Raw genomic sequence first — 115,343 nt, forward strand, 5'->3', positions numbered from 1 at the left:
ATTATCCTTTAGCATTTAATTTACTTCCTCAGATTGATGTTTTAGAAGATAGTGGTTATTCTCATGAAGAATGGAAAATGATTCACGAGACTAAGAAGATTATGCTCAATGATATGAATTCTAAGGATATTAAAGTTACTGCAACTTGTGTGCGTGTACCGGTACCAATCGCTCATGGGGAAAGTGTTTATTTCACTGTGGAAGATGAATCAGCTACTGCGGAAGATATTATGGATGTGATTGCAGATTTCCCAGGGGATGTATTACAAGACGATATTAAAAATCAAATTTATCCTCAACCAATTAATGCAGAAGGTTCACGCGATACCTTTGTTGGAAGAATTCGTCCTGATTATGAAAACAAGGGAGCCTTTAATATGTGGGTTGTCTCCGATAACTTATTAAAAGGCGCTGCTTGGAATACTGTAGAAAATGCAGAGTATTTGGTAAAGATGGGTTTGATTTAGTAAAAAAGAGATTGATTTTAAATCAACCTCTTTTTTATATATGTAAATATTTTTCATCATTTTAGGCCTCCACCGACTCTTTAAACAAGAAGATAAGGCATCGCGGGAATGAAATTACCTCATTTGTATCTTAGCACTAAAATAACTAGATTCATGAACAGGGAAAATTATGCAGCCAATAAAATTTACTTGTTATTAGAATAGGGCTAAGAACTTCTAATCAAAAGTCAAGACTAAAATTATAGCTTTAATAGGATTAATATTATCTATATGTTGTATGTTATCTAGAGCTGATAACACTAAATATAGAATGATAAAAGGTGAGGATTTACATGGCTACGTTAGAAATTAAAGATTTACATGTTGAAGTTGAGGATAAGGATAAGAAGAGTAGAAAAAAGATCCTTAAAGGCGTGAATTTAAGTCTGAAAACTGGTGAAATTCACGCAATTATGGGGCCTAATGGAACAGGAAAATCTACTTTATCTGAAACAATTATGGGAAATCCCCGCTACCATGTTACTCAAGGAGATATTCTGTTAAATAATGAAAGCATTGTTGAAATGCCCGTAGATGAGCGAGCTCGTAAGGGGCTATTTCTAGCCATGCAATATCCAGCAGAGGTACCTGGGGTAACTAATGCAGAATTTTTACGTGCTGCAATTAATGCTCGTCGACCAAAAGATGATCCAATATCAGTTATGACTTTCTTGAATGAATTGGATAAGAACCTTGATTTGTTAGATATGAATGAGGTCATGACTGAACGATATCTTAATGAAGGATTTTCAGGTGGAGAAAAGAAACGTAATGAAATTTTACAGATGTTAATGATTAAACCAAGTTTTGGAATTTTAGATGAAATTGATTCTGGTCTTGATATTGATGCATTGCGAGTAGTATCGCGAGGAGTTAATGCAATGCGAGGAGATAGTTTTGGTGCTTTAATGATAACGCACTATCAACGTTTGCTTGATTACATCGTCCCAGATGTTGTACATGTCATGATGGATGGACGAGTTGTAAAAGATGGAGGTCCTGATTTAGCTAAGAAGCTTGAACAAGAGGGATATGCAGGTTTACGTGATGAACTTGGCTTAGATATTAAATTAGTTGATGAGAATTAGGAGAGTTTTATGCTAACTAAAGAAAATTTGCTTAATTTTTCTCATAAAAATAATGAGTCCTCATGGTTAACTGATTTAAGACTTAAGGCTTTTGAAAGACTAGAAGAACTTGATTATCCTAAAATGCAGCGATTCTCGTATCAAGATTGGCCTTTGATTAAAAAAGAAGATTTTCCCTGGTCTAATCAAGCGGACTTTTCTTTAAAAGAGGAGCAGAAACTTTTAGAAAAGAAAGGCATTATCTTAACCGATATTTTTACAGCAAGTAAAAAATATCCGGAACTTGTGCAGTCAACTTTCGGGTCAGTAATTAAACATAATGAAGATAAATTAACTGCCTATCATTATGCCTACTTAAATTCTGGACTTTTCCTCTATATTCCTAAAGATACTATCTTAACCGAACCGATTACAATTTCTTTAAGCCCAACTCAAGATACCTATATTTCTCACCTTTTAATCGTTGCCGATAATAATAGTAAAGTAAAATTTTTAGAAGAAATTCAAGATAAAGAGAAGAAAGCTAGTTCAGCAAGTTTAATGGTTGAGCTTATAGCACGCCCAGGGAGTCATATTGAATTCTCTTCACTTGATGAACTTAGCCAAGACACAACCCTTTACTTTAATCGTCGAGCAAAAATTGAAAAAGATGCCCATGTTGAATGGGCAATTGCTTTTATGAACGATTGCAATACACTGGGAGATCTTGATTCTGAGTTAGTTGGGGAAGGAAGCTTTGCAGATTCTAAGGCAATCGCAGTTACAACTGCTAACCAAAAAGTGGGAATTAATAATCGCGTAACTAATCGTGGTCCGCACTCAACTGGATTAATTAATCAACGTGGGGTCTTACTAGAAAATTCCAGGTTGATCTTCAATGGAATTGGTCAAATTGTGCATGGTGCACATGGCTCAAAAGCTGATCAACAAAATAGAGTCCTAATGATGTCGGATGAAGCTCATGGGGATGCTAATCCATTACTTTTAATTGATGAAAATGACGTTATTGCAGCTCATGCTGCTAGTGTTGGTCCAGTTGATAAAGTCCAAATGAACTATTTAATGAGTCGAGGAATTCCTTACGATCAGGCACAAAGATTAGTTATACGTGGCTTTTTAGGTGCAGTTTTAGATGCAATTCCAAATAAAGATGTTCGCAGAAAAATGATTGATATTCTAGAGAGAAAACTGATCGATGGCCAAATTAAACACTGAAAAAATAAAGCAGGATTTTCCAATTTTTAATCAAAAGATTAATGATGAAACTCTTGTTTATTTAGATAATGCTGCAACTAGCCAAATACCGAAATTTGTTGAAGAAAAAGTTAGAGATTTTAATGAAAAAGAACGTGCAAACGTCCATCGTGGAGTTCATACATTAGGCTTAAGAGTTACTAATCAATATGAATCAAGCCGTCAAAAGGTGGCTAATTTTATTGGCGCAAATAATGCTAAAGAAGTTATTTTTACTTCTGGATGCACTGATAGTTTAAATTTAGTTGCAGCTAGCTTTGGTGAACAAAATATTCAGGCAGGGGATGAGATCCTAGTTTCAATTATGGAACACCATAGTAATCTTTTGCCGTGGCAGCAACTTGCTAAAAGAAAACAGGCTAAGTTAAACTTTATTGAAATAAATTCAGATGGCTTACTTGATATTGAAAATTTAAAAAGTAAAATCAGCTCAAAAACTAGAATTGTTGCCTTGACGCATGTAAGCAATGTTTTAGGCACAATTAATCCAATTAAGGAGCTTACTGATCTAGCTCATGAAAAAGGAGCAATTGTTGTAGTTGATGGGGCACAGGCAGTTGGGCATTTTCCAATTGATGTAGCTCAGTTAAATGTAGATTTCTATGCTTTTTCTGGCCATAAAATGTTTGCTCCGACAGGGATTGGTGTTTTATATGGGAAAAAAGATCTCTTAGATAAAATGCCACCTTATCGTTTGGGTGGTGAAATGATTGTTAATGTAACTAGAGAAGGAGCGACATGGGCAGAAGTACCATATAAATTTGAAGCTGGTACACCAAATATTGCTGGTGCCATTGGACTTGGAGCAGCAATTGATTATCTGCAGTCTCTAGACTTTGACCTTGTTCAAAAACATGAACAGGAATTGACAAGTTATGCCTTAGAAAAGCTTAAAAATGTTTCAGGATTAACAATCTATGGTCCACAAAAAAGTAATGGTCGCATTGGAGTAATATCTTTTAATTTAAAGAATATTCATCCCCATGACTTAGCGACTGCACTAGATTTAAACGGAATTGAAGTTCGTGCTGGCCATCATTGTGCTCAGCCGCTAATGGCTAGCCTTAATACGGAGTCAACTGTTCGAGCTAGTTTATCTATTTATAATACTAAAGATGATATTGATAAATTAGTAAGTTCTCTCCATGAAGCAAAGGAGTTTTTCAGTGAGTTTAGATAAATTAAGAAGTTTATATAAAGCTGTAATTTTAGATCATGCTCAAATGCCGCGAAATTATGGACAACTAACTGACTTTAGTCATGAAACTACTGTATATAATCCAAGTTGCGGTGATAAAATTCATCTGACAATTTTGATTGAAAATAATAAAATTAAAAAAATTGCTTTTAACGGCGAAGGGTGCACAATCAGTAAAGCGTCTGCCAGTATGATGACAGATTTGGTAAAAGGAAAAAGTATCAAAGAGGCAATTGAGCTTTCACAGCTATTTTCAAACTTAGCAGCCGACAAGAAAAGCGACACTTTAAAATTAGAACAATTAGGAGATGCCCAAGTATTAGTAAATATTATGCAATTTCCCGCCCGAATCAAATGTGCTACTTTAGCATGGTGGGGACTAGATCGAGCATTACTTGGTAAAGAAAAGGAAGAAGAAAATGACTAAAGCAGAGGATATAGTTAAAGACGAAGATTATCAGTTCGGCTTTCACGATAATGTAGAACCGAAATTTTCAACTGGTCGTGGCTTAACAGAAGAAGTAGTTCGACAAATTTCAGCAGAAAAACATGAACCTAAATGGATGTTAGATTATCGTTTAAAAGCTTTTCATATTTATGAGAAAATGCCAATGCCAGATTTTGGTCCCGATCTTTCAAGACTTGATCTAGATAATATGCTTTATTATCAAAAAATGACCGATAAGAAATATCGTGATTGGAAGGATGTACCACAAGATATTAAGGATACTTTTGAGCGACTGGGTGTACCGCAAGCAGAACGAAAATACTTAGCAGGTTCAGCTGCCCAATATGAATCGGAAATGGTTTATCATAAAATGAAAGAACAATTTGATAAACTAGGGATTATCTTTACTGATACGGATACAGCTTTGCAGGAGTATCCTGACTTATTCAAAAAATACTTTGGTAAGTTAGTTCCAATTGATTCAAATAAATTTTCTGCCTTAAATTGTGCTGTTTGGTCAGGAGGAACTTTTATTTATGTGCCAAAAGGAGTACAAGTTCCAACACCAGTTCAGGCATATTTTAGATTAAATGCAGAAAATTCAGGACAGTTTGAAAGAACATTGATCATTGTTGATGAGGATGCACATCTTGACTATGTTGAAGGATGTACTGCTCCGCAATACTCTTCAGATTCTTTACATGCGGCAGTTGTTGAAGTAAATGTCTTAGATAATGCATATTGTCGTTATACTACAATTCAAAACTGGTCTGATAACGTCTATAGTCTAGAAACAAAGCGTGCAGTTGCTGGAAAGCATGCAACAATGGAATGGGTAGACGGTAATTTAGGTGCGAAAGTTACCATGAAATATCCAAGTGTCTATTTAAACGGTGAAGGCGCTCGTGGTACTATGCTTTCAATTGCAGTTGCCCATCACGGTATTCACCAAGATTCTGGAGCTGGAATGTTTCATAATGCTCCTAATACTTCTAGCTCAATTGTGTCCAAGTCAATTGCCAAGGGCGGTGGGTCAACAGATTATCGCGGTAGTGTTAAGTTTTCTAAAAAATCAGATGGCTCAAAGGCACACGTGGAATGTGACACGATTATTATGGATGATATGTCTTCTTCTGATACGATCCCAACTAATGCTATTGAAAATTCAAATGTAGCGATGGAACATGAAGCCACAGTTTCTAAAATTTCTGAAGACCAGCTGTATTATTTAGAAAGTCGTGGCATCCCAGAAAGAAAAGCAACTGAAATGATTATTATGGGCTTTGTTGAACCCTTTACTAAGCAATTACCAATGGAATATGCAGTCGAACTTAATCGCTTGATTAGCTTCCAAATGGAAGGAGCAATTGGATAGTGCTAGAAATAGAAAAATTATCTAATACCGAAAAGGAAGTTTACCAAGCCTTAAAAAAAGTAATTGATCCAGAACTGCAGATTAACATCGTTGATTTGGGATTAATTTATGGTATTGAAGTAAGCGAGACAAAATGTCAGATTACGATGACTTTAACGATTATGGGATGTCCTCTAAGTGAGTGGTTAGATCACGAAATTACTAAAGCTGCCAAAAGTGTCGATGAAGTTGATGAGTGCCAAATTAAACTCGTTTGGTATCCGCAATGGAATCCAAGTATGATGTCTAGAGTGGCCCGGATGACCCTTGGAATTCATGGATAGGGGTAAAGATGGAAGATCATAGTTTTATTTCATACGCAAATGGTAAATCTTTAGTAGAAATTAATAGTACTATTCCAGTTCCCAGAACTCGTAATTTCTTCAGGATGCTTTTAGCATATATTGGTCCTGGTACATTAGTTGCTGTTGGATACATGGATCCAGGAAACTGGGCAGCCTCAATTAATGGTGGTCAGAGTTTTAATTATCTTTTGATTTCTACTATTTTAATTTCTAGTTTAATGGCTATGCTTTTACAATATATGGCCGCAAAGCTCGGAATCGTTACATAAATGGATTTAGCACAAGCCATTCGTGCACGTACTAGTAAAAGATTAATTTTTATCCTTTGGATTATAATTGAACTAGCAATTATGGCAACTGATGTAGCGGAAGTTATTGGAGCGGCAATTACTTTAAATCTTTTATTTAAGATCCTCCCCTAGTTATTGCAACTTTTATCACTGTTTTTGATGTATTACTTTTATTGTTATTGTCAAAAGTTGGATTTAGAAAAATAGAAGCCCTGGTATCCTGCTTGATTATGGTGATACTACTGGTTTTTACTTATCAAGTCATGTTAGCTAATCCTAACTGGAAAAATATTTTTTTGTCTGCATTGCCAACTCCAGAATTAGTAGCTCAGCATCCCGTAGTTAATTGGATTATCACCTTTAACAGGAAGTTTGGGAATAATTGGGGCTACTGTGATTCCCATAATTTTTATTTGCATTCATCTATTTGCCAAACTAGAAAAATTAACCATGATGATCTGACAGATGTTCAAAATGCAGTCCGTTTTACTACGTGGGATTTAAATATTCAATTAATTATTGCCTTTTTTGTTAATGTACTTTTATTAATTATGGGAGCTGCTGTTTTTAAAAGTGGTGCAGTCAAAGATAGTTCATTCTTTGGTTTGTATGATGCTCTAAGCAATACGGCTATGTTAAGCAATCCAATTTTTATCTCAGTAGCTAAGACAGGAATTTTATCAGCCTTATTTGCAGTTGCACTTCTTGCTTCTGGTCAAAATTCAACAATTACTGGAGCTCTCACTGGACAGGTAGTAATGGAGGGCTTTATTCACTTAAAGATGCCACTATGGGCAAGACGATTATTTACTAGATTATTATCTGTGATTCCAGTTATTATGTGTGTACTGATGACAGCAAAAGATTCAATTTCTCAGCAACATTTTGCCCTGAATATGCTTTTGGAAAATTCTCAAGTTTTTCTAGCATTTGCAGTACCATTTTCAATTGTGCCACTTTTGATTATGACAGATGATAGGAGAATGATGGGACAGTTTAAGAATAGAAAGATTTGGTCAATTCTAGGATGGGCCAGTTCAATTATTTTGATTTTCTTGAATTTGTGTAATTTACCAGCTACTTTTGTTTCCTTTAATATGATGCCAAAAAGAGATGCAGTAGTTTTCGCTTATGCGATCATTATGTTGATTATTTTATTAATGGGCTGGACATGTTGGGATATGCGAAAGAAGAAATAGTTTTAATATCTTTAATAATTGGGTTAATATTAAGAGAATAATAATTTAAACAGATGGGATTAATAAAAATGATTTATCAAACTTTTGCCCAATTATATGATCAGTTGTTTGATTCAGATATGTACAAGAGCTGGGAGAAATTCACCTTAGCTAATATTAATAAAAAGAATTGTAAGCTACTCGACTTAGCTGGTGGTAGTGGACGATTAGCTGTTTTACTTGCTAAAGATGGTATAAATGTCACGGTAGCTGACTTTTCAGATGAAATGCTTAGTTTAGCAGATCAACATAGTACTGAAAACAATGTTTCTTTACAGTTGGTTCAAGTTGATATGCGAGATTTAGCAGACCTTGAAAAATTTGATGTAATTACTTGCTATGCGGACTCTTTCTGTTATCTTGATGACGAAGCTGACTTGTTTCAAGTATTTTCTGAGATCGCCAATCATTTAAAAGCTGATGGTGTATTTCTTTTCGATGTAATTACACCTCATCAAACTGACGACATTTATCCAGGCTATATGTACAATTATCAAGATGATGATCACCGTCGAGCATTTATGTGGCAGAGTTATGCCAATGATGATGTCGAACATGGGGTGATCCATGATTTAACATTCTTTAATCGTTTACCTAATGGCGAATATGATCGTTTATCTGAAACTCACTATGAAAGAGCATATGATTTAGATACCATTAAACAGTTATTGAAACATGCGGGCTTTAACTCAATTGAAGTTGGATCTGACTTTAGTTTAGAAATGAAAGATAAAAAGGCAACACGCTGGTTTTTCAAGTGTCAAAAATAATAAAGTATCTAGGGAAAAAACTTCAAAATAAAACACTGATAATCAGCGTTAAATAAACGTTGATATATCAGTGCTTTTACTTTCTAAAGAGTTATGTTTTAAATCAAATTAAGACTTGTTTACGAAACTCTTTTTATGCCGCATATGCGGATTTGTATAAATCTCTAGCGGCATTAATATCTTGCTCTTGAATAGAATAATAGGATCCTGCCGGATATGTTACAGAAGCTGTATTAGTATGTTGTAAGCCAAGTACATGACCTAATTCATGTTCAGCTGTATTTACAACTCTTTGATAGCTATAATCATAATTTTCATTTTGTAAGTAATAAGTATTTAGCTTAACTTATGCCTTTAATAAGTGATTAGTTAATGGATTATAGCTTGTGGTTGTAACACCGGCAGCACTTGTTGTATTATCTTCAACTTGTTGTACTACAATGTTAGCCTCATTTTTATTGGTGTTTTCTTTAAAAGTAAACGCCCCAGTTTTATTCCAACTATTTATTGCTTCTCGAGTGGCAGTCACTAATTCATCGTTATTTGAAATGTCAATAAAGACATTTGCTTTAGCCTGGTTCCAAGTTTGTTTACCGGAAGTCTCTTGATTTTGTCCTTCACTAGAATTAGAAGTTACTGGCTGATTTGGCTGTTGGTTATCTGATTCCGAAGATGGCATCTGATCAGAAGGACGATCGGAAACTTTAGGTGGAACTAGCTTTAATGGATTAAGGTCACTAGCGTCTATGGTTGATATTTTTTCTTTAATGTACTAATTGAATCATTAGTAGCCATGCGAACAGTAGGATTATTTCTATAAGTATTAACACCTACAGAAACAAGACCTAATAGAAGAAAGAGCTTAATTGTTTTTCAGATAATTTGCCAGCTGCCACTCTTCATTGGTTAATGGGGGATAGAAGCGGTAAGAGTATTGTAGTTGAATCAACAGAAACTGGTTTACACGTTTATGACAACCCAGTTAATACTTTAACAAACGATCCTGTCTTTCCAGCTCAAGTTGAAACCTTGGCTAACTTTGCTTCGGTTTCTCCAGCTCAACATAAAAATACACTTGTACCTAATGCAGATATTAATCTGTATAGTCGCGGATTAGGTACCCATCATTTACCAGGCGGAACAGATTCAAATTCTCGCTTTATTAAGGCATCTTTTGTATTAGCTCATTCTCCAAAAGGTAATGATGAAGTTGAAAATAATGTATTTGAATTTACCATGTATTCAGACTGTATGAATTTGGATAAGGGAATTTTATACTTTACTACTTACGATAATAACCAAATTAATGCTGTAGATATGAATAATGAAGATTTGGATACTTCTGACTTGATTACCTATGGATTATTTAAGGATCAGGACATTAAATTTGAAAATTAAAAGTTAGTTTAAAATAATTTAGTAGTAAATTTTGACAAAGTAAATAATTATAAAACAATACTAGAGATGATTTGATCATTTCAGTTTTTTTATCCCCAATTTAATTCATCATATTTTGCTTGGATAAATTCCCTAAATAAAGGTAGGGTGAATCCTAATTTACCGCGAATGATTGTTTTGATTAAATCATATTTAATTAGCTTAGTACGATACATATTTACGTATAGCTTGCTTTTACCCATTTCTTCAATAATTGCACTAATATTATTATTTTTGACATCTCGTAGAGAAATTGAAAATCAATTTCTGTTAGTTCATGTGAGATGACATCATACGCTTGATTGAAAAGCGTATCTTTAAAAGCTAACTTAGTATAATTCCAGGATTCTTCAAAATTTTTACCAGTAGATAGCTCATACATAAAATCCCCAATTAATTGAAAAGCATAAGCATAGCCTTGTGTCATCTCGGCGATTTCTTCAGCTTGGTCACTTGTAATGTCAAATACTTTAATATACGCTTGAACAATTGATAATTTTTGCAATTTATTAATGTGAAACCTATCAGCGCTTACTAAAAAAGTTAAATTATGCGAACTATAAAGTTCTGCCACTTACTTCAACAATCCAGTCATGATAACAGAAACTTGAAGTTCACTTAAGCTCCAATTATTAAATTCTTCAGCTAATTTTTGAATTGCTGGTGTATTAGAAACTTCATCAATACAAAATACGACTCGCATGTTAGCTTGTTTCAATAATTTTAAAATTTTGGTGATTTCAGTTTTATAGTAGATTTCATCATGTTTTTCATTTGCTTCAGCAAAATTTATAGAAACGAATGGTAAGCTAATTGAAACAGATGAAGACCACTTTTTTAATTTGTTAAGCATTGGGGCTAGCTTAATGTACATTATACGGAATAAATCTTCAGTATTATAAAGAGTTACCACGATTGTATCATCATATTTATTAAGTTCTTTGCCAACTTTGTTCATAAAAACTGTTTTACCTGAACCATGGACACCAGTAATAAAAAGTAAGTAAGTGGGATGCTTTTTGTGACGGTGTGCTCTTTTAGCATATTTGACAGCATCATTATTAAAATCAAGATATAGTTCTGGAATTCCGCCGAATTCGGCATCAAATGGATTTTCACTGTACATTTTAAAGCCTCATTATACTTTTTACGGGATTCTAGAATTGTTTTGCATAAGTACATTGATATAAAATGAGCAATAAATTTCTATATACACTGTAGAAAAATTATTGCTCATTTTATTTATATTTAGTTAAATCATGAGGGATAAGAAAGAGAGAAACTAAAAAGTTCTAGATTAATTTTAAAATTCATCTAAAATCATCTCTTGTTCAACGAATTTATCGAAGTAGGGCAATAAAAAGCTAACATAGCCGTAACCATTTGGTTTAATAATTTGATCATCAATTAATTTTCGGCGATATACAGCAATGTAATTAGGTCCTTTTTTCATAAGATTACCAATAATCTGGCTTTTAACCTTGTGTTGCTTGGATTTAACCATAGCTTGTACAAATTCTTTTTCACGTTCAGACATGTCACTATAAACTTTGAAGTAAACATTTCTATTTAATTCACTAATATAGGTGTCTAAGATGTTGTTTATATCAGATATAGAGATCGTCTTATTGGAGGAATGAATAATTTCTTCCAACAAATGATAGCCTAATAATTGAAAAGCATAAGCAAATCCTTGAGTTTGTTTAGTCATATATAAAAGAGTTTCAGTAGAAAACGTATAGCCAGCTTTACTAAAAATGTGCTGATAACTGTTTTTTATACTTTCAATGTCTAAAGGATTCAAAACAATTCGATTGGCACGCAATAAAAAGGTAAGAACATCATCATTTTGGATTTCTGAAACATTTTCTGGTAAACCTGCCATAAGTAAAGAAACATTAAGATTGTTTCGAATCATAATTTGATAACAACTAGCAAACTTTTTTAATAATGGTGTTAAATGTACTTCGTCAATGTTAATTAAAACATGAAACCCTTTTTTCGTTAGTTTCTCTAAGGCATCTTGGAATAACAATTGAAAATTAGATTCAGTCTGTTGATGGAAACTAGCACTCATATCAAGTCCAAAGAAGTTCATCTTTAGGTCGATGTTTTTTATAATCTTCAAGTTAAGAAGATGTCGTTGTAATTGATTTATTAGGGAGACTAAGAGATCATCATCTAGAACTAAATTAATTACTAACCAATTTTTATCTTTACTTATTAAGTTAGAAACTTCTGTCATCAATGTAGTTTTTCCCGAACCACGTTGTCCGGAAAGAAGGGATGTTTGAAAAGGTGATCCCACTCTGTTCAATTCAGTAACGATACGTTGAGTTAATGAATCACGATTTAAGAAAACACTGGGCATTTTTCCAAAACTAGGATTAAAAGGATTTTTCACTTAGTTACACCTCTTTTTATAACTTTTTATAACTTTTATTTAATTTTATAACTTTTTATAACTTTTTTTCAGTTTGGAAGAAGTTGTTAGAGAGAACGAATAATTCTATATTGTAAGAAAAAAATACACATAATATATATGAAAACAAAATTTAACAACTGAGTAAAAAGTTTCCTATAATATATAGGTATAAATTATCTCAATTATAGAAATACTAAAGAAGGAAATAAAATGGCAGTCCCAAAAAAGATTGAAGTTCGTGGTGGGCGTGTTCATAACTTAAAGAATATTAATGTAGATATCCCACTTCATAAATTCGTGGCTATTTCAGGACTTTCGGGGTCAGGAAAGTCATCCCTAGCAATGGGAATTTTATATGAAGAAGGGTCGCGACGTTACTTGGACGCTCTATCCACCTATATGCGTCGACGGATTAAACAAGGGGCGCAAGCGGATGTAACTAGTGTAAAACATATTCCATCTGCCTTAGCCCTGCGCCAGAGACCCAGTGTTCCTAATGAACGAGCGACTGTTGGAACAACTACTGAAACATATAATGTTTTACGACTAATTTTTTCAAGATTAGGTTCACCTGTCTGTCCCAATGGACACCGAGTTGCCCCAAGTTTAGATATTGCAGAAGCAATGTCTAAGTCCGGAGATGAGATGGGACAGGTTATTTGTCCAACTTGTGGTGTAAATTTTCACGTTCCAAGTGCGGAAGATTTTTCTTTTAATTCTGATGGAGCTTGTGAACGTTGCGGTGGAACTGGTAAGGTACGCCAATTAGACGAAAGTAAATTAATTGCCGATCCCAATCTTTCGATTAGAGACGGTGCTGTAGCTTCTTGGAATTTACCAGGAAGGAACTTTATGCCAAATGTGGCTGAACATGCGGGCGTTAGAATTGACATTCCTTATAAGGATTTAACTGAGAAAGAGAAAGATTTTGTTTTAAATGGTCCTGAAAAGAAGTACAAGATGGATTTATTGTCAGGAACCGGTCGAGTTTTTCATAATTTTAATGCTTTATATGAAAATGCACATCAAGCCGTTTTAAAATCAGCTGAAAGTAGTAAAAGTGAACGAGCACAGAAACGTCTTGCAGAATTTTTTACTTATTCAACTTGTCCCGTTTGTCATGGAACGCGTCTTCGTCCAGAACTACTTAATCAGTTAGTTAATGGAAAAAATATTGATCAAGTTCAACATATGCAACTGGGCGATTTGCCTAAATGGAGTAAAGAAGTTCTCGCTAGTCTGCCAGAAAATATGCATCCCATGGCTAAAGCCTTACTCAATGAATTTATTAATAATTTGCAGCCATTACTGGATTTAGGATTAGATTATTTAACCATGGCACGAGCTGGGAATACCCTATCTACTGGTGAATTACAAAGAATCCAACTTGCTAGAACTTTACGTACAGAAACTACCGGAGTTTTATATGTTTTAGATGAACCCTCAATTGGATTGCATCCCGCTAATGTTGATGGATTAATTAAAGTATTGCGAAAATTAGTTGCACAAGGTAATTCTCTTGTGGTAGTTGATCATAATGTTGATATTATAAAAGCAGCTGATGAAATTGTTGAAATTGGTCCTGATTCTGGTGAAGCTGGGGGAGAAATTTTAGATCAAGGCACTCCTTTAGAAATTGAAAAAGATCCTCAATCTTTAATTGCACCTTATTTAGATGGTAAGGCTGATTTAATGGCTCATAAAGTTAGCGATAAAGTTAATTCTGAGCAAGTTACTTTCGAAGTAGATCACTATTTTAATTTACATGATATTAAAGCAGGAATTCCTGTAAATCAGATTACTGCTGTAACTGGCTTTTCAGGGGCCGGAAAAACTAGTTTGATTTTAGATTCTATTGTTCCAGCAATTAAGGCTCAAGATAAGGGGGAGCTTTTGCCAAAGCAAGTTAGAGAATTTAATTCTCCGATACATCATGTTGTAAGTGTTGATGCTTTTCCAATTGGAAAGAGTACGCGTTCAACAGTCGCAACTTATACTTTAATTATGGATAATTTGCGTAAGCTCTTTGCTCAGCAACCTTTGGCTAAAGAAAAGCACTATACTCCCAGTTACTTTTCTTATAATAATAAAGAAGGAGCTTGTCCAACTTGTGGTGGTACAGGAATCGTTACTTTAGATATTCAGTTTTTGCCTGATATGCAGCAAACCTGTCCTACTTGTCATGGACATAGATATAATCAAAAAATTCAAAAAGTTAAATGGCATGATCTTTCGATTGTTGATGTTCTTAACCTGGATATAAACGAAGCTATTCCAATTTTTAAAGAGATTCCAAAAATTGAACGCGATCTACTTTTATTGAAAGAAGTAGGTCTTGATTATTTACACTTAGGAGAAAGTACACCAACTTTGTCTGGTGGAGAAGCACAGAGATTAAAGTTAGTAACACACTTAAGTCAAAGACAAGACGATACCTTATTTGTTTTTGATGAACCTACTATTGGTCTGCACCCATTAGATGTAAAGGTATTAGTTCATGTAATGCAAAAACTTCTTGATCAAGGTGCAACAATTATTACTATTACGCATGATCTTAACCTAATCGTTAATACTGACTACATGCTTGATTTAGGACCACGTGGTGGTGAAAATGGAGGAAAGTTAGTGGCTAAAGGTAGACCATTAGAATTAATTAAAGACCCGCAAAGCTTGACCGTAAAGTATTTAGCAGATTATGTCGATCAGTTTAAATTAAATAAAATAAACAGTTAATAAAAAAATGGAAGTAGCCAACTTAAGAATAAGCTACTTCCATTTTTTATTCCTAACTAATTTGCCTATAAGGAAGAACTATCAGCAGTCTAAAATATTTTTCTTAATTTTATTTGGATTCTATACTAAAAGAGAATTCAATACAAAGTTTGAATTATAAAATTTTATGTGTTATTATTTGCTTACAAAAAATAAGTAAATAAGAGAGGATGAATAATCATGAGTATTGAATTAGGTATTTCTTCATTTGGTGAAACAACACCACTTAAAACAACAGGTAAGGCAATTAGTCATGATCAGAGAATTCAGGATTTGCTTGATGAAATTATTCTGGCCGATGAATTGAAGATTGATGCTTTTGCAATTGGTGAACATCATAGAAAAGATTTTGCTGTCTCAGCTCCTGAAATAGTTTTAGCAGCAGCTGCAGCAAAAACTAAGCATATTCATCTATCCAGTGCGACTACTAATCTTCCAACAATTGATCCAATTCGGGTTTATGAACAATATGCAACTATTGATGCTTTTGCACCGGGTAGAGTAGAAATTATGGCGGGCCGAGGATCGTTTACAGAAGCTTTTGATTTATTTGGCTATAACATTGAAAATTATGATGATCTCTTTATTGAAAAATTGTTAATGCTTTTAGAAATTGATAAACATGAAATTTTGGATTGGAAGGGTGGAAAATTTACTCCTAAAGTAGATCACAAGGGAATATACCCTCGCACTCAGAAGCCAATTCCAATTTCAGTAGCAAGTGGTGGTAGTATCAATTCAACTATTCGGACTGCTGAGTTAGGTGTACCAATAGTTTATGCAATTATCGGCGGCAATCCGTTAGACTTTAAGCCAATGATTACGCTTTATAGAGAAGTAGCTAAAAAAGTAGGCCATGATTTAAGTAAAATACCAGTGTCTGCTCATTCATGGGGATGGCTAAATCAAGATAAAGATCGTGCAATTAAGGAATATTTTTATCCAACTAAGCTTCTTGTAGATCAGATTAGTAAAGAAAGACCTCATTGGACTGGAATGACCTATGATCAATATCTTGAATCAGTCGGAGAAAATGGTGCAATTTTTGTTGGTGATAGTGAAACTGTAGCTAATAAGATAATTAAAGTGATGGAAGAACTTGGGTTAAATAGATTTTATCTTCACTTACCAATCGCTTCAATGCCACACGAAGAAGTTATGAATGCAATCAAAATATACGGTGAAGAGGTTGTACCTAAGGTAAAAGAACACTTCAAGAAAAAAGAAGATAAGAAACGCTTAAACGTGAAATGGAAAGATTAGTTAGTAAAAATAAGAGGGTTAAGTAAGATATATATTTATCCTCTCAATAAGTCTTATTGTTATTTGGAATACAGTTAAAATTAATTGAAGAAAGAAGCTAAAAAGTATTATATTGGGGCCTATATATTTTTCATCCTTGTTAATTAGTTAAAATTGCTGAATAATTTTGTATAATAAAGTGGCAATTCAGTAAAGTTTGAGAGGATGGAAGCATAGTATGGAAAAGTTAAAAGCAATTCAATTTAATTTTGAAAATTGTGAGTCTGAGCAAATTCCAATTGAGTATATTCCTTATTTTAATTTTAAAAATGTATATACTAACTTAAGCCATCGCTGGAGCCATGAAGAAGAAAATAGTCATGTCCTTAAAACAGGCCTTGAATGTGATGGGTTTACTATGATTGCTGACTAGGATAGAGTAAATACCATTGAAACCTCGGAAGAATATAATTTAGCTGACCGGATTGCTAAATTCCATGATTTAGTTGATGTAGATTTGATTTTTAAATCTGGAAAAACTAAAAATATTTATATGCCATGGAAAGATGCGAACTATGGTGAATCTAACGCTTTAATGATTGTTCTAAAGTCTGATTCTAGTTCCTATGTTACTAATAGTAAGTTCAACAATAGTACATTTTTAGAAGTTTATATAGAGAAAAAGGCGTAAGCCAATATCTTTTTTGGATCTTTTCTTTTATAATATCTTCCTCGAGTCTAATTCTAATTAATAAATGTTTGAAATTTCTATAGCCATAAGCAGTACGCTCAATCTGTTTAATTTTACGGTTAATTCCCTCAAGACAGCCATTAGAATAAGTTGAGGCAATACCATTTATGACGCCAGAATAATTGCGTTTAAAAGTTAATAGAGTTTGATGCATTTGTTTACCAACCGCTTGTTTTGAATGAAGTAAGTGAATAACTTTCTTTTCATCTTTATTCTGAATAGCAGCCATAAAGTCTTGCATAATCCAATAAGTATTTTCCAAAGTTTGATCACAGTCTAAACCGTCTAAGACAATATGCTCTTGTGTTAGACAGTCCTTAAAATGCTAGTCGTAATAAGGAGTAGTTTTATTAAGCTTGCCATATTTCATGAGATAAAGCTTCCAAGGAGACTTTAAAAGTTTATATTCACGGCTTCGTTTATTGAATTGTTTCATGATCTGAACTCTGAAAATATTAAACGATCTAGTAAGCATTTGAACCATATGGAAACGATCAATAACTATCTGAGCATTTGGAAATAATTCTCTAGCAATTAATGGATAATAGCAGTTAAGATCCATAGTGACTGTTCTAACCATTGAGCGAGCCTTAGGAGTAAACTTGTAAAAGTAGCGCAGAATATCGGGCTTGAAACGAGTCCTAAGAATTTGAACAACTTTGTGGGTATCACCAACTAGACAAATAAAGTGAAGCTTTTTGCCTACGCCCTTAAATTCATCAAAAGCTAAGTGTTCCGGTAAACGATCAAAGTCATCATAAAATTTAGCAGAATAGGATGTTAAGACTCTTTGAACAGTATTAACTGATAAGTTATGTTCTCTTGCAATGCTCGTCATAGAACGGTCCTCAGTAAGAGCAGAACGGACTTTAAGTTTTGAAACATTAGAGATATGACAATATTTATTAACCAAATTAGATTGAGCCATAGATCTTTTTAAACAGTCATTGCAAAGAACACGTTGTTTTCTTAATCTGATAGTAACGGGCTTACTAGCATCAGCGGTAATGAAACGAACGTTAGAAACGTAATGACCGTTATGTTTAAGATTAGTAGAACGACAAAAAGGACAAGCAGACCGGATCAGCTCAGCTAAATATATTTTGTAAATCTTACCGCTAATATTTTCATTTGAATAATCAGAAAAAATAATATTTTGATCTTCAATATCAAGAGCAAATTTAATATAATCATTTAAAGAGGACATAGTTTGAATCTCCATACACTTAATTGAATTGGTTGAAGCAGGATTTTAAGTAAGAGAGGACTATAGCCTCTTTTTTTACTTAAAAAAATCCTCTCGATAGAATATCAGAGATATTCATCAACAGGAAAAAGTATACAGCCAAAATTGGTTCCAAATGACAACTGATAATCAAAATGGCTTGATTATGTTTTTAAACCAAACTCAAAATAATCAAGATCAAAATAAGTCTATTGGTTACCAAATTTTGAATCATATTAAGGCTAATACCTTTACAGAAAAATAAAGATAACAAATAAAAAAGACGAGTATAGAACTCGTCTTTTTGTATAGGTAAAATTTACTTAGCTTTAATATAGTTGACACCATCAGCCGCAGGTGCGACAGACTTTCCTAAGAAAGCTACAAGAACAATAATGGTAATTACATATGGGGCAATTTGCATGTAAACAGCTGGAATTTTAGAAATGACCGGTAATTGATTGCCTATAATGCTTAAACTTTGAGCAAAGCCAAAGAATAATGAAGAAAGCATAGCGCCAATTGGATTCCATTTACCAAAAATTACTGCAGCTAGAGCCATAAATCCTTGGCCAACAATGGTGGAAACCGAAAAGTTGCCTGAGATTGCTTCAGCGAAGACGGCGCCTCCAATTCCTCCTAAGAATCCTGAAATTAATACTCCAGCATAGCGCATTTTATAAACATTTACGCCCATAGTATCGGCTGCCTGAGGATTTTCACCAGCTGAACGCAGACGCAAACCAAAGCGCGTTTTATAAAGGATGAAAGATAAAAGAATAGCTAAGACAATCGCAACGTATGCTGGAAGAGAGGTGTTTTTAAAAAATATGTTACCAATAACAGGAATATTAGCTAATCCAGGGAAAGAAAAGTAACCAAAGTTGGCAGTAATATTTTCAGTTTGACCTTTTTCATAGATAGCTTTTACTAAAAATACAGCTAAAGGAGGAGCCATTAAATTCAATACAGTCCCACTGATAATATGGTCTGCATGAAAATTAATAGTTGCTACGGCATGTAAAAGTGAGAATACTAGGCCAACAATTCCACCAACTAAAGCTCCCAGCCATGGTGTAGCTTTTCCGAAAGTAGAAGCGAAAGTTAAATTAAATACGATTGCGCTAAAGGCTCCCATCGTCATGATACCTTCCAGCCCAATGTTAACAATTCCTGAATTTTCGCTATAAACCCCACCTAACGATGTAAAAATTAAAGGAGCTGAATAGACAAGAGTTGATGAAACAATTAAAGCCAAAATTGTAGTTAAATCCATTAATTTTCTACCTCACTTCTAGGAATCTTAATGTCAGGACCATCGACAGCATTGTTAGGGCCGATTTCTTCACCTTTTTTAAGAGGATGACTTTCAGAACTTTTCTTTACCTTAAATAGAAGTCCCACAACGTAATTAATTGCGACAAAGAAGATAATAGCGGCAATTACAATTGAAACGATTTCGTAAGGAATTCCAGCTGCTGTTTGCATTCCAAGACCTCCGATTTTTAAAATGGAGAAAAGGAGAGCCGCAATTAAAATGCCCCAAGCAGTTCCACTTCCAAGTAAAGATACTGATAAACCATCCCAACCAATATCTACACTAGTCGTTTGAGTAAAGTAATTTTGATAAGTCCCCAGACCTTGAACGACACCGCCCATTCCAGCAAATGCCCCAGATAACAGCATAGAAGTAATAATATTTTTCTTAGTGGACATTCCAGCATAACGACTTGCAAATGGATTAAGACCAACAGCTTTAATTTCAAATCCTAAAGTGGTTTTTTTCATTAAAAACCAGAAAACGACTAAAGCAATTAGGGCTAAGAAGATGCCGCAATTAATTCTGGAACTTCCAAAAAGTTCACTGAGCCAATTAATATGTAAACTTCCGTTTTCTGAAATGGTTTTAGTAGTATCTGTATCAATTCGAAAACTTTTGGGCATGATTTGTTGCATTAAATATTGGCATGAGTAAAGCACGATATAGTTAAGCATAATGGTAGTAATTACTTCATTAGTACCAAAATAAGCTCTTAAATATCCAGCAATTCCAGCAATAATTGCACCAGCAAATGCACCAGCAATAATTGCTAAAGGAAGGAGGACTATTTTTGGCATGTGAGGATTGGCTAAGACGATCCAGATTGAAGTCAGCCAGCCAGCTTGAGCCTGTCCGGGCAACCCAATGTTGAAGAAGCCAGCAGTTGAAGCAATTGAAAAACCAATTGCAGTAAAAATTAGCGGAGTGGCTTCTCTAATCGTTTCACCAATTCCATTCATATTTCCCAAAGCACTTTCAAACATAGAGCTATAAGCTTGAATCGGGTTATAGCTCCAGATCATCATAATGATCGCACCGACCAAAAAACCGGCAATAACTGAAGTGATGGGTACTAAAATTTTTTTAATTTTTTCACTTACACGAATCATTTTTTACGCCCTTTCTTTTTTAACACCAGTCATGAGCAAGCCAAGTTCAGTTTCATTGGTGGTTTTAGGTTTAACTTTTCCAGCTAATTGTCCATCGTGTAAAACTAAAATTTTGTCTGAGAGTTGCATGATTTCATCTAATTCATAAGAAACTAGGAGAATTGCTTTACCATTATTCCGTTCATGGAGAAGCTGTTTATGAATATATTCAATCGCACCAACGTCCAGTCCTCGTGTAGGCTGAAAAGCGATAATTAGATCACTGTTAAGATTTAGCTCTCGAGCAATGATTACTTTTTGTTGATTACCGCCCGAAAGTTCACCTGCTGCTAAATTTTCATTAGTTGTACGAATATCAAACTGTTTGATTAATTTTTTAGCATGTTGATGAATCTTATCAAAGTTAATAATTCCATGCTTAGAAAATGGTGAATGGTAGTAATTCTTTAGAACCAAATTTTCAGCGATAGGCAATTGGAGAATGAGGCCATATTTTTGACGATCGGCAGGAATACTAGATACACCGAGGTGGGTGATTTTGCGAGGTGATTGATTAGTCATGTCCTTACTTTTGATTTTTACTTGACCACTTTCTACATGGCGCAAGCCAGTTAAAGCTTCAACTAGTTCGTCTTGACCATTCCCATCGATTCCTGCAATTCCTACAATTTCTCCACCGTGAATATCAAAGGACAAGCCTTTGACGGCCAAATTCCCACGATTTTCTTTAACTTTTAGCTCTTTAACTTGTAATATTTCAGGTCCAAGCTGAATAGGTTGCTTATGAAGGGTCATTTCAACATGGCGTCCCACCATTAATTCAGCTAGTTTTTCATCGCTGACATTCGCAACTTTAAAGTAGCCTACACTTTTTCCAGCGCGAATAACAATTACCCTGTCAGCAACAGCTTTAATTTCTTCTAGCTTATGTGTAATTAAAATAATAGATTTTCCTTCTTTGGCGAGGCCTTTAAGGATTTGAATAAATTCAGTAATTTCTTGAGGAGTTAAAACGGCAGTCGGCTCATCAAAAATCAAAATATTAGCACCACGATAAAGGACTTTTAAGATTTCTACTTTTTGTTGTTGAGCAATAGTGATGTCTGAGATCTTGGCATCTGGATTAACGCTTAAACCATACTTTTTAGAAAGGGCCAATACTTCTTCGCGTGCTTTTTTAAAATTAAGCAGGGGGCCATTGGTAGGTTCATGACCAAGGATGATATTTTCTAGGACTGTAAAAGAGTGGGCAAGCATAAAATGTTGGTGAACCATTCCAATTCCTAAATTCTTAGCGACAGTTGGATTTTTGATGTTTACTTTTTTACCTCTAACTAAAATTTCTCCGCTTGTTGGTTCAAGAAGACCAGATAAAATACTCATTAGGGTGGATTTTCCAGCACCATTTTCTCCTAAAAGTGCTAGAATTTCACCTTTTTTAAGCTCAAGATTAATACCATTGTTAGCTTTAAAACCATTAAAGTCTTTAACAATATTGGCCATTTCGATGACATTTTGTTGTTCGTCCATAGTTCAACCTTTCTATGTTTATAAAAAAACTCTCCGACTCAAAGCGAAGAGTTTTTATCGTTAAAATTACTTACTTTGAAGGTGATGTAGCAACCTTGATCTTGCCATTAATAATTTGAGTACGAGCTTTTTGAATTGCTGTCCAAGCTTTGGCGTCTAAGTTACCTTTAGTGATTGAAACACCGTTTCCTTTTAAGCTGTAAACTAAGTGCTTACCACCTGGGAATTTGCCTTTGTAAGCATCATTAGCAATATTCTTAGTAGCAACGTTTAAGCCTTTTAATACAGAGGTTAAAGTGAAGTTGGATTTTTGACCACCTTTGGCAGTATACTTACCCAGATTTGATTGATCTACATCAACTCCAATTACCCATACCTTATCTTTTACAGGACGAGTTTGGTTATAGTCCTTAGCTTCTTGGAAAACCCCGTTTCCAGCATTACCAGCTGCTTGATAGATTACGTCAGCCTTATCAGCGTACATTGATTGAGCAATTGATTTTGCTTTATCAGTTGAAGTGAAGTTACCGATGTATTGTGTTTGAACTGTGATCTTCTTGTGAAGAGCTTTAGCGCCCGCAGCCACACCTTGCTTAAATCCAGCTTCAAATAAATCGATGATTTGAGATTTGGCACCTCCAATGAATCCTACTTTATTTGTTTTTGTAGTGTAGGCTGCAGCTAATCCACCAAGATAGGAAGCTTGATTACTTTCAAAAGTTGCGGATGCAACATTCTTTTGACCATTTACAACACTATCGATAATTACAAAGTTTTTCTTAGGGTTTTTTTTAGCTGCTGCTTTAACAGGATCGGCCAGCATATATCCAACCCCAAAAATAGTTTGGTAACCAGCGCTCGCAGCTTGATTAAAGTTAGGGGTATAATCAGCAGCACTACTGGATTGGAAGTATTGATAACCACCTTTTCCTTGCTTGAGATCGTGTTCTTTGCCATAAGCTTTAAAACCTTCCCAAGCAGCTTGATTGAATGAATGATCATCAACACCGTTAGAGTCGGTAATTAAGGCAATGCTATGTTTACTACTTTTACTACCGGCAGTATCTTGTTTTTTACCTGAACAAGCTGAAAGAGCAATTCCAACAGATGCTAAGATTGCACCAAATGACAAAATCTTTTTGAACTTTGTGTTCATCGTTTTTCCTCCATCAAATAATACGAATGATTCGTGTACCATAATATCAATATGTACGTATTTAGTCAAACTAAAATATTATTTTTATCTAAAATTGGTAAAAGCGACGGTAAAAAGCATACTATTTAACTGGAATAAAAGACGAATGTTTACTATTTTGAATGCAAAAAAATACGACCTTCATAATGAAAGTCGTGTGAACTATTCTGTAATAAAAATTACTTAACAGCTTCCTTTAAGCCTTTACCTGGCTTAAATGCAGGAATCTTAGTTGCAGGAATATCAATTTCCGCACCAGTTTGTGGGTTACGGCCCCTTACGAGCAGCGCGGTTTCTAACTTCAAAAGAACCGAAGCCAATAAGTTGAACCTTTTCGTCCTTTGCAAGTGCGTTTTGGATAGCTGAGAATACAGCATCAATAGCTTGGTCAGATTGAGTCTTGTTCAAATCTGTAGACTCAGCTACTTCTTTAATCAATTCAGCTTTGTTAATAGTTGCCATTTAAAATATCTCTTTCTGATTGACAATTTTTGAAAAAACAATCGCGTTTTTCCATAGTTACACTATTCTAAAACAGTTGAACGCTACGTAGAATAAGGTTGGGTGAAAAAAGTCATAAATAATACGTATTATTAAAAAAACTCCCCTTTTTAAAAGGGGAGCTTGATCAATATACGGGGTCTGGAGTTGATATTATGAATTGATATGGCGTTTCGCCAGATAAAACAAATTTTTCATATAGCATTCTAATTGCTCGTGACATTGTCAAATGACAAGTTTGCAAAACTTGTTTGGCAGCAATATATGCGGAATTATTAACAGATTGAATATCTCATAAAACTTCTCCTTCACTGTTGACTTAAACCATAGTTTAACACTTAGTATTGTCATTGTAAGAGAGAAACGAGGTATTTACAATGACAAAAACATGTTTGTAACTGGACCTCATACAGGATTTGAAAAAGATCTAGTAATTGAATTAGCGCAAAGAGATGATATTAACTTAGTAGCTACTTCACGTAAAGAAGGTCAATTAGATTACTTGGATCAATATAATCATGGTCAAATTTTAAAGGTAATTTTGGATGTAACTAAGGCTGAGCAGGTGAAAACTAGTATTCAACAGGCCATGGACAAATTCGGTTCAATTGATGTTTTAGTGAACAACGCTGGAATTGGTTACTTTGAGACTTTTGAAGAAAGTGATTTAGATGAAGCTAAGTACATGTTTGATGTAAATGTGTGGGGATTAGTCGACATGATGCGGAATGTTTTGCCAATTATGAGAAAGCAAAAGTCTGGTATTATCGTCAACTTTTCATCAATTGGTGGTTTGTATTCTTTCCCAACTTTAGCCTTTTATCATGGAACTAAGTATGCGGTTGAAGGAATCACCGAATCTGTGATCGAAGAGGTGAAAGATTTAGGCATTAAAACGATGATTATTGAACCTAGTGGCTTTAGAACTGATTGGGCGCCCCGTTCTTCACAAAAGACACTTCCAAGTCAGCGTGACTATGCTCAATTTACAGATTTTATTGAAGGTAATGCACAAGGTGCTCATCATGAACCAGGTGATCCTAAGAAAGCTGCTCAAATTATTATCGAGCAAGTGATGACTAATCCTAACTTTTTGGTAAAGTAATTTGAAGCTGAGAGTGAAATTTCGTTGTTTGCAGATCACCCGGAGGAAGAGTAAATGTCTGAAATTGAAAAAATGGAAAATGGCGAATGGTTTAATTTTGGTCCCCCCCGATATTGCTTCGCGGAAGTTAAACCGCGACAAAATTGGCACAAGAGTTTAATGCAATTCCAGAAACAGAACTCGAAAAGCAAGAAGAAAAGGCTCGTGAAATCTTGGGTTCTGCTGGTGAGAACTTAGTTATTCATAGTGATTGGAAATTCGACAACGGTAAAAATATCCAAGTTGGTGATAATTTTTTAGCCAATTGTAATTGAACTGTACTTGATGTCGGCAAAGTAAAGATTGGCGATAATGTGTGGATTGGACCGAATACAGATATCTATACTGTGACTCATCCTGTAAATGCAGTGGAACGTAGAAAGTATTTAGCTAAAGTCCTGCCGGTCACAATAGGCAATGACGTTTGGCTTTGCGGAAAAGTGACAATTTGCCCAGGAGTTACAATTGGAAATAACGTGGTTGTAGCTGCCGGATCCGTTGTGATTCGAGATGTACCAGATAATATCATGGTTGCTGGAAATCCTGCTAAAGTTGTAAAAAAGTTGGATAAAGAGTAGGAAGGTGTTTTTCTTGGCTGCTAACTTATGTCAATTTTTATAATGAAGATAAAAGGAGTTGACATATTATGTTAGAAAACATTCTAAGCTAAATAGTGAATTAGTTATCCGACGGGATAAGTGATTCACTATTTTTTGTTCTAGTCGTAGGATGGAAATAGCAGTAAAACTATATGTCATAGGGCTTTTAGACACTTGATGTCGGAAAATAAACTGGCAGTTTTACTTAACGATTCAACAGTCTCTTCGAAGAATGTGGACACTTTCATGTCGAGTTTAGGAAATTAGATCTGATTTCTTATGTAAACATGATGTTTTTTAGTATTACGTTTTAGTCTTTCAGGTAAATCAATATTTTTAATAGCTAACAAACCCTGGTCAACATAGTTATACAATGTTCTAGTGGAGACTACTTGCTTTTTGGTGAATTCTCCAATAGCTAAGCAACGATTAGCACAAGTATCAAGAGACCAACCATCTTCGAAGAAATGCTTATTAGTATACTTAATAAGCATTTCTTAAGATAATCTAATTTGCGACCACAATTCCTACGGTTAGTCTGATAAGCATTGTTATCATATTCAGCTTTATAAAGCTTTTGATGACCGTTATAGAGTAAAACAGTGCCGCGCTTAACTTCATAGCTAATAGTAGAAGGCGAGCAACCAATTTCACGTGCAATGGCTCGAAGAGAAAAACCATCTTTTATCCTAGTTTGGATAATAACACACTCTTCAAACGATAAATGTTTTCCCTTTTGATGCTTAGAGATGATAGAATGTAAAGAGTCCATTTGTGACCTCCAATAGATGTTTTTATGGTTATTAATATTCTATCAAACAGGTCCAGATGGACTCTTTTATTTTTTAACGAGTGTTCAATTTAATTTTACAATCAACCATTGAATTATTTTTACACTAATAGCTTACTACTTGGAGTTAACTTCAAGTCAACTAATACTGTTTTTATATTTGACTTAGCTTTATCTGAGATTAAAAATTTTTCATGGAATACATAAATTTTAATCAAGAAAAAAGTGTTTACCATCAAGATTTTAAAATCGGGTAAACACTTTTTCTATAAACTGATTTTGATAAACATTAATGCAATTGTTTTAGTTCATTTAATACTGCATTATAGTTTGGCTCATGTGTAATTTCATCAACTAATTCACGGTATAGAATTTTCCCATTAGGATCAAGGACCCAAACAGAACGAGCAAGAATACCGGATTCAGGAATTAATAAGCCAGTTGCCTTACCAAATGACAAATTTTTATCAGACATCAATTGCATATTTTTAACATCTTCGGCGGCACACCAAGTTTGCTGATCTTCAACCGTATTAGTTGAAATAGTCAAAAAGTTAATTTCTGGAAATTTATCCATTGTTTTATTAAAAGTTTTGGTTTGAATACTGCAAACAGGAGTATTAATATCTGGTACTACACTAATTAAACTAAACTTACCTAATAAATCGGACTTAGTGAATTCTTGATTGTTCTTATTTAGTACTGTAAAGTTTGGCATTTCTTCTCCAACTGCTGGAGGAGTACCTATTAATTTAACTTCTTTACTTTTAAAAGTGATTTTCATAAGTTATACCCTCTCTTTCTTCTTATTATCTTAAATATAGCAAATTATAGGAGGTATCTTAAATATTTAGCCTATGTAGTGAAATACTATACCTTAAATGCATAGATGTCTAGTAGAAATAACTATTTTTAATTTATAAAGGGTAGATATAAAATAATAGATGAGAGAAATAAAGAGTTTTACGGAGGAAAAAATAATGGCAAAAAATGAAGAAGAAGTAAAAAACAGTGTCTTTGGCTTTGGTAAATTTAATGAAGCATACGCAAAATACTTTCAAGGAAAGAGTTTTCTTAATCTTTTAGCTTCAAGTAAAGAGACAAAAACTGGTGTCAGCAATGTAAGTTTTGAGCCAGGATGTCGCAACGATTGGCACATGCACTCAATTCCTCAAATCCTAATTGCCGTTGCAGGTGAAGGGTGGTATCAAGAAGAAGGTAAACCAGCACAAAAGATGGTTCCCGGTGGTGTTGTAATTGTTAACCCTAACACTAAGCACTGGCATGGTGCTACTAAGGATTCATGGTTTGCTCATCTAGCAGTAATGGTCGGAGACGGTAAGACCACGTGGCTTGAGCCAGTTTCTGATGAAGAATACGATAAGTTAGGTTAAATTTATAAAGCTTATATTAATGAATTAGGTAGATAAAAAGTTAAGTACTGACTGTAGTGCTTAACTTTTTTCGTAAACTTGATAATTTCTTTAGAGAATATTTGAAATAAAATATTTCAATTTTTTTAAGAAAGTAAAGAAATTATAAAGACGGTTGAACAATAAAAAATAGTCGTTTATGCTATAGTCGTTAATTAAATAAAGAAGCAAATAAACTGTTAGGTGAGACTCCTACGTAAATATATGCTGATGCCCAGGAACATCCAGAGATGCCAACGGGTCAAACAGGAACTGTCGAGTTAAGGCTTTTCCCAGTCAGCTAGTTGAAAAAACTTTACGTTACGTAGTGTTAAAACTGAACGACGAGTATTAAATCGCTATTATAAGACCAATGCAGTTTTTGCATTGGTCTTTTTGTTTGTTTGCCGATTTTTTAGAGGGAGAGATTACTATGTTAAAATTCAACCCTAAGGATCGTGTAGTAACTGATGCGACTTTAGCTAAGCAAATTGCTGGAAAAGAAAAGAGTGAAGTATTAAAGCAATTAGATACGTCAATTAATGGGTTAAACCCTGCGCAAGCAAAAAAGCGTTTAGAGCGCGATGGGTTAAATGAAGTATCAAATAAAGAGTGTCATCCAAAATTGCATTTTTTATTTGATGCTTTCATGACTCCATTTACAGGAGTATTACTGTTTTTAGCTCTTTTATCTTTTTTGACTAACTATCTTTTTGTTCCTGCAGATCAAAAGGATCTCAGTACAGTCATTATTATGATTACAATGGTTTTAATTTCTGGAATAACTAGTTTTATCCAGAATGTTAAAACCAGTGACGCAGTTGATTCACTATTAAATATGGTATCTGTAACCACGAATATCAAACGAGATGGAAAAGATCAGGAATTGCCAACTAAAGATGTTGTAGTTGGTGATATTATCAATCTAACTGCTGGGGATCTGGTACCAGCAGATCTATATTTATTAAAAAGTAAGGATCTCTTTTGTTCAGCTAGTTCATTAAATGGTGAATCTAGTCCTGTTGAAAAACTAGCAAATGAAAAGCCAAAGGAAAATGATAACTATCTAGATTATCCGAATATTTTATATGAGGGAACAAATATTGTTTCAGGCTCTGCAATGGGCGTTGTATTTGCTACAGGTGATGAGACAGTTTTTGGTAATTTAGCACGTACTCTTAGCAAGAATAAAAATAAAGAAACAACTTTTGATATTGGAATCAAAAATGTTTCAAAAATTTTATTGATTATGACCGCCGTAATTGCACCTCTTGTATTTTTAATTAATGGCTTAACCAAAGGGGATTGGCTTAATGCATTGATTTTTGCTATTGCTACAGCTGTGGGACTAACTCCAGAAATGCTTCCTGTAATTGTTACAAGTAATCTAGTTAAGGGATCAGTTGAAATGGCAAAGCACGAAACCATTGTTAAAAGAATGAATTCAATTCAAAACTTTGGGTCCGCCGATATTCTTTGCACAGATAAAACTGGAACTTTAACACAAGACAAAGTAGTTTTAGAGCGTCACTATGATTTGAATTTAGAAGAAAAATCAAAAGTCTTAGAACTATCATATTTGAACAGTTACTATCAAACAGGGATGAAAGACTTAATTGATAAGGCGATCATTGATGCAGCTAAAGGTGAATTAGATACAAATGACATTAATCAAAATTATCAAAAAATTGATGAGATTCCCTTTGACTTTAAAAGAAGACGAATGAGTGTCGTGGTAATGAATAAGAAGCATGAACACTTATTAGTAACAAAAGGAGCTGCTGAAGAAATGCTTGCTTGTTCTAACCGGGTGGAAATTAATGGTGAAATTACCATGCTTAATCAAGAGCAAAGACAGGAAATTTTAAATAAAATCAATCAAATGAACCAAGATGGGTTACGGGTGGTATTGTTAGCCTATAAGAAAAATCCTGCTCCTGTTGGTGAATTCAGTGTTGATGATGAGAAAGAACTAATTTTAACTGGATTTTTAGCATTTTTAGATCCACCAAAGGATAGTGCTAAAGCTGCATTAACTGCTTTAAAGAGGGATGGAATTACTGTAAAAATCTTAACTGGAGATAATGAAGCTGTCACTAGAAATGTTGGCAAACAAGTTGGGTTAGATATTACTTCCGTATATCAGGGAAAGGATCTAGAAAATAAAAGTTCAGCTGAATTGAAGAAAATGGTTGAAGAGTGTGATGTTTTTGTAAAACTATCACCTCAACAAAAGGCGCAAATTATTCAATTATTAAGAGAAAATAACCATACGGTAGCTTATATGGGAGACGGAATTAATGATGCACCTGCTATGAAAGCAGCTGATGTCGCTATTTCCGTTGATACAGCTGTGGACATTGCTAAAAAATCTGCTGATATAATTTTGTTGCACAAAGACCTAATGATTTTAGAGAAAGGTGTTCAAATTGGTCGGCAAGTCTTTGGAAATACGATGAAATATATTAAAATTACGCTTTCATCTAATTTTGGTAATATTTTATCAATTTTAGTAGCATCCTCATTTCTTCCTTTTCTTCCAATGCTTCCAGTTCAACTTCTCATTTTAGATTTAATGTACGGTACCAGCTGTCTATCAATTCCATTCGATACAATGAACAAACATTATTTATCTGAACCAAGAAAGTGGAGTACTAAGAAGCTTCCTAAGTTTATGTTCTATTTTGGTCCTACATCTTCGATTTTTGACATCATAACTTTTGCATTACTGTTCTTTATAGTTTGTCCACAAATTATCGGAAGTAGCTATGCAGGAGCAACTGCTTCACAAAAATTACTTTTTTCAGCTGTCTTTTGTACTGGCTGGTTTATTGAATCGTTTTGGACCCAAGAAATGGTTATTCATGCACTTAGAGATCCAGGCCTCCCATTTATTAAACAGCATGCTACAGCAATTGTTACATGGGCAACGATTGGTATGGCTGCAATTGGGACTATGTTACCATTTATTATTCCTGTCGCAAAAGCAGTGAAATTTGGTCCAATTCCAGTATATTTTTTAGGAATTGTATTTATTTTATTGATTTTATACATTGCTTTAACGATGTTAGTAAAGAAATGGTATCTAAAATCAGAGAAATATTTAATCTAATTGTTTTAATATTAAATCTATTTTTAAAGGAAGTATGTTTTACTACATACTTCCTTTTGTTTTATTGTGGCATATTTTATAATTAGGTATCTAACAGTATACATTCTAACTATTAACAAAGGGGTTAAAAGATGACAGATAAAGTAGAAAAATATCAAGAAATGATGGATTTATTCCGTTTATACTTCAACTTTTCTAAAAGATTTTATGGGGAAGAAGTAAAATTTAGTCAACTTACTCCTCAGCAAGGACGAACTTTAATGTATATTCAAGAGCATCCCGGTATGATCCAAAGGGAACTAGCTGATAATTTTCATTTACGTAATGCCAGTGTAACTAATATGTTGAAAAATCTTGAACGTGATGGATATATTCAACGCAAGCAAGATGAAAAGTCTGCTCGAATTAAACGGATTTATATTACCCAGTTAGGAGAAAAACAAGTTATTGAGATGAAAAAAAGCTTTAACTTGATATTAAAAAAACTTTCTAGTCGAGTAGACGAAAAGCTGTTAGATCAATTAATACCACTACTCAAGGAACTAAATCGACAAGTTCGAAATGATTAGGGAATTGACAGTTAGGTATCTACATGTTTTAATACTAAACGTTAATTATTATTAGGTACCTAACTGTTGTGGAGGGATTTATTAATGGATAGAGGAAGACCGCAGATTGAAAAGGGAAAACATAGTTTTAGTTTTCAAGATTTTTTTAAATTAATAAATCGAGTGCATCCCAAATATTGGCAATTAATTGTTGGTATTCTGGCTGGCTTAATTGCCACGGGAGCAAACTTAATTGTTCCTCAATTTGCACAAAGAATTATTAATAACTTTAAGCATTTAAATATAAACCTGGTAATTATTACTGGAATAGTATTTTTTGGTGGAGTAATTATTAGTGCCTTATCTGGTTATATTTTGGGAGTGTTTGGAGAGCATGTCGTTTCAAAACTTCGTGATAGTCTCTGGGCTCGCTTACTTAAGATGCCAGTTAGTTATTTTGATAATACTTCGACGGGTGAAATTTCATCAAGACTAGTTAATGACACTTCACAAGTCAAGAATTTACTTGCTAATACCTTACCGAATGCCATTACTTCTTTATTACAATTCTTTGGTGCTGTCATTATCATGTTTATGATGGATTGGCAGATGTCCTTAATCATGGTTCTTGCCGTCCCTTTGGTGATATTCGTCCTATTACCATTTATGAAATTGTCAGGGAAAATTGGCCGAGCACGTCAAGATGAACTGGCAAAATTTTCTAGTGATTCAACTAATGTTTTAAGTGAAATCCGTTTGGTAAAATCAAGTAATTCAGAGAAGAAAGAGCTTGCTACTGGAACAAAAAGAATTGCTAAACTTTATGCAATTGGGGTAAAGGAATCATGGATTAACTCCTTGATGCAGCCAATTTCTAATATGTTAATGATGATTTTAGTAATTGGTATTTTAACTTACGGTGCTATTCGTGTTATGCAAGGTACACTTACTATGGGTGCACTTATTTCCTTCTTAATGTATCTATTTCAATTGATGGGTCCAGTAATCATAATTAGTCAATTTTTCAATGAATTAGCTAAGACTTCAGGTTCAACTGAACGCATCGGCGAAATGCTTAATGAACCAATTGAAGTATCTGCCGATAATCAAAAAGTTGATATTGCTGGAAAAGAATTGAAGCTGCAGAATGTAAGTTTCTCATATGAAAAAGGAAAGCAAATTCTACATGATATCAATGTGTCGGCTAAGCCTAACACTGTTGTCGCCTTTGCTGGTCCATCAGGTGGCGGAAAATCAACAATTTTTTCACTAATAGAACGTTTCTATAAACCAACCTCTGGAGAGATAACTATTGGTGGTCAAAATATAGAAGAGATTGATTTAACTGATTGGCGTAAACAAATTGGACTTGTAGGTCAGAATTCATCAGTAATGCCCGGAACTATTCGCGAAAATCTAGTTTATGGATTAGGAAGAAAAGTTGGTGACGATGAATTATGGCATGTTTTAAAGATGGCATATGCAGATAAATTTGTAAAAGAGGCAGAAGATGGCTTAGAAACACAGATTGGTGAACGAGGCGTGAAGCTATCGGGTGGACAAAGACAGAGAATTGCAATTGCCAGAGCCTTTTTACGTGATCCTAAAATCTTAATGCTTGATGAGGCTACTGCAAGTCTTGATTCAGAATCTGAAGCTATGGTACAAAAAGCTTTAGCAAGTTTGATGAAAAACAGAATGACTTTAGTAATCGCACACCGGCTAAGTACAATTGTTGATGCAGATAAAATTTATTTCATTGATCATGGAACTGTTTCCGGTTCAGGTACTCATGATGAACTAGTAAAATCAACACCTCTTTATGCAGAATACGTGCATAATCAATTTAAAAAGTAGTAGGTAAAAATAGCGGCTTTTAAGTCGCTATTTTTTGTATAAATTAAAATAAGGGTTTTCTTTATGCTTTTAGGATATGATTATCATATGGAAGTAAAATAATGAATTAAATAGAAGTATAACAGGTAATTATGAAACATTTAACGTTAAATAATGGTGTTAAAATTCCAATTTTTGGCTTTGGAACTTACGAGATTAGCCCAGACCAAACAAAAAAAGCCGTTTTGTCTGCTTTTAAAGATGGCTACCGTTTAATTGATACTGCACAATATTATCAAAATGAACAGCAGGTAGGGGAAGCAGTCCGCGCAAGTAACCTTAATCGAGATGAAGTTTTCATTACCACAAAGACCATGACTGATGGATATGAAGCGACTAAACAGGGACTAGATGAATCTCTAAACAAAAGTGGTTTAGATTATCTTGATTTAGTCTTAATTCATTGGCCAATGGGCCACGATTTAGATACTTGGCGTGCTCTAGAAGAAGCATATAAAGCTGGTAAAACGCGAGCTATTGGTATCAGTAATTTTAATAGTCGGCAAACTTTAGAATTAATTAATCATGCAGAAATTCGGCCCATGGTTGATCAGATTGAAACACATCTTTTATTACAACAATGGAAAATGCACGAATTTTTGAAAAAAGAAAATATTATTCATGAAAGCTATAGTCCCTTAGGTAACGGTCAACAAAATCTGATGACTAATCCAGTGTTACAAAAAATTGGTGAAAAATATGATAAATCACCAATCCAAGTGATTTTACGGTATCTAGTCCAAAATAACATTGTAACTATTCCTCGCTCTACTAATCCAGCCCATATTAAAGCTAATATTGATATCTTTGATTTTGAGTTAGATAAAGAGGATCTTAAGCAGCTTCGTGCTTTAGATGAGCGCAAGCCAATTGATGGTTGGCCAGCAGAAATGCGAGAAGATGAGGATTATTAAGCTGAAAAACATAATATAAAAACATAAAAGAGTAATTGTAGTCTCATAGATGGTATGAGATAGACAATTACTCTTTTTTATTACTCACTTAATTATTGAGCGAGTCTCGTAATTTTTCTAAAAATAAGTTTCCTAAATTAGATAGCTTTCGATTCTTCTTCCAAATAACGATATTAGGATCAGTAACTTTTGGAGAAAGAGGGCGAGCAGTTAAACCCTCTAGTTTCTTATCATATAAATTATTGTAAGAAATTTGAACGCTATGACCTTCACCAGCTAAAAGAGACGCAGTATAAGCTAAATTACTGTTTGCAACCGTATGAACTTTATCATATAAATTACCCCACCAGTTTCTAAATTTGTCGTTAACTAAACTTTGCCCAGAAGTGATAATAGGATATTCAATTAAATCAGTCGGAGTAACCTAATCTTTTTGGGCTAACGGTAGTTTTTCACTAAAGATGGCATAGAATTGGTTTCTCTCTGGCAGAATTAAACTTTCAAAATCTTCTATTGGGCGATAACCCATAATAATTCCAAAATCAAGCGAACCATCGTTTACTTTAGCCTCAATATCATCAGCATTACCATCATAAAAGCTAAAGTGTACTTGCTGTGTAATTTGAATAATTTGATCAATAATTTTAGTAATAGATTTAATTTCAAATGATTGTCCTGTACCGATATTTAAGTTACCAGTAATTAGTTTAGAACTGGTTAAAGCTTGGGTAGTTTGTTCTTCCATATCAATCATTTCTTGAGCACGATCGCGTAAAAAGTAGCCCTCTTCTGTTAAAGAAATTTGTCGGTGACCACGGGTAAATAAAGTAACGCCAAGTTCTTCTTCCAAATCTTTGATCTGTTTTGATAGAGAAGGTTGGGCAATATGGAGACTCTCAGCAGCGTTACTAATATTTTTTTCTTGACAGACAGCTAAAAAGTAACGCAGTACTCTAAGTTCCATTCCTCCATTCCTCCAGCCTAAGCTCTATAATGTATAGTTTATATTAGTGATTAAAAAGAAAAAAGTGAATAGCAAAATCTTGTTTAAAACTTGTGTATTTGTTTTGAACTAATAATTGTGATAATAATAGATAAAACTTAACACTTTACTATAAATAAGAAGGTCGATTTTATGCCTATCAAAAAGCCACTAGCAGATTTAATCCGGCCAAAAAATTTATCACAATTTGTAGGTCAAACTAAGCTAATTTCTGAAGGAAAGCCCCTTTATCAAATTATCAAGAATCATGTTCCAATTTCTCTCCTCTTATGGGGACCGCCTGGAACAGGAAAAACAAGTCTAGCGCAAATTATTGCTCGAGAATATGACTATCCGCTAGCCACTTTTAATGCTTCGATTGATAATAAAGCAAAGCTGATGCAAATCATTAATACTTATCCCTATCAATCGTTTGTTCTACTGATTGATGAAATTCATCGCATGACGACAACATTGCAGGATTATCTTCTGCCTTATTTAGAGAGTGGAAAAATTCTTTTAATTGGGGCAACTACTGAAAATCCGATTATGTCAATTGTTCCTGCTGTCCGCTCACGTTGTCAGATTTTTGAATTTGAGACTTTAGACGATAAGGATATTAGTGAGGTTTTAGTCCGAGCTCTAAAAGAAGTATTTCATTTAGATGAAAAACAAATAGATAAAGAAGCAATTAATATTATTGCTCGTTCAGCTGATGGAGATTTGCGTGTAGCATTAAATTTATTAGAAACTATTCAGGCAGTTAATGGAGAAGAAATTTCAGTTAAAAATGTTAAGGAGTTTCTAAAAGGTCAACATTTTGCTTATGACAGAAAAGCAACTAAACATTATGATTATTTAGCAGCTTATTCAGATTCAATGGCTGGGTCCGATACTGATGCAGCCTTGTATTATCTTACCGTCTTACTTAAAAACGGAGATCTACCATCAGTGGTACGGCGTTTGCGAGAAATTCCATACACATATGTTGGCTTAGCCAATCCAGAACAAGTAACGCAAATAGTAGTGGCAGCTAATCAGGCCGAAAAAATAGGGATGCCAAAGGCAAAATATCCTTTGATGTTTGCGACTATGTTAATGTGTTTGTCCCCTAAGTCAGGTGCTTTTGATGAAATTTGGGCAAAGCTAGATAAAGATACTATTCATCCCAATAAGCATCCCATGCCACGTGGATTACGAGATATGCATTACAAGCATTCAGAAGAAATAACAGGTGGTGGGTTGATAGATAATCCATTTACACAACCATTTCAAATTGCAAAACAAAATTACATGCCGAAAGGTCTTGAAGGTAAAAGATATTACTTTGCAAAAGATAATGTTAATGAGAAAAAGCTAGAACAACAATATTTGAAACTTCATAAATATATTTATGGTAAAGATTATAAAAAAGATAATTTGTCACAAAAGTAATTATTATATATTATAGATTGATTTTTCCTTAATCATTTGTGCTAAAAGATTACGATTAACTTGTTATATGTAAATATTTAATTTATAGCCTTTAAAGATATCTTTTTACTATGCATAAGTAGCATAGCACTATAAAATTCTAATAATTTTCTTCGATAGTAAAACTTAATAAAATATATTTAAAAATTAAATCAAGTAAGAAAAATGATGAAATTTGTTTTGCTGAAATTAATACAATTCCAATATCAGAAGTATTTTTGTATAGTTAGTTTTTTACCATAAATAATTCGAATACTAGTATAAAAAAATAGCAATTTTTTTACATCGTTTTTCTTCCTAATTAATAAACATTAAGTTAAATAAAATAGCAAGGAGATAAAAATTATGTCACAAATAATCGAAATTGGAATTTTATTAGGTTTATTATTTTTATCAGTCAGCCCTAGTCAAAGAACTCAACCTCAGAAAATTGATCGGCGTGGAAGATAGGATGATTTAAATGAAAATTTTAATTCAACAGTTGGTGACGTAAAGAAGAAGTTAAATTTTACGAAAACCAAAATATTGCTGTTGAAGCATGGGCACCTTTTCCAGAAGGAAAGTCAATTTTTTGATTATCGAGATCCAGTAGCCATTGAAAGTATTTTCGGTAACAGTATTAAAAGTTTAAAGAGCTAATTTACTATGCATTAATTGCAATAGCTCCTATAAGTAGTAATTTTCAGATTAGGCTTAGTGCAATATACTTTTTCTTGTAAAAAATTATGAAAGGAAGAAAAATATTATGACAAAAGATGTTGCAATTATTGGTGCAAACGGACAAATCGCACGTTTAGTTGAAGATCGTATTTTAAATGAAGACAAGAATGTATATTTAACTCTATTTCTTAGAAATGCAAGTCGCCTTTCTAATTTAGCAAATAATGAACAAGTAACTATCATCGATGGGGATGCTAATAAACCGGAAGATCTTAGAAAAGCAATTATAGTATTAAAATGTGTCTGGGAAAAACTAAGCTTTTTTGAATAATAGTTTAAAGGTTTTACCTTTCTCTTTGCTCCATATTTACTTAAATTCATCATCATAAACATAATTCCGATCTCTGTTTCGACTTCCTTTTTGCCTCTTAAATGGGTTCTTCGCATGCCAAATACACTCTTCATATGTCCGAAAATTGGTTCCACATCTGTCTTTCTACAGCCATAGATTCGTTTACCATCTTTGCTTTGAAGAGTTTCTTTTGCTTTTTCTTTTAAATATTGCCAATTTGGATTGTAATGAATTTGTCTTTGACGACCAGATTTGGTTTTAGCTAGAGCTGTTAGCTCTTCTGTTAACTGGAACTCCTCGGCTTCATAAATCTTAAAGTCTCTAGTCATGCCAGTTGTTCTGTCTTTTCTGCGACTATAGTACTTGAAGTTAAATCTAACAACAGACTTGTCTACATAGTAATCTGCTTCTTCGTTGTAATACCAATTGGCAATTTTTGAAGGATCTTTCTTATATTTCCGTGTTTGTTCTTTTTCGTATAACGTGTATGGTATCTGATAGTCTTTGTCTGAATAATTTTCTTCTAGAATTGAATAGTTATACTCACTACCATACCCAGCATTAGCCACAATGTTATGAAACTTATCTAAGGTACCATGGGATTTCATCTGTTCTAAAAATGGTTTAAGGGTTCTAAAGTCAGTTGGATTAGGGAATAGGGCAAAGTCTACAGCATATTGGTTAGTAGTTGCTGCTTGAATATTGTAGCCTGGTTTTAATTGACCATTTCACATGTGGTCTCCTTTCATATGCATGAATGTGGCATCATGATATGTTTTGTAGTAGCTATTCCGACCATCAAAGATCTTTTCAGTTTCTTCATATTTCTTAGCTCTAGGAATAAGATCTTTTTGAATCTTGTTTAGAATCTTATTTAATCCGCGTCTTTTGAATTTGTTTTTAGATCCACCTGGAATAACTTTAGGCTCTTCTTCAATCTCTTTGGTAATTTTCTTAATTTCTTTTTCTGTTTCTTGAGCTAGAATTTCTAATCCTTGACTAATTTGAACCTCTTCTTCGGGCTATAGCCTTAACGACTCCTTATTGATCAATTCATCATATAAGCTAATTGCGTCATTTTTTAACTTATCATGATACTTTTCAACTGCTTTACTCCAAACAAAGGTGTACTTATTTACATCATCTTCAATCTTAGTACCATCAATAAAAGCAGCACTTTCACGAATTAATCCCTCATCTTATAATAATGGAGTAAAGTAGACAAAACACTTCTTAATTATTTGATTAGCATGGTCACTTGATCTGAAGTTATTGATGGTATGATATGAAATGAGAATGACAAAATTAACTAAAGGCTATGCTTATGCATTCCAAGATTTGGGATACTATGTTTGAAAGCATGCAACTGATCACATAACTGAAAGTGATATAGATGACATTCTGCCTTTGTTTAAAAATGATCTTTATAAGAATGTTTATACAAAAATTCTTTCTGAATTATCTCCAACTGATCAAAAATTCTTAATGATTATGGCGGAAAGCGATAATGATGTTGTTTAAATAAGTCATATTAGAAAACAAATGAATAAAAGTTCCAATTATGCCTCACAATATCGTCAGCGTTTGATTGACAGTCAAGTCATTATTGAAGCAGGATACGGAAAAGTTTCATTTTCTTTGCCGTTTATGAAAGAATTTCTACTAAAAGCTGCTGAATTTTATAATATCGGAGAATAAAAGCATGACTTCCACTTAGATGTGAAGACATGCTTCTTTATTTGATAAAAGTTGATCATAAGAAATACTGCTAAAAAAGATAATAGTCATATATAATGTATTAAGCGTGATTGTGTTAATGCAGATAGCATTATGCAATAATTAGAAATTTGAGGGGATAAAATGCCGCGTACTTATAATGGTGGAATTGCTTCATATGCAATTTGGTTGCCGGAGTTTGCACAATTTATTGAGCTTTATCAATCAGGAAAAAGTATTGATGAAATAAAACATCTTAGCGATAAAGAAAATATATTTAAAATGTCTAGCAAATCTCGGGCTAGACGTTGTTCAAGAAATTTATCTGTCAGAATTGATGCTTTACCAAAAACTATTATAGATATTTTTCCATCTTTAAATCCTACCAATCAAAAGATAGTGTCACTAATATCTATGATGTTAACAAGTAAAATTCTTAATGAATTTGTTTATGATGTATATCGACCTAAAGTGATTATGCGCGAAGATACTTTACAAGATTATGAAATAGAATCATTTCTTAACCAGAAAAGAATCGAAAGTCCTGAGGTCGCAAAATGGTCTCTTAATACTTTTAAACGTTTAAAAGGAGCTTTGAAGACTTTCTTGAGGGATGGGGGATTGTTAGAGAATGTTAAATCTAATGAGGATAAGCTACTTTTTCCATTAATAGATTCACAACTAATCACTATTATGAAAGAAGAAAAATTAGACTATGAATTGGCTGCTCTAGGAGAAATATAATGACAGAAGATATTAATCTTAGATTTGAACATTTAAAAGAAAAGATGATTGATCCCAAGTTTCAAAAAAATAAGGGATTGTCTAATGAAGTGGGGTATTGGATTTTTGACTATCCGGCTAATCAAGAATTAGAAGTTCGTAAAAAAATAGCTAAGATAAAAGATAGTGCTCTTGCTTCTAGAGTAAATCTAAAAGTTTTTGATATTTATAATGTTATGATGACATTGTTAAAGGATCAGAAAAAATATACAGGTACTGATCCTATCCCAATCCTTGAAGAAATTGAAAAAAATCAAGGTTTTGACGTATTAATTGCGCAGATTAATAACATTCTAGAAATGAGTGAGAATAATAATTTAATTGTTCAATATATAAAAGATAGATTACCAGAAAAGTGTATTGTGTTTATAGTAGGATTAGGCAAAACATATCCTATTATTAGAGCTCATAAAATTTTAAATACGATGCATCAGGTTTTGGATAAAAATCCAGTTGTGTTATTTTATCCGGGTAATTATGATGAAAAGAGCTTAAGAGCGTTTGGAGAAGTTAAGGATCAAAATTATTACAGAGCGTTTAGATTAGATTAGGGATAATAAGTATGACAAAAATAAAGAATATTTTCAAAAAAGATATTGATCGAGATATTCGCGGAGTTATTAAAATTGGTCAAGATAGTGAAAAAATTAAGAAACAAGAACTTGAAGAGTATGTTATTACTGATGAATTAAAGAATGATTTTACTCGCTTTTTTGATGCTTATGATAAAAGTATTGATGCACCTACAGATAAAATGGGAGCATGGATTAGTGGTTTCTTTGGTTCAGGTAAATCACACTTCTTAAAAATTTTATCTTATCTTTTAGAAAATGATATAGTTGATGGACGTAAAGCAGTAGACTATTTTTTAGAAGATGGAAAATTTGATGATAACCATTTATCTAATGCTATTGAAAAAGCTACAAGTGTATCAACTGATGTTGCCTTATTTAATATTGATTCTAAAGCAGACTCCAATTCAGCCAATGATAGTAGTGCTATTTTAAACGTATTTCTTAAAGTATTTAATGAACAGTTAGGATATTCTCCAATTGCAGAAGTTGCTGATATGGAGCGCTGGCTGGATAGTATTGGAAAATACGATGCATTTAAGAAGGCTTTCCAAGATCTTGATCCAGAAAATCACTCCTCATGGGAAGAAACTAGAAGCAGATATGCGATTATGTTAAATACACGTATTAAACCTGCATTGATTAGTTCTGGCGCATTAGATGAAGTAGATGCACAAAATTATATCAATGAATTTCTAAGTAAAAAGTTCAGTATTGATGCTATTGGATTTGCCAAATTGGTAAAAGACTATCTTGATAAAAAGGATGGTAACCATCATTTTGTATTTTTGGCTGATGAAGTAGGGCAGTTTATCGGTGAAGATGATAACAAGATGCTTAACTTACAAACTATTGTTGAGCAGCTCGGAATTCAATGCCATGGACGTGCTTGGGTTGTAGTAACCTCTCAGCAACAAATGGATGAAGTTACAGGCAATTTCCATAAACATGAACGTGATTTTTCAAAGATTCAGGGTAGATTTAATACTCTAATCTCAATGAGCTCTGCTAATGCTGATGAAGTTATCCGGAAGCGTTTATTGGATAAAAAGCCATTAGCTAAGGAAGAATTAGACGATCTATTTACTCAAAATGAATATAGCATTAACAATAAGATTAATTTCAGTGATGCTATAAAAAGGGAAAAATATGAGGATTCGCAATCTTTTGTTGATAATTATCCATTTATACCATATCAGTTTAGTTTGCTAAAAGATGTGTTATCAGCTGTCCGTAAACATGGTGCTAGTGGTAGTCATATGTCGGATGGTGAGCGTTCAATGCTAGCTACTTTCCAAGAGGCTACTAGAAGATACGAAGATGATGATCTAGGTAAACTTGTTCCGTTTTCTGCTTTCTTTATAGGGATGAAAGAATTCCTTAATCATGATCATCAAGCTGTATTTGATCGGGCAATGACAGATAGATATGTAGCCGGTAATAAAGGCGGAGATAGTTTTAATATTCAAGTTTTAGCCGTTTTATTTATGGTTCGCTATGTCGATAATTATCCATCAACTCTTGAAAATATTACTACGCTGCTTTTGGACGACATTAATCAAGATCGTCAAGAATTGACTGCCAAGGTTAAAGATGCTTTGAGTGTTTTAATTAGGCAGAATCTTATTCAAAAGAATCTTGATACATATGAGTTCCTAACTGATTCAGAACAAGAAGTTAATGAAGCAATTAATGCGATTGATATAGATGATCAAAAAATTGTTCGTGAAATAGGTAGTTACTTGTTTACGTCTAATTTAATAGATTCTAAGTATGTTTATCCTAAAAAGAAAAATCAATATATTTTTGAATTTAATATGTATATTGATGGAACAGGATTGAATCCTCTAAAAAATGATTTGAATATTAGGATCGTATCCCCACTGCAATCTGGAAACTATCGTGAAATTGATTATAAGCAGCAGTCAGGTGATAACCGTAACATCATTGTTGTTTTAAAAGATGATGATCGGTATATTGAGAACTACAGACAAGTAGAAAAAATCAAAGAATATATGCAAAAGCCGGAATCAAGATCTGATGAAAAGATTAGATATATTGCGGCTAATCGAAACAGTCAAGCAAAAGATATCGAGCGTAATACACAAAAAATGTTGGAAGATGATTTGCTTGATGCTGATATTTATGTTGATGGCGATGTATTAGCTAAGGGCAATAACTTTGCTAGTCGTTTAGCTGAAGCTAAAAAGACAATTATTGACGCTAATTACCGAAATCTGCAATACATTGATGATGTTAAATCTGATCAAGATATTCTTAATGTATTAAAAGGTACTCAAAATGATGTACTTTTAACTGATAATGAGCAGGCAATTAATGCGGTAATCGAATATATAAATGGACAAGCTGGTTTAATGAATAATATTTCCTTGTCTAGTGTGGTTGATCGTTTTGGTAAAATTCCGTATGGTTATAAGCCAAATGATACTGCTTGGCTAGTTGCTAAAGCATTTTCTGACGGTAAGCTTAAGATCTATTTCAATAATTCTAAGATCTCTTTAGATGAAGCGCGTAAGGATCCAAAATCAATTCAGCGATATTTTATCAGTAAGAGTAATCTATCAAGATTGACGATGAAGCCTGTTAAAGAAATCTCTGCACGCGAAAAGAAAGATGCCAAAGAATTTGCAAGTGATGTTTTAGAAGTCAGTTTAGTTCTTCCAGATGGTGCCACTTCTGAGCAATTAGCTGATGAGATTAAAAAGAAGACACAACAAAAAGTTAGAATTCTTGAAGATATACTAAATTACAACCATGATAATAAATATCCTGGTAAAGATATTCTACATGAGGGAATTAACAGCTTAAAACAGATATCTATGGTTCCTGATAGCGATCAAATCTTTTCAATTATTTCTAAACACTTAGATGATTTAGAGGATTGGCGTGATGAGGTTGAAGATAAAGCTATTCTACAATTTTATGGTGATATTGGTAATATTAGTGACCAAGAAAAAATTTGGAGAAAATCTAATAGCTATTTAGCACGTTTTAATCATGCTAAAGGATTTATTGAAGATGAAAATTTAAAGGAAATAGCTAATGAACTTGAGAAGTATTTAGATATGGATCAATTCAATATTTCTATTCCTAAATTGAAAAATTTGAATTCTGAATTCGTTTCTTTATATAGTGATGACATGGATAAAGTCCATGAGAAAATCATAGGCAAGGTTAATGAAAGCTATGATCGACTTAAGAGTTTAGTAACTGATGCAGAATTTCCTAAAAAAGAAAGCGATGAACTTTTTGCTGAAGTTAATAACACTCTTAAATCAATAAGTGATCGTGCAGATCAATATAATGAAAGTAGCGATGAAAATGCATTCTTGAACTTAATTAGTTTAGATAATGCTATTGAGTCTGCTAATGATAGATTAAGAAATAAAATTTCAGAAGTAAGCCAAAAGTTAGCTGAGAAGGCTCAAGAGGAACAAGAAGTTGCTGCAAGGAATGTTGTAGAAGAAGCCACTAATCCAGATAACAAGCAAGAAGAAACGGTTAAAGTTTCACCTTCACCTCAACCTAAGCCAACTGTAAAAATTAAGAAAACCATCTTTAAGAAGATTTATGATGTGGTTCTAGAAGATAGCTGGAAAATTGAAAATGAAGCAGATATTGATAAATATTTAAACGCTTTGAAAGTAAGTCTTGAAAAAGAATTAGAGGATAACGATATTATCAATATTGACTTTAAGTAGTTAAGAAAGAGACTGATTTTAATATCAGTCTTTTTTCTTGTTATAATTAATAGTAATTATTTGAAGTTTAGAGAGATTTGAAAAAGTATGGACAAAAATAAAATAAAAAAATTTGCAATTAATGCTAGAAAAAGTTTGAGAGATACGACCGAAGTTCAGCTAGCTAATTTGGGCATTACAGATGAAAAGATTAATGATGAACTTTCTATCTCTACAAAAGATAAAAAGTACTATGTAGATGATAATGAAAATAATGCTTTAACTGGTAAACAAATTGGCTGGCGAAAAGATGTTGTTAATGAATTAAAAAATAGGGGATATGATGATGACCCTAAGACTGTCTTTGATGATTTTATTGAAGAAGTTGCCTACACTTGGTTCAACAGAATTATCGCAATTAGATTTATGGAAGTTAACAATTATCTGCCAAGTAGGGTAAGTGTCTTAACTAGTGAAGAAGGTAAGGCTGAACCTGACATCATTAATGAAGCAATGGAGATTGAAGACGATTTAGGTGGCTATAGTGATTCAGAAAAAGAATTAATTTCGACTGCTTTGACTGAGAGAACCCCTGAATTGATGGATAAGCTTTATGCAATGCTATTTATTAAGCAATGTGATGCACTAAGTGACATTTTGTCAGGTTTGTTTGAAAAAACTAATGATTATTTGAAGTTGTTGTTTACACCTAATTATAACCGTGGCGTTATTCAAGATTTGATTAATGAAATTCCTGCGAGTTATTTTGATGTAAATGAAGAAGGACAAGTTCAAATTATTGGATGGCTTTATCAATATTACAATAATGAACCTCATGAAAAAGTAGTTAATATGAATGGTAAAGCTATTAAAAAGGATGAAATTCCGGCCGCTACCCAATTGTTTACTCCAGACTGGATTGTCCGCTATATGGTTGATAATTCATTGGGAAAGTACTATTTAGAGCGTCATGAAAATAGTCAACTAAAAGATGAATTGAAATATTTATTACCAAGTAAGATTGAATCAGTGAATAATGATCAAGATATTTCCGAATATAAATTCTTAGATAATGCTATGGGTTCAGGACACATATTAATCTATGCTTTTGACTTATTGATGAAGATGTATCTTGAAGAAGGATATTCTAAGAGGGATGCTGCACAAAAAATTATTGAAAATAATATCTTTGGACTTGAAATTGATAAACGAGCATTTCAATTAGCTTATTTTGCATTAATGATGAAGGGTAGAGAATATGACCGACGCTTCTTTAGAAGAAATGTAGCCAATAATCTCTACTACTTTGAAGATTTACATGTTTCCGAAGATTTTTATAATTTTATCGATAATGAAAAAACAAAAGAAGATTTAAAGAAATTAGCAGAAGTTTTTGCTGATGCAACGGAATTAGGATCTATTATAAAAATAGATCAAGACATTGATACTAATAATCTTAAATCTACAATAAAGAAGATTGATTTTGATGATAGCTTGGATGTTTTCGGAAACAAAAGAACTAAAGATAAGATCCTTAAGATTCTAAGTATTGTTAGAATAATGACTAACAAATATGAAACTGTTGTAACCAATCCACCATATATGAATAAATTTGATAAAAAGCTGAAGAAATATTTACGGAATAATTATAAAGATTATTCTAAGGATTTATTCTCTGTATTCATTTATCATAATATGCATCTCTTACGTGATGGAGGGTATTCTGGCTATATGACTCCATTGGTGTGGATGTTTATTAAATCTTATGAACCACTTCGTAAAGATATTATTGATAATGTAAATATTAATAGTTTAATTCAAATGGAGTATTCCGCTTTTGAAGAAGCCACTGTGCCAATTAATACCTTTATATTGAAGAAAGCCGATGAAAAATCTGGCACTTATTTGAGATTAAGTAATTTTAAAGGCGGAATGGCTGTTCAAGAACAGAAAGTTTTGGAAGCTATTGCTAATCCTGAAGTTAAATATTTGTATCGTGCTGCTCAAGATAATTTTGATAAGATTCCTGGCAGTCCTATTGCTTATTGGGCTATACAATCATTATATGAAGATTTTAAAATTGGTAAAAAATTTAATGGCGAAACTAAAAAAGGGGTTTTAACTGGTAACAATAAGTTATATTTGAGACTGTGGTATGAAGTTTTGCATAGTAAACTTTCATGTAATATGGAATCTTATAAAGATATGATTAATTCAAATTTTAAATGGTTCCCGGTTACTTCAGGTGGTCAAAAAAGAAAATGGTTTGGTAATTTTGATACAGTTGTAAATCTTGAAAATGGTGGAGAAGATATTAAAGAAAATGTCAAAAATTATAGATTGAGGGAACCAAAGTATTATTTTAAAGAAGCTTTAACGTGGACTGAAGTGACATCTGGAATATTTAACTGTAGATATGTACCAACAGGAATTTTATTTGGCAATGGTGGACCAGTTGCTTTTATTAATAATAATGATTTGTATTATTATCTGGGACTACTAAATTCTAAAGTTGCAATGGCAGTGTTAAGTTTTATAGCACCGACAATTAATTTTGGACCAGAACAGATAAAAAAAATACCAATTTTATATTGTACGAAAATAACTGTAGTCAACAATATAGTTAAAAATAATATTTCTATTGCAAAACAAGATTGGGATGCATTTGAAACATCATGGGACTTCAAACGTAGTCCGTTATTAGTAAATAAAGCTGCAACTTTAGAACAAGCTTATAATAATTGGTCACAAGAAGCTTTAGATAGATTTAATCAACTTAAAGCCAACGAAGAAGAACTAAACCGTATCTTTATTGATCTTTATGGTTTACAAGATGAATTAACTCCAGAAGAAGACGATAAGGAAGTTTCTGTTCGTAAAGCTGATCAAGTTCGTGATATTAAAGCATTCCTATCTTACTTTATCGGTTGTATCTTTGGCCGTTACTCACTTGATCAAGACGGACTTGCATATGCTGGCGGTGACTGGAATGCATCCCTTTACTCAACCTTCAAGCCAAATAAAGAAAACATTATTCTCTTAACCGATCGTCAATACTTTGACGATGAGCGTGATATCATCGTTCGGTTGCGTGAGTTTTTGTCCACGACTTTCGATCCAGATCGTTTAACAGATAATGTGAACTTCATTGCTCAAACTTTAGACCCTAAGAAGTTCGAACGTGGAGTTAGTTCAGAACAGATTATCCGTGACTATTTCGCCAATGATTTCTACAAAGATCATGCTAAGATATATCAAAAACGTCCAATTTATTGGGAATTTAATTCCGGTAGAAACAAGGGATTCAAAGCTTTAATGTACTTACATCGCTACACTCCAGAACAACTTGCAATGGTTCGTCAATATCTTCACGACTTGCAGCCGGCAATGAACGATTTAATCGAAATTGATAATGATTTATTAGATCAGGAAACAACTGCAAGTGCTAAGAGCAAATATCGAAAGATTATTTCAACTCTTAATAAGCAAATGAATGAATTAGTTAAGTATGACCAAGTCTTAGATCACTTATCTCAAAGTCCAGTAGATTTAGATCTTGATGATGGTGTTCTTGCTAATCATGACAAATTGCAACAAGGAGAAAAGTTGTTGACTAATTTATAATTATAGAAAAAGTGTCCGGGAAAAAAGTTTATTTTTAGTTAATTTTAGGCTTTTACTCAAAAGAAAAATCCTATTAAATCAAGGTTTATTAATACCAAGATTTAGTAGGATTTCTTAATTTCTGAGTTTTTTCCCAGACACTTTTTCGTTTATAATTTAAATGAATTTCTGTGAAAGTACACTATTTTTATGGAAAGAAAGTGACTTAGTAGATGAACGAATTAAATAAAATCGAAAATGCTATTAAAGAAATTGATGCGACAACCTTTCAAAAACTTTGTGACGAATATTTATCTCGTATTTTAGGAGGAACATTAAATCCTCTTGGTTCTGAAGATGGTAAAAACAAACCAACTAAAGGAACACCAGATTCGTATATTATAAATGATAGTGGTGATTTGTATTTGATGGAATATACATCACAAGAAAGTAGGTTAATTCAAAAAATTAATAGCGACTTAAAGAAACTTAGTGAATTGAAGATTAATAAAAACAATGTAAAAAAGATTATTTATTGTTCAGCTACATCAAACGTAAGCATAGAATATATCGACTCGTTAACAGAAAAGTATAAGAAAGAAAACATAGAGTTTAAATTTATTTCAAACTTTGAATTAGCCAAATATATTCAAGATAAGTACCGTGATTTAGCCAATAAATATTTAGGATTTGCATTACCACCACGGCAACTAAAAAATATTAGTGAATTTGGGGAAGAATATAATAAGCAATTTAGTGGATCAAAATTAAATTCATATTTTGCTTATAGAGAAAAAGAGCTTGCAGAAATAAACGAATATTTTAAGACACAAAATATTATAGTGCTCACAGGTAAACCGGGGGTAGGAAAAACGAGATTAGCCTTTGAGTTTGCTAAAAGAAATTTCTTGAATAATAGTTTTTTCGTACGAAATGTATATGATATTAACGCTCTAATATCCGAACTTCAGATTGAATTTTCAGTTGATGCTACTAAATTAATTGTTTTTGATGATGCAAATCAAATTGAAAATTTGGAGAAAATATTTAAAGCGTTTGTTCAACAATTAAATTCTGGAAAAGTAAAGATTTTAATTACAGTACGCGATTATGCAAAAGAAGAAATAGAAAATAAAGTTGATGAATACGCTTCAGTAAGTACTATTAATTTACTATCGCTCAATACTGAAGAAATTAGGGAATGCATTACAAAAGTATACAATATAAAAAATGAGTACATTTTAGATATAATTTGTCAAATATCTCATAGTAATCTTAGAATGGCGATGTTGACATCTGAAGTATATTTGGAAAAACATAGAATTATTGATATAGCAGATGCGTCTCAAGTTTATAAAAAACTACTTAAAAATGTACTGGAAAATGTAATTGATAATAATCGACAACTTATTTGCTTAGGAATAATTGCTTTTTTTGGAAACTTAAATATTAATAACGAACAAGAAAAAGTTTTATACAAACCAATATTAGATACAGCCAATATTTCATATACCGAATTTAAACGAAATATTGCTTTACTTGATAAACAAGAATTAATTGATTTTATAAATCAAAAATACATATATTTTTCAGATCAAACGTTAAAAGCTTATGTTTTAAAAATTGTCTTTTTAGATGAAAAGTTAATTTCTTTAAAAGATCTAATAGAATATACTTTTGAAACCAAAGCTGAGCTAGCTATTAATTGTATCAACGATTTGATAAATACCTTTTACAATGAAGAAAATGAAAATTATCTTACTCAAGTTGTAAAAGAGGTTTGGAAATATTTGGAAGATAAACATAGTGAAAAGTATTTAGACTTTGTTTCGGATTTTGTAGAATTTGATGTTAATAAAACTATTGAAACGGTGAAAGAAAAAATTGATCAAATTAAACAATATCCAAGAAAAAATAATATTAGTTTCAATGTTTCGGATAATAATAGATTAAATGATATTATTTTAAAAATAATTAATCATCTTTCTTATACTGATAGTTATAAATATGCTTCTGAGTTATTCTGTCTATATTTAAATAAACAACCACAGCTATTTTCTGAATTTCATGCAGCTATCATTCAAGACTGGGCTATAAATTATGACACATTTATTAATTATAAATTTAGAAGACAGATTAGTTTGATCAAGGAATTGATGAATAGCGAAAAATTCGATAGTGAGGTAAATATTTATTTACTTTTATCTATCATGCCTAAATATTTAGAATTAGTAATTGAAGAAACTCATGGAGTTGTTAATGAACCAAATAAATTTATGACACGCAAATTTTTATCTTCTGCTACTGAAGATAATCTTGTTTTTAGAGAACAACTGTGGAAATTCTTATTGAAACTTGATTTTAATTTTGATAGTAAAGTTAGAAAAATTGTAGCAAACTATGGATTAGAGTTATTTGGATTGAACAATATAGATGATACTACTAGAAAAGTTGTTCAATTTGATTTGAAATATATTAGTAAATTAATTCATAAACTATTTGATCCAAAAAGCCTTATAGATTGTGTTGCAGTGGGTCAAATTAAAAATAGATTATTTAAGACAAATATCGAAATTTCTAATATAGATAATTTTCTAAATAATAGTGATTATCATCTTTACCAAGATATCGAAAGTATTAGACGTGAAAAGAAACACCAAAGTAATAAGTTTCTAAAAAAATATGTTGATGATAATTTAAACTCTGATGTAGAAACTTTGAAAAAAATAGTAAACATTATTGATACCCTAGAAAAAAGATCTCAGACTTATGGATTGTTGATGGTTGTACAAATTATATTAGATAACTTAAAAGATAATACAGATGAATACCTGTCCGGTATAGAATTTTTATTTTCAAGTAAAATTTCAATATCATCGATTTTTTATGCAATTATAAATTATCTACATACTGTAAGCTCTACATCAAAAATTATTCAGATGTTAGATAAAGTAAAGAATGAAAACAGAAAAGACTGGTTATATTACATTTATTTTGATAGCTTGCCCAAGAAAAATTTGAATTTTCAAACCTATGACTTATTAACAAAGTACTTAAAAAATGAAACTGTGAAAAGTATAGGAGATTATAGCAATCGCAGTCTTGATTTTCTATATAAATTTAATACTGTTAATACACATGCATTTGAAGAATGTTGTAAAATTATATCTTCAAAAGAAGAAGAATTTAAAAGGATATATTTTCACTTTTCCTACCTTGATGAGAAACAAAGTGAAAGTATCGTAGATTCATTTGATGATATTAAATTATTAATAGATATTTTTATCAATTATATTGATAATGATCAATACGATATGTCTAATTATTTACTTGAAAAAATATATAAAAAGGATCAATCAATTTTAACTAGTTATGTGAATAAAATTTTAATCCCCAAATTAAAGAAGTTTCAATTTCATAATGAAGATCAATTACTTCTACTTTTAAAAAACAATAATAGTATTGAGATCTTAAATAAGATATGGAATATAATATGTCAGAAAAACGACAATTTTTTATTGATTGATTGGAGCGAGGAATTAGTAAACTTAGTAGAAAAAGATGACTGTGTAGACAATTGGATAAAATCATTTATAAAAAAAGGTAATTATGATTCTAAAGAAATTCATATCTTGTTAGAAGGAATTAACATAAAAAATATTAAACTTTTTTATAAGTACCTTAAAGAATATATTCAAACTAAACCAGATATAAAAGAATTTGATAAAATTCAATTTTTTCCAATGAGCTATAGTATTCCAATGAACGAAAAAGGCATCAAGAAATTCCATGTTACTAATATAGAATCTCTTAAAGCTCTTTCTGAGTGGATAACATCTTTAGGATTAGACTATTTTGAGTATAAAAATAAAGTTGACATCTGTGTTAAAGGTGAAAGGGATATGTTAAAAGAAGATCTCGGAAAGTTAAGAGCTAATATTTATTAAAAAACTGCGTAATTACACGCAGTTTTTTCCTATATTTTAAAATTTTTAATACATTTATTTTGTGGAAAATTTTAATGGGGATTTTGGTACAATAGTAAAGTTGATTTTTATATAAAAGGAAAATAAATTAATGAATAATACCCTTTCTCAAAATACGGTTGATAAGAGTATAGAGTCCTTTTTAATGGGATTAGAAATTTACAATAAACCAACTATTAAGTATAGGTAGAAGGTTTTAGTTTTTTATTTGTAACGCAGGGGAATTGCTATTAAAGGCAATACTTATTGATAAAAATGAATCCATTTATTATAAAGACGAACAAGATAGAACTATTAGTTTAATTGATGCAGTAAAAAAGATCTATCCTGATAAACATACAAGAATTAGATTGAATCTTGAAAAAATAATATAGTTAAGAAATATTAGTACCCATTTTATTACTGAAGAATATGAAGTTAAATACGCACCATTGTTTCAAGCGTGTGTATTAAATTATACTAATGAATTAGAAAAATACCAAAACAGAGATATTACTAAATATATCTCAAGACTTTCTAACTTTATCAATTCGTTATGAGCCATTAAGCGATGAACAGATAAAAATGATGTATCCTGCTGAAATTGCTCAAAAATTTATACAACAATCTAATGAAATTGATGTGTTAAATAAAGAATATGATTCAGATAAATTTTCGATCAATATTGCTCAACGTTTATATATTACAAGAAAGAAATTCAGAAAATTTCGTAGCTATAGTTAAAGACATAAAAGATCCATCTGATACACACTAATATTCTTACAATAATGTTATTATGGCAATCAATGAACGATTAAATAAACAAAACATAAAATTACAGTATAAAAGTGGTTTTAATCAGTATGTTTTAAATATGATAATAGATTTTTATGACATTAAATCAAATCCTAAGTATTCTTGTGAACATGTAATAGGAAAACAACACAGTTATACTTATTCTAAACAATTTGTAGAATTTGTTGTTACCGAGATAAAGAAAGACCCTCAACACTTTGTTGAGAGTCTTAAAAAAGTATAAAAACAACGGGCACATAAGAATGCTCAGTGTAACAACTTACCCCGTTTTGGGACCCAGCGTTAATCATTAACAAGTTATCTTTCACTTTAAATTGTAAATCAATTATACAATTGTATAATTGAATATGCAAAATATTTATACTTATCAGATTTTTTAGTATTTCTATATTTTTATTATAGATAATTAAATAGAGTAGAATTTTTATATACTTAGGGTGCCTTTAGGATACTTTGCGACTGATATAATTTATTTAATGAACAGGAGTTAACAGTATGGCAACATTAACGACAGATAAAATTATTTCAGAACTTAAAAACTATTTTGAAGATAAATATCAGTATGTTTTTTGGTATGACGATAAGGCTCAGTTTAAAGATATCATTGATCAAATTGCTTCTAATTTAAATGAAGTTAAACTATATAAAGCTCAAGCTAATCAACAATTTAAAACAAAAATTAACCTTTTAAGTGATTCTCAACATAAATATTTAATTTATGCACCTTATGAACGACCGAGAATACAAGAAAATTATTTAACTGATCTGGAATACTATTCGAAGCTTTTTACTGCCGATGCAACACAAATTATACTAGAAGAATTAAATTTGTCAGTAGATAAATTATCTTTTGTAAAACAATATCATACATTTTTTGGTGCTAAAGATAGACGCAAGAACTTTATTAAGTATTGGAACGTAGATTTCGATACCACTCCTGAAAAAGGTATTATCGCGGCAATTACCAAAACTGAAAAGCTAGATATTAATGAATTATTGATGAAAATTATTTCTGCCGGAAAAGAAAACAATCAATATTTATTTCTTTTTGCTAAATATAATGTACTAGATTATTTTTGGAAACTAGTTGGGAATTATTTCGGCTATGATACTATTGAAAATGCTAACTTAGATAATCTAATTAATAATCTTTTTTTCACATATTTAGATACAGAATTAGATATTAAAAATTCTAATAAATTTCAAAATTTATTATTAAGTAATAAAGATAATGTACAAATTTTTATTGATCGCTTTGCTGATTCTAATAAATATAATAAATACTATATCTCAGAGTCAAATCGTGTTTGGAATGAATTGAAATTACATGATTTATTAGTACAAGAATCCCTCAGTGACTTAACAAAGGTAACTGTTTTTGAAGAAGTAAACAGTATCGTATTAACAAAAATTAGAGATAAATTTATTGATAATCAAGTTACTGATTATGAACAAGTTCTAAATATTATTGATCGAATGTCTAACCACACTCGCAATAATTTCTCTAATAATAAAGAAAATGAATATAAATTTTTACGTTATAGTGCTGAATTATTTAATTTGCGTATCCCATTATTTGAAAATTGGCAAAAAGAATTGGACGGATATATAAATAATGAATACCAAATAGACACTATTTATCGAAAATTATTATTAGCTTATACAAGAATTGGCAATAACGATTTATATAGTAAAATCAAAAAAAATATTGATTTGTATTACGGAAATATTTTATTAAATAGCTCGGTTAAACAATGGAATAATACCTTTGATTTATCAGAAGTACCAAGTGATATAAAACAAGAAAGATTTTATCATAATCACGTAGCTCATGTGCCAGAAAGAGTTGTAGTAATTTTTTCAGATGCCTTACGCTTTGAAGTTGGTAAAGAGCTAGAAGATGAGCTAGATAATAATGATCGATTAACTTTAAATATGAAATATGCGCTTACTAGCTTGCCGTCAGTAACGTATATGGGAATGAATGTTATGCTACCACACAATAGTCTTAGATGGGATGCAGAGAAACATAAAGTTAAAGTAGATGATAAAAACGCTGAAAATACTTCTGCTCGTAATAAAATTTTAAAAACATTCAATGAAAGTAACACAGCTGCTCAACTAAAAGATATCTTGGAAATGACTTCAAAAGAAGTGAAAACTTTCATTAATGGTAAGAATTTAATTTATTTGTATCACAATCAAATTGATGCTAAAGGACATGAACTAAAAACAACTAAAGAACTAGTAGATGCTACAGAAAAAGCAATTGAGGAAATTAAAAAAACTATTCAAGCTCTACGAACAAACGGTGTGTCGCACATCATTGTAACAGCCGATCATGGCTTTATTTATCAAGAACGTCCAATTTATGATACCGACAAAATTGATTTAGCAAATGAAGACTATTTAGGCAATGCGCATTTAAGATATTTGATTACCCCTGATAAATTAAGCGTAAGGGGAGTTAAAAGTACTACAATGGGTATTAGCTTATCTAATGATGATAAAACTAATATTTATTATCCAACAAGCCCGAACGAATTTATTGCAAGAAGTGGAAGTAAAAATTATGTTCACGGCGGTTCTTCTATTCAAGAAATGTTAATTCCAATATTAGATATCAAAGCAACTTCACGAAAATCCGCTGCACAACCAGCAGAAATCAAATTAGCGGCTACTACTTTTAGAATTAATAGTTTAAAAATGAATTTGCTTTTTAATCAAATAGCTTCAGTTAGTGATAGAGTATTACCAACTGAATATAATGTATTCTTTGTTGATGAGGATGAAAAGATGATTTCTAATAAAGTAGTAGTTGAAGCAAATCGTAAGGGATCTGCGGCTGATCGTACTCTTCCTGTAACTATTACAATTCAGAATACAAATTATAATCTTAATAAAAAATATTATTTAGTAATTGAGAACCAAGATACTAATTATTCCCAAAAAATAGAATATACCATGGATATATTTTCAAATAATTAAATGTATAAATATTAATCATATAATAGTAGATAGATCAGGATATTTTCTTGATCTATTTTTATTAATCATAAGAAAGTTAATAACTCCATGACAAAAATAACATCCGCACAACAAGCCTTGCATGAAGGCTTAATTATTTTATTAAATACTAAAAAAATAAATCAAGTTTCTATTAAAGAGCTAGCGCAAACATCAAATGTTGCACGAAGTGCTTTTTACGCATATTACGATAACGTAGACAGCTTATTAGAAGAAATAGAAAATACTTTTATAGAAAATCTGAATACGCTTGATCAGAGTATTACAGATTCAGCTACAAACAACTTTACATATTTTTATGAAGTGTTAAGTTATATTAAAAAAATAGCAATCTGCTTTCAGCTTTATTAATTAAAGATTACGATTATCGTTTAGTTGAAAAATGGAAGACAGCAATTAAAGAAAATTTGTATCGGCGCTTCAAGTTAACTAATCCTAATATTAAAGCATAACTTTTATTTGAAATATACTGGGCAAGATATTGCTTCTGCCTTTGTCGCATCTGCAACAGTCTTCGTTGTAATGGCCATTTTAGGTACGGTTACTAAAAAAGATTTGAGTAGGTGGGGCTCCTACGCGTCAGCAGCATTAATTGGTTTAATTGTAGCTATGTTAATCAACATGTTTTTAAAGAGTTCAGCAGCTAATTACATCTTTTCATTTATTGCAGTTATTATTTTTACTGTTTTAACTGCTTGGGATGCACAAAGAATGAAGAACATCTATTTACAATTTGGTGGTGAAGTTTCTACGAACGGATTAGCTGTTATGGGAGCTCTTCAGTTATATCTAGACTTTGTTAACCTATTTTTGCAATTCTTAACTATTTTTGGCTCAAATGATAATAATAATTAAAAATCTTTGTTTATAGTATTTACGATATTAGCGATATATTAATTCACCTATTTTTAATAGACTAGAATTATCCTTTGAGTAGGATAACTGAAAGCTTATTGAGAGATTTATCAGTAAATAAAAGCCCATGTTTTACACAGGTTTTTTTGTTGATCGATAATTGTCTGATTGGTCTGATTGAGCTAAAAATAATATGAAAAGATAAAAAATATGAAATATTAATTTTATTTATTAATGCTTTTTTATTTTATGCTAATATTATACTAAAACAAATTTAAGAAGATTGTACCAATGAATCTAACATATCTTAAATCTAACTTATTAATTGTCTTAAAATCAAAGAAAAACCAACTTCTTATTGTTATTCTTATCCTGTTTTCTACCTTTTCTTTATTTATAGTCGAAAATCAAAAAATAGGAGATGGAATAAAAAGTTGGGAAACTTATAGCGAATCCTTGCAGGCTAATTCTAATTATTTTGACAATGAAATGCTAAAAAAAACCTACCTATAAGAATACCTATGACAATTTAAATAAACAAGCTCAGGAATTAGCTAGTTTACAAAATAGTCAAGTATTTACCGATCCTGTGCAATATTTAAACAGCTATCGCAATTTGCTAACCACTATGCAAGCAGGCTATACGAACCACTATGCTGGAGCTAATACATTAAATGTGCCATCGCAATTTTTTATTAGCAAAGAATTGAATCGGATTAATTATTTAATTAATCATAAGATTCCGATTGTAATGAATAATGAAAGTTCAGCAACATATTTAATTTATGTTTTATCATTTTTAGGTACTATTATCTTCTTTTATATTTCTTTCATCTCGGCTGATAGCTGGATTATTAACTTGAAGCATCAATCAGTCTTAAAAAATATTCCTTATTTCTTTAAAGACGAGATAATTGGAAAGATTGGCATTAACTTTATCTTAGTTTTCTCATCAGTATTACTCTCTATAATTGGAGCTTATGTATTTGCTGGTATAAAACATAATTTTGTTACTTTAAACTATCCGGTTAATTTTTATTTTACTCATGCACTTACTATACCTTTATGGAGTTATTGCCTTGTCTTTTTAGCATATATTTCTGGATTAGTTATTTTTGTTACAAGTTTAAGTATGTTTTTAAATCAGATAACTAAGAACATTTATTTAACTATCTTCATCGAAGGCAGTATTTACGCTTTATTATTTTTACCAAAAGATATTTTGAAGTGGCTTGTATTTTTACCATCGCCATATTTAGATTTAACCAATCTATTTAATGGAGACCTTGCAAGTAATTTGCATTTAACCAATGTTAATTTTCTGACTGGCTACTTAGTACTTCTGATCTGGTCATTGATTTTGATTTATGGATTTAAGTATTTAGGGGAGAGGAAGGGATGAAAATGAAGAAACAATATTTTATTTTTCAACTAAAATACTTTTTCACTAATCCTAAAAATATTGGTCTATTTGTTTTAACTTTTATTCTTTCCTTATATTTTTGCTTAGTTAGCGTACCTAATCGGCAAATAATTGAAAAGGTCGATCCTTATGCAATTAAGGGAGAATATCAACGATATAATTTATTCTTGAAAAAAGCAGTAACAAAAATAAATGAAATGCAGAAATCAAAAAATGCACATGAGGTGCCGAATGAAGGATATGTTAATGCTCTAAAAACTTATCCTGCTATTCTAAAATTTGATAAACATCGTCTTCATGGAATTAAGACAAATAATTGGAGAGAATATGCTATTTACTCAAGCAGGTGGTATAAAGATGTTGATCATTTGATTTTTGTAGATGAGAATGAACAATTTCTATATCCCGTTCAGTATTACCAAAATAATAATTATAGGGAGGATGGGCACTTTGGTTATCAAAGAACAGCCCATTTATATGACGCTCTAGTTAAAAGTAAACAGCCACTTACTAGGAATACTATCGAGGAAAGAACTACTTTACAAATATTGCAAAATTCTATATCAGGTTGGACAGCTCTAATATTAATTATTATTGTGATATTTTTTGCAGCGGATATTGTACCTAACGATCGTAAGAACAAATCGGTCTTAAAAAATATTCCCTTAAGTAAAAGTTCTATCCTTTGGATTAAAACTCTGGTAGTTGAAATAGGCATAGGAATAAATTTTTTACTAGCTTTAGTGGTAATTACTTTATGTACAGCTCCAAAATACGGCTTTGGCTCATTTAATTTGAGAACGACTTTTTATATGGGAAGATTGTATTTTTTACAGCCTTTTAAATATCCAACCTTAGGAGAATATTTTAGGCAGTTTGGGATTTTTGCCATTTTAATTGTTTTTTTGTTTATTAGGCTCACGATTTTATTTTCTATAATTTTTAGAAATGAATACATTGCTGAAATATTAGCAACTATGTTTGCAATTAGTGGAAAAGTTTTCTATTTTTCTTTAGGAATGGGATATGTATATCCATTTTTACAAAATCTACCAATGACATATTTCTCTATTGGAGAAAGTTTAACTGGAAATTTAGCATATTTAATGGATTCTCCAGGATGGGGATTTGTAGCAGGACTTTATCCTCTTATTTTTGCCATTTTAATAGTTGAAATTTTTATGATAATGATTAGTCATTCAAATAGAGTTTCATTAGTAAAGGGATGAAATTAAATGCTTAAATTAAAAAATATTACCTTATCTTTTGGTAATCATACTGTCTTAGATGATTTTAATTATAATTTCCAAAATGGAACAATTTATGGATTAGTGGCACCAAATGGTACAGGAAAATCGACATTAATCAATGTTATATTGAACAATCTAAAACCTCAAAAGGGATACGTAGAATATAATGAATTACAGTATAAGAACGAAAAGACAACAGTTAAATTGCATCAAGAAATTTGTGCTTTTCCTGACCAAAGTGAACTTTTTTCTTTTATGACTGGGAGAGATCATTTAAAACTTTATGCTAACTTATGGCATAATAATCCGCAGAAAATAAAAGATATTATTTCAACCTTAAAAATGGAAACTTATATTGATCGTAAAGTAGAAACCTATTCACTAGGGATGAAACAACGTTTATGTTTTGCAATGGTGGTGGCTACCAATACGTCAGTCATGCTTTTAGATGAAGTAATGAATGGATTAGATCCCCAAAACGTTCAGTTAATTTCACAGGTATTGTTAAATTTGCGAGCACAAGGTAAGTTAATAATTATGGCCTCACATTTGTTGCAAAATTTACAGCAATATGCAGATCAAGTTTTATTTTTAAAGAATGGTAGAATAATTGAAAATCTAAACAATAAAGCTGAAACAAAAAAATATTTAGAATTTAATAATTCAAGTTTGATTAGCAATATTCTCGAAGAAAGTAATTATCAAATTCTACCTAATCAAACGATTCTTTTACCAATTGATGAATTAAGTCAAGATAAATTTGACACAATAATTCATATACTACTTGAAAATAACGTTTCATTTACTGTTAGGAAAATTTCACTAGAAGACTTATTTAACAAGTTTTATGAGTAGCCTAGCCATTATTTCACTGGCCAAATCAAAGATAATGAAAAATAAGCTCTATTAGTTTATTCATTGTATTCTTAGACTTGGAATGAAGGAGAATGAGTAGAAAAGGGAGGACTTATAAATGACAGAAGTTCCAACAATTACATTGTGGCGATACATTCGGTGCCTGGAACGCTTTAGCTGCTGCTAAGCGCGCTGGTAAAGTTTGTTCAATTGGTTTATCAAACTTTTATCCTGATCAATACATGAATTTAGAGCTTGCTCATGAAGATAAGCCAGCAATTAACCAAATTGAAATTAATCCATGGTTCCAACAAACTAACGATGTTAAATTCTTCCAAGGAAGAGATGTAGCTGTAGAAGCTTGGGCTCAATTTGCAGAAGGTAAACATGATATTTTCAATAATAAGACATTGAAAGAAATTGCTGAAGCTCACCACAAGACTACTGCTCAAGTTATTTTGCGTTGGCTTACCCAACAAGATATTGTTGTTATTCCAAAATCTGTTCATGAAAAACGTCAAAAAGAAAATCTTGATATTTTTGACTTTGAATTAACTAAGGATGAAATGGATAAGATTAAAGGATTAGATAAGGGCGTAAGTCAATTCTTTGACCACCGTGACCCAGCAGTAATTGATGATATTTTCGGAGAAAGCCTAAAGCAATTACGTGATTCAGAATAGTCAGTAACATTAATACAATAAAGATAGATAGAAGCAGGGTTTATGTTTCTATCTATTTTTTATTCACTATAATTCCAACACCAAATATGATATTTTAAAGATATTAAAAAGCATAAGAAAGTAAGGTGTAAGAAATGGAAGAAAATACTAAAAATATGCTAGCAGGACTACCTTATCGTCCCGACACAGAAGAGTTAAGAGCTATTTCGACAAAGGCGCATCGCTTAAGCCGTGACTATAATCAAACAGCAGATGAAGATAAGGAAGTAAGAAAAGCAATTATCGATAATTTATTTCCAGATCATGGAGAAGGAGTTTACCTTCAAGGACCAATTGAAGTAGATTACGGTAAATTTACAAAATTAGGTAAAAATTTTTATGCTAACTTTAATTTGACTATTTTAGATACTTGTCCAGTTACTATTGGAGACAATGTAATGTGTGGTCCTAATACTTCATTAGTAACACCGCTGCATCCCTTATTGCCAGAGCAAAGAAATGCGCGCTTGCAAGCAGATGGTAAAGTAGCAGATATCGAATATGGCGCACCAATTACAATTGGCGATAATTGCTGGTTAGCTAGTAATGTAACTGTTTGTCCAGGAGTAACGATTGGAAAAAATTGCGTTATTGGTGCTGGCAGTGTAGTTACAAAAGATATTCCAGATAATTCTTTGGTTTTAGGTGTTCCAGGCCGAGTAGTTAGAAAAATCACTGAGAAAGACCGCCTAGATACTTATCCATATTAATTAGGTGCTAAAATCGCATCTTGCGAACATTTGTTCAAATGAAGTATAATACTTATGAAAAAAGACTGTTGAGGATTTTACCTAAACAGTCTTTTGTTCTGATTATTTATTTTTAGCATTCTTTTTTAGCAATCCATGAGACTTTTTGTACCAATACCATAGTCCAAAAGGAACGATATTTTCTTCATGGTTAATTAGGCGCTTGATATTGGAGCGGTGTCTTACAAAGAGCAAGATCATCATAATTCCTGTAATAATTGTAAGAAAGATATCATGAAACCAGAAGGAACAAATGAAGATGATAACTATTGAAACCAAGCTTGATAAACTTACATATGAGGTAATAAATAGCATTGGTAAAAATACTAGGGCACATAGTCCAAAGAATTTTAAATTATAGCCAAGAAAGACGCCGGCGCTAGTTGCTACCGCTTTTCCTCCCTTAAACTTTAGAAAGATGGAAAAAGTGTGGCCTAAAATGACACAGACACCAGCAATTAGTAATAAATATTTTGGTCCCTTTAGATGGAAAATTAATGGTAAATCTGTTGCAAGTGTACCTTTTAATACATCAATAACTAAAACTGCACTGCCTGCTACAGGTCCCATTACTCTGAACGAGTTGGTTGTTCCGATATTTCCCGACCCAAAATTTCTTATATCTTCATGAAAAAATATCTTTCCGACTAATACACCTGTGGGAAAGGATCCAATCAAGTATGCTAAAATAAAAATTAGTAAATAATTCAACGTAGACATTCACTTTTCAACCCCATTTAAAATCTAAAGCTATTTTAACAAAGATTATAATAGCTGTGGGGTTGATTTTGATTGTCTGTTAAAAATGGAGGCATTTATTTGGCTAAAGCAAATAAAACTACCAGTTCATATGATGATTCTTCGATTCAGATTCTTCATGGGCTAGAGGCAGTAAGAAAACGTCCAGGAATGTATATCGGTTCAACTGATCGGCATGGGTTAAATCATTTGATTTATGAAATCGTCGATAATTCAGTTGACGAAGCAATGGCTGGTTATGGTAAAGAAATCAATGTAACTATTCATAAAGATAATTCAGTTACAGTTCAAGATTTTGGGCGTGGGATGCCAACAGGAATGCATGAATCAGGAATTCCAACTATTGAAGTTATTCTTACTGTGTTACATGCAGGTGGTAAGTTTACCGAAAAGAATTATCAAACTTCTGGTGGTTTACATGGAGTAGGTTCTTCTGTTGTAAATGCATTATCTTCTTACTTAAAAGTAAGAGTAGTTAGAGACGGTCAAGCATATGAAGAAGAATTTGAAAATGGTGGTCATCCAATTGGTACGCTTAAGCATTTAGGCAAGACTAAAGATAAAAATGGTACTACTATTACTTTTAAACCAGATCCAACTATTTTTTCTACTACCACATATAATTACGAAACCATTCAAGAAAGAATTCGTGAGTCAGCTTTTCTATTAAAGGGTGTTAAGTTCACACTAACTGATGAACGAGAACCAGAACATCATGATGAGTTTCTATATGAAGATGGAATTAAGTCATTTGTATCTTATTTAAACGAAGACAAAGATACAATGGGAGATGTTTTTTACTTTTCTGGTAAACAAAATGGAATTGAAGTTGAATTTTCAGGCCAATACAATGATGGATATTCCGAAAACTTTGTTTCATTTGTAAATAATGTTCGTACAGCTGATGGTGGTAGTCATGAAGCTGGAGCACGTAGTGGTTTTACAAAGTCTTTTAATGATTACGCTAAAAAGCAAGGGTTATTAAAGAATAAGGATAAAGGTCTAGAAGGTAGCGATTATCGTGAAGGCTTAAGTGCAGTATTATCTGTTAAGATTCCAGAAGAATTACTAGAATTTGAAGGACAGACTAAAGGAAAACTTGGAACTCCACAAGCTAGAAGTGTTGTAGACAGCATTGTTTATGAACAGCTTTCATACTATTTAATGGAAAACGGAGAATTTGCTCAAAGCTTAGTTCAGAAAGCACAAAAAGCAAGGGATGCACGTGAAGCTGCTAAAAAGGCCAGAGATGAAAGCAGAAGTGGCAAAAAGAGACGAAAGAAGGAGATTCTTTCAGGAAAATTAACTCCTGCTCAATCACGTAATCCAAAGAAAAATGAGTTATTCCTAGTCGAAGGGGACTCAGCTGGTGGTTCCGCAAAACAAGGAAGAGATAGAAAGTTCCAAGCTATTTTGCCATTACGAGGCAAGGTCTTAAATACGCAAAAAGCTAAGTTACAAGATATCTTTAAAAATGAAGAAATCAATACCATGATCCATACTATTGGTGCAGGGGTTGGATCAGATTTTCAGATTAAGGATGCAAATTACGATAAAATCATCATCATGACAGATGCGGATACTGATGGTGCCCATATTCAAATTTTGCTTTTAACTTTCTTTTACAGATATATGCGCCCAATGGTTGAAGCGGGTCGTGTGTATATTGCTCTGCCTCCTTTATACAAACTACAAAAAGGTAACGGAGCAAAAGCCAAGATTAAATATGCTTGGACTGATGAAGAATTGAGCGAAGACTCTAAAGACATGGGTAAAGGTTTTGCTTTGCAGCGTTTCAAAGGTTTAGGTGAAATGAATGCTGATCAATTATGGGAAACAACTATGAATCCCGAAACTCGTACCTTAATTAGAGTTAAGATTGACGATGCTCAACTTGCTGAAAAGCGTGTAACAACCTTAATGGGAGATAAAGTGGCTCCTAGAAGAAAATGGATTGATGAAAACGTTAAATTCCGTATGGGTGAAGACGGATCAATTCTAGAAACAAGTAGAGATTAAGAGGTTATATTTTTAGATGACACAAACAAATGAAAGAATTAGGGAATTACCTCTTGAAGAAGTTATGGGTGAAAGATTTGGACGATATTCAAAATATATTATCCAAGAACGTGCTCTCCCAGATATTCGAGATGGCTTAAAACCAGTTCAACGTCGTATTCTGTATGCGATGTATAAAGATAATAATACATATGATAAGCCTTATAAGAAGGCGGCAAAAGCTGTCGGTAATGTTATGGGTAACTTTCACCCTCATGGTGACAGTTCTATTTATGGTGCTTTAGTTCACTTATCGCAAGATTGGAAGATGCGAGAACCTTTAATTGAAATGCATGGTAATAATGGATCAATGGATGGGGATGGTCCAGCAGCCATGCGTTACACCGAATCTCGTTTAAGTAAAATTTCTAATTTGCTTTTACAAGATATTGATAAAGAAACTGTTCAAATGATTTTGAACTTTGATGATACAGAGTATGAACCAACAGTTTTACCGGCCCACTTTCCTAACTTATTAGTTAATGGATCAACAGGTATCTCAGCTGGATATGCAACTGAAATTCCACCTCATAATCTTGCTGAAGTTATTGAAGCAGCTGTTTACCTGTTAAAGCATCCCGATGCTACAACAGATGATTTGATGAAATTTGTTAAGGGACCTGATTTTCCAACAGGTGGCATTGTCCTAGGAACTAAGGGCATTAAAGAGGCCTATGAAACTGGTCGTGGAAGAATTCAAGTTAGGTCTAAGACTACAATTCAAGAAATTAAAGGACATCGTCAGCAAATCGTTGTAACCGAAGTACCTTTCGGCGTAAATAAAGCAATGATGGTTAAGAAAATTGACGAGATCCGTTTAAATAAGGAAATTGACGGTATTTCAGAAGTAAGAGATGAAACTGATCGTCACGGTCTTTCAATTGTAATCGAACTTAAAAAGGGTGCTGATAGTCAAAACATCTTGAACTATCTATTTAAAAACACTGACTTACAAGTTTCATACAATTTCAATATGGTTGCTATTGATCGTATGACTCCCGTACAAGTTGGATTAAAGCGTATTTTATCTTCCTACTTAGCACATAAAAAAGATGTTGTAACTAAGAGAACAGAATTTGATTTAAAGAAGGCTAAACAGCGTCTAGAAATAGTTGAAGGTCTTATTCATGCCTTAGATATTTTAGATCAAGTAATCAAAACTATTAGATCTTCTAAAGATAAAAAAGATGCTAAAAAGAATTTAATTGCTAAGTATGATTTCACTACTAATCAAGCGGAAGCTATAGTTTCTTTGCAGTTATACCGTTTAACTAATACTGATGTTAACCAACTTAAAAAGGAACAAGCAGATTTAAATAAAAAAATCGAAAAGTTCAATGAAATATTAAGTGATAATAAGGTTCTTGAAAGAGTTGTAGTTAAAGAATTAAATGCGGTAAAAAGAGAATTTGGTTCACCAAGAAGAACAGAAATTACTGCTAAAGCAGCTAAAATTGAAATTAATGAAAAAGCTCTAGTAGCTGATGAAGATGTACGAGTATTAGTAAGTAAAGACGGCTATTTGAAGCGGTCATCTCTCCGTTCATTCCAATCAACCGATGATGAAGATAATGGATTGCCTGCTGGTGATAAGGTTGTGTTTGAAAAAACAATGTCTACCTTGGATAATCTTTATATTTTTACTAATAAAGGAAACCTAATTTATCGTCCAGTACATGAATTAATTGAAACAAAATGGAAAGAAACAGGGCAGCACCTGTCTCAAGAAATTGGTCTTGATAGTGATGAAGAAATTATTCGGGTGTTTGAAGTTAATGATTTAAAGGCCAATTTAAACTTTTTGATTGCTACTAACGATGGATATATTAAACAAGTTACATTAGCAGATTTACAACCTACTAGAACATATAAGTCTCGTGCAATTACTGCTATTAAGCTTAAGAGTAATGACAGTAAAGTTATCCGTATTGATCAAGTGCAACCTGATAGTAAAGAAGAAATTACTCTAATTACTAATCAAGCATATGCAGTAAGATTTGATATTAGTGAGATACCTACATCTGGCTCAAAAGCAGTTGGTGTTAAATCCGTTAACCTTAAAGATGATGACTACATAGTAAATTATGTTTTAGCTGATCCTAAATATATTGATTTAATTAAGGTTGGAATCATCACTCAACGGGGAGCCTTTAAGCAACTCAAACTTAACCTTATAAATAAAATTACGCGTGCAAAACGAGGTGTCCTTGTACTACGTGAACTTAAGACTAAGCCTCATCGAATTATGGCAATCAGTAGTTATGGTGAAAATCATATTCTCCATCTGAATACTTCTAGTAATCGTCATATTGAGCTTAATACTTCTGAATTCCCATTGGGCGATCGCTACTCAAATGGATCTTTTGTACTAGACCCAATGACAGATGGGACTCCTGTCTCATTAACGCTTGGTCAGCCAATCGCAGATGGAAGAGATAAAACTGAAGATTTATTTTAATTAGTTAAAAACTAAGGATAATGATTTAACTGTTATCCTTAGTTTTTTTATTAAAATAAGAATTATAGGAAAATAGTATGCATTTTATGCAAAATTTTTTATTATTGGCACAGGCGTTATTATAAAAAGCGTGAGATGAATATTAAGCTTTAATAAAGGACTATCAGAAAATAATTAGTTGTATTTAAAAATCTTATTCATTAGCTATTATTCCATATTTATATAAGAGGTATTCAATTATGAAAACAAATATTGATGCGGTTTTATCCGCGAAATCGTTACGTTACTTTCTTCAATTAATTGATAATATGAGTTATACGCAAGCAGCTCAAATTTTAGGTATTACTCAGCCGGCTTTAACGCAACAAATTAAAAAACTTGAACGAGCAGTTGGGTCACCATTATTTGGCCAAATGGGCAAATAATTATATTTAACTGATGCTGGCCTAAAGATGGAAGAGACAGCAAAAGCACTATTTTCAAGAGTTAATAATGCTGTAGACAGTATTCAGCAATACACTAAATCAGATACCGGAACTATTTCTTTAGGAATATTATCTACTATTTAAGCAAGAGTAATTGATCAATTCTTAGCTAAATTCAACCATAAATATCCTGATATAACATTACATGTGGGTTTCTATAATAGGACAGAGCTTTGGGATAGACTAGATAATAATCAATTAGATTTAGCAGTTCTTTACATGCCAGATCATAATTCAACTGTGAAGAACATGAAACAGTATATGGCAAAACAAATTTATCCTGAAAAAGTTATTTTCTTAACTCACGATCCAGAAAATGAGTTTAATAAAACAACTCAGCATAAATGGGCTGCTTATCCTAAGGACTACTATTTACCACAAATTGTTCGTCGTTTCTATGCTAGTGAGTTTCCAAACAATGAACTAAATACTACGGTAACCTTTACTGCTCCGTATCAATTAATCAAATTTGCTGAATAAACTGACCATACCTATGTCTCCAAGAGTTTTTATAAGGCACACAAGGCTGAAATTACATTATCTCCAGTAAAGACAAAGAGTGAGACAAACTTTGAAAGTTGTTTTATTTATCGTAAAAATAAGAGTGAAATACCTCGACTAATCAATTTCCTAAAAGAGTGGGATAAGTTTATTGAAGAGAAAGATTATGATAGTAGACTAGAGGATATTAAAGTTAATATTTAGTTTTAAGGCATTCTTTTTATAGCAAAAGGATGCCTTTTTAATGCGTGATAGATTTGCTTAAGTTTAACTTTTAATCTAAAATAATTAGGTAGATATAATTTTAAAGGAGCTCTATATAATGGCAAAAGAATTGATTTTTGGTCACCAAAATCCTGATACAGATGCAATCGGAACAGCAATTGCATACTCATACTTACAAAATAAGTTAGGTTACGATACCGAAGCTGTTGCTTTAGGTGAAGCTAATGATGAAACTAAGTATGCTTTAAATAAGTTTGGTTTTACTGCACCTCGTGTTATTAAAACTGCTTCAAATGAAGTTGATGCAGTAATGCTTGTTGACCATAACGAACCTCAACAAAGTGTTTCTGACATTGATAAGGTTAAAGTAACTCATGTAGTTGATCACCACCGTATTATGAACTTCAATACTGCTGATCCTTTATACTACCGTGCAGCTCCAGTTGGTTGTACCAGTACCATTATGTGGCAAATGTACAACGAAAAAGAAATTGAAATTCCACAAGATATTGCAGGAATTATGCTTTCAGCTATTATCTCAGATACTTTACTCTTAAAGTCACCAACTACTACTGACCAAGATAAAGAAGCTGTTGTATCTTTAGCAAATATTGCTGGTGTTGACTACAAAGAATACGGTCTTAAGATGCTTAAAGCTGGTACTAATATTGCTGACAAGTCAGAAGAAGACCTAATTGATTTAGATGCTAAGAGTTTTGAATTAAACGGTAGCAACGTTCGTGTAGCACAAATTAACGTTGTTGATTTACCAGAAGCCTTAGAACGTAAAGACGCTTTCTTAAAGGCTATGGATGAAGCTTCTAAGCGTGAAGGTTACGATATGTTTATGCTTTTAATTACCAACATTCTTGACTCAGATTCAGAAGCTTTAGTAGTAGGTAGTGATGAATCAAAAGCTAAATTTGAAAAAGCATTTAACGCTAAATTATCAGATTCAGAAGTTAAATTACCAGGCGTTGTTTCAAGAAAGAAACAAGTTGTTCCTCCATTAACTAACGCTTTTGAAGCTTAATTATTTGGTTTAATTTAGAAAAAGACAGGTATGATCCTTTCATACTTGTTTTTTTATTTAGTAGAGGAAAATGAAATCATCAATAGAAGTACTAAAGAATGTTTTTGGTTATACAACTTTTCGTCCTGGACAAGAGCGAGTTATTGAGCAAGTTCTTAAAGGAAGAAATGTTTTAGCTGTAATGCCAACTGGAGCAGGAAAGTCAATGTGTTATCAGATACCAGCATTGGTTAACCCTGGTGTAACATTGGTAATATCTCCTTTAATTTCCTTAATGAAGGATCAGATAGACTCTCTAAAACAAAATTGCATTAATGCTGCTGCTTTAAATTCAGCAACTCCTCAAGAAGAAGTAAATCCAATCTTGAGACAAGCCTATGAAGGGAAAATAAAACTTTTATACATAACTCCTGAGCGGTTAGCAATGGATTATTTTCGCTATCAATTAAACTTTTTGGATATTTCTTTAGTTGCAGTAGATGAAGCCCACTGTATTTCTCAATGGGGACATGACTTTAGACCTGCGTACCGCCAAATTATGGAGGGAGTAAAGTCAATTAAAAGCCAGCCTAATATTTTAGCTTTAACAGCAACGGCAACCCCTTCAGTGCAGAAAGATATTGCAGATCAATTAAAGATTCCGGCTGAAAATTATGTTATTACTTTATTTGCAAGACCAAATTTGAGCTTCAAGGTAGTAAATAATCCTAAAAATACTAACTTATATCTTTTAGATTATATTAAAAAGCATCCCAATCAATCAGGGATTGTGTATGCGAGTACAAGAAAAAATGTTGAAGAGTTGACTGACTATTTAGCTCAAAATGGAATTTTAACAGCGAGTTATCATGCTGGGCTATCTAATAAAGAAAGAGCTGATGTACAAGATGCCTTTCAATTCGATAAGGTACAAGTGATTGTTGCAACAAATGCTTTTGGTATGGGAATTGATAAAAGAAATGTTCGATTTGTAATTCACGCTAATAGTACTCCAAACTTAGAATCATATTATCAAGAAGCCGGGAGAGCAGGCAGAGACGGAGAGCCATGTGAAGGAATATTAATTTATCATCCGAAAGATATTAGACTATATCGTTGGTTTATTGAACAATCTGATTTAGATGATGAATACCAAAAAATTCAATATCAGAAATTAGCTGCAATTACTAAGTACGTCAATACAACGGAATGTTTACAACAATTTATCGTCAGATATTTTGGTCAGACTTGCTCTCCATGTGGCAAATGTTCTAATTGTTTGGGAACATTTATTGAAAAAGATATTACTGCAGAAAGCAAAAAAATCATTTCAACAATTTATGAACTTGATGGACGCTTTGGCAAAAATGTAGTTGCCGATGTAGTTACAGGTGCCAATAATCAGCGCATGCGAGAAATTCGGGCATCTAATTTTAAAAATTATGGTAGTTTGAAGTTAGAGAAGAGGGCTGCCTTAGACTTAATTAATTATCTAATCAGTCATAACTACTTGGAGTTAACAGATACTCAATATCCTGTAGTTCATGTAACTAATTTAGGATGGGACGTTTTAGATGATAAAAAGCAAGTAAGTCAAAAGATTTCAAAAAATATCATAAAATCAATACAACTTACTAATCAAATTTCAGAAAAGGAAAATAACCTATTCTTGCGTTTAAAGGAAACACGCTTAGAGTTAGCTAAAGAGCAGGGAATACCAGCATTTTATATTTTCTCTGATAAATCATTAAGAGATATGGCACTTCAAAAACCTAAAACAAAAACAGACTTTTTGAATATTTCAGGTGTTGGTCAAGCAAAATTAAAAGCATATGGGCAAATTATGCTTGATACTATTAGGAAATATTTGAAAGAAGAAATAGATTAATGAAGTGTCTAGTAATAAATAGTAGAATAGACTAGAACAGATTAAAAATAGGAGGACTAAAATGGAATATCCACAATTAGACCTGGAAAATGTAAAAGGTCCAAAAGCAGTAATTAAAACTAATCATGGAGATATTAAAGTTCAATTATTTGAAAAAGATGCTCCAATGACTGTAGAAAATTTCGTTCGTTTAGCTAAAAAGGGTTACTATGATAATACTACTTTTCATCGTGTAATTAGTGACTTTATGATCCAAGGTGGTGATCCAAAGGGTGACGGTACTGGCGGTGAAAGTATCTGGGGACATCCTTTTGAAGATGAGTTTTCAAATAAACTCTTTAACTTACGTGGTGCACTTTCCATGGCTAATTCTGGTCCTAATACTAATGGTAGTCAATTCTTTATCGTTCAAAATAAGAATGTGCCTAAACGAATGATTAAAGAAATGGATGCAGCTGGCTATCCAAAAGAAATTGTAAAAGCATATAAACAGGGTGGAACCCCGTGGTTAGATGGTCGTCATACAGTTTTTGGTCAAGTAATTGATGGTATGGATGTCGTTGATGAAATTGCAAAGGTTCCACGTGATAAGGCAAATGATAAGCCTAAAGAAGATGTAATTATTAAGAACATTCAGATTGAAGATTAATTCAGTTAAAAACATGGTCTACCTTGATCATGTTTTTAATTTGGGCTTATAACACGGGGGTTAAATATGAATATATTTACTAATGATAAGTATCGGCCATCAGAATCACGTATTTTAGCTACATCCTTAACTTTTTCAGCTGGTTTTATTGATGCTTATACTTATATTCAACGAGGACATACTTTATCTGCAGGTCAAACAGGAAATGTTATCTTCTTTGCTTCAGCATTTGCTGATCACAATATAGCTGGTATGTTAAATAGAGCAACTACATTTATTGCATTTATTTTAGGGTTATTACTGGTAGGTCTTTTTCATAAATACGTTAAAAGTAATTATTGGCGGGTATTTTGTCTATTTCCAATTTTACTTATTTGCTTAGGCGTAGGCTTTGTTCCTAAAACTGTCCCGAATTATTATGTCGTGCCCGTAATTGCCTTTGGACTGGCTGTTCAAAATGCTTCCTTTAGTAAGATCGAAGGTATGGGATATAATAATGCATTTACAACTGGTAATTTAAAAAAATCTGTCGTTGCCTGGAGTGCATATTTCTTTGGTGAAGATAAATCTCAGCATAATGCAGCTGTTAACTATATGTTTTTAGTTATTGCTTTTGCACTTGGCGCTATTGTGTCAGCATTACTTCAAAAAGTATTTTTCTTAAAAACTATATGGTTTGCAGTATTACTTCTGGGAACTATTAATGTTGTTTATACAATTTCATTAAGTAAACGGAAAAAATTAAATTTTAAAAATGACTAGTCGTTAAAATTTTTAGTACATGTTTAAAAATCTCACTAGATTGAACCATTGCATCCGCAGTTCAATCTAGTGAGATTTTTTATTTAGAAAAAATAAGTGGTAAGGATTAGAGAAAAGGAGCTAATAAATCATGAAAGTATAAATTCGTATAATATATATTATGTAAAGTATAATATAAAAAGTATAGAATATATCAAAAGTACCTTGTTCATATGAATTATGTTTTAGGCAGTTAAATCTTTATCAACATATCTAAAATAATTTTTCTGAGTTAATTAGATTCTTACCGACTAAAAAATATAAGTTAAGGATTTTTATTTTGAATCTTCATTGTAAGCTTAAATAAAAATTTTTATAGCTATGTCTATCTCTTATCTATAACTTTGTGATGCTGTGACGGCCATTCTATGGCTTTTAAAATAATTATTGGTTAGCAGTTAATCATTTGATTTAAATTTTCTGCTATATGTTCTATGCTAAATGTTTGCTATTGCTAGAGCTTATTTGTGGATTTAAGCTAGTTGTACAAGTAATAAGTATTCTCAGATAAAAGCTTAGAACTGAATATGATCATGGTAATACATAGAGTAATAAATTAGGACAATATTACTCCTAGCTGGGGCAATAATACATGATTTTTCATTAAAATTACCTTTCATTAAAACAATAATTTTAATGAAAGGTGTAGATGTATATCCTATAAAATATAGCTTTTTTAATTCATTCAAATCGATCTGTTTTTTTCTTTTAAAGTTAACTTTAAAAATTTGTTTTGTTCCCAACAGCTACAAATTTATTTTAACCATATGTAATTCAGTCCAATATTTTAAATATTTTACTATATCATTTTTGAACTAATACTTTTATTCTCCTTTAATACCCTTTATTCAGCTTATGTTTATCTCCTATTTAACCTTAAATTCTCATACATTATAGTTAATTTTATTATTCATGCTTTGAAACTACGCTTATTTACAGCAATAATTGCTTTTTACTTAATGCTTTTTCTTAAATTACCTTTATTTATACTAAAAATCCGTTCTTTTTGGATTAATTTATTGTTCGAATCTTATTAGTTGTAAATTGATCTAAATTCTATACGCTTTATAACTAATTACCAGCCTTTTCCATAGTATACTAGCTTGTCTCCCCTCTTTCCGGCTAGGGGACAGTAACAAAACTTTTTTTAGGTCAATAAATAAGATATAATATTATACAAACCTACGTTCGAGGAGACTATAATTTGGAAACTAATAAATACTTAGAACTTATTAAGCAAGAATTGGCTAATATGCCAGATTTTGTAAAGGAATACAATCTAGGAACTTCTCATTCATTAACTACAACCTATCAATATTTAACTGAAATTCGACGTTTTTTCGACTGGCTAAGACAAAATAATATTGCTTCGGTTTCTTCTAATAAAGAAATTGAAGTAACGACGTTGGAAAATCTACAAAGAAATGATGTTATGCTATACATTCATCATCTTAAACATACTAAAAACCAACAAGGTCGCTTAAATTCGCCAACTACCATTAATCGTTCTATTAATGCTCTACGCTCCCTCTATAAGTTCTTAACGATTACTTCTGACAATAATCATGGTGAACCATATTTTGATCGTAATGTCATGCTAAAGATTAACTCATTAAATGATACTAAAACCTTAAATTATAGAGCTCATGTTTTAGAGTCACATATGTATATGGGAGATTTAAAATACCAATTTTTAGATTTTATTGAAAATGAATATGTACATAAATGTAATAAGCAGTCCCTACCTGCCTTTAAAAAGAATCACGAGCGAGATATGGCGATTATTGCATTAATTTTAGGAACTGGAATTAGAGTTTCTGAATGTGTTGGCGTAAATATGCGTAATATTAATTTAAAAGATGCTATGCTGGATGTTACACGCAAAGGTGGTCAAAAAGATAGTGTTCCTATTGCTGCATGGACGATTCCTTATTTAAAGAAATATAGGGAAATACGTGCCGATCGGTATCATGCTGAAAAAGAAGATACTGCTTTCTTTTTAACTAGATGGCATGGAAAGACTAAAAGGATAACCACTAATGCAGTTGAGAAAATGGTTAACAAGTATTCTGCAGCTTTTGGGAAACCTCTTACTCCCCATAAGTTACGCCATACGCTAGCTAGTGAACTTTATGAAGTAACTAAGGATCAAGTGCTAGTAGCACAGCAATTGGGTCAGAAAGGAACAACTGCTACTGATTTATATACTCATGTAGATCAAAAAAAACAAAAAGCGGCACTAAATAAAATAAATAGATATAAATCTTCTGATTAATTCAACTCTAATCTTATTATTTAGCCTATAATAAAAGTGTATACTTTATTTAAAAAGGAAAGAACACTTCATGGAATTAAGAGTTTTAAAATATTTTCTTGCGGTTTGTGAAGCAAAAAATATATCAAAGGCAGCTGAAGCTCTTCATATTAGTCAACCATCGCTTTCACGCCAATTGAAAAATTTAGAGGCTGAACTTGGCGTAACTTTGTTTTATCGTGGACATCAGGAAATTACTCTTACTCAAGAAGGATATTATCTTCAGGAACATGCAGAAGAAATAATTTCTTTGACCAATAAAACACAACAAAATCTAAAACGCTCTCAAATTATATCTGGTGAATTATACATCGGAGCAGGCGAAAGTATTGCAATTAAACGTGTAATGGATATTATACATCGAATTTTACAGAACTATCCTCAAGTAAAAATTCACTTCTTTAATGGAAATTCATCCATGATTGAAAGCAAGCTTGAGCGTGGAATATTAGACTTTGGAATTACAATGGGCCAATATGATACTACTCAAAATTTTAATAGTCTGACCCTTCCTGAAATTAATGAATATGGTGTGATTGTAAGTAAAAATCATCCATTAGCTGATCATTCCTATGTTACTGCCGAAGATTTACAAAATTATCCTATCATTATGTCGAAACATACGGCTGATTCTAATAACTTTAGAGATTGGTATACTGAGCCACAAAAGTTAAATATCGTGGCTACATTTAACTTACCTGATAATTTGCAGTATCTCGTAGACAAGGGACCTTATTGCCTATTGATATATAAAGATTTGCTTCCTTTAGATAAGAGTAACTTATGCTTTTTACCACTTGAGCCTAAAATTATTGACCATAATCGTTTGATTTGGAGTTCAAGAAATCAACTATCAAATGTTGCAAGTCTATTTCTTAAACTGATTCGAGATTCTATAAAAAGTAAAAATTAATTTATACATAAAAAAAACGATTTGAAGATCTAAAAAAGATTTTCAAATCGTTTTTTAATTAACGACTTTGCTGACTAGCAGCAGATTGTTGGTTGTTTTGTGCCTGTCCTTGATTATTGTGGTTCGTATCTGAGCTGTTGTTACTATTATTGGTTTGTGATTGTTGACTAGATTCTTTATTGTCAGAAGATTGCGTTGATGTACTACTTTGACTTTGAGAATGTTGACTTTCGTCATTATGTTCTTCTGATTTGCTACTTTGTGATGAACTGGATTGTTGGCTACTGCTTGAAGAACTTTCACTTGATTGACTAGACTGAGTATTTGAATTTCCAGAACCAATATCAATATCAAAACTATCATCGGCTTTTGGATGGTATACTCTATGACTCTTCTTTGTTGCTGTCTTAGCTCTCAATGCTTTTGGAGTACTTACCTTAATTGCATTGATTTCTGTATATGTCCCCTCTTGAGAAATGTCGTATCCAGCATAAGCAAAACGCAAGTAGAATGAAAAGCTCGTCAAGACTAAGTGGCCGCCCTTTTCTTTTAAGGTATATTCAACCTTTAACTTTTTAAGGGCTCCCTCATTGTCTAATCCAGATGCATTACCTTTAAGCTTTTTAATTAGCTTACTGTGGGTCTTATTCCAGAACTTTAGACTATTACCACTGTAGCTAACGCGATAGATAGAACCAGATTTCTTAAGTTTCATATCGCCTTTAATTGCTTTACTTCCGCTTAAAATAATTGCTGGGTCGAATTGGCTAACTACTTTATTAGGAGTCATAGTAGAAGAAGCTTTCCACTTTGGACTACCAGTATTATCCCACATTTTTTGATATACTTTGTCTTCATTTAGCCACATAGATGTCTTATCAACTTTAGCTTGTGCCTTAAGTGGATCATTTTGATATTCCCCAGTCCAAGTTCTTGTAGCTTGAATTCCGGGTGAATTCTTTACATTAAATTTATAGCTTTTGAAATCGGTATTGAGTGCTTCTGCAATAATTTCTTTGTCACTACTATTACTTGTAGCAGAATTAACAGCGGTAGGACTACTATTTTTAATAGCACTTGTGTTCATAGCTAATATAACTTGAAAAACGATTACCAGTCCTAGACCAATACCAGCGACTAGCCCTACTATTTTTAAAAACTTATTTTTCATTTAATCACTCTCGTTTAAAGTTCATATAATTTACTTTATTAAAAAAATAGGAAAGCAACTTTAGCTCTCCTATTTTTGATATGATTATTTTTTACTAAAGTCCATTTTATCTATGTCTGCCATCCAAGTAATACCAAGAGATTTTTCTCCTAAATAGGTAGCAATTACGGAACTAAAATTGAACATTTTAATGGTCATATTAGGGAAAGCAGCTTGAAAATCATTTTTAACCTTAGTAGCCTGCTCTAAATCATTAGAATTATAAACTGCTAATGACAATTTATCCTTAATAGGCGAATTATTAATTCGCTCAATAGTGATATTTTCAGCCTTCTTAACAGCTCTTTTCATGGAACGAACTTTATCAAAACTTACGATTTGATAATCATCCTTTTTAAATGTTAAAAGTGGCTTAATTTGAAGCATGGTACCAATAAAAGCACTCGCATTACTCAAACGGCCGCCGCGCACTAAGTTATTTAAATCATCTACAACGAAAAGAACATCAATTGTATCTCTAATTTCGTCTAACTTAGCTAGAATTTCTTTAGGTTCCCAACCATTTTTAATCATTTTAGCAGCTGCTAGCACTAGATTTCCCATTGAACGAACAGTCATTGCTGGATCATAAGGATAAAGATTAAATTCAGGATGATTATGAGCTAAAGTAACTAAACTGTTATAAAAGCCAGAAATACCAGATGTTAAGGGAATAGCAATAATAGCTTCATAACCTTCATTTTTCAATTTTTGGCATAATTCAAGCATAGTACCCGGACTAGGCTGCGAAGTCTTAGGAAAAGGTGCTCCATCGCGTTCTAGCTCAAAAAGCTTCTCTGCAGTAATATCTACCCCATCCATGTATTGATTATCTCCAATAATAACCGGAATAGGTACTACTGTAATATCATTGGCCTTGGCTTCTTCTGGGCTTATATCACTAGTACTATCTGTAATGAGTGCTATCTTCACGTGTGAAAACCTACCTTAAAATTAAAATGGCAGCATTAAGTTGCATGCTGCAATACTACTTATCAAACTGAAATTATATCATAAAATTCGACGTTTTTTAAACATAATCGATGATTTATACTTCATCTGTTACAAGATTGTTAACAATAATTTGTAATTTACTATCAAAATCCTGTATTTTTTCTTCACTCCAACTAGAAAAAATTTGTGCTTCAATTTGAGAAAGAACTTTTTTTAATTCTTGGGCTTTAGCTAATCCCTCATTGTTTAAATTTAAAGATTTGCTAGAATCCTTCTTTGAACGTTCTACTTTAATTAAAGAAGCAGTTTTTTTCTGCTTGATTTGTCTACTTAGGGTCGAAAGAGATATACTTAATGCCTGTGCTAATTCTCCCATCGTCAAAGTTTCGTTCTGATGATGATCAAAGAATAGTAATAAGCGAGTTTGAGAGAGGTTTAATCCACACTTTTTATTAATCACTCGCTTAATATTCTCACTAACGCTATTAAATATTAAGACATTCATTTTATTTACCACCTATACTTAATTGTCCCATTTTTTCTAATCAACAATAATTCTAAGACATAATTTAATTTTTCACAAGATTCGTGAAAAAATTAACAATATTAGTGAAAAAATCACATGTTTATTTAACAAGGAAATTCAAGGGATTAAAGAGTATAATTAAATATGCTGTTTTAAAGGAGGATATTTATGGCTTTTGATGGTTTATTTATTCATAGTCTTCTGCAAGATCTCTCCCCTACTCTGGTTGGAGGAAAACTTACTAAAATATACCAACCATTTGAACAAGATTTAGTTTTAAATTTTAGGAAAGATCGAAAGAATCAGCGGTTGCTGATTTCTGCTAATGCTCAAAATCCACGCTTTTATATTACAAATGACACAATTGCAAATCCTGACGTTGCTCCTACTTTTGTCATGGTTTTGCGGAAATATTTAGAAGGATCAGTTCTTCAAAAAATCGAACAAATCGGTGTTGAGAGAATAATTAACTTTCATTTTTCTAATCGAAATGAATTAGGAGATGAAATGCAGCTTATTTTATCAGTAGAATTGATGGGCCGACACAGTAATGTGATTTTATATAATGCGGATGATAATAAAATTATTGATTTGCTTAAAAGAATCAATCCTGATGAAAACCGCGCTCGCTTACTACTTCCACATGCCCCTTATGAACTCCCTCCTCTTCTTCCAGGAATCAATGGCTTCGATTTTTCTGCTGACAGCTTCAATGACTTAAAGGAAAAGTATCCTGAACCAGCAGATTTTGTAAGACAATTTAATGGTTTAGACGGAGACGATAAAAAAGAATTTACTGGTTACTTAGAAGACGATTTTTCATATAGTTCTTTACAGACATTTTTTAATCAATTTAATAGACCAAAAGGATATGTATTACAAACCATTAAGCATAAGGATCGTGTATATACTTACCTTCCCTATCATCTTGAATTAAATTTGATTTATTCTAATGACGATGTCAATAAAACATTAGACGAGTTTTATCGTGATCAGGCTAATCGTGAATGGGTAAAGCAAAAATCTAAAAGAATTGAAAATATTGTTAATAATGAGCTTAAAAAACTTAAAAAGAAGATTATTAAGCTACGTAAGCAACTAGATCAAGCCGAGAATTCTGAAGAATATCGAATTAAGGGTGAATTGCTTAATGCTTATCTTCATGAAGTAAAGGCTGGGATGACAAGTATTGATCTACCAAATTATTATGAAAATAATAAGCCCTTAAAAATAAAACTTGATCCCGCACTTTCACCTGCTAGAAATGCACAAAAATACTTTACTCGTTATCAAAAATTACGTAATTCAATTAAACATATTAATGAACAAATTAAATTAGCAAATGAGAATTTAGATTACTTTGATTCTATCCAAACTGCAATTGATAACGCTGATCCACAAGATATTGATGCAATTAGCGATGAATTAATTAATCAAGGCTATCTAAAAGAACAAAATCATAATCATCGCCGTAAGAAAAAGATTAGCGAAAAAAATTTGAATACTTTTAAACTAAGTGATGGTAAAAAAGTATTAGTTGGTAAAAATAATTATCAAAATGATTGGCTAACTTTAAAAAAGGCAGACAAACGTGATTACTGGTTCCATGTCAAAAATATGCCTGGCTCTCATGTCATTTTGCAGGACAATGATCCAAGTGATGAAGATATCAAAGAAGCAGCTGAAATTGCTGCCTATTTCTCTAAAGGAAAGAATTCTAGTCACGTCCCAGTTGATTATGTGCAAGTTAAAAGAATTAAAAAACCTAATGGTGCTAAGCCTGGTTTTGTCATTTATACTGGTCAGAATTCAATCGAAGTTACTCCCAATGAAAAAGATATTTTAGAAAAAAGAATATAGAAAAAAGCGTTCATATCAAAATGAGCGCTTTTTATATATTCTCTAAATTTACATAATAAATAATATTTAATTTTACAAAGGTTGAGTAGTCATTGCTAAAGTTTCAAGTACTATTAACACATCTTGCGCTGATTGTAAACTAGAAAAAACAGGAATATGTGTGCTTAAAGCTGCATCTTTAATCATAATTGCATCATGACTAGCAGAGTCGGATAAACTGGTTACATTGATTACTAGATTAATTCGGTGCTGCTTTATTTTTTCAAGTAAGCTATTACTTCCCTCTTGAACTTTTTCAATAATTCCTGTTGTTATTCCCTCTTCAGCTAATACATTTGCAGTACCTTCAGTTGCTAACAGTTTAAAACCTAACTGATGGAAGCGGACAGCTATTTTAATTGCACTATGTTTTTCAGAATCTTTAACCGAAATAAAGACAGTACCATATGTTGAAATCATTAAATCACTGCCTTCATATCCTTTAAACAATGCAGTTGGCAAATGCTTGGCTCGGCCCATCACACTACCAGAGGTCTTCATCTTAGAATCGAAGGTATTTTCACTACTATATGATAAATAAGAAAAGACTGGCATTTTAACGTGAATCAAGTCGTTTGATGGCCAAATATCGCTTGGAAGATCTAATTCAGACAATGTACTTCCTAACAAAACTTTCATTGTTATAGCTGTAATATCTTTTTTTAGTGCTTTAGTTAGAAAAGCTACATTGTGTCCAGAGTAACTTTTAATTTGTAATAAATAGATTTGATCATTAGCTAGTAAAAAGTGTAAGTTAACTGGTCCTCTTAAATTAAGTTTAGTGGCAATACTAATTGCACTATCACGTAATCTACGCTGATCATTAGTTGATAGATTTTGTGGACGATAGACAGCTATGGAGTCACTGGCATGTGAACCGGTTTGTTCAAAGTGTTCAATAATTCCGGGAATAGTAACATTTTTACCATCAGAAATAGCAGTCACTTCATACTTTTTGCCTTCAATAAACTTCGAAACATTCATATGCTCTAATGAATTTTCAGCAATATATCTTTGTAAAGCTGGTAAATCAAAGACAACAGCAGATTTTTGCTTCTTACCGTTACTTGTACCACCAATTAAAGCTGGAAAGCCATTTCTTTTAACAAAAGCTAAAATGCTTTCTTCATTATCGCATTGAAGAGCTGGGACTGGATTAACGCCAGCCTGATATACTTCATCTGCATGATCTTCCCTTAGAATTTCCTTCAAATTAGGCTGACCTAAAATTGTTAGACCATGTTCTAAGAGTGAACTGCGATACTCATTAATCTGTTTGCCAGAAAATTGCGTTACCACTTCTTTGATATTTTCTTTCCATGCAACTTCAAGAATATTTTCTAAAGTAATTGGTTCAAAGTAAATTCGATCGCATACATCATAAGCTGCACTCACACTTTCTGGATTATTACTAATAATCACCGGGCTAATTCCTTGCTCTTTTAAGGTCTTAGCAGCATGGTAGAGCATATAATCAAACTCACCAGTTAGAGATACTTGAAATGGTTTTAATCCTAAAAGAAGGCATTTTTTCGAATTAGATAGCGGTATTATTTCATCTTCAATTCCATAACTACTGTAAACAGCTTGAATATTAGGATGGATTAACCCAGCTGTTCCATCAATTTCAATATAGCTAGGCTTAATTGACCATTTTTTACATAAATCAGCAATTGATTTTTCATCTTGCTGCGTAATTTCAGCAATTAATCGATTAGAAAAACCATTTTTCTTTACTTTCAGCATTAAATCAGCCGTAAGTTCATCATTACGTAATTTCTTTAATAAAATCAAAATATGATTAAACTTCTGCAAAAATACTAAATGAATATGTAAAAGCTGGTGAAGAGTATGGTAATTAATTCCCTTTGCTATCGCGGCCAATAGTGTAATTAGGTGTATTTCATTAGGCTTTGCTAGATCTTGCAATAATTCTTTTTCGCTTTTTTTATATTCCTTTTTAAAGGTCTTAACATTATTAGAAAAACCAGTAGTTGACTGGAGAGCCTTTAAAAATGCACTTTCAAAGTTACGACCAATTCCTAAAGCTTGGCCTCCGGAAGTGGTTTTATTATTAAGAGTGTAGTGATTATAACCAGCTTCTGTGAAAGACCAATAAGGTAATTTTACAAAGCAAGCATCTTGAACAGGATCAACAGCGGCAGAAATTCCAGATTGTGGATCAGTGATTTCATTTAAATTATAGCCAAGTGCAATTTTGGCCGTTACATATCCAATAGAATATACGCCACTTCTATAAGAAAGCAAACTACTCTGAGTCAAACGTGGCTTAATACTTAATACTTTAAAATTAAAGTCTTCCCCACTTTGCTTAACAGCAAAATGAATACTTAAAGCTCCATGTAAATTAAGACAATTAGCAATCTTTCGACAGCAATTTCTTAAGCGTTGAATTTGATTATTATTTCTAGTTAAAATCGGCGTTACTAATAAAGAATCTGAAGAGTTAATACCAACTGGTTCTAAACTACCAATATTTCCTACAAATACAAAATTTCCATTATTATCCCGAACAATATCAAAAATTAATTCTTCCCAATTCGATAAATCTTCAGTTAAACGATAATCTTTCCAATTAAAATGATCATCGGCTTCTTCGTCTAAGAAGTATTGCTCTAATTGAGTTAGATTTTCTAAAGAGATCATGCTATCGGGGCGATAATGCTGCTTTTTTGATAAAAGCAAAGGAAAATTAGCATGTTCAATTACCCGCCTTAAGTCCTCCTCTTTTTCTAATAGCCATTGATTGGCCACCGCAATCTTATTTGCTTTAAGAAAACTATAGAAATTATGAGGATCTGATAGACTCAATGCCAAGCTGTTAATAGTTAGTAACTCAATATTCATTTGAGTCAAGATGCCCGACTCTAATAATTCACTGGTGAGTTTTAAAGCTGGCTTACCCCCAAAAGCCGGAATAATAGCATCCGGCTTCTCCATCCGAATAATTCGCTTCACAAAAGGCAACGTCATTGGTTCAAGATATACATTTACATTAGGATGCGGATCTGTTGTGACTGTTGCAGGATTAGGATTAATCAATACAACTTGTACGTTACTTTCTTCAAAAGCCGTTAATGCTTGTTTAGCAAGAATATCAAGCTCTGATACTTCTCCAACAATACTTGGCCCCGCTCCAATAACAAGAACTTTATTAATTTCATTATGTAAAGGCATAGTCTACTCCATCATATTTAAAAACTGATCATAAATGCTGGCTGCATCAAAATTACCTGGTGAGCCTTCTGGATTAAAGGCAGTTGCTAAAACTTTATCTTCTTTGATATTGTAGCCTGCTAATAACTCCGACCTTAAATCAAAATATTTACGTGAAAGATTCAAAGATAAACTATCAGGTACTACTAATTGATCAATATTCATTGCAGTTTGCCAAATTCGATTATTAGTTTGTTCAATAACTGGAAAATTGCTGCCATTATAGGCTGGAATTAAGTCCAAGAGTTCCAGGTTTAAATAATTACTAATTGCCAAAAAGCCTAAGCCAATTCCTAGAATAGGTAATTTTCCGTAAAACTTATCAAATACTGGTTTTAAAAATGGTGCAACTTCTTCTACTCTACTTGGTCCATTAGAAATAACAATTGCATCCGCTCGAAGATTAATAATATCGTAAATTGATGCATTGTATGGTAAAACCACATTATTAATTTTCCGTAAAGAAAGGGAACGCAGTAATGAATGCTTTAAACCAAGATCAATGACAGCTACAGTTTTTCCAATATTTGGGGCAGCATAAGGATGCGTTGTAGATATTTGTGCCGTTTTATTTTTTGGTAAAACTAGGGCCTTGATTTGATCGAAAGCATGTGCATCATCTGTATCCATAATAGACGCTTTAATAACTCGCTTATTCTTCAATTTTTGAACTAGAGCGCGGATATCAACACCGTAGATTGCCGGAATTCTTTTCTCGTTTAGAAAATCATTTAAATCTTGAAAAGTTGGATTGGCAGAAATATGAAAAGCAATATCATTCGCAATTATGCCACGTACACTTGGATCAATCGATTCATAGTCGATTGCATTAATACCACTTCCACCAATCATTGGAGTAGTAAAAGCCAAAATTTTACCAAAATTAGCAGGGTCTGAAATTGCTTCCTGATATCCAAAATTGCTTGTTTGAATACCGAGCTCCCCTGTAGCAGTAATGGGAGCACCAAAACTGTGCCCCGAAAATGCAGTTCCGTCTTCAAGAATTAAATATCTTTTCATAATCTATTGCTTCATTTCTTGTCGTAAATTCTCTAATTGTTTTTCAAAAATTGTTGGCAATGGTGCAGAAAATTCCAACCATTCATTCGTAGAAGGTTGATAAAACCCCAAAGTCTTGGCATGCAAAAATTGTCCATGACCTGACAAGGTTTTCTTTGGGCCATATAAGGGATCGCCAGCTAATGGATGACCGATGTACTTCATATGCACTCTAATTTGATGCGTTCTGCCTGTTTCCAGTACACATTTGACTAAACTATAATTTTTGAATTGCTCTAGTACTGTAAAGTGTGTAACTGCAGCTTTTCCCTTTGGATTAACCGCCATTTGCTTTCTATTATTTGGATTTCTACCAATCGGAGCATTGATTACGCCATTTTTTACTTCAAAGTTGCCATGAACAATTGCCAAATATTCTCTTTTATTTATTTTTTCTGCTAATTGCTTTTCTAAACTTTCACGTGCTCTATCATTTTTAGCTATCATTAATAAACCAGAGGTATCTTTATCAATTCGATGCACAATCCCTGGACGAAACCCTTCAGGACTATCAGCTAAATCACGTGTATGATAAAGTAATCCATTGACTAAGGTATGATCTGGATGGCCGGCTGAGGGATGAACAACTATTCCTTGAGGCTTATTAACCACAATCACATCTGAATCTTCATAAACAATATCAAGATGTAAGTTTTCAGCTTCTAATGATAATGGTTTAACAGGCGGAATAGTAACATCAATTACATCACCAGACTGTACTTTATAAGATACTTTTTCAGCTTTATTATTAACTAAAATATTTTTATCATTAACTAATTCCTTAATCTTAGTTCGACTTAAATCTGTAATTTTCTCAGCGATTACCTTATCTAAACGTCCTTTTTCTCCATCAATTACTAACTTATAATTTTTAGTCATTTACTCTTCGTCCTTTAGTCTTTTTCGCTTATAAATATTAGATAGATAAAAACTAAGATAATTCCAACTGTAATTGCGCTGTCCGCAATATTAAAGATATTAAATTGAATAAAATCTAGTTGCAGCATATCAATTACATATTTTAGATGCAAACGATCAATAAAGTTACCAATGATTCCACCTAAAACTAAGGCTAATCCTGTATCAAAAAGGCCATTTTTATATTTGGGATTAAAAAGATAGTAAATTACAACTGCAATAGCGGCAATACTGATTAAATAAAATAAAATCATTTGTCCACTGAAGATATTCCAAGCTGCTCCATCGTTTTGTAAATATGTAAATGAAAGGACACCAGGAATAATAGTCTTTTCATCACCAATTTTAAAATTAGTAACTATATAATTCTTTAATAATTGATCTGCAATAATTACTAATAAAGAAATTATTAGATATAAGGCTTGTTTAGCTTTACTCATTAGAATAATCCTGAAATCTTTCCGTTATTATCTACATCAATATCTAAGGCAGCTGGATGTTTTGGCAATCCTGGCATATCTAAAATAGATCCCGTAGCTACCACAATAAAACCTGCTCCATTTTTAAGAGCTAAATTCTTAACATGAAGTGTAAAATCTTCTGGAGCTCCTAATATACTCTTTTTATCAGTAAAGCTATACTGTGTTTTAGCCATAATTACTGGTAAGTTTTCTTTACCCATTTTCTTAATTTCTGCTAATTGATCCTTAGCGTTATCAGAATATTCAATATCCTTGGCATGATAAATATTATGAGCAATTTTACCAATTTTTTCTTCTACAGAGTCAATAGGTTCATATACTGAGGTAAAGTCACTAGCTTTATTAGTTAACTCAACCACTTTTTCTGCGGCCTTAATTCCGCCCTTTGATCCTTCATCATGGTAAGAGACTACTTCACATTCAAAACCACCAGCTTTAACAAGTTCTTTCAATCTTGATAGTTCTTGTTCAGTATCACTAGCAAATTTATTTATTAGTACAATTACAGGTACACCATAATGAGCCATGTTTTCCATATGGCGCTTTAAGTTCTCAAAACCTTTTTCTAAAGCTGGAATATTTTCTTCATCTAAGTGATCAGTTGTCTCTTCTGCTTGATACTTCAATGCTCTTACGGTTGCAACTACTACTACAGCGTCAGGACGTTTATCTAAATGGTTAGAAACAAAATCCATAAACTTTTGGCCACCGAGGTCTGCTCCAAAACCAGCTTCAGTCAAAACATAGTCGCTTAAGTGTAAAGCAGTATTAGTAGCAATTACTGAATTAGCACCATGAGCAATGTTAGCAAATGGACCGCCGTGAACAATTGCTGGGGTATGTTCAAGTGTTTGAACTAAGTTAGGCTTTAATGCGGTTGATAAAAGCGCAGCAATTGCTCCCTCAAACCCTAAGTCTTTAACATAAATAGGTTCATCTTTCACAGAAAAGCCAACTAGCATATTTCCAATGCGCTTTTTCAAGTCATCAATATCAGTTGCTAAACATAAAATAGCCATTAATTCATTAGCTACAGTAATTGCAAAGCTAGCTTCATGTTCTATTCCATTAAAACGTGAACCTTGTCCGATAGTGATTTTTCTTAAAGTACGATCATTAACGTCAATTCCACGTTTTAATAAGATACGATTAGGATCTAGTTCTAGACTATTATCTTGATAAATATAGTTATCAACTAAAGCAGCCAAAGTATCAATTGCACTAGTTAATGCGTGCATATCACCAGTAAAGTGTAAATTAATATCTTCCATTGGGATGATCTGTGCATATCCACCACCAGTTGCACCACCTTTTAATCCAAAAACAGGACCCATTGAGGGTTCTCTTAATGCAATTAAAGTATTTTTGTGAAGTTGGTTGCTGATTGCATCCCCTAAACCAATGGTAATAGTAGATTTTCCTTCACCAGCCGGTGTAGGGCTAATTGAAGTAACAAGAATTAACTTACCCAGTTCTTTACTTTGTTTAATTCTGTTAATTCCCTTCCAGCTAATCTTAGCCTTATCATTACCATAAAGTTCAATTTCATCTGGTTGAAGATCAACTTTTTTTGCAATTTCTGTAATAGGTAATTCTTTAATTTCTTGTGCGATTTCAATATCTGACTTCAAATTCATTTCTTCTTTCTTTTAAGTGCTAAAAGCAAGTAAGTATTAATCTTACTCTTTGCTTCATATACAACAAATGCCTTCCATTGCCACTTAATCTTTAAATTTTGAAGCTGAAGTTTCTGACGATATGGTAGTTTTAGCCAGTAAACACTTGCTTCTTTCTGAAAATAAGAATTAAACCAGGTATAAATAACTATAACCACAAAAATAGCTCCTAAGCTAAGTGCAGGATAGCTAATTGCTTTATTGCTTTCATACCCGACAATAAAGGCTACAAAAATTAGTGCTAGGAGCCAGGAGTAATAAATTACACCAGCAGCGCCTAAAAAAATAAAATGTTTTTTCATAATTTAGAATTTAGGTCACACCCTATTTGTTAATTACTTCTATTGTAACAAAAATCAAGCAGATTTACGTTTTTGTTTAAAATAGCGTTCTAGACTATAATATTAAACAAGAATATGGAGGAAAATAACAACATGTAACTGACAGTTCATCTTATTTAACTAAAGAGCAATGCGAGAAATATGGAATTGATGTCTTACCAATTCCAATTATCTGGGATAATAAAGAATATCTGGATTTAATTGATATTGGTTTCCATGAATTCTATGAAAAGCTAAGCACTTCCTCTACTCTTCCCACTACCTCTCAACCCTCAACTGGAACCGTAAAAAAATATATTGATAAATATATTGATGAAGGTTATACCGATCTAATTATCATTACTCTTTCAAGCGGTATTTCTAGCTTTTACAATAATGTTTTAAGTGTAGCTGATGAAGAAAGCAGAATTAATATTCATCCCTTTGATTGTAAAATAACCTGTGCAGGAGAAGCTAATGCTGCAATATTAGCTGGTCGACTAGTCAAGGCCGGGGCTGACATTGATTTAATCATGCATGACTTAAAGGATTTAAGAAACACTACCGATGTTAGATTTATGGTAGACAATCTTAATCATTTAAAAAGAACAGGCCGCTTATCAAATGCCGCTAGTTTCGTAGGTTCTATTTTAAAGATCAAGCCAATCTTATCTATGGACGTTCAAAATGAGGGTAAAATTTCAGCGATTGCCAAAGAGAGACATTATAAGCGTGCCTATAATCATATTAAAAAAGACTTTGATAGTTTAACTTCTGATATGCCCTATCCAATTCAGTTGACAATTTTTCATGCTGATGATGAAGAAAGAAAAAATGAATGGGTTAGTGATTATAAAAGTAGTTTTCCTAAGGTCAAAATTTATCAAAGTATTATCGGACCAGTAGTTGGTGTTCATGTAGGGCAACATACTATGGCTATGATTTGGGGCAGAGATTTAGATTCTTATTTCGATAAAAATGGCAAGCCGATTAAGGATATTAAGTCAAAAGTTGTTGAAGATTGATACTATTTAACTAATATAATTAAGAGAAGCAAGAATTTTATTAAATTTGCTTCTCTTTTTAATTTATAACCTTAAGGGTGCTAATTATGAAAAAATATAAATATTCTAGTTACGAGATTGCAGATATTGGTGACTATTTAAAAGTTTTTGCTTGTACAGCGGTCATGTTACAACCAATTATGAGCATTATTATTAATATGCACCAGTCTCAGCAAACGCAAGTTGATTTTGGTATTCTTTATAATCTAGTTAAATATACTGCTCCGGCCTTTATTTTTGGTATTTTATACACGACTATTAGGACTAGTGACTTAAACGGTCATTTCTCTTACTTCAAGCATCTACAAAAGAATTGGTCCAATCTCTTTGTACCAACGATTTGGTGGACCTTAATTTATTTATTAGGGATGCCATGGCTTCAGCAAGGTAATAAGTTTAATAGCTTTGGTACTTTTTGCTGGCAATTTATTAATGGTAATGCAGCCCCTCACTTATGGTATAACACGATGATGCTACAGTTTATTATCCTAATGCCGTTTTTTTGGTCAATTAGTCGCTATGTAAGAAATAATATTAAACGTGCTTTTGCAGTGGCAATTGTTACTTTAATTCTTTACTTAGCCTGGTTAGCATTTTACGACTATTATGTTTTTCATGGTGTTCATCAAAATGACTGGTATTTATTAGATCGAGTATTTATCTCTTTTTTTATTTATGCTGTTTTTGGTGTTTTAGCCTGGCAATTTAGATCGTACTTTAATGAATTTATAACTAAGTTTTGGTGGTTAATTGTAGTAATCTTTATTCTTTGCTTCATCTGGACTAATTATGAATTAAGTCAATTCGGTTATCCTCTTAATTTCTATAATGCGCTTTACTATAAACCATCAATGACGTTTTACTGTTTGGCAGTAATTTGCTTAATTGCTGCTTTCTGTTTATATCAAGTTCGTAAAAGACAAATAAATAGCTTGAGAATATTCCATTTTTTAGCTATTTATGCTTATAGAGCCTATCTTGCTAATGTCTTTTGGAATCAGTCAGTCTGGCGAGGATTAAATATGCAATATCATGCAAAGTTCCATCCATTTTTAACCTTATTTGGTTGCTGGTTATTAACCTGGATCCTATCATTTTCATCTGCATATCTTTTACATATGTGGTGGACAAAAGTAAAGAAAATGATAGCTAGAAATACCCACCTATATATCTAAAAAAACTCTGAAAATTGCCACTAGGAGCAGTTATCAGAGTTTTTTATCTTTAGTATTTAATTTTTACATGTAAGTTATCATGATTTGACATATCGTATAACGTTTGTAAATACAATTCATAATGTGGGTTGTCCGCAATTAAACGTTGATAAATTGGTGACTTTTTAAGTTTTTGCAATTCTTCACTTTCAATATGATTCTTTCCAGTAAAAAAATGATAATTCATTTCGCCGAAAAGACGTCCCATTTTTCTGACAGTATCTAGATCATCATGATTTTGATAAAGATCTTTCTGCATTAATTCTGCCGAAATAGTTCCTAGTTGAATATTTTTTAAATAATCATGAAAGTGAGTTAAAGTCCAGTTTTGTTTTTCTTTGTCAGTTAAATAGTCCTTCATCTTAAAATGATAACAAGTATAACTAACTTCTTTCGGCGAAACCTTAACTACCCCATAGCCTTGATCATTGGAGCAAAAACTAGCAGTTACAACTTCGGTAGCTGGACAAGGATCTTGCGGCAACATAATATTCTGAGCATGAATATGACCAGAGAAAACTAATTTCACATTATATTGAGCTAATAACTTACGCAGTTCACGATAATCATCAACAACATATCCTTTGTTTACAGCTGGATTATGGGCATAGAGGTTATGATGCATACAAAAAATCACTTGAAGATTATTCTCACTAGCATATTGAAGTTGTGCCTTAATCCAGCGTCGTTGTTCTCTTCCTAAAAAGCCAGCTGTCGCAGGGGCAGTAGTAGATTCTTCTTTACCGTAGTCATTAGAATCAGCTAAAATCAACAAATAATTCGGATTAAGCTGAACACTATAAGCTAAAGATTTATCATCGACACTAACTGCATTTTTATAGGATGTTTTAAAAATATTACGCCACATTCTAGGACTAATTTGACCAGCGTAGTATTGTTTCTTTCCGCGGAATTCTCTGGCCCAGCCATCATAAATATCATGATTTCCAGGAAGAACTAAAAGCTGTGTTTCTTCTAAAGGTTTAAAAATCTCAGCGAATTTTTCTGCTGACACTCTCTCACCATTAAAAGTTACATCCCCCGTAACAATGATTGCAGCCGGTTTCTTTTTTTGCGCCATTCTTACAAATGCGCTTAAAGCAGTTTCTTGATAGTATAGATCTTTACCCTGACTAGTTTTTTGCATCTGTGAAAAAGCCTGTCCATGATCATGTAAGCTATCTGCAATTAAATGAGTATCACTAATAACCCAAAAACTAGTCTTCTTATCTTGCGTTAACATAATTGTTATCTCTTATTAGCCCAATATTGATAATAGTCGGTTCGTAAATTACCATTATAGAATTTTCTCTTCTTAGTGGCCTTTGCACCAAAGTATTTTTCAAATTGAGGATCAGATGTAAGGTAGTACTGACTAAAAGAAGTAAGAGGACGCAATGTTTGTCCCATTTCTTCATAGATCTTTTCAGCTGCTTCTCGATCCTTAAGCCGTTTACCATAAGGAGGATTTGCAACAATAACTCCATTTTCTAAATCAGTTGAAAAGTCTTTTACAGCGACTTGCTTAAATTTTATATCTTGCAGTACTCCTGCATTATGAGCATTCACTTTAGCAATTTCTAAAATTGATTGATCAATATCGCTCGCTAAGATTGTAGCATGCTCCTTTTTTTCTTGTGCTTTAGCTTCTTCTACTAATTCGGGATGTAATTTCTTATCAAACCAATCAAAATTATCAAATGCAAATTTTCTCCAAATACCGGGAGCTACATTCTTTGCCCTAAGGGCAGCTTCAATTGCAATTGTTCCTGATCCAGTCATAGGGTCAATAAAGGGATGAGAACCATCAAAAGGAGTTAGTTCAATTAAACCTGCTGCAAAATTTTCTTTTAAAGGAGCTCCACCATGCTCGACACGATAGCCACGTTTAAATAAACTTTGACCAGTAGTATCTAAGCTTAAACGTGCAGTGTCTTTGTGGAGATGGATGTCTAGCGGATACTCGGCTCCGCTTTCTGGTAAAAATCCACGTCTTCGATATTGATCGGTCAACTTATCTACAATAGCCTTTTTTACAATTGATTGAACATCAGGTTCAGAATGTAACTTACTACGGACGCTTCTTCCCTTTACAGGAAATTGAGCATCTACCGGTAATAATTCTGCCCAATCATAGCTATAAACTTCATCATATAATTGGTCAAAACTGGTGGCCTTAAATTCTTTTAGTAAGATCTTTACGCGGTCAGCACTTCTAAGCCATAGATTAGTTCTTACAATGTCTTTTTGGGTTCCTTTAAAAAATACACGGCCATTTTCAGTTGTTGTTTCATAACCTAAATTGTTTAATTCTTTTGCAACTACACTTTCAAATCCAGCGCCCATTGTTGCATATAATTTATATTCTTTCATTTTATATTTTCTCTATCTATATAAATTTTTCTATAAAAAAAGGCTGAGCCAAAGCTCAACCCTAACCTACAAATCTCTATAAGCCACGTTCTGTTCCAATAGGATTTGGTTAATTCCTATTTTCAGCGACCATCTATCTTCATTAAAAATGACCTCGTCTTTAGTTCATTTACTTAGACGAAAGCGCCCCTACCAAATTTGGGTTGCCCGCTTGCAGGGTTTACCTCGTTCCACCAGCAAAGTTTCCTTCACTGCTTCGTCACTGTGGCACTTTTCAGGATAGTCACACATGTCAAAAATGATTTAGTGCTTTTTCCGCCGTAACTTGTAAAAACAAGTTCCCCAGCTTATTGGGCTGAGTACAAAAACTACAAGCATCTCAGCTTGTGCGTGCGTGGACTTTCCTCAGCTAGCATAAGCTAACCGCGATCGCTCGAAATTTGCAATAACTATTATACCATAGTTTTAATTAGCTTGGTAAGTTCTATCTTGTTGATTCATTCTTTGTTCAAGGTTGTAAACTTTACGCTCTAAAGTAGAAATACGTTGAATCATAGCAACATTAGTAGTTAATTCCGGTGCTTCTTTGTCTTCATTAAGATTACTTATAGCAGCTTTTTGTACTTTCTGAGGAGTATAAGTCTTAACATCATCCTCAATTTCTTCATTCTTAAAATCTAACTTAGGTGCAGTGCTTTTAGACGTTTGCTGTTTTTGTTGAGCTTTTAAATCACTGATTTGTGTTTGCAAATCTTCAATAATAGTCGCAAAAGTACTGTAGTCTGAAATAATTGTATCAAGATATGAATCTACTTCATCAGAATCATATCCCTTCATTTTTGTTCTAAATTGCTTTTTTAAAATACTTTGTGGATTTAATTGAATATCATTTAAACTTGCCATTGGTTTCGTCAAACTCCTTAGTTACAGACTAATGTCTGTTTTAATTTAGGCGATAAAATGTTAGCTAGTTGATAGCTTAATGGCACTCATTCTATCGTATACAACTAGTATAAGTTATAAGTATCCTTCAAGCAATAATAGGAATACTATCTAAACAAAATCTTATTGTCTTAGGTATATAAAAAATGAAGAGCAAATTTATTTTCAATAAAAATTCTTTTGATGATTTTCTTCATATTCCTCTGCTGCTTCTTGTAAGTCATAAAAATCAATTATATCCAGTGGATAGTCACTTTTTTCTTGATACTTTTTAATAGCTTCATAATCATATTTTGGCTTACCTGAATGTTCAGGATCATAAAGTAAAAGAGCGCGATCTGTGTGTTCTAACATAAAATTTTGATAGTTTTTAAGCTGCACTGGCCTCATGTAAGGATAGTCAGAAGTAGAAGCTGTAAAATCAACCTGATCAGTAAGGTTTTGATACTTCATTTGATTACTATCATTCCATCTTTTTGAAAATTCTAAATAAGGTGTCATCAAAGCTGTATGAACACTATAGTCATTCTGCAGACTAATTGCTGTTTCTAGGCCCCATTGTTCGGTTCCAAGGTTTGCTCCACTAATTACCCAGTCAATCTTTCCTTCTTCAAGTAAACTCTTTAGAGAATTGCTTAGAGCATACTTAATTATGGCCAACTTCGGATCTTTATCGCTAAAAACTCCCAATTCATAAGAACGATATCCGGTAACCCATAGTCGCTTCATTCTGATCCTTCCTTTCTCTAAAAATGATTTAAAATCTTTGCTATAATGCTAAACAGGAGTGATGTTGATGGTAAAATATCCAACAGGCAGTTTAACACATTATACTAAAGATCAAACTGACCTTTTACATCCAAGAAAGCAAAAACATCGTAAAGATGTTGTATTTTCTGATCGTGGAATGAGCCTAGAACAACAAATCAATGAGTCTAATAAGTATTATCTTCTTGAAGATATTGCCGTTGTTCATAAAAAGCCAACTCCAGTCCAGATTGTTAAAGTAGACTATCCTAAACGATCCCGTGCAGTTATAAAAGAAGCCTACTTCAGGCAAGCTTCTACAACTGACTATAATGGCGTATATCAAGGACGCTATTTGGACTTTGAAGCTAAGGAAACGAGAAATAAGAGCTTATTTCCTTTAAAGAACTTCCATGAACACCAAATTATTCATCTTGAAAGATGTTTAAAGCAAAAAGGAATTTGCTTTACGATTATTCGCTTTGTAACTCTTAATCGATATTTTGTAACTCCTGCTAGTTTTGTGATTGAAGCTTGGAAGACACCACATAAGAGTTCAATGACCTTGCAAGAGTTAATTGATAATTCAATTGAGATTAAAAGTGGATTTCGCCCAACTCTCCCATACTTGGATGCAATCGATAATTTTATAGATAGATAGGAACAAAAGAATGGCAGATAATAATCAAAGGCCAAGTAATTCTAGAATGGCTAAGCTTCACCCAAAAGGTAAGCCTCGTAAACGAATTTGGCTACAAATAATCAAGTGGTTCTTTATCGTAGCAATGTTAGTAGTTGTTTCTGGAGTGGGTTTATTTGCATACTATGCTAAAGACGCTCCAAGCATCTCCCAGGCTCAACTTCAAAGTGGTGGTACAAGTAGTCTGTATACTCGTGATGGAAAATTTCTTCTTTCTCTAGGGTCAGAAAAAAGAACCTATGTTGATAATAATGAAATCCCTAAAGAACTTAAAAATGCCATTGTCTCTGTTGAAGATAGGCGTTTTTATAAAAAAGGCATTGGACTCGATCCAATTAGAATTATTGGGTCTGTCTTAGTTAATGCTAAAAGTAAAGGCGTAGCTGCTGGTGGATCAACTATTACTCAACAATTAGTTAAGTTATCGGTCTTCTCCACTGCCGCTTCTCAAAGAACCCTTCGTAGAAAAGCTCAAGAAGCATGGCTTTCAATGAAGGTAGAAAGAGAATTTAGCAAAGAACAAATCTTGGAATTTTATATTAATAAAGTTTATATGAACTATGGTAACTATGGGATGGGTACAGCAGCTGACTATTACTATGGTAAAGATCTAAAAGATCTTGATTTAGCTCAGACTGCTCTACTTGCTGGGATGCCGAATGCCCCGGTTACATATGATCCATATGTTTATCCAGAAAAAGCAAAATATAGACGAGATATTGTATTAAAAGCAATGCTCAGAAACGATAAAATTTCAAAAGCCCAATATAAACAAGCAGTTAATGAGCCAATTACCCAAGGCTTGCAGCCTAAGAAGAGTAAATCTACTTCTGAATTACGAAAAGTAGATGATCCATACATCAAAGAAGTAATTAATGAAGTTAAGAGTAAGGGCTTTAATCCATACAACGATAATTTGAAGATTACGGTTAATATTGATCAAGATGCTCAACAAAAGCTTTATGACTTAGTAAATGATGGTTCTGTTCCATTTACTAATGATAAGATGCAAGTTGGAGCTACAATTATTGATCCTCGAACTGGCCATGTTATTGCCATTATTGGTGGCCGTAAACTTCCTGCAGTTCAATTAGGTTTAAATCGTGCTGTTCAAACTGGTCGTTCAACTGGTTCTACTGTTAAGCCTGTATTAGATTATGGTCCTGCAATTGAGTATCTTAACTGGCCAACTTCTCATATGTTAGATGACTCTAAATATGTTTACCCTGGTACTAACATTCAACTTTATGACTGGGATAATAAATATGAGGGTAAAATGACTATGCGTCACGCTCTCGAACAGTCTAGAAATGTTCCAGCTGTTAAAACTTTAAGCAAGGTTGGAGTTGCAAGAGCTTCCCTTTTTGCAAGAAAGCTTGGGGTTAATGTTCCTTCTGATTCCGGCCTTTCAGTTGCAATTGGTGCTAATGCCTCCTCTCTTCAAATGGCAGGCGCATTTGGTGCATTTGCTAATGACGGTATTTACCACAAACCACAATTTGTTTCTAAGATTGAAACTCCAGATGGCTTGACTAGAAACTACGATAGTACTGGTACAAGAGTAATGAAGGAATCAACTGCCTACATTATGACTGATATGCTTAAAGGTGTTTTGACTAAGGGGTCAGGTACACAGGCACGCATTAGAAACTTATATGAAGCTGGTAAAACAGGAACAGTTAAATATTCTGATGAAGAGTTAGTAAGATATCCTCAATACAAAAATTCACCAAAAGATTCTTGGTTTATTGGTTATACCAAACTCTATTCAATGGGAATTTGGACAGGGTATGATAATCTTAAAGATGGTACTCCTTCAGGTGTTGGCTCATCGTCTGCTCAACTTCTATATAAGCAAATGATGTCATATTTAATGAGTGATAAAGCTAATAAAGACTGGTCAAAACCAAGCACAGTTGTTAGACGCAGAATTGCTAATGGTACCCAAGATAAAGTCGTTTCTCCGAATGCAAGTAATTCTAGCTGGCAACTATTTGTTAAAGGTCACGCACCAAGTAATCCGTATAGTGATGTGACTGTTGATAGACGAAAAGAGGAAGACGACGATATTGATACACGAGTTGATACAGAAGATGATACTTCTTCTAAGGGACAATCTCGTTCCCAAAGCAGTAGTTCTTCATCATCGAGTCGTGCTGAACAATCTTCAAGTCAAAGACAATCTTCTTCTACTTCTAACAACAACTCCAATACTCAAACTCAAAATAATAATCGCCAGACTGAAAAACAACCAGAAAATAATAACAATAATTCACAACAGAATCAGAATACAAATAATCAGGGTAACAATCAAAATCAACAACAAAATCAGGGAAATAACTCCAATAATAATCAATAATTGAAATTAAACTAAAATAAAAGATCCCAAAGTCGTTTTAATGACTTTTGGGATCTTTTTTATATTATTTATTAGTTTAACGGTGGTAAGAAAGAATATGGATCTTGATTTTTAGTCCGAGCGGGCATTGTATATCTGCCGAATAAAATCATAGCATGATGAGTATGAATCCATTCTTCTTTTGGAAGCAATTCTTCAAGCCGCTTCTCTACTTCATGAGGAGTCGCTTTTGCACTAACGATATTAAATCTTTTAGAAATACGAGATACATGTGTATCTACTGCAATTGCTGGTACTTTGAAGCCTTCTGCTAAAACAACATTAGCTGTCTTTTCCCCCACGCCAGGTAAGGTCATCAAAATCTTTTTGTCTTTCGGAATCTGACCATCAAATTTTTCGGTAATAATTTGTGCTATCTCTTTTAAATGCTTAGCTTTTGTACGATATAAACCGATTGTACGAATGTGATTTTCAATATCTTCAATATTTGCTTGGGCCAAAGTGGCACTATCTGGATAGTCCTTAAAGAATTTAGGTGTAGTTCTATTAACCATTTTATCGGTGGTTTGGGCACTCATTAAAACAGCACATAATAGGTGAAACTTTGTGTCCCAATTCAATTCTCCTTTAGCATCTGGATATAAAGAAAGAATTCTTTTTAAAACCAACCGTGCTTCATCGTCTGATAATAATTCTTCCATCTTAATTACCTAGTTTCTTTGAAGAAAATTTTTAATTTGATCTAGAGTAGTAAGCCCATGGCGCTGCCAATTTAGTAGGATTCTGTCAACATATTTAAAATTATATACCTGCGCTAAAATGGCTTCTCTAAGAGCTAACTTGACTATTTCTGGGTCATAGTGATCAATATTAATCCAAGCAGCAATTTCTTGTTTTTCAATTGGGCTCAATAAACGGCCAAATTCTATCTCAAATTGCCTTACCAACTCTTGAATTGGATTTGCGGATTGTTGAGTAGATGTAGAGGATTTAAAAGTAGCTTGATCTTGATAAGATTTTTCCCTTTCATCAATAAGCGTATCTAATTTCTGATATAAATGATTTAAATCATAGAAATTAGTTATGCGGCCTTCCCTATCTCTTTTTTGCCCCAATTCAATTAAATCCTTATCAATTAAGTTTTGAATTAACTGGGAAATCTCAATCGGAGATAAATTCATTCTCTCTGATAAATTGTTATCGCTAGGGAAAAACTTTTTCTCCTGTTTGAAAGATTCTAGCTGTAATAATAGCATTGCTTCAGTTTCAGATATTTTTAAAGAGGGATAGTAACGTAAAAGACTATTAGAAATAACCGTAAAACCTTCATTTTGAATAGCCGAAAAAGACGCCATATAATTTTCCTTTCAAAAAAAGCTGAACTAAAATAGTTCAACTTTTTATATTTATGATATTAGATTATCAATTATGGTTGCATTCTGTTAATCAATCTTGGGAATGGAATAGCTTCACGAATGTGATCTAACTTACAAATCCAAGCGATTGTACGTTCAAATCCCATACCAAATCCAGAGTGAGGAACACCACCGAATTTACGCAAGTCGAGGTACCATTGGTAATCCTCTAAGTTAAGACCTGCTTCTTCAATTTGTTGTTTCAAAATTTCGTAGTTACCTTCACGTTCAGAACCACCAAAAATTTCACCATATCCTTCAGGTGCAATTACATCAGCACATAGGTATTCCTTAGGATTATCAGGATTTTTCTTCATGTAGAACGGCTTAATTGTGGTTGGGTAGTTAACGATGAAGACTGGACGATCAAATTGTTCTGAAATATACCCTTCATCAGGTGCACCAAAGTCGTCACCCCATTTAATATCACGACCAGCTTCTTGAAGCATTTTAATAGCATCATCATATGAAAGACGAGTAAAGTTACCTTCAGTAGTTGGACGTAATTTTTCAGGATCTCTACCTAAGATCTTTAATTCATATTCATTATTTTCAAGAACTTGTTTAACCATGTAAGCCAAGTATCTTTCTTGGATATCTAAAGATTCGTCTTGGTGCATCCATGCCATTTCTGGTTCCATCATCCAGAACTCTGTCATATGACGACGGCCTTTGGATTCTTCTGCTCTAAATGTTGGTCCAAAAGTAAAGATTTTTCCGTAAGCCATCGCACCAGCTTCACCATACAATTGACCAGATTGTGACAAGTAAGCATCATTGTTGAAGTAATCAACGTGGAATAATTGAGTAGTACCTTCTGGAGCAGAGTGCATAAAGATAGGAGCATCGAACTTAATGAATCCTTCTTTTTCGAAGAAATCAATAGTTGCTTTAAACATAGTATTTCTAATTTGCATAATAGCAAATGGACGCTTAGATCTTAACCATAAATGACGATTATCAAGTAAGAAATCAACACCATGTTCCTTATTACCAATTGGGTAACCTTCATTGTTAGAAACAATTTCTAAATCTGAAATTTGAATTTCATAGCCAAAGTGTGAACGCTTATCTTCGTGAACAGTACCAGTGATGTAAAAACTAGCTTCTTGACGCAAAGATTTAGCTGCTTCAAAAACTTCTTCAGAAACATCATTCTTACGAATAACACCTTGGAAAAATGCTGTTCCATCACGTAATTGTAAGAAGATAATCTTACCACTTGATCGTTTATCAGTTAACCAAACATGCATTTTAACTTCTTGGTCTACATGTTTAGAAGAATCTTTAATTGAGATTAATTCTGTCATTACTTACCAACCTTTTTAATTAAATTTAATTTTATTATACTAAAAAATCACTCTTTAGTTTAACAAATTTATAAATTGTCCGCATAGACTACTTCTTTTCCATTTCTAAAATCATAAAGAACATAGCCATAATTACCATTTTTCTTTTTATATGTTACTTCCCAAACTGGCATCCCCTTATACCAACCTAGCTGGCACTTAGGGTTATTGTGTCCAGGATGCTCATCATTAAAAGTATTTAAAATCTGTTCTTCACTTTTACCTTTATTTGCTTGATAAAGGTAAGCTTTTTTACTTTTTGGAAGATAAATGAAGTAATACTTTTTACCCTTCTTACTCATTCCTTCTAAACTATTGCTCTCAACGCTACGACTTAAATGGTAGTTCTTAGTAACTGTAGTAATTGGAGTCTTTTCAAGGGCAATCTTATTAGTTTCTTTAACTGTATCACTTGCTAGCTTAGTTGCAATATAAAATACAATACAAAGACATAGATAAATTGCTGCCAAAACCCCAACCACAATTCCAGTGATTTTAAGTCCCTTTTTTACATATTTATTCATTCTGTTTACTATTCCTTAAAATATTTAGTAGTTGTTGCTTGCTAACCTTTTTAGCACTCACAGGTAGTCCTGATAAAAACTGTTCGCCATAAGATTTATTCCAAACTCGTTGATCTAAAACTACAAAGACTCCATGATCACGCTCATTTCTGATCAAGCGCCCACAGCCCTGCCTAAATCTTAAAATTGCTCGTGGAAGTGTATCCACTTCAAAAATTTTATCAGTTCCAACTTGCTTTTTTAAACATTCTGTTCGTAATTTTACCTCGGGTTGATCTGGTGACTCAAAAGGCAAACGCGTAACAATTGCAAGATCTACTCCATTATGTTTAAAATCAATTCCTTCCCAGAAACTATTTGCTCCAAGTAAAATGGCTTTTTCAGCAATTCCGAAACGTTTAGCAATTTTTTCATTAGAACCAGTTAAGCCTTGAGCTAAAATTTCATAGTCCTTTAAAGCATTACTGTTTTCACTTAATCTGCTAAAAACATCCCGGATAACATCTAAATTAGTAAATAAAACTAACACATGCTTATAGTCTTTAATTTGAGTAAGTAAATTACTAATAAATGTTTCATATTCAGGACTGTTTGGATCCTCCGGCGCATTATTATCTGAAAGTGCATATACTTTTAAATGCTTTTCAACCTTGAAAGAAGGTTTTGCTCGATAAGTAAGTGTTTTTTTAGGATCTAAATATAGGTTTTTGATAGTGTATGAGAAGTCGTCTTGTTCTGCTAAAGTAGCAGAAATAAATAATTTTTTATCAAAGTAATGATATAACTGTTTAACTTCTTCTTCAGGATCAAGTGTTAACCAAGTTAAATTAGTAGATAATGGATCATCTTCATTGCTTATTTCTAAAACGAATCCTTCATGATCTAACTTTTTAGGGTCACTTAATTGATCAAGTAAAAGATAGTTTTGCTCTGAGTAATAATCTAACTGATCTATTTCTTCTTGAAGATCTCTTATTAAAACATCATCGCTCGTTAAAAGATTCTTTTGTTGATGATATAGCAAAAAGAGGAGTTGATTAGTCTCTTGGCGCACAATTTCAATATTATCTTGCATAAGATTTAACAAATGCTTGAAGTGCTTAATATTATTGAATAAATCCTGTCCCTGAAATCCGAGACTAATAGCATTTTGGCGCTTCTCTTCCCAACTGGTAGCAAATTTTCGATTATCATAAAGGGCTTGCTGGATCTTGTTAATAGAATGAATTAAATCATTTGTATCTTTTTCAAGTTTATCTAAGATCAATTTGAATTCTAAATTATTACCAAAACGTGCTTTAGCACTATCTTCGGCATAAAAAAGCAAGTTACGTAAGTGACTACACATCCCCCAGAAACTTTCAAATTGGAGTGAATCGTTTCTTGAACTTGCTACATTTTCAACAAAACGATGCGCCTCATCAACAACTAGGAATGGATTCTGGCCCCAAATTGAGTCCATATAGTGATTAGCTAAATAGGCATGATTAGTAATTAAAATATCAGCTTGTTCTTGTCTATTACGTGCTAAATTCCAGAAATCATATTCTGCAAAAGCTGTTCCAATTCTCGCATCTCCAGGATGTTCAATTGCTGCAAAGAGAGGTGCCTGATAGTTAGTTAACTGGAGTTCATCTAAATCACCAGTTTCTGTTTCAGTAAGCCAGATCAAAATCCCCATTTGTAAAATTAAAGTTTGCTGAATCGGATTATCAGTCTGATAAAGAGAATTGTAAAATCCATCTAAATCTAAATAATGACTGCTTGATTTAACAATTTGGGCATCTAAGTCTAAACAAGTAACCCGTAAAAGTTGTGGAATTTCCTGCCTTAGAATTTGTTCCTGTAAAACCTTAGTGGGCGTTGCTACGACTAATTTTCTCCCAGAATATAGCTCATATGCATAAGCCATTAAGTAACTAAACGTTTTTCCGCTACCATTTGGTGCTTCAACAACTAGTGAGTTATCTGAGTCACTGTAAACAAAGTCGTGGAGTCTATTAATTAGACTAACTTGTCCCCGTCTAAAGCGGAGATTCTTTTTAAATAGTTCTTTCTTTTCATCATCGCTTTGAGGAAATGATCCAGGACTTGCTACATCATTACGACGTGGAGCTATATTTTGCTTTTTCAATATTAAATGTTTTACCTGAATCAAGTCTTTAGGCAACGGTCTCTTAGTCTGCCGAGTAACTTGACCAATTTCATAAAAAATATAGTCAGTATCTCGTAGCAATCCTTTTGATAAGGAAGTCAAAGTATTGAGAGTTGCCTGAGGAAGATTTTCCAGTTTCTTAATTGCTTTTAGTAGTAATTTTGCCGTTACTAGTGCATCTGAATCAGCTCGGTGCGGATTTAAGTGTTTAATTCTCAAACGAGCTGTTAAATCTCGTAATTTATAAGATGGAAAAGTTGGAAAAACAATTTGTGCTAGTTCCACTGTATCCACTGCTTTTCCAGTTAGTGGCTCTAAGCCCGCATTTACAAGCTCATAGTTTAAAAACGGAAGATCAAAGTTTACATTATGTGCAACAAAAATTGTATTTTCTAAAATTTTTCGTATTTTTGGTGCATAGTAGCTAAAATCATGAGCCTTAGCAACATCCTCATTACTAATATGAGTTAAGTTTTCAACAGCTTGAGGGATTTCACGATGAGGATTGATTAAGAATGAATATGTTTTTACTACCTTACGCTTTTTGATGATTGCACAGCCAAATTGAATAATATGATCGCCTTGATTGCGCTGGGTGCCCGTAGTTTCAAGATCGACGACCGCAAAAACATCATCTGTAAAGGCTTTTTTCATAATAATCTCCCTTCTATTCTGTTTCTAGTCTACTGGGACCACTTTCCTTGCGTCAAGCAAAATTAAATATTTTCCAATTACCTTTTTATTTTCCGATATTTCGTTTAATGCTTGTTCATATAAACGTAGTTGCCCAGTATATTTTTGCTTAATTTTGTCTATAGCTTGTTCTTCATGAGTTTTGTCAACAAAATCAGTTTTATAGTCAAATAAAATTAAACCTTCGTCTGTTTCAAAATATCCATCAATTGTTCCGTGAACTAGAATTTTAGCTGCTGAGTCAGAAAAATCATTAAACAGTTCACTAGCATTCACTAAGCTTGAGAATTGACTTTCTCTATGTAATTTTTCTGGTTTTTGCCAAAATTCTGCTGCAAATTCACTCATTACAAACCAATTTAAAGCTTCTTTTGATAAGTGTGGCACCATCAATGGGTTTAACTTACCTAATTCTACAAGCTCTTCAATTTCTTGTTCTAAATTTAACTCAGTTTTATCACCCTGATAATCATAATATTGTAAAACTAGGTGCATCGCTGTTCCGATCTCTGCCCCAGTAAATTTTTGTTTTTCTAAAAATACGGGAGTCTCATCAATCGGTTGTAAATATCGATTACTTGAAGAAATAAGACGTGAATTCTCAAGTTCAGTATCCATAGGATCATTGAATACTTTTTTAATTTCAGAAACAGACTGATAGGCTGTAGTCTTAGTGGCATCCGCAAATGGATATTCAAAATTATAAAGGGTTTTAACTACATCATTCATTTTGGAACTTAATTTTTGAGTATCGTCTTTTTGTTCATCCTTTTCTTCTATATCTGACTGCACAGCAAACTTTAAGTAATATATCTTATCTTGCTCTTCTAAAGCTAAGGTCATGTCTTCAATCGTTTGATCAAATTCATGCTTTTGTTCTAGCTTAGGTCCTAGAAAATCTAGTGGAGACTGGGCATTGATTTTTCTTATTAATGGAAGGATGTTCGTTTTTTGATCAATTTCACTTTCCCATTTTTTCTGCTTAGTTTCCATCTCACTTACACTAGCAACTAAGATGAGCTTTTGTTGAGCACGTGTTAAACCAACATATAAGATTCTAGCTTCTTCTTCAAGCATTTGTTGTCTTTTTTCGACATCGGCTAAAGATTTAACTAGTGAATCAATCCGATAATCTTTTTCTTTAATTGTTAATCCTAGTCCATCTTTACTAATCGTAAAATTACCACTTAAATCACGTGTCTGATACTTGTGACCTAGTCCCATGACAAACACTACTGGAAATTCGAGACCTTTAGAAGCATGGATAGTCATTAGTTTTACAGCATTATCAGCCTTATCACTTAAAAGTGGTTGTGCTAAATCCTTTTGATTTTTACGCATACGTTCGATAAAACTAATGAATTGATATAATCCTTTAAAACCAGCACTTTCGTAAGAAGTGGCTCTCTCATATAGAGATTCTAGGTTTACTCTACGCTGTTGTCCATTAGGCAAGCCAGTCACAATTTCTAACAGGTGAGTTCTTTCGTAAATACTCCAAATTAACTCAGAAATTCGATGGGTTGCCGCAAATGAGCGCAGAGATTCTAATTGCTGAAGGAAGTTTTTACATTTTTGACCAAGATCCGAATTGACTGATGCAAAGTTGGTTAAAGCATTATAAAAATTTCCGGATCTAGTTTTGACCCTAATTTGCACTAATTCAGGCTCTTTAAAGTTAAAAAGCGGTGAACGTAAGACTGCCACTAGAGGGATGTCCTGTTGTGGATTATCAATCAATCTCAAGTAATTCATGATCATCACTAATTCAAATGTTTGAAAATAGTTCTGAGCATCAGTTACAAATAAAGGTAAATCTGCCTTTGCAAATTCTTGCATTACTTGTAAGTTGTCACTTCTAGTACGCGTAATAATCGCAATATCAGAATATTCTAGCGGGCGTTTAAGCTGTGTTTTTCGATCCCAGACTTGAAAATTTTCTTCCTTAAGTTGCTTAATTCTGGCAATAACCATTTGAATTTCACTGAAGTCCATTTCGTCTCCAAAATTTTTTTCAAATGAAGCTTGCGTTTGTTTTTTATCCGTGAAAATATATTCACTTGCAGTAGGCAAGTCAGCAGGATAATAAGTCGCACCAAATTGTAATTGTCCTTCTTTTTTATAATCAATTCCACCAAAATTTGCAGTTAGAATTGGATTGAACAAAGAGTTAACTGTCTTAGTAACTCTTTTTGTTGACCTAAAATTATCTGATAAGATAATTTTTTCACTATCATCATTCTGTCCATAAGCATGATATTTGCTTAAAAACAAGTCAGGACGTGCTTGTCTAAAACCGTAAATAGATTGTTTTATATCTCCAACCATAAATAGGTTGTTTTGTCCTTTCTTTTTGATAGCTGCAATGATATTTTCCTGCAAAGCGTTAACATCTTGATATTCATCAATTAATATTTCATTGAATTTTTCTTGATAGTATTCTTGTGCAATATGAGCATTTGAAGTATCGGTGGTAAGAATGCTAAAAGCGAATTGCTCCATGTCACTATAGTCAATTAAATTCTGTTCTCGTTTTAATTGACCAAATCTCTTAATTAATTTTTTTTCGGTATCAACAATGGTCTTAACTATTTTTTCTGACTTTTTGAGAATATTTACCTGTTCTTTTTCTTCTACTACAAAAAAGTTAGCAAAAATCTTCTTAAGTTGATCATTTAAATCAGATTTTAGTTTTTGACTTTCTTGGTAAGTTTCAAGACTTTCCTCTGACCACTTTTTAGACTTGCGAATGTTCTTTTCAAACTTACAATTCATTAAATTAGCTCGAATTTCGTTATAAGCATGATTATCTTCTAAAGCATTCAACAATTGCTCCAAGCGGCTGGCAAAAATATCGTAGTTTTCTTTAACCTTTACTAAATCCGGATTTTCCATTTGAGGATTTTCAAATAGCTGTTTTATCTCATTTTGCAGATCCCCGATCTCTTTTACTAAAAGCGGCTTAATATGAGTCTGCCACAGGTCAGATTCAATTAAATCATCTTGAACTTGATAAGAATTGGGTAAATTATTGAGAAATTTTTCATAATTAGGCTCAGTAACTACAGTATTGTACAACTGCAATAAAAGATTTCGAGCTCCTTCCGCATCCCTGTCACCAGAAAAATTATCATAAAAATCCTGAAAATCTTGATCATTTTTTTCAAGGTACTCAATTTCTATTTCATGGAGGGCACGCTCTTTTAAAAGCTCAGCTTGGGTTTCATCCGTTAAAACACTAAATTGTGGGTCAAGATCAATTACATAATAAAAACGTCTAATTACATCTAAACAAAAAGAATCAATTGTAGATATATTAGCAGTATCCACATCAAGTAATTGGCTACGAAGAAATTGATTATTCGACTCTTTTTCAATTTGATCACTTATTTTTTGCTTGATTCGTTCCTTCATTTCACGAGCAGCAGCTTTAGTAAAAGTGATGATCAAAAGCGACGAAACTGGTGTACCAGATAAAATGCGTTTCAAAACACGTTCAACTAATACTGTGGTCTTTCCTGAACCAGCGGATGCTGAAACTAGGATATCTTTCCCATAATCGTTAATTGCTTGATTTTGTTCTTTAGTAAAATTCGTCAACTATTCTTCACCATCCAAGTCTAATTTTTCTTTTATTAGGGTCAAAAGTGTCTTTTTATCAATAGATTTAATCTTATGATAGTTATTTTCTTTAAGCATTGCATCAAAGAAGAATATATCTTTAAAGTCAGAATAAGTAAGGGATGTTTGTTGACCATAAGAATAAGGATCTAGCTCAATCTTTCCTGACAAAATCTCATTACCGGCATTTTTTATTAAGTAGGAGTTATAAGCTAATAGCAAGTCTAGTTGATCCGGAGTAAAACTCTGGTTTTGTGGCCAGCTAATATCGCCGTTTACTTTTCGTTTAACACTGGTATATAGATCAGAGACAGCACGATCTTTTTCCATTCCAGGTTCTATTAGATCCAGCATTTCTTCATCTGCAATTAGGATGCCGTTATACATCAATTTCTTAGTACTCTCTTTAGCTAAATCCTTAATTTGATAATTGCTTAAGATCATCTTTTCACTACTCAAACGTTCAAGACTACTGGTAATATTTTGATAAAATGCACCTAAAACATCTAAATCCTTACCTTGAGCAAAAAACTTGTTATTGTTTTTTAAAACTTCTAAGTAGGAAATCATCTGCATTGAAATTCCGTTTGCAAATAAACCTAGGTCAAATTTTTTTGCGGATGACTTATAATCGATCACTTCACCTAAAATTCGATCATTTACTTGAGCCAAATCAACTCGATCCATCTTTCCTCGAAGATCTACAATCTTCTTTTTATTATTATCATCTTTCCAGCTATATGAAAGACCACTTACCTTTTGATTTTTACCAAAACTTAATTCGGAATACTGCGGTCTAAAAGTCGTCTTATTTACACTGCTATGCCAGTAATGAGCTACATTAGCTGTAGTTTGATCTAACTTATGGAATAGGTATTTATTGAATGGATCATTTAAAAGCTGACGATATCTGCCCTTTTCTTTTAATTCTTCTCTTACTTCAATTAAAAGCTCGCCTAACTTCTCCTCTGTTAAATCAGCAAAGTTTAACTTCTTTTCTTTAATTCTTTTAACTAGATAATCAAAAGTTTCATGGTAGTAGTTTCCGGCCTGAATTACATCAAGTTCATTTTCAAAGCGTTTCTTCAAATGTAAGCCATAATTTAGGAAGTATTCAAAAGAATTTTGATAATAAGTTTCTAGTTGTGAAACAGAAGTTTCAATCCGATCACCGTACAGCTGTTGGGCTAGATCAGGCGAAAGATTTTGCGGTATATTCTTAAAACTGCTCCCTTCAAGCACATTTTTCGCGATTTCACCAATTTTTTCTTCCGTCATATCTAGCAGAGACTCTATATCAGTAGCTGCTTTATTCTTTAAGTAAGTCAGATAACCTAAACTTGCTTCTGGATTAGTTATAAAAGTTAAGACATCTCCATTATTCTGAGGTAAATCATGTTGGGAAAATTCATTAGCGCGGGTTAACTTTAATAGCTGCTTATAAAAAATTGAAGGCTCTAATTGTTCATTTGCAGTATTAATTACTGGATAAGAAATATAAATCTTATCACTAGCCAAGCTCAAAGCATTTCCAAATTGGTAATTTTGATCTAAGTTATTGATCTTTTGCTGATCTTCTAAGTATCCATTAGCTTCATTTCCTTCATTTAGCTGCTCTAAATTTTCAGAGCTAAAGAAACCTGGTATTTTTTCAATTTGGGGCAAGTTAGTACTAGTTGCACCAATAATGAAAACTCGTTTATATCCTTGGCCTTGAACCATACCTAATTCAGAAATGTTAACTGCATCAAGAGTAGACGGAATTTGCGAGAAATTAGCCTCGCTAAAGCCGCTGATTAACAGATCAAAAAATTGATCTACAGAAAACTTAGTTGCTACCAGTAAGTAGTCCTTTAATAAGTCAGTTAAAGTTGACCAAACTTGCTCTGGTTGCTGGGCTAATTGTAAATCACCAGTATCATTAGCTTCTTTGCGCCAACTTTCTAGACGTTTTGCAACATGATTTTTAATTAGAAAATTCCAGAAAACTGTTACTCCAGCTTGGGGATCCTCTTCTTTATCAAGTTGCTCAAAAAACTTAGTTAAAGCATCAATAAAGTACTCTCGTAGTCGATCAAGTTCTTCTACTTCTTTCTCAGATTTATCTAAGGCAATTACATCTGCATCTACAAAACTCTTTAGTGATTTAGTCCATAGCTTACCTTTGATACCATGAGCTAAGACAAAATTTTCAAGTAGGTCAACATCATTTTGATAGCGAGCAGAATTTTTGTACCAGTCAGGGATGAATAACTGGGTCTTCATTAAAGCAATTACATTATCCGTTTGAAAACCACGCTTAAAAATTTGCTGTAGATTTTCAACAGCAACTACTAGGGGATGGTATTTCATTTCTCTTTGCAAATCATTAAAGAAAGGAATCTGGTTTTGCCTTAAAATTGGAGTTAAATATGTTTCATATTCACTTAAATTAGGTGCTAAAACTAGAAAATCCTGATAGCGATAGTTATTTAAGGCTACCTGTTGGTAAATTGTTCGCGCAACAAAATAGGCTTCTGCATACCGCGAGTCTGCTTTGACTGGCTGCAAAAACTTACTTAAACGTTCATCAAACCCACTCGTTTTTGTCCAAACCCCATTTAGTAAAGAGCTAGGACTTGTTTGAGTAAGTGGATACTCTTGAGTTTGATAATCTAATTGCTGATTTTGCCAAAAATGCTCTAATTGGCCGATTGTACGTTGCACTACGTAGTCATAGTCACCTGGTTCAGCATTATTATCAATTTTGCCAATTTTTGTCTTAAAAGCTAAAGTTGTATTTTTTGCTTTTTTTGAAATTAAACGAACCGAGGTTAACTCTTGCAAAGAAAAATGTGAAAAATCAGAAAAATAAAATTCCATCGTGCTCAAGTTATTGCTTTTTGCTAAGAACTCATTAAGCAATAATTGCATTTCATCTTTGGTAGCAAATTTTTCTGATAAACGTTCAATAAACTCATCATAAATAATTCTTAAGTCATGAATTTTATAGCTGGTCTCTTCATTTAATTTTTTTTCATCAATATTGTCTAACTCAATATTGCCGGCTCGTACAGATAAAATAGCCTCATACATTTGTCTTAAGGCACCGGATGTAACTTGAGTTTGATTCTGAAATAGTTTTAATTCACCTTGATGATCTTTAACAATTTGCTCTAGTAGCATGACACTAGCGGCATCATCTAGAATTTGTGGTAGTTTAATTGCCTCATCTCTCAAGAAATACCAAGCTAACCGTGAGAAAGAAAGGATGTGCAATTTATTTACTGCAACTTGTTTTTTATTTGTTAAAACAGAGAGCTTGCTAAGTGCGCGTACTTCTGTGGTAAACTTAATATGGTTTGGCACAATAATAAAAACATCGTGTCTTTTATCTTGGTAGTATGACTTAACAGCTTGATCAATTATTTCATTTTGCAAGTTGTCTACTTGTCTACCAGTAATTACATTAATCATAAGTCTCTAGTCTCCTTAGCAAATATTTTAGCATATGAGACAAGGCAATTAGACTTAATGAAATTTATAATATAGGAAAGATAATTGTGAATAAAAAAATAGAAGTCAAAGCACATGGAAAAGTGATTCTTATTGGTGAGCATTCTGTAGTTTATGGCTATGATGCCCTCGCTCTTCCAATCCAGGCCTTAAATATCACCACAACTGTTGAAGAAACTGATGGTCCTACTTGGATGGATACAACTCATTATCATGGTGCTTTTTTTGATGCACCTGCTGAATATGATGGTATTAAATATATTGTGAAAACTTTACTTGAAAGAGTAAAAAACGCTCCTAATCTCAAAATTACTTATACTGGTGAAATTCCTATGGAACGGGGTTTTGGATCAAGTGCTGTTGTAGCTTTAGGAACTACCAAGGCTGTCTCACAGTTTTTAGGATTAACTCTTTCTGAATCTGAGATCATGGAAATCACTAATCATGCAGAAATGATTAATCATGGAAAAGCTTCCGGCCTTGACGCTGCTACCGTAAATTCCGATTACTTAGTTTTCTTCAATAAACAAGATGGACCAAAACAGCTTTTTCAAAAATTAGGTGCTACCTTATTAATTATGGATACGGGTGAACTTGGAAATACCAAAGTCGCAGTTCAATCAGTTAAAAAGCAAATGGATGAAAGTGATCTTAAAAAGAAACAAATTGCACGGCTTGGAGAATTAGCTACCGCAACACGACAAAATTGGTTTAACCAAAATGCAGAAGAGATCGGAAAGATATTTAATGAAGCCGAAGACATCCTTGCCTCCTTTAAGCTTTCAACTGAAAGAATCGATAATATTTGTAAAATTGCCAATGAAAATGGCGCTTTAGGAGCTAAATTATCTGGTGGTGGCTTAGGTGGCATTGTAATTGCACTATGTCCTAATCAAAAAGTTGCTCAAAAAATTGCCGAAAAGGCTAAAGCTAATTTTGATAATGAATGGATTGAGGAAATTTAATGAAGAAAACTGCTCGTGCCCACACTAATATCGCCTTAATTAAATATTGGGGAAAAGCTGACCAAGCTTTAAAGACACCGTTAATGTCTAGTCTTTCAATGACATTAGATGCTTTTTATACTGATACTACATTTGAACATGATTCTTCATTAACTGAAGATACATTTATTTTAAATGATCAAAAACAATCAGTAGAAGACAGCAAGCGAGTTTTTAATTATATTCATTTATTACAAGAAAAGTTTGGCATGACTGACCACTTTACAATTCGGTCTACAAACCATGTTCCTACTTCTGCTGGTCTTGCTTCCTCAGCATCAGCTTTTGCGGCTCTTGCAACAAGCTTTGCTGCAAGCTATGGATTAGATCTTTCTAAAAAAGAACTCTCAAGACTTGCACGGCTTGGGTCTGGGTCAGCTACTAGATCAGTTTATGGTGGCTTTGTTGAGTGGAAAAAGGGATTTGATGATGAGAGCTCCTATGCAGTTCCAATTGATGAAAATCCTGATCTTGATCTTTCTCTCCTAGCAATCGAAGTTAATACAAAGCAGAAAAAAATTTCCTCAACAAAAGGAATGCAGTTAGCCCAAACCTCTCCTTTTTATCAAACTTGGTTAGCCAGAAATGAAGAAGAAATTGCTGAAATTAAAAAGGCTATCCAAAATAATGACTTTACTAGAATTGGTGAACTTAGTGAACTAAGTGCAAACGAGATGCACGCTTGCAATTTAACTGCTAAAGAACCCTTTACTTATTTTGAACCGGAAACCATCAAAATTATTAAGTTAGTTGAAGATTTAAGAAAAAATGGCATCGAATGTTACTATACAATTGATGCCGGTCCAAACGTAAAAATTATCTGCACCTTAAGAAATAGAAAAGATATTATTTCAGCTGTTCAGAAAACCTTGACTAATGTTAAAATAGTCGTTGCGAGTTTCGGCCCAGGCGTTACTCTGCTTTAGTAATTTGAAAATAAAAAGATTAGAGGAATATTCGTTGATTACAGAACAAGCACCAGGAAAGTTGTATATTGCGGGAGAGTATGCAGTTCTTGAGCAAAACTGTCCTGCCATTTTAGTTGCAGTAAATGAATTTGTACGTGTTTCAATTGCAAAAAGTACAGGTACAAGTGGGTTAATTCATTCTAAACAGTATTCTCAAGATTCAATTCACTGGATCCGTAAAGGTAACCAAATGGTTATTGATAATCGTGATAATCCGTTTGAATACATTTTATCTGCTATTAAATTTACAGAACGTTTTTGTCTTGAACAAAAAGTTCCAATGTCTTTATACGACCTACATGTTAATTCAGATCTTGATTCAGCCGATGGTAAGAAATATGGTCTTGGCTCTTCAGCTGCTGTAACAGTTGCTACAGTGAAGGCTATCCTTAATTTCTATGGATTGCACTGTACAAAAGATCTTATTTTTAAACTTTCTGCTATTTCTCACTACAGCGTTCAAGGTAATGGATCTGCTGGTGATATTGCAGCAAGTGTTTATGGTGGTTGGCTTGCTTATCAAACTTTTGATAAAGCATGGCTTAAGACAGAATTAGCTACTAAATCTCTTAGCGAAGTTTTAAATGAAGCTTGGCCTGGTCTTAAGATTCAATTATTAACTCCTCCCGAAGGATTAAACTTGGTAATTGGTTGGAGTCAAAAGCCTGCTTCAACTTCTCAATTAGTTGATAAGACTAATGCAAAGAAAAAGTTTATTAGGACACAATACGACACCTTTTTAGATGAATCCCGAAAATGTGTTCTTGATATGATTAGGGGCTTTAATGAAAAAAATATTTCTTTAATTCAAAAACAAATTCGTTTAAATCGTCAGTTATTAAAAGACTTTGCTTCTCTTAACCATATTGCTATCGAAATCCCACGTTTAACTAAATTAATTAATATTGCTGAACAATTTAATGGCGCTGCTAAGACTTCTGGTGCAGGAAATGGCGATTGTGGTATTGTGATTGCAGATGAAAAAACTGATATCGAAGAAATGAAAAATAATTGGCGTAAAAATGGAATTATGCCATTGAACTTTCTAGTTCACTCAATTGCTTAGTGGGAAAAATTATGTCACAAAGATCTCAAAGAAAAGAAGAACATCTAGCATTAGCTAAGATGTTTTTTAATAGTAATAAAGATAATGATTTTAATCATGTTCATTTAATCCGCCCTGCTCTTCCAGAAAGTGCAGTAAGTAGAGATAGTATTTCAACTGAAATGTTTGGTCACCAAATTAGTGCTCCCTTCTTTATTAATGCAATGACTGGCGGCTCTGATACTTCCTATACCATCAATCAACGTTTAGCTAAAGCGGCTGCTGCAGAAAATATTCCGATGGCTTTAGGATCCGCTAGCATTCTTGAAAAAGAAATTGATCAAATAAAGAGCTTTGAAGTTGCACGTCAAGAAAATCCTGATGGACTAATTTTTGCAAATGTTAATCCAACTACTGATCCAAAAGTAGCTCAAAAGATTGTTGACGCTTTAGATGCAAATGCATTACAGATTCACCTTAATAGTGTTCAAGAAGCTGTAATGCCTGAAGGCGATCGAGATTTTCATTGGATAGACAATCTAAAAGAAATTAGAGATACAATTGATGTGCCAATTATTATTAAAGAAGTTGGAATGGGAATTGATCCTGAATCTCTTCGTACCCTTTTAATCAATGACTTTTCAATTATCGATTTAGGTGGAAGCGGCGGAACTAATTTTGCCCAAATTGAAAATGAAAGACGAAAGACTCAAAAATTAAACTTTTTAGAAGATATAGGTCTTTCTACTGTCAAAACGCTGCTTGCAGCACGTACTATCCCCGTCAATAAGACTATTATTGCGGCTGGTGGTATTACAAATGCACTTGATATTTTTAAGTCTTTAGTTTTAGGAGCACAGTATGTTGGTATAGCAAACTATTTCTTGCAGTTTGCTAGTCAAGATTCTGAGACTTTAATTGCTGCTATTCAAAACTTAAAATATGAATTAAAACTTTTAACTGCTCTATTTGGTTTAGATCATATTTCTAAAGCCGATGAAGTTAAATATTATTTGGATACTGATCTTTACAATTTCACTCGACAACTCTATAATTAGTGCTATTCCTTGGATGGCTGCTGTAAGCAGCCATCTTTTTTATTTTTTATGATATTAATGTTAAAGTAACAATTTTATTAATTTAAATATAAAAGTAAAAAGTTCATTAAATCAAATTTTGATCTATACCAAAAGTTAATTTAATGAACTTCATTCTACTAAATATCAAAAGTCAATTGATATTGGTTTTTATCAAATGAATTTCGCGGTAAAATAATTCATGCATTTCTTCAGTAAAATTATGGGCAATAAATACAATTGTCGCTTTACTTTTTAATAATTTGTCTAAAATATCAATGGTTTCACTTTGATCAATCGCACTCGTCCCCTCATCA

Annotated in this window: 84 protein-coding genes, 1 other RNA gene, 12 pseudogenes and 1 riboswitch (2 of these 98 only partly in view); of the genes and pseudogenes, 58 read left to right on the forward strand and 39 right to left on the reverse strand. The window is 32.7% G+C overall.

The window, feature by feature from the left end; all coding sequences use genetic code 11:
* The 10 genes and pseudogenes from HMPREF0528_RS02500 to HMPREF0528_RS02540 all read left to right on the forward strand — a co-directional run.
* Positions 1 to 467: the end of an aspartate-semialdehyde dehydrogenase gene (locus HMPREF0528_RS02500; RefSeq protein WP_004894679.1), read on the forward strand. The gene continues 592 nt to the left of window position 1, outside the view; only the last 467 of its 1,059 coding nucleotides appear in the window; the start codon falls outside the window, past its left edge; it ends in the stop codon at positions 465 to 467.
* Between the two features lie 332 nt (positions 468 to 799).
* Positions 800 to 1,594, forward strand: coding sequence for a Fe-S cluster assembly ATPase SufC (sufC, locus tag HMPREF0528_RS02505; protein WP_004894681.1), 795 nt, complete (start codon positions 800 to 802; stop codon positions 1,592 to 1,594).
* Positions 1,595 to 1,603: 9 nt separating this feature from the next.
* A complete protein-coding gene (gene sufD / locus HMPREF0528_RS02510) occupies positions 1,604 to 2,809 on the forward strand; it encodes a Fe-S cluster assembly protein SufD (RefSeq protein WP_004894690.1) in 1,206 nt (401 codons plus the stop codon).
* Complete coding sequence (locus tag HMPREF0528_RS02515) at positions 2,790 to 4,028, forward strand: aminotransferase class V-fold PLP-dependent enzyme (protein ID WP_004894692.1); 1,239 nt, start codon at positions 2,790 to 2,792, stop codon at positions 4,026 to 4,028. Before sufD ends, HMPREF0528_RS02515 begins: the two co-directional genes overlap by 20 nt.
* Complete coding sequence (gene sufU / locus HMPREF0528_RS02520; RefSeq protein WP_034525085.1) at positions 4,015 to 4,473, forward strand: Fe-S cluster assembly sulfur transfer protein SufU; 459 nt, start codon at positions 4,015 to 4,017, stop codon at positions 4,471 to 4,473. The genes HMPREF0528_RS02515 and sufU overlap by 14 nt, the downstream gene beginning before the upstream one ends.
* On the forward strand, positions 4,466 to 5,869 hold the full coding sequence (gene sufB, locus HMPREF0528_RS02525; protein ID WP_004894695.1) for a Fe-S cluster assembly protein SufB: 1,404 nt from the start codon (positions 4,466 to 4,468) through the stop codon (positions 5,867 to 5,869). The genes sufU and sufB overlap by 8 nt, the downstream gene beginning before the upstream one ends.
* Entirely contained in the window at positions 5,869 to 6,192 is a 324-nt protein-coding gene (locus tag HMPREF0528_RS02530; protein WP_004894698.1) for a metal-sulfur cluster assembly factor, read from the forward strand. The genes sufB and HMPREF0528_RS02530 overlap by 1 nt, the downstream gene beginning before the upstream one ends.
* Positions 6,193 to 6,296: 104 nt before the next feature.
* Positions 6,297 to 6,635: pseudogene (locus tag HMPREF0528_RS09665) on the forward strand (Nramp family divalent metal transporter).
* 47 nt (positions 6,636 to 6,682) lie between these two features.
* Positions 6,683 to 7,702 carry a divalent metal cation transporter gene (locus HMPREF0528_RS02535; protein ID WP_260308524.1) on the forward strand — a complete coding sequence of 340 codons (1,020 nt, stop codon included), beginning with the start codon at positions 6,683 to 6,685 and terminating at the stop codon, positions 7,700 to 7,702.
* A 68-nt stretch (positions 7,703 to 7,770) separates the two neighbouring features.
* Positions 7,771 to 8,511, forward strand: a complete 741-nt coding sequence (locus HMPREF0528_RS02540) for a class I SAM-dependent DNA methyltransferase (protein WP_012846212.1) — start codon at positions 7,771 to 7,773, stop codon at positions 8,509 to 8,511.
* 133 nt (positions 8,512 to 8,644) lie between these two features.
* On the opposite strand, the pseudogene HMPREF0528_RS09765 reads toward HMPREF0528_RS02540, so the two are convergent.
* Both HMPREF0528_RS09765 and HMPREF0528_RS09290 read right to left on the reverse strand, forming a co-directional pair.
* Positions 8,645 to 8,785: pseudogene (locus tag HMPREF0528_RS09765) on the reverse strand (matrixin family metalloprotease); the annotation flags it as partial.
* 72 nt (positions 8,786 to 8,857) lie between these two features.
* On the reverse strand, positions 8,858 to 9,190 hold the full coding sequence (locus tag HMPREF0528_RS09290; protein WP_004894709.1) for a zinc metalloprotease: 333 nt from the start codon (positions 9,188 to 9,190) through the stop codon (positions 8,858 to 8,860).
* Between the two features lie 203 nt (positions 9,191 to 9,393).
* Here HMPREF0528_RS09290 and HMPREF0528_RS02550 point away from each other — a divergent pair, with 203 nt between their 5' ends.
* A complete protein-coding gene (locus tag HMPREF0528_RS02550; protein WP_050756183.1) occupies positions 9,394 to 9,909 on the forward strand; it encodes a linear amide C-N hydrolase in 516 nt (171 codons plus the stop codon).
* Between the two features lie 89 nt (positions 9,910 to 9,998).
* On the opposite strand, the gene HMPREF0528_RS09785 is transcribed toward HMPREF0528_RS02550, so the two are convergent.
* The 4 genes from HMPREF0528_RS09785 to HMPREF0528_RS02560 all read right to left on the reverse strand — a co-directional run bounded on the left by HMPREF0528_RS09785 (position 9,999) and on the right by HMPREF0528_RS02560 (position 12,352).
* A complete protein-coding gene (locus HMPREF0528_RS09785) occupies positions 9,999 to 10,151 on the reverse strand; it encodes a DUF8462 domain-containing protein (protein WP_490767902.1) in 153 nt (50 codons plus the stop codon).
* Positions 10,127 to 10,522, reverse strand: coding sequence for a hypothetical protein (locus HMPREF0528_RS09380; protein WP_004894714.1), 396 nt, complete (start codon positions 10,520 to 10,522; stop codon positions 10,127 to 10,129). The genes HMPREF0528_RS09785 and HMPREF0528_RS09380 overlap by 25 nt, the downstream gene beginning before the upstream one ends.
* The gene (locus tag HMPREF0528_RS09385) at positions 10,523 to 11,074 is read right to left on the reverse strand and encodes an AAA family ATPase (protein WP_004894716.1); all 552 of its coding nucleotides are present in this window, start codon (positions 11,072 to 11,074) and stop codon (positions 10,523 to 10,525) included. It lies immediately after the preceding gene.
* 177 nt (positions 11,075 to 11,251) lie between these two features.
* Positions 11,252 to 12,352 (reverse strand): ATP-binding protein, encoded by a 1,101-nt coding sequence (locus HMPREF0528_RS02560; protein WP_004894718.1) that lies wholly within the window; start codon positions 12,350 to 12,352, stop codon positions 11,252 to 11,254.
* Positions 12,353 to 12,583: 231 nt separating this feature from the next.
* Between HMPREF0528_RS02560 and HMPREF0528_RS02565 the strand changes: the two genes are divergently transcribed.
* The 3 genes from HMPREF0528_RS02565 to HMPREF0528_RS09390 all read left to right on the forward strand — a co-directional run bounded on the left by HMPREF0528_RS02565 (position 12,584) and on the right by HMPREF0528_RS09390 (position 16,820).
* Entirely contained in the window at positions 12,584 to 15,106 is a 2,523-nt protein-coding gene (locus HMPREF0528_RS02565) for an excinuclease ABC subunit UvrA (protein WP_004894720.1), read from the forward strand.
* A gap of 219 nt (positions 15,107 to 15,325) precedes the next feature.
* A complete protein-coding gene (locus tag HMPREF0528_RS02570) occupies positions 15,326 to 16,408 on the forward strand; it encodes an LLM class flavin-dependent oxidoreductase (protein WP_004894722.1) in 1,083 nt (360 codons plus the stop codon).
* 217 nt (positions 16,409 to 16,625) lie between these two features.
* Complete coding sequence (locus HMPREF0528_RS09390; protein ID WP_004894724.1) at positions 16,626 to 16,820, forward strand: hypothetical protein; 195 nt, start codon at positions 16,626 to 16,628, stop codon at positions 16,818 to 16,820.
* A 211-nt stretch (positions 16,821 to 17,031) separates the two neighbouring features.
* Here HMPREF0528_RS09390 and HMPREF0528_RS02580 read toward each other — a convergent pair.
* Positions 17,032 to 18,345, reverse strand: a pseudogene (locus HMPREF0528_RS02580) (ISL3 family transposase).
* A 142-nt stretch (positions 18,346 to 18,487) separates the two neighbouring features.
* Between HMPREF0528_RS02580 and HMPREF0528_RS09180 the strand changes: the two are divergent.
* A pseudogene (locus tag HMPREF0528_RS09180) lies at positions 18,488 to 18,628 on the forward strand (serine hydrolase domain-containing protein); the annotation flags it as partial.
* 54 nt (positions 18,629 to 18,682) lie between these two features.
* Here the strand turns inward: HMPREF0528_RS09180 and HMPREF0528_RS02585 are convergent.
* The 5 genes and pseudogenes from HMPREF0528_RS02585 to hbs form a co-directional block, all read right to left on the reverse strand.
* Entirely contained in the window at positions 18,683 to 19,639 is a 957-nt protein-coding gene (locus HMPREF0528_RS02585) for an ABC transporter permease (RefSeq protein WP_004894730.1), read from the reverse strand.
* A complete protein-coding gene (locus tag HMPREF0528_RS02590) occupies positions 19,639 to 20,793 on the reverse strand; it encodes an ABC transporter permease (RefSeq protein ID WP_004894733.1) in 1,155 nt (384 codons plus the stop codon). The genes HMPREF0528_RS02585 and HMPREF0528_RS02590 overlap by 1 nt, the downstream gene beginning before the upstream one ends.
* A gap of 3 nt (positions 20,794 to 20,796) precedes the next feature.
* Entirely contained in the window at positions 20,797 to 22,323 is a 1,527-nt protein-coding gene (locus HMPREF0528_RS02595; protein ID WP_004894735.1) for an ABC transporter ATP-binding protein, read from the reverse strand.
* Between the two features lie 70 nt (positions 22,324 to 22,393).
* The gene (locus tag HMPREF0528_RS02600) at positions 22,394 to 23,479 is read right to left on the reverse strand and encodes a BMP family lipoprotein (protein ID WP_034525088.1); all 1,086 of its coding nucleotides are present in this window, start codon (positions 23,477 to 23,479) and stop codon (positions 22,394 to 22,396) included.
* 218 nt (positions 23,480 to 23,697) lie between these two features.
* Positions 23,698 to 23,980, reverse strand: a pseudogene (gene hbs / locus HMPREF0528_RS02605) (non-specific DNA-binding protein Hbs).
* A 427-nt stretch (positions 23,981 to 24,407) separates the two neighbouring features.
* Between hbs and HMPREF0528_RS02610 the strand changes: the two are divergent.
* The 3 genes from HMPREF0528_RS02610 to HMPREF0528_RS09400 all read left to right on the forward strand — a co-directional run bounded on the left by HMPREF0528_RS02610 (position 24,408) and on the right by HMPREF0528_RS09400 (position 25,741).
* Entirely contained in the window at positions 24,408 to 25,124 is a 717-nt protein-coding gene (locus HMPREF0528_RS02610) for an SDR family NAD(P)-dependent oxidoreductase (protein ID WP_004894738.1), read from the forward strand.
* Positions 25,125 to 25,267: 143 nt separating this feature from the next.
* On the forward strand, positions 25,268 to 25,438 hold the full coding sequence (locus HMPREF0528_RS09395) for an LbetaH domain-containing protein (protein ID WP_004894741.1): 171 nt from the start codon (positions 25,268 to 25,270) through the stop codon (positions 25,436 to 25,438).
* Between the two features lie 72 nt (positions 25,439 to 25,510).
* Positions 25,511 to 25,741 (forward strand): LbetaH domain-containing protein, encoded by a 231-nt coding sequence (locus HMPREF0528_RS09400; protein WP_236691937.1) that lies wholly within the window; start codon positions 25,511 to 25,513, stop codon positions 25,739 to 25,741.
* Between the two features lie 305 nt (positions 25,742 to 26,046).
* On the opposite strand, the pseudogene HMPREF0528_RS02625 reads toward HMPREF0528_RS09400, so the two are convergent.
* Both HMPREF0528_RS02625 and tpx read right to left on the reverse strand, forming a co-directional pair.
* A pseudogene (locus tag HMPREF0528_RS02625) lies at positions 26,047 to 26,534 on the reverse strand (transposase); the annotation flags it as partial.
* A gap of 307 nt (positions 26,535 to 26,841) precedes the next feature.
* Positions 26,842 to 27,336, reverse strand: coding sequence for a thiol peroxidase (gene tpx / locus HMPREF0528_RS02630; RefSeq protein WP_004894749.1), 495 nt, complete (start codon positions 27,334 to 27,336; stop codon positions 26,842 to 26,844).
* 196 nt (positions 27,337 to 27,532) lie between these two features.
* Here tpx and HMPREF0528_RS02635 point away from each other — a divergent pair, with 196 nt between their 5' ends.
* The 5 genes from HMPREF0528_RS02635 (at position 27,533) to HMPREF0528_RS02655 (ending at position 34,434) form a co-directional block, all read left to right on the forward strand.
* Entirely contained in the window at positions 27,533 to 27,946 is a 414-nt protein-coding gene (locus tag HMPREF0528_RS02635; RefSeq protein ID WP_034525089.1) for a cupin domain-containing protein, read from the forward strand.
* Between the two features lie 207 nt (positions 27,947 to 28,153).
* Positions 28,154 to 28,321, forward strand: a riboswitch (M-box (ykoK) riboswitch).
* A gap of 76 nt (positions 28,322 to 28,397) precedes the next feature.
* Positions 28,398 to 31,076 (forward strand): magnesium-translocating P-type ATPase, encoded by a 2,679-nt coding sequence (gene mgtA, locus HMPREF0528_RS02640; protein ID WP_034525094.1) that lies wholly within the window; start codon positions 28,398 to 28,400, stop codon positions 31,074 to 31,076.
* Positions 31,077 to 31,207: 131 nt separating this feature from the next.
* The gene (locus HMPREF0528_RS02645) at positions 31,208 to 31,645 is read left to right on the forward strand and encodes a MarR family winged helix-turn-helix transcriptional regulator (RefSeq protein ID WP_004894760.1); all 438 of its coding nucleotides are present in this window, start codon (positions 31,208 to 31,210) and stop codon (positions 31,643 to 31,645) included.
* 84 nt (positions 31,646 to 31,729) lie between these two features.
* Positions 31,730 to 33,481, forward strand: a complete 1,752-nt coding sequence (locus tag HMPREF0528_RS02650) for an ABC transporter ATP-binding protein (protein WP_004894762.1) — start codon at positions 31,730 to 31,732, stop codon at positions 33,479 to 33,481.
* 131 nt (positions 33,482 to 33,612) lie between these two features.
* Entirely contained in the window at positions 33,613 to 34,434 is an 822-nt protein-coding gene (locus tag HMPREF0528_RS02655; RefSeq protein ID WP_004894763.1) for an aldo/keto reductase, read from the forward strand.
* 424 nt (positions 34,435 to 34,858) lie between these two features.
* On the opposite strand, the gene HMPREF0528_RS09670 is transcribed toward HMPREF0528_RS02655, so the two are convergent.
* Complete coding sequence (locus HMPREF0528_RS09670) at positions 34,859 to 35,398, reverse strand: LysR family transcriptional regulator (protein WP_004894764.1); 540 nt, start codon at positions 35,396 to 35,398, stop codon at positions 34,859 to 34,861.
* Positions 35,399 to 35,569: 171 nt separating this feature from the next.
* Here HMPREF0528_RS09670 and HMPREF0528_RS02665 point away from each other — a divergent pair, with 171 nt between their 5' ends.
* Positions 35,570 to 36,850, forward strand: coding sequence for a replication-associated recombination protein A (locus HMPREF0528_RS02665; RefSeq protein WP_004894768.1), 1,281 nt, complete (start codon positions 35,570 to 35,572; stop codon positions 36,848 to 36,850).
* A 784-nt stretch (positions 36,851 to 37,634) separates the two neighbouring features.
* Positions 37,635 to 37,880, forward strand: a complete 246-nt coding sequence (locus HMPREF0528_RS08995) for an NAD(P)H-binding protein (RefSeq protein WP_080545352.1) — start codon at positions 37,635 to 37,637, stop codon at positions 37,878 to 37,880.
* Here the strand turns inward: HMPREF0528_RS08995 and HMPREF0528_RS02670 are convergent.
* A pseudogene (locus HMPREF0528_RS02670) lies at positions 37,879 to 39,193 on the reverse strand (transposase); the annotation flags it as partial. The gene HMPREF0528_RS08995 and the pseudogene HMPREF0528_RS02670 sit on opposite strands and share 2 nt — an antisense overlap.
* Before the next feature lie 238 nt (positions 39,194 to 39,431).
* Between HMPREF0528_RS02670 and HMPREF0528_RS09240 the strand changes: the two are divergent.
* The 15 genes and pseudogenes from HMPREF0528_RS09240 (at position 39,432) to HMPREF0528_RS02740 (ending at position 61,899) form a co-directional block, all read left to right on the forward strand.
* A complete protein-coding gene (locus HMPREF0528_RS09240; RefSeq protein WP_500861272.1) occupies positions 39,432 to 39,599 on the forward strand; it encodes a DUF8462 domain-containing protein in 168 nt (55 codons plus the stop codon).
* A 162-nt stretch (positions 39,600 to 39,761) separates the two neighbouring features.
* The gene (locus HMPREF0528_RS02675; protein ID WP_004894775.1) at positions 39,762 to 40,361 is read left to right on the forward strand and encodes a DUF1819 family protein; all 600 of its coding nucleotides are present in this window, start codon (positions 39,762 to 39,764) and stop codon (positions 40,359 to 40,361) included.
* A complete protein-coding gene (locus tag HMPREF0528_RS02680; RefSeq protein WP_004894777.1) occupies positions 40,361 to 40,951 on the forward strand; it encodes a DUF1788 domain-containing protein in 591 nt (196 codons plus the stop codon). Before HMPREF0528_RS02675 ends, HMPREF0528_RS02680 begins: the two co-directional genes overlap by 1 nt.
* Positions 40,952 to 40,962: 11 nt before the next feature.
* Positions 40,963 to 44,694, forward strand: coding sequence for a BREX system P-loop protein BrxC (brxC, locus tag HMPREF0528_RS02685; protein WP_004894779.1), 3,732 nt, complete (start codon positions 40,963 to 40,965; stop codon positions 44,692 to 44,694).
* A gap of 87 nt (positions 44,695 to 44,781) precedes the next feature.
* On the forward strand, positions 44,782 to 48,297 hold the full coding sequence (pglX, locus tag HMPREF0528_RS02690) for a BREX-1 system adenine-specific DNA-methyltransferase PglX (protein ID WP_004894781.1): 3,516 nt from the start codon (positions 44,782 to 44,784) through the stop codon (positions 48,295 to 48,297).
* Between the two features lie 212 nt (positions 48,298 to 48,509).
* Entirely contained in the window at positions 48,510 to 52,223 is a 3,714-nt protein-coding gene (locus HMPREF0528_RS02695) for an nSTAND3 domain-containing NTPase (RefSeq protein WP_004894783.1), read from the forward strand.
* 130 nt (positions 52,224 to 52,353) lie between these two features.
* Positions 52,354 to 53,280, forward strand: a pseudogene (locus tag HMPREF0528_RS09715) (DUF3644 domain-containing protein).
* A 272-nt stretch (positions 53,281 to 53,552) separates the two neighbouring features.
* Entirely contained in the window at positions 53,553 to 56,045 is a 2,493-nt protein-coding gene (gene pglZ, locus HMPREF0528_RS02705; protein ID WP_004894796.1) for a BREX-1 system phosphatase PglZ type A, read from the forward strand.
* 87 nt (positions 56,046 to 56,132) lie between these two features.
* A complete protein-coding gene (locus HMPREF0528_RS02710) occupies positions 56,133 to 56,435 on the forward strand; it encodes a TetR/AcrR family transcriptional regulator (RefSeq protein WP_004894798.1) in 303 nt (100 codons plus the stop codon).
* Positions 56,436 to 56,516: 81 nt separating this feature from the next.
* The gene (locus HMPREF0528_RS02715; protein WP_500861273.1) at positions 56,517 to 56,939 is read left to right on the forward strand and encodes a Bax inhibitor-1/YccA family protein; all 423 of its coding nucleotides are present in this window, start codon (positions 56,517 to 56,519) and stop codon (positions 56,937 to 56,939) included.
* A 628-nt stretch (positions 56,940 to 57,567) separates the two neighbouring features.
* Positions 57,568 to 58,341, forward strand: coding sequence for a hypothetical protein (locus HMPREF0528_RS02720; RefSeq protein ID WP_004894803.1), 774 nt, complete (start codon positions 57,568 to 57,570; stop codon positions 58,339 to 58,341).
* Positions 58,338 to 59,591, forward strand: coding sequence for an ABC transporter permease (locus HMPREF0528_RS02725; protein ID WP_004894804.1), 1,254 nt, complete (start codon positions 58,338 to 58,340; stop codon positions 59,589 to 59,591). The genes HMPREF0528_RS02720 and HMPREF0528_RS02725 overlap by 4 nt, the downstream gene beginning before the upstream one ends.
* Before the next feature lie 6 nt (positions 59,592 to 59,597).
* On the forward strand, positions 59,598 to 60,467 hold the full coding sequence (locus HMPREF0528_RS02730) for an ABC transporter ATP-binding protein (RefSeq protein ID WP_004894807.1): 870 nt from the start codon (positions 59,598 to 59,600) through the stop codon (positions 60,465 to 60,467).
* A 146-nt stretch (positions 60,468 to 60,613) separates the two neighbouring features.
* Positions 60,614 to 61,150, forward strand: a pseudogene (locus HMPREF0528_RS02735) (aldo/keto reductase); the annotation flags it as partial.
* A gap of 134 nt (positions 61,151 to 61,284) precedes the next feature.
* On the forward strand, positions 61,285 to 61,899 hold the full coding sequence (locus tag HMPREF0528_RS02740; RefSeq protein ID WP_004894813.1) for a sugar O-acetyltransferase: 615 nt from the start codon (positions 61,285 to 61,287) through the stop codon (positions 61,897 to 61,899).
* Between the two features lie 102 nt (positions 61,900 to 62,001).
* Here the strand turns inward: HMPREF0528_RS02740 and plsY are convergent, their stop codons facing one another.
* Positions 62,002 to 62,658: a glycerol-3-phosphate 1-O-acyltransferase PlsY gene (gene plsY, locus HMPREF0528_RS02745; protein ID WP_004894815.1), complete on the reverse strand. Its 657-nt coding sequence runs from the start codon at positions 62,656 to 62,658 to the stop codon at positions 62,002 to 62,004.
* Between the two features lie 99 nt (positions 62,659 to 62,757).
* On the opposite strand from plsY, the gene parE reads away from it, so the two are divergent.
* From parE to HMPREF0528_RS02790, 9 genes and pseudogenes are all read left to right on the forward strand, one after another.
* On the forward strand, positions 62,758 to 64,716 hold the full coding sequence (parE, locus tag HMPREF0528_RS02750) for a DNA topoisomerase IV subunit B (RefSeq protein WP_034525098.1): 1,959 nt from the start codon (positions 62,758 to 62,760) through the stop codon (positions 64,714 to 64,716).
* 16 nt (positions 64,717 to 64,732) lie between these two features.
* Positions 64,733 to 67,213: a DNA topoisomerase IV subunit A gene (parC, locus tag HMPREF0528_RS02755; RefSeq protein WP_004894818.1), complete on the forward strand. Its 2,481-nt coding sequence runs from the start codon at positions 64,733 to 64,735 to the stop codon at positions 67,211 to 67,213.
* A gap of 239 nt (positions 67,214 to 67,452) precedes the next feature.
* Positions 67,453 to 68,403 (forward strand): annotated as a pseudogene (locus tag HMPREF0528_RS09720) (LysR family transcriptional regulator).
* A gap of 118 nt (positions 68,404 to 68,521) precedes the next feature.
* Positions 68,522 to 69,457 carry a manganese-dependent inorganic pyrophosphatase gene (locus tag HMPREF0528_RS02765; RefSeq protein WP_004894829.1) on the forward strand — a complete coding sequence of 312 codons (936 nt, stop codon included), beginning with the start codon at positions 68,522 to 68,524 and terminating at the stop codon, positions 69,455 to 69,457.
* 70 nt (positions 69,458 to 69,527) lie between these two features.
* Positions 69,528 to 71,324 (forward strand): DNA helicase RecQ, encoded by a 1,797-nt coding sequence (recQ, locus tag HMPREF0528_RS02770; protein ID WP_004894831.1) that lies wholly within the window; start codon positions 69,528 to 69,530, stop codon positions 71,322 to 71,324.
* 61 nt (positions 71,325 to 71,385) lie between these two features.
* The gene (locus tag HMPREF0528_RS02775; protein WP_004894833.1) at positions 71,386 to 71,973 is read left to right on the forward strand and encodes a peptidylprolyl isomerase; all 588 of its coding nucleotides are present in this window, start codon (positions 71,386 to 71,388) and stop codon (positions 71,971 to 71,973) included.
* Positions 71,974 to 72,039: 66 nt separating this feature from the next.
* Positions 72,040 to 72,735 (forward strand): YoaK family protein, encoded by a 696-nt coding sequence (locus tag HMPREF0528_RS02780; RefSeq protein WP_004894838.1) that lies wholly within the window; start codon positions 72,040 to 72,042, stop codon positions 72,733 to 72,735.
* A gap of 1,243 nt (positions 72,736 to 73,978) precedes the next feature.
* Positions 73,979 to 75,049 carry a tyrosine recombinase XerS gene (gene xerS / locus HMPREF0528_RS02785; RefSeq protein WP_004894842.1) on the forward strand — a complete coding sequence of 357 codons (1,071 nt, stop codon included), beginning with the start codon at positions 73,979 to 73,981 and terminating at the stop codon, positions 75,047 to 75,049.
* A gap of 70 nt (positions 75,050 to 75,119) precedes the next feature.
* Positions 75,120 to 76,001, forward strand: coding sequence for a LysR family transcriptional regulator (locus HMPREF0528_RS02790; RefSeq protein ID WP_004894844.1), 882 nt, complete (start codon positions 75,120 to 75,122; stop codon positions 75,999 to 76,001).
* Positions 76,002 to 76,059: 58 nt separating this feature from the next.
* On the opposite strand, the gene HMPREF0528_RS02795 is transcribed toward HMPREF0528_RS02790, so the two are convergent.
* The 3 genes from HMPREF0528_RS02795 to HMPREF0528_RS02805 all read right to left on the reverse strand — a co-directional run bounded on the left by HMPREF0528_RS02795 (position 76,060) and on the right by HMPREF0528_RS02805 (position 78,670).
* Entirely contained in the window at positions 76,060 to 77,172 is a 1,113-nt protein-coding gene (locus HMPREF0528_RS02795; protein WP_004894846.1) for a hypothetical protein, read from the reverse strand.
* Positions 77,173 to 77,256: 84 nt separating this feature from the next.
* A complete protein-coding gene (locus HMPREF0528_RS02800) occupies positions 77,257 to 78,144 on the reverse strand; it encodes a DegV family protein (RefSeq protein ID WP_004894848.1) in 888 nt (295 codons plus the stop codon).
* A gap of 115 nt (positions 78,145 to 78,259) precedes the next feature.
* Positions 78,260 to 78,670, reverse strand: coding sequence for a MarR family winged helix-turn-helix transcriptional regulator (locus HMPREF0528_RS02805; RefSeq protein WP_004894850.1), 411 nt, complete (start codon positions 78,668 to 78,670; stop codon positions 78,260 to 78,262).
* 189 nt (positions 78,671 to 78,859) lie between these two features.
* Here HMPREF0528_RS02805 and HMPREF0528_RS02810 point away from each other — a divergent pair, with 189 nt between their 5' ends.
* Positions 78,860 to 80,551, forward strand: a complete 1,692-nt coding sequence (locus HMPREF0528_RS02810) for an Rqc2 family fibronectin-binding protein (RefSeq protein WP_004894852.1) — start codon at positions 78,860 to 78,862, stop codon at positions 80,549 to 80,551.
* 72 nt (positions 80,552 to 80,623) lie between these two features.
* Here HMPREF0528_RS02810 and carB read toward each other — a convergent pair whose 3' ends face one another.
* From carB to HMPREF0528_RS02840, 6 genes are read right to left on the reverse strand one after another with little or no spacing between them, the layout of a single operon-like run.
* On the reverse strand, positions 80,624 to 83,788 hold the full coding sequence (gene carB / locus HMPREF0528_RS02815) for a carbamoyl-phosphate synthase large subunit (protein WP_004894854.1): 3,165 nt from the start codon (positions 83,786 to 83,788) through the stop codon (positions 80,624 to 80,626).
* A 3-nt stretch (positions 83,789 to 83,791) separates the two neighbouring features.
* Positions 83,792 to 84,847: a carbamoyl phosphate synthase small subunit gene (locus HMPREF0528_RS02820; protein ID WP_004894856.1), complete on the reverse strand. Its 1,056-nt coding sequence runs from the start codon at positions 84,845 to 84,847 to the stop codon at positions 83,792 to 83,794.
* 3 nt (positions 84,848 to 84,850) lie between these two features.
* A complete protein-coding gene (locus HMPREF0528_RS02825; protein WP_004894858.1) occupies positions 84,851 to 85,765 on the reverse strand; it encodes an RluA family pseudouridine synthase in 915 nt (304 codons plus the stop codon).
* A gap of 14 nt (positions 85,766 to 85,779) precedes the next feature.
* Positions 85,780 to 86,244, reverse strand: a complete 465-nt coding sequence (gene lspA, locus HMPREF0528_RS02830; protein WP_004894860.1) for a signal peptidase II — start codon at positions 86,242 to 86,244, stop codon at positions 85,780 to 85,782.
* Entirely contained in the window at positions 86,244 to 87,923 is a 1,680-nt protein-coding gene (locus tag HMPREF0528_RS02835) for a formate--tetrahydrofolate ligase (RefSeq protein ID WP_004894863.1), read from the reverse strand. Before HMPREF0528_RS02835 ends, lspA begins: the two co-directional genes overlap by 1 nt.
* On the reverse strand, positions 87,920 to 88,264 hold the full coding sequence (locus HMPREF0528_RS02840; protein WP_004894866.1) for a hypothetical protein: 345 nt from the start codon (positions 88,262 to 88,264) through the stop codon (positions 87,920 to 87,922). Before HMPREF0528_RS02840 ends, HMPREF0528_RS02835 begins: the two co-directional genes overlap by 4 nt.
* A 134-nt stretch (positions 88,265 to 88,398) precedes the next feature.
* On the opposite strand from HMPREF0528_RS02840, the pseudogene HMPREF0528_RS02845 reads away from it, so the two are divergent.
* Together HMPREF0528_RS02845 and HMPREF0528_RS02850 are read left to right on the forward strand one after the other, a co-directional pair.
* A pseudogene (locus HMPREF0528_RS02845) lies at positions 88,399 to 89,307 on the forward strand (DegV family protein); the annotation flags it as partial.
* Between the two features lie 86 nt (positions 89,308 to 89,393).
* Entirely contained in the window at positions 89,394 to 90,521 is a 1,128-nt protein-coding gene (locus HMPREF0528_RS02850) for an acyltransferase family protein (RefSeq protein WP_004894873.1), read from the forward strand.
* 49 nt (positions 90,522 to 90,570) lie between these two features.
* Here the strand turns inward: HMPREF0528_RS02850 and HMPREF0528_RS02855 are convergent, their stop codons facing one another.
* The 5 genes from HMPREF0528_RS02855 to HMPREF0528_RS02870 all read right to left on the reverse strand — a co-directional run bounded on the left by HMPREF0528_RS02855 (position 90,571) and on the right by HMPREF0528_RS02870 (position 94,604).
* Positions 90,571 to 91,803, reverse strand: coding sequence for a metallophosphoesterase (locus HMPREF0528_RS02855; protein ID WP_004894876.1), 1,233 nt, complete (start codon positions 91,801 to 91,803; stop codon positions 90,571 to 90,573).
* Between the two features lie 5 nt (positions 91,804 to 91,808).
* Entirely contained in the window at positions 91,809 to 92,933 is a 1,125-nt protein-coding gene (locus HMPREF0528_RS02860; RefSeq protein ID WP_004894878.1) for a THUMP domain-containing class I SAM-dependent RNA methyltransferase, read from the reverse strand.
* A gap of 74 nt (positions 92,934 to 93,007) precedes the next feature.
* Positions 93,008 to 93,374, reverse strand: an RNA gene (gene rnpB / locus HMPREF0528_RS09010) — RNase P RNA component class B.
* A gap of 24 nt (positions 93,375 to 93,398) precedes the next feature.
* Positions 93,399 to 93,836 carry a DivIVA domain-containing protein gene (locus HMPREF0528_RS02865; RefSeq protein WP_004894880.1) on the reverse strand — a complete coding sequence of 146 codons (438 nt, stop codon included), beginning with the start codon at positions 93,834 to 93,836 and terminating at the stop codon, positions 93,399 to 93,401.
* Positions 93,837 to 94,040: 204 nt separating this feature from the next.
* The gene (locus HMPREF0528_RS02870) at positions 94,041 to 94,604 is read right to left on the reverse strand and encodes an SLOG family protein (RefSeq protein WP_004894882.1); all 564 of its coding nucleotides are present in this window, start codon (positions 94,602 to 94,604) and stop codon (positions 94,041 to 94,043) included.
* Positions 94,605 to 94,671: 67 nt separating this feature from the next.
* Here HMPREF0528_RS02870 and recU point away from each other — a divergent pair, with 67 nt between their 5' ends.
* Both recU and HMPREF0528_RS02880 read left to right on the forward strand, forming a co-directional pair.
* Complete coding sequence (recU, locus tag HMPREF0528_RS02875) at positions 94,672 to 95,283, forward strand: Holliday junction resolvase RecU (protein WP_004894883.1); 612 nt, start codon at positions 94,672 to 94,674, stop codon at positions 95,281 to 95,283.
* Between the two features lie 10 nt (positions 95,284 to 95,293).
* Positions 95,294 to 97,681: a PBP1A family penicillin-binding protein gene (locus tag HMPREF0528_RS02880; protein ID WP_004894886.1), complete on the forward strand. Its 2,388-nt coding sequence runs from the start codon at positions 95,294 to 95,296 to the stop codon at positions 97,679 to 97,681.
* A 71-nt stretch (positions 97,682 to 97,752) separates the two neighbouring features.
* Here the strand turns inward: HMPREF0528_RS02880 and nth are convergent, their stop codons facing one another.
* The 7 genes from nth to HMPREF0528_RS02915 all read right to left on the reverse strand — a co-directional run bounded on the left by nth (position 97,753) and on the right by HMPREF0528_RS02915 (position 110,894).
* The gene (nth, locus tag HMPREF0528_RS02885) at positions 97,753 to 98,382 is read right to left on the reverse strand and encodes an endonuclease III (RefSeq protein ID WP_004894888.1); all 630 of its coding nucleotides are present in this window, start codon (positions 98,380 to 98,382) and stop codon (positions 97,753 to 97,755) included.
* Positions 98,383 to 98,391: 9 nt separating this feature from the next.
* On the reverse strand, positions 98,392 to 99,036 hold the full coding sequence (locus HMPREF0528_RS02890) for a DnaD domain protein (RefSeq protein ID WP_004894892.1): 645 nt from the start codon (positions 99,034 to 99,036) through the stop codon (positions 98,392 to 98,394).
* A gap of 71 nt (positions 99,037 to 99,107) precedes the next feature.
* Complete coding sequence (gene asnS, locus HMPREF0528_RS02895) at positions 99,108 to 100,406, reverse strand: asparagine--tRNA ligase (RefSeq protein ID WP_004894894.1); 1,299 nt, start codon at positions 100,404 to 100,406, stop codon at positions 99,108 to 99,110.
* Between the two features lie 68 nt (positions 100,407 to 100,474).
* Positions 100,475 to 100,969: a hypothetical protein gene (locus HMPREF0528_RS02900; RefSeq protein ID WP_004894897.1), complete on the reverse strand. Its 495-nt coding sequence runs from the start codon at positions 100,967 to 100,969 to the stop codon at positions 100,475 to 100,477.
* Positions 100,962 to 103,778: a helicase C-terminal domain-containing protein gene (locus tag HMPREF0528_RS02905; RefSeq protein ID WP_004894898.1), complete on the reverse strand. Its 2,817-nt coding sequence runs from the start codon at positions 103,776 to 103,778 to the stop codon at positions 100,962 to 100,964. Before HMPREF0528_RS02905 ends, HMPREF0528_RS02900 begins: the two co-directional genes overlap by 8 nt.
* A 24-nt stretch (positions 103,779 to 103,802) precedes the next feature.
* Entirely contained in the window at positions 103,803 to 107,417 is a 3,615-nt protein-coding gene (gene addA / locus HMPREF0528_RS02910) for a helicase-exonuclease AddAB subunit AddA (RefSeq protein WP_004894901.1), read from the reverse strand.
* The gene (locus HMPREF0528_RS02915) at positions 107,418 to 110,894 is read right to left on the reverse strand and encodes a PD-(D/E)XK nuclease family protein (RefSeq protein ID WP_004894902.1); all 3,477 of its coding nucleotides are present in this window, start codon (positions 110,892 to 110,894) and stop codon (positions 107,418 to 107,420) included.
* Between the two features lie 86 nt (positions 110,895 to 110,980).
* Between HMPREF0528_RS02915 and mvk the strand changes: the two genes are divergently transcribed.
* The 4 genes from mvk to fni are packed head-to-tail and all read left to right on the forward strand — an operon-like array spanning position 110,981 to position 115,008.
* Positions 110,981 to 111,898, forward strand: a complete 918-nt coding sequence (gene mvk / locus HMPREF0528_RS02920; RefSeq protein WP_004894905.1) for a mevalonate kinase — start codon at positions 110,981 to 110,983, stop codon at positions 111,896 to 111,898.
* Complete coding sequence (gene mvaD / locus HMPREF0528_RS02925) at positions 111,898 to 112,863, forward strand: diphosphomevalonate decarboxylase (protein WP_004894908.1); 966 nt, start codon at positions 111,898 to 111,900, stop codon at positions 112,861 to 112,863. Before mvk ends, mvaD begins: the two co-directional genes overlap by 1 nt.
* A 34-nt stretch (positions 112,864 to 112,897) precedes the next feature.
* Positions 112,898 to 113,971 (forward strand): phosphomevalonate kinase, encoded by a 1,074-nt coding sequence (locus tag HMPREF0528_RS02930; protein ID WP_012846136.1) that lies wholly within the window; start codon positions 112,898 to 112,900, stop codon positions 113,969 to 113,971.
* A gap of 11 nt (positions 113,972 to 113,982) precedes the next feature.
* The gene (gene fni / locus HMPREF0528_RS02935; RefSeq protein ID WP_034525103.1) at positions 113,983 to 115,008 is read left to right on the forward strand and encodes a type 2 isopentenyl-diphosphate Delta-isomerase; all 1,026 of its coding nucleotides are present in this window, start codon (positions 113,983 to 113,985) and stop codon (positions 115,006 to 115,008) included.
* 172 nt (positions 115,009 to 115,180) lie between these two features.
* On the opposite strand, the pseudogene HMPREF0528_RS02940 reads toward fni, so the two are convergent.
* Positions 115,181 to 115,343: pseudogene (locus HMPREF0528_RS02940) on the reverse strand (ATP-binding cassette domain-containing protein) (its annotated part continues 1,049 nt past the right edge of the window); the annotation flags it as partial.

It is taken from the genome of Lactobacillus johnsonii ATCC 33200 (assembly GCF_000159355.1).
In the GTDB taxonomy this organism is placed as follows: domain Bacteria; phylum Bacillota; class Bacilli; order Lactobacillales; family Lactobacillaceae; genus Lactobacillus; species Lactobacillus johnsonii.

What these genes read in the sequence shown, in the direction of transcription:
- sufC (WP_004894681.1), top strand. Translation starts at nt 800, where the DNA reads ATGGCTACGTTAGAAATTAAAGATTTACATGTTGAAGTTGAGGATAAG.
- sufD (WP_004894690.1), top strand. Translation starts at nt 1,604, where the DNA reads ATGCTAACTAAAGAAAATTTGCTTAATTTTTCTCATAAAAATAATGAG.
- HMPREF0528_RS02515 (WP_004894692.1), top strand. Translation starts at nt 2,790, where the DNA reads ATGGCCAAATTAAACACTGAAAAAATAAAGCAGGATTTTCCAATTTTT.
- sufB (WP_004894695.1), top strand. Translation starts at nt 4,466, where the DNA reads ATGACTAAAGCAGAGGATATAGTTAAAGACGAAGATTATCAGTTCGGC.
- HMPREF0528_RS02540 (WP_012846212.1), top strand. Translation starts at nt 7,771, where the DNA reads ATGATTTATCAAACTTTTGCCCAATTATATGATCAGTTGTTTGATTCA.
- HMPREF0528_RS09290 (WP_004894709.1), bottom strand. Translation starts at nt 9,190, where the DNA reads ATGCCATCTTCGGAATCAGATAACCAACAGCCAAATCAGCCAGTAACT.
- HMPREF0528_RS09785 (WP_490767902.1), bottom strand. Translation starts at nt 10,151, where the DNA reads ATGGGTAAAAGCAAGCTATACGTAAATATGTATCGTACTAAGCTAATT.
- HMPREF0528_RS09385 (WP_004894716.1), bottom strand. Translation starts at nt 11,074, where the DNA reads ATGTACAGTGAAAATCCATTTGATGCCGAATTCGGCGGAATTCCAGAA.
- HMPREF0528_RS02565 (WP_004894720.1), top strand. Translation starts at nt 12,584, where the DNA reads ATGGCAGTCCCAAAAAAGATTGAAGTTCGTGGTGGGCGTGTTCATAAC.
- HMPREF0528_RS02570 (WP_004894722.1), top strand. Translation starts at nt 15,326, where the DNA reads ATGAGTATTGAATTAGGTATTTCTTCATTTGGTGAAACAACACCACTT.
- HMPREF0528_RS09390 (WP_004894724.1), top strand. Translation starts at nt 16,626, where the DNA reads ATGGAAAAGTTAAAAGCAATTCAATTTAATTTTGAAAATTGTGAGTCT.
- HMPREF0528_RS02585 (WP_004894730.1), bottom strand. Translation starts at nt 19,639, where the DNA reads ATGGATTTAACTACAATTTTGGCTTTAATTGTTTCATCAACTCTTGTC.
- HMPREF0528_RS02590 (WP_004894733.1), bottom strand. Translation starts at nt 20,793, where the DNA reads ATGATTCGTGTAAGTGAAAAAATTAAAAAAATTTTAGTACCCATCACT.
- HMPREF0528_RS02595 (WP_004894735.1), bottom strand. Translation starts at nt 22,323, where the DNA reads ATGGACGAACAACAAAATGTCATCGAAATGGCCAATATTGTTAAAGAC.
- HMPREF0528_RS02600 (WP_034525088.1), bottom strand. Translation starts at nt 23,479, where the DNA reads ATGAACACAAAGTTCAAAAAGATTTTGTCATTTGGTGCAATCTTAGCA.
- HMPREF0528_RS02610 (WP_004894738.1), top strand. Translation starts at nt 24,408, where the DNA reads ATGTTTGTAACTGGACCTCATACAGGATTTGAAAAAGATCTAGTAATT.
- tpx (WP_004894749.1), bottom strand. Translation starts at nt 27,336, where the DNA reads ATGAAAATCACTTTTAAAAGTAAAGAAGTTAAATTAATAGGTACTCCT.
- HMPREF0528_RS02635 (WP_034525089.1), top strand. Translation starts at nt 27,533, where the DNA reads ATGGCAAAAAATGAAGAAGAAGTAAAAAACAGTGTCTTTGGCTTTGGT.
- mgtA (WP_034525094.1), top strand. Translation starts at nt 28,398, where the DNA reads ATGTTAAAATTCAACCCTAAGGATCGTGTAGTAACTGATGCGACTTTA.
- HMPREF0528_RS02645 (WP_004894760.1), top strand. Translation starts at nt 31,208, where the DNA reads ATGACAGATAAAGTAGAAAAATATCAAGAAATGATGGATTTATTCCGT.
- HMPREF0528_RS02650 (WP_004894762.1), top strand. Translation starts at nt 31,730, where the DNA reads ATGGATAGAGGAAGACCGCAGATTGAAAAGGGAAAACATAGTTTTAGT.
- HMPREF0528_RS02655 (WP_004894763.1), top strand. Translation starts at nt 33,613, where the DNA reads ATGAAACATTTAACGTTAAATAATGGTGTTAAAATTCCAATTTTTGGC.
- HMPREF0528_RS09670 (WP_004894764.1), bottom strand. Translation starts at nt 35,398, where the DNA reads ATGGAACTTAGAGTACTGCGTTACTTTTTAGCTGTCTGTCAAGAAAAA.
- HMPREF0528_RS02665 (WP_004894768.1), top strand. Translation starts at nt 35,570, where the DNA reads ATGCCTATCAAAAAGCCACTAGCAGATTTAATCCGGCCAAAAAATTTA.
- HMPREF0528_RS08995 (WP_080545352.1), top strand. Translation starts at nt 37,635, where the DNA reads ATGACAAAAGATGTTGCAATTATTGGTGCAAACGGACAAATCGCACGT.
- HMPREF0528_RS02675 (WP_004894775.1), top strand. Translation starts at nt 39,762, where the DNA reads ATGCCGCGTACTTATAATGGTGGAATTGCTTCATATGCAATTTGGTTG.
- HMPREF0528_RS02680 (WP_004894777.1), top strand. Translation starts at nt 40,361, where the DNA reads ATGACAGAAGATATTAATCTTAGATTTGAACATTTAAAAGAAAAGATG.
- brxC (WP_004894779.1), top strand. Translation starts at nt 40,963, where the DNA reads ATGACAAAAATAAAGAATATTTTCAAAAAAGATATTGATCGAGATATT.
- pglX (WP_004894781.1), top strand. Translation starts at nt 44,782, where the DNA reads ATGGACAAAAATAAAATAAAAAAATTTGCAATTAATGCTAGAAAAAGT.
- HMPREF0528_RS02695 (WP_004894783.1), top strand. Translation starts at nt 48,510, where the DNA reads ATGAACGAATTAAATAAAATCGAAAATGCTATTAAAGAAATTGATGCG.
- pglZ (WP_004894796.1), top strand. Translation starts at nt 53,553, where the DNA reads ATGGCAACATTAACGACAGATAAAATTATTTCAGAACTTAAAAACTAT.
- HMPREF0528_RS02710 (WP_004894798.1), top strand. Translation starts at nt 56,133, where the DNA reads ATGACAAAAATAACATCCGCACAACAAGCCTTGCATGAAGGCTTAATT.
- HMPREF0528_RS02720 (WP_004894803.1), top strand. Translation starts at nt 57,568, where the DNA reads ATGCAAGCAGGCTATACGAACCACTATGCTGGAGCTAATACATTAAAT.
- HMPREF0528_RS02725 (WP_004894804.1), top strand. Translation starts at nt 58,338, where the DNA reads ATGAAAATGAAGAAACAATATTTTATTTTTCAACTAAAATACTTTTTC.
- HMPREF0528_RS02730 (WP_004894807.1), top strand. Translation starts at nt 59,598, where the DNA reads ATGCTTAAATTAAAAAATATTACCTTATCTTTTGGTAATCATACTGTC.
- HMPREF0528_RS02740 (WP_004894813.1), top strand. Translation starts at nt 61,285, where the DNA reads ATGGAAGAAAATACTAAAAATATGCTAGCAGGACTACCTTATCGTCCC.
- plsY (WP_004894815.1), bottom strand. Translation starts at nt 62,658, where the DNA reads ATGTCTACGTTGAATTATTTACTAATTTTTATTTTAGCATACTTGATT.
- parC (WP_004894818.1), top strand. Translation starts at nt 64,733, where the DNA reads ATGACACAAACAAATGAAAGAATTAGGGAATTACCTCTTGAAGAAGTT.
- HMPREF0528_RS02765 (WP_004894829.1), top strand. Translation starts at nt 68,522, where the DNA reads ATGGCAAAAGAATTGATTTTTGGTCACCAAAATCCTGATACAGATGCA.
- recQ (WP_004894831.1), top strand. Translation starts at nt 69,528, where the DNA reads ATGAAATCATCAATAGAAGTACTAAAGAATGTTTTTGGTTATACAACT.
- HMPREF0528_RS02775 (WP_004894833.1), top strand. Translation starts at nt 71,386, where the DNA reads ATGGAATATCCACAATTAGACCTGGAAAATGTAAAAGGTCCAAAAGCA.
- HMPREF0528_RS02780 (WP_004894838.1), top strand. Translation starts at nt 72,040, where the DNA reads ATGAATATATTTACTAATGATAAGTATCGGCCATCAGAATCACGTATT.
- HMPREF0528_RS02790 (WP_004894844.1), top strand. Translation starts at nt 75,120, where the DNA reads ATGGAATTAAGAGTTTTAAAATATTTTCTTGCGGTTTGTGAAGCAAAA.
- HMPREF0528_RS02795 (WP_004894846.1), bottom strand. Translation starts at nt 77,172, where the DNA reads ATGAAAAATAAGTTTTTAAAAATAGTAGGGCTAGTCGCTGGTATTGGT.
- HMPREF0528_RS02805 (WP_004894850.1), bottom strand. Translation starts at nt 78,670, where the DNA reads ATGAATGTCTTAATATTTAATAGCGTTAGTGAGAATATTAAGCGAGTG.
- HMPREF0528_RS02810 (WP_004894852.1), top strand. Translation starts at nt 78,860, where the DNA reads ATGGCTTTTGATGGTTTATTTATTCATAGTCTTCTGCAAGATCTCTCC.
- carB (WP_004894854.1), bottom strand. Translation starts at nt 83,788, where the DNA reads ATGCCTTTACATAATGAAATTAATAAAGTTCTTGTTATTGGAGCGGGG.
- HMPREF0528_RS02820 (WP_004894856.1), bottom strand. Translation starts at nt 84,847, where the DNA reads ATGAAAAGATATTTAATTCTTGAAGACGGAACTGCATTTTCGGGGCAC.
- HMPREF0528_RS02825 (WP_004894858.1), bottom strand. Translation starts at nt 85,765, where the DNA reads ATGACTAAAAATTATAAGTTAGTAATTGATGGAGAAAAAGGACGTTTA.
- lspA (WP_004894860.1), bottom strand. Translation starts at nt 86,244, where the DNA reads ATGAGTAAAGCTAAACAAGCCTTATATCTAATAATTTCTTTATTAGTA.
- HMPREF0528_RS02835 (WP_004894863.1), bottom strand. Translation starts at nt 87,923, where the DNA reads ATGAATTTGAAGTCAGATATTGAAATCGCACAAGAAATTAAAGAATTA.
- HMPREF0528_RS02840 (WP_004894866.1), bottom strand. Translation starts at nt 88,264, where the DNA reads ATGAAAAAACATTTTATTTTTTTAGGCGCTGCTGGTGTAATTTATTAC.
- HMPREF0528_RS02850 (WP_004894873.1), top strand. Translation starts at nt 89,394, where the DNA reads ATGAAAAAATATAAATATTCTAGTTACGAGATTGCAGATATTGGTGAC.
- HMPREF0528_RS02855 (WP_004894876.1), bottom strand. Translation starts at nt 91,803, where the DNA reads ATGTTAACGCAAGATAAGAAGACTAGTTTTTGGGTTATTAGTGATACT.
- HMPREF0528_RS02860 (WP_004894878.1), bottom strand. Translation starts at nt 92,933, where the DNA reads ATGAAAGAATATAAATTATATGCAACAATGGGCGCTGGATTTGAAAGT.
- HMPREF0528_RS02865 (WP_004894880.1), bottom strand. Translation starts at nt 93,836, where the DNA reads ATGGCAAGTTTAAATGATATTCAATTAAATCCACAAAGTATTTTAAAA.
- HMPREF0528_RS02870 (WP_004894882.1), bottom strand. Translation starts at nt 94,604, where the DNA reads ATGAAGCGACTATGGGTTACCGGATATCGTTCTTATGAATTGGGAGTT.
- recU (WP_004894883.1), top strand. Translation starts at nt 94,672, where the DNA reads ATGGTAAAATATCCAACAGGCAGTTTAACACATTATACTAAAGATCAA.
- HMPREF0528_RS02880 (WP_004894886.1), top strand. Translation starts at nt 95,294, where the DNA reads ATGGCAGATAATAATCAAAGGCCAAGTAATTCTAGAATGGCTAAGCTT.
- nth (WP_004894888.1), bottom strand. Translation starts at nt 98,382, where the DNA reads ATGGAAGAATTATTATCAGACGATGAAGCACGGTTGGTTTTAAAAAGA.
- HMPREF0528_RS02890 (WP_004894892.1), bottom strand. Translation starts at nt 99,036, where the DNA reads ATGGCGTCTTTTTCGGCTATTCAAAATGAAGGTTTTACGGTTATTTCT.
- asnS (WP_004894894.1), bottom strand. Translation starts at nt 100,406, where the DNA reads ATGACAGAATTAATCTCAATTAAAGATTCTTCTAAACATGTAGACCAA.
- HMPREF0528_RS02900 (WP_004894897.1), bottom strand. Translation starts at nt 100,969, where the DNA reads ATGAATAAATATGTAAAAAAGGGACTTAAAATCACTGGAATTGTGGTT.
- HMPREF0528_RS02905 (WP_004894898.1), bottom strand. Translation starts at nt 103,778, where the DNA reads ATGAAAAAAGCCTTTACAGATGATGTTTTTGCGGTCGTCGATCTTGAA.
- HMPREF0528_RS02915 (WP_004894902.1), bottom strand. Translation starts at nt 110,894, where the DNA reads ATGATTAATGTAATTACTGGTAGACAAGTAGACAACTTGCAAAATGAA.
- mvaD (WP_004894908.1), top strand. Translation starts at nt 111,898, where the DNA reads ATGAAGAAAACTGCTCGTGCCCACACTAATATCGCCTTAATTAAATAT.
- fni (WP_034525103.1), top strand. Translation starts at nt 113,983, where the DNA reads ATGTCACAAAGATCTCAAAGAAAAGAAGAACATCTAGCATTAGCTAAG.